The organism is Catenulispora sp. GP43, from assembly GCF_041260665.1.
Classification (GTDB): Bacteria; Actinomycetota; Actinomycetes; order Streptomycetales; family Catenulisporaceae; genus Catenulispora.
This window is the reverse complement of the sequence record NZ_JBGCCT010000031.1, coordinates 1-115,343: the sequence shown is the minus strand read 5'-3', so window position 1 is coordinate 115,343 and position 115,343 is coordinate 1. Positions and strand designations below refer to the sequence as shown.

Sequence of the window (115,343 nt, the reverse complement as noted above, 5' to 3'; positions counted from 1 at the left end):
GCGCTCGGCGACCTCGAAGGCCTTGGCCAGGGCCTCGGCGTCGGCGGTCTCGTAGGCGAGCAGCAGGGTGTTGTTGCTGACCGGGAAGGCCAGGGGGCGGGCGCCGGCGATGCGCCGAACCGTTTCCAGCCAGCCCTGGATCAGCGGCAGGGAGGTCAGGTAGGCGTCGCCGTTGTCGGTCAGGCGGGTCGGCTCGGTGCTGCCCTCGCGGCGGCGCGCCTCGTCCAGGGACGTGGTGACCGTGCGGGCCATGTTCCGGTGCGCGGTGTCGAACGCCTCCTCGGCGCCGACGCCCCAGCGCGCCAGGTCCGCGCGGCCGGCGTAGCGCATCGCCGACGGGGTGTCGACGACCAGCATCTCCGCCAGGTACAGCCCGGCCGGCCGGCTGACGATGTCGAACTTCGGGTCGGCCGGGATCGGACGCAGGACGGGCCGCACCGCGGACTGCACGTCGTCCCAGCGGTCCGGCGTCGGCGGCAGCGCGGCGACGTCGACCAGCCGGCCGATGGCGGCTCTGCGCACCGCCCCCGGCGCGCCCTGGCTCTCGCGGAAGACCGTCTCCAGGTTGATGACCGCCGGCTCGCCGCTCTGAGCCCCCCGATACACCACCTGGAACTTCTCCGGGTCGTAGTCGGCGCACACCACGGAGTCCACGGTCCTGACCCGGGCCGCGACCTGTTTACCGAATCGGTCGCGGGCTGACCCGAACAGTCTTTCGGCTATTCCCATGGCCGGCGACCATAACGCAGGCCGCCGACCGCGAGGTGTCCGTTCAGTGATCGGGAAGTGCCCAAGGGGCACCGGCTTCGGAGAACAGCAGTTGACCACGTGCGCAGGCCTGCACGAGGTCGACGATGCCGGGCACCGTCGTCGCCCGTCCTACCTCGGAGTCCTCGACCCGGACGTGTTCGGGGGCGATCGCCCGCGGCTCGGGCGCGTCCCGCACCGCCTCCAGCACGGCCGTGAAGCCGATCGTGTCCTCCAACGGGACCATCAACGGCACCTCGTCGGGGCGCGCGCGGTGGTCCAGGAGGTTCGCCAGCAGGTCGGCCTCGGGGAAGGCCTGGCTCAGTTCCTCAACGCCAGTACTCACACCGGAGTTAAAACGGGAGACGCTTAGTCGCCCGGCCGTGTAGTGGAACACCGCCTCACCCTCCGTGCCCTGCACCCGCACCCACGGATCGATCTCGGCGGCCTTCGGCGCGCACACCGAAACCGCGACCAGGATCGGTGGCGCGCCCGGCAGCTCGATCCGGACCGCCGAGGTGTCGTCGGCCTCGACGGGGTTCGCGTGGAACAACTCCAGTCGCGTGCGCTCCGGGACCTGCGCCATCGCGTCCTCGCCCAGCACGGCCAGCGCCGTGACGACCGCGTGCGCGAACGGGTTGGTCAGCGCGCCGTCCAGCGCCGGCACCCCGTTCATCCAGCGCTTCCCGGCCCACGGCGCGCGCCGCCAGTACGTCTCCGGCCGGCACCACGCCCCGGCCGCCCCGACGCCGGTGACCTCGCCGATCGTGCCGTCGGCCATCAGGGTGCGCAGCGCCGGCAGCGCGGCCGAGCCCAGCGACTGGAAGCCGACCTGCACGATCCGGCCGGTCCGGGCGGCGGTCGCGCGCAGCGCCGCCAGTTCGGCCAGGCCGGTGACCGGGGGCTTCTCCAGCAGTACGTCGGAGCCGGCGCGCAGGGCGGCCTCGGCGAGGGCGAAGTGGGTGGGGGTGGGTGTGGCGATGAGTGTGATGTCCGGCGGCGCGGCGGCCAGCAGGTCCTCCAGGGTCGCGTACCGGGCGACGCCCTCCGGCACGGTGCCGGGCTCGGGCGGACGCGGGTCGGCGACCGCGGCCAGCCGCAGCCGGCCCGCCTGTTCGAGCTCTGCGATGCGGCGCGCGTGCCACCGGCCGTGACCGTGGACGCCGACCAGGGCGACGGTCGGGCGTTCGACGGTCGGGGGTTCGACCGCCGGGGGTTCGACGGTCGGGGGTTGACGCACGTGACCACCTCCGTGAAGATCTGCTTCGGGTCGTTCTCGTGAACGGTCACATGAAGACTAGCAAAGCCGGGAGGGCAAGTGACCGCCTCGGACGCCGCGCTGACGGCCGCAACTGCCGTGAGCGTAAACGACGACCAGGTCAGCGTCGGCGTCAGCGTCGGTGCCGGCGTCGAAGCCCAGGCCGGCCCGGTCGAGGTATTGCGCGCCCGGTTCGCCGACCAGGCCGTCCCGGCCCGCGAGTGCCGCACGCCGTACCTGCATCCGCTGCGGACGCTGTCCGGCGGCGTGGTGACCGGGCACCGGCCGCACGACCACCGCTGGCACAAGGGGCTGACCATGGCGGTGCCGCACGCGGCGGGCACCAACTTCTGGGGCGGCCCGAGTTATGTCGACGGCCTCGGCTACGTCGACCTCGGCGACGTGGGCCGCGTCGCCGCCGGCGCGTTCCAGGTGCTGGTCGACGACACGATCGCCGCCGAACTGGCGTGGATCGGCGCCGACGGCGTGCCGCTGCTGGCCGAGCGGCGCTCGTTCGCGGTCCGCGATGTGAACCCGGCGGCGGGTTGCTGGACGCTGGAGTTCCGCAGCGAACTGCGAACGCTCGGCGCCGACCCGGTGGCGTTCAAGAGCCCGACGGTGCTCGGCCGCGACCAGGCCGGCTACTGCGGCTTCTTCTGGCGCGGGCCCCGGTCGTTCACCGGCGGCCGGGTCCTGGCCGGGAACGGCTTGGAAGGGGCCGAGGCGCTGATGGGGGAGCGCGCGCCGTGGCTGGCGTACATCGGCGAGTTCGACGAGCGCGACGGCTTCGCGACCCTGCTGTTCATCCCGGACGGGGCGCCGCCGGAGTGGTTCGTGCGCAGCGACGACTACCCGGGGGTGAACCCGTCGCTGGCGTTCCGGCGGCCGCGGGTACTGGCGGCGGGGGAGCGGCTGGCGGTGGGGTACCGGGTGGTGATCGCGGACGGGGCCTGGTCGCGGGAGCGGATCGGGGAGTTTCTGCGAGGGCTGTGACGCCCTGGCGCGCGGGCGGTCCGGCTCTGCCCTGGCGGTCCGGCCCTGCCCTGCCCTGCCCTGCCGGCCTAATCCTCGGCCAGCAGCCGCATCACCAGCCCGGTCGCCGGCTTGGGCCCGAAGGCGGTCGACTTGCGCGGCATCAGCACCCCGGCCCCGGCCAGCTGGCGCACCACGTCCTCGGTGGTCGGCCGCAGCAGGACCGCGGTGCCGCCGATGCGCGCCGCCTCGGCGACCGCGTGCACCGGGTCGTGGTCGAAGCGGACTTCCTCGGGGGTGTCCGGGAGCTGCCAGATCGCCTCGACCAGGACGTGGTGCAGCACCGTGGCGTCCAGGGCGCGCCAGGCGGCGGGCTTGTCCGCGGGGATGGTCTCGGCCAGGACCGCCGGGTCGGGGGCGGTGAGCAGGTAGTGCGTCGTGCCGTCCGACAGGACGAAGGCGTGTTCGCCGGCGGGGATCGCGTCCAGGGCGTGGTGCGGGTCGGGGGTCTGGCGGACCGTGAAGACCTTGCCGGCCTGCGTCACCGCCGTGGCCAGGGGGACGTGCGGCAGGACGCGGTGGATCGCGTGCAGGCTCAGCGGGAAGCGGCTGGTGTCGACCAGCAGGGCCAGGCCGTACGCCGCCGGGCCGCCGCCGCGTTCGGCGCGCAGGAGGCGGTAGGCGGCGTGGCGGTGGTGGCCGTCGGCGATGAGGGCGCGGTGCCCGAGCAGGTCGGCGGCGATGCGGTCGGTGGCCGCCGGGTCGGTCAGCGCCCACAGCCGGTGCCGGGTGCCGTCGGCGGTGGTGGTCACGGTCAGCGGCTCGTGCCGGTCCGCGACGGCGTCCAGCAGGTCCGAGACGGTGCGGTCGCCTTCGTAGGTGAGCAGGATCGGTTCGATGTGGGCTTCGGTAGCGCGCATCTGGGCCACGCGGTCGGCCACCACCGAGTCGGTCACGGCCTCGTGCGGCAGGATCGCGCGGTGGGCCGGGGCGGGCTCGGCGGCGCTCGCGTGAGGACCCGCATTCGATCCAGCGTCCGGCCCGGCATCCGTGTCGGCGTCATCGAGCTTCACCAGGGCGATCAGCCCGCGCTGCCGGCCCCCGCGCCCGGTCTGCTCGTACACGTAGAACGCCGGCTCGTCGTCCTGCCGCAGCGCCCCGTCGTCGATCCACGACCGCAGCGACGTCGCCGCCCGGTGATAGCGCGCCGGCGCGCCGGGCCCGCCGGCCAGTTCCTCCGGCGCGGCCAGGATCAGCCGCACGACGTTGTGCTCCTCGATGTCGGCCAGCCGCCTGGCCTCATCCGGACCGATCATGTCGTACGGTGGCGAAGTGACCGCCGACGGGTCGCGGACCCGGTCCGGTGCGAACCGCAGTCCTCGGAAGGGGAGGATTCTGAGTGCCTGCGGATCGTTGTGTGCCATGCACGCATCGTACGAGTGTGGGCGGTGGCATGACGTGGGTGGAGGGTGGAAAGGAAAGACGGCAACAAGGTGTCACGGATGGGGAGCCGGTAGCGGGAGCCGAGGACGACGGAGGATCTGATGTCTGAGCGATACGGCGAGTACGACGCCGAGGACGGTACGGGCGAGCCCACCGGAGAGGCCGCCGACTGGTACCGGCAGGGCGTTCAACTGCTGGAGGCCGGCGACCCGGCCGCCGCCGCGCAGCTGCTCACCAAGGTCGCGCTGAAGACCCCCGACTCCGCCCCGGTGCTGGAGGCGCTGGCCCGCGCCCACTTCGACGGCGGCCTGTACGAGCAGGCCGTGGAGAGCTTCGCGCAGCTGGCGCACGTCAGCCCGGACGACGACTACGCGCAGTTCGGCTGGGGCCTGGCCGCGGCCAAACTCGGCCAGATGGATGTCGCCGTCGAGCACCTGTCGGCCGCGGCCGCGATGCGCCCGGAGATCCGTCACTACGCCAACGCGCTGCGCGCCGCCAGGTCCACGTTGCGGGAACAGACCGGCAAGAAGGGGCTGGCCGACACCTGAGCACCGAGATGTGATCAGATAGTGGTGTGACCGCTGAGACCGCTGACCACGCCGAGGGGGCCGGCCGCGCCGGATCCGTGCCGTTCCTGACCTCGCAGAGGCCGCTCGCCGAGGCGTACGACACGGCCCTGCTGGACCTGGACGGGGTGGTGTACCGCGGCGCGGACGCCGTTCCGCACGCCGCCGAGGCGCTGCGTGCCGCGCAGGACCACGGCATGCGGCGCGCCTACGTGACCAACAACGCCTCGCGCACGCCGGAGGCCGTCGCCGAGCACCTCAACGAGCTCGGCGTCGCGGCGTCCGCGCACGAGGTCGTCACCTCGGCGCAGGCCGCGGCCCGGATGGCCACCGCCTGCGTCGGCGAGGGCGGCCGGGTGCTGGTGATCGGCGGCGAGGGGCTGATGGCGGCGGTGCGCGAGGTCGGCCTGAAGCCGGTCGCCTCCGCCGACGACCTGCCGGACATCGTGCTCCAGGGCTACTCCCCGGACCTGGGCTGGAAGGACCTGGCCGAGGCCACCTACGCGGTGCGCCGCGGCGTGCCCTGGATCGCCACCAACACCGACACCACGGTCCCCACCTCGCGCGGCATCGCCCCCGGCAACGGCACGCTGGTCGCCGCGGTCGGCGCCGCCTCCGGCGTGATCCCGCAGGTCGCGGGCAAGCCGGAGCTGCCGCTGCACCGCGAGTCGATCCTGCGCTCGGGCGCCACCCGGCCGCTGATCGTCGGCGACCGGCTGGACACCGACATCGAGGGCGCGGTCCGCGGCAACACCGACAGCCTGCTGGTCTTCACCGGCGTGACCACGGCCCGCGACCTGCTCGCGGCCCCGCCGGAGCGCCGCCCCAGCTACCTCGCCGAGGACCTGCGCGGCCTGCTGAGCCCGCACGTGGCCCCGACCCGCGAGGGCGTGAACTTCGTCTCGGCGCGCTGGAGCGCCGCGGTGGTGTCCGAGACCGTGGTGCTGCACGGCCACGGCGACCGCATCGACGGGCTGCGCGCGATGTGCGCCGCGGTGTGGGACTACGGCGGGATGGTGGACGCCGAGGACGCGCTGGCGCAGTTGCAGTAGGCGGCGGCGCGGGCGGGATGCCGGGTCGGTCATCGGGAGCTCGCGATGATCGGCCGGCCGGGATGGTGTCGGCTCTCGGTCGCCGGTCTGGTGGGGCAGTGGTGCGAGAGCGTCCGCCGCCGCCGAACTCTGCCGTGCCGAGCCGAGCCGAGCCGCGAGCCGTGACCGGTGCCGCGCGCATCCCCTGCCTGGACCTGCCATGTCGCCGCCCCGCCGCTTCGTGCCGAGGCTGGCGGCATGAAGGATCTCGAATGGCGTCCGGCGATCCGCATCGTGCTCGTGGACGAGGGCGACTATCCGGCCAGCTCCGTGGCCTTCGCGGCGGGCTGGGTCTTCGCCAAGAACGAGCACGGCACCGTCGCCTTCCCCTCCTCCCAGGTCGTGAAGGTCACCCTGGGCTGAGGCCACTCTGAGACCGCTCTGAGGCCGCTCAGCCCTGCACCACCGCTCCCGCCTCCATCAGCGCCTCCACGTCGTCGAACCCCCACGCCGCCAGCGCCTCCCGCGTGTGCGCCCCCGGGCCGCACGGCGGCAGCCCCAGCTCGGCGGCGGTGCGCGAGAACCGGGGCGCCGGTGCCGGCTGGGTCAGGCCGTCGCGCTCCACCAACGTGCCGCGCGCGGCCAGGTGCGGGTGCTTGGCCGCTTCCTTGGCGCCCAGGACCGGGGCCACGCAGGCGTCGCTGCCGGCGAACACCTCTGTCCACGCCTCGCGGGTGCGGGTGCGGAAGACCTCGGCGATCAGGGCCCGCAGTTCCGGCCAGCGTTCGCGGTCGTTCTGCTCCGGCGCTCGCTCGGCGATGCCCAGCAGGTCCACCAGGGCGGCGAAGAACTGCGGCTCGATCGCGCCGACCGCCATGTACTCCCCGTCGGCGGTCTCGTAGACGTCGTAGTACGGCGCGCCGGTGTCCAGCAGGTTGGTGCCGCGGCGGTCGCGCCACAGGCCCAGGCTGACGAAGCCGTGCAGGATCGCCGCCAGGTGCGCGGTGCCGTCGACGATCGCGGCGTCCACGACCTGCCCGCGGCCGGAGCGCGCGGCCTCCCACAGCGCCGCCAGGATGCCCACCGCCAGGTACATCGAGCCGCCGCCGAAGTCGCCGACCAGGTTCAGCGGCACCTGCGGCGGGCCGCCGGCGCGGCCGATGGCGTGCAGCGCGCCGGTGACGGCGATGTAGCCGATGTCGTGGCCGGCGGTCGGGGCCAGCGGGCCGTCCTGGCCCCAGCCGGTCATCCGGCCGTAGACCAGCTTCGGATTGCGGGCCAGGCACACGTCCGGGCCGATGCCCAGGCGCTCGGCCACCCCCGGCCGGTAGCCCTCGATCAGCACGTCCGCCTGCTCGGCCAGCCGCAGCACCACCTCGGCGCCGCCGGGATGCTTCAGGTCCACGGCCACCGAGCGCCGGCCCCGGTTGAGCACGTCCTTCTCGCCCAGCGACAGTCCGCCGCCGCCGGGCCGGTCGACCCGGATCACCTCGGCGCCGAGGTCGGCGAGCAGCATCGCGGCGAACGGCCCGGGCCCGATGCCCGCGATCTCCACGACCTTCAGTCCCTGCAGCGGCCCGGCCATGTGCCCTCCCGGCAAAGGCGTGAATATTTCTGATGGTGTATCAGGTAACGCGTCAATCCGCCTGTTCGAACAACGGCCGCAGCAGTGCCTTCGACCGCTGCCACCGCTCGTCGAGCCGGGCGGAGGGATACGGGTGCAGGAACGACACCATCCGCAGCCCCCGGATCGCCTCCAGCGCGGTCAGCAGCCGCAGCTGGAAGTCCGGCAGCCCGGTCACCCGGGGCCCGAACAGGATCTCGGAGACCTCCATCAGCCGGGCGGTGAGCGTCCGCTCGAACGCGGCCGTCACCTCCCGCAGGTCCGGATCGGTCCGCGCGGCCACCCACAGCTCGATCGCGGCGTCGAACGTCGGGCCCTGATGCGCCTTCCACAGCAGCTCCAGCGCGTCCCCGACCGGGTCGGCCGAGCCGGCCAGCAGGTCCGGCCGCGTGAGGACCACCTGCGCCTGCTGCTCGGCCAGGTGCCGCACCGCCGCCACGACCAGTTCGTCCTTGGTCGCGAAGTGGTGCACCTGCGCGCCCCGCGACACGCCGGCCAGCTCGGAGACCCGCGTGGTGGTGGTACCGGCGTAGCCGTGCTTCACCAGGCACTCGACGGTCGCGTCGAGCAGCAGGCGGCGGGTGGCGGCGGAGCGTTCCTCCTGGGTGCGGCGCGCGGGGGATGTCACGCGCACCAACTTACAGGCAGCTCTGCCGGTTTGTTGAGGGTGCCGGCCTCACACCAGTTTGCGCAGGCGCAGCAGGTCCGAGATCGAGGCCTCCAGCTTCACCCGGCCGCGGGCCCACGCCGAGGCGAAGTTCAGGTCCCCGGCCACCAGCGCGATCAGATCGTCGCTGTCGATGGTGAGCCGGATCTGCGCCCGGTCGCGGGGCTCGGTGGTGACGTCCTCCAGCGACCCCTCGCGCAGCGTCCCGTGGAAGGTCACGTCCAGGTCCGGGACCTTCAGGCTCACGGTCCGCACGAGCTTCTTGCTCGACTCGTCCATGTCGCCGAGCTTCCCGGCGAACTCCTTCAGCGCTTCCCGGCATTCCTCGATGGTGGCCACGCGCGTGACCCTAACGCACCTCGGCCGCTCTCCGGCGTGACGTCGCCGCCCAGACGACGAAAGACAGCGTGATGAGCATGTACGCGTCGCCGATGAGGTTCTCCCACCAGCCCCAGTGCATCTCCAGGCCGTTGTTGGTCGGGAAGAGCAGCAGCGGGCCGATCAGGAACACCGCGGTGAGCAGCGCCAGAGCGGCGATCTTGATCCGCTCCCGGCCGCGCACGATCTGGATCGCGAACGGCAGCAGCATCGGGGCGATCCACACCCAGTGGTGCGACCAGGAGACCGGGGAGATGAGCAGCTGGCAGGCGGCGACCACGGCCAGCGCGCAGACCGTGTCGCCGCGCTTGATCGCCCGGCGCGCGCCGAGGTAGGCCAGGGCGATGACGATCATCGACAGCCCGAACCAGAGGTGCTCCTCGGTCTTCATCGACATGGCCAGGCCGGGCAGGCCGCCGAGCCGGTGCAGCCCGCCGCGCAGCGACTGGTTGGCGGCGTATCCGAGGTCGCCGATGCGCGTGGGGTCGAAGACCGTCTCGGTCCAGTACGCCCTGCTGTCCCGGGGCGCCAGGATGAAGCTCAGCGAGGTCGCGCCGACGAAGGCGGCGGCCATGTTGGAGGCGGTCTTCCACTGCCGGCGCGCCACGAAGTAGAGCAGGAACACCGCCGGGGTCAGCTTGATCGCGGCGGCGATGCCGGCCAGGACGCCGCGCGGCAGCCGGGTCTTGGGCCCCAGGGCGTCGGTGACGACCAGGCCCATCAGCAGCAGGTTGATCTGGCCGTGCAGGAAGGTGCTGCTGATCGGCTCCAGCACCAGGCTGAGCAGGGTGAGCGTGACCAGCACGCGCGGCGTGGGCTCGGGCAGGAACCGGGCTCCGGCGCGGTTGCGCAGGACCAGGTAGATGGTCCAGGTCAGGGCGCTGAACCCGATTGCCACCATCAGTACGGCGGCCAGGTAGTAGCCGACGAAGCCCAGCACGCTGAAGATCACGGCCGCGAACGGCGGGTACGTGAACGGCAGGTCCGGTCCGGACAGCGGGTGCGGGAAGCGGGACGTGTACAGCGGCAGGTCCTTCATGAAGGAGATCCCGCCGTCGCGGTAGACCTTCAGGTCTATCAGCGGGTTCCCGCCCTTGCCGGCTATCAGCCCGATGCCGAAGACCAGGGTGGCCGCGGCGAGCCACCAGGTGGCCGCCTTGCGGCGGCTCCACGGCTGCTTGTAGGCCGTTGTCAAACGGTCGATCCACGGATCGTCGCCCGCCATCATCGCCATGCCAGCGACACCCCTCCACGATTCGGCGCCGGCGACGCGGCAGACCACGGGTTCCCACGCGGATGGGGCGCGGGAATCATCCAGACTGCCGCAGATGTTAGCGGATTCGGGCACCACGTGAATGTCACTCGAAAGAGTAGCGAGTTAACGCTGGATGCCATTCAGGAGGCGCTCTGACCAGGTTTTCATCGGTTCCTGAAGGAATGATGATGGCATTCGCGCTATATCGTGGATGGCAATTGTGAATTCCCGGTGGCTTTCCGCTGTCCGACCCGTTCTGCTACAGCTTGTCGTAGTTCGTCGGCGCCGCCGGGCCGCGCACCGGCGGCGGCGGGACCGGCGCCGAGCGGGGTCGACGCGATAGCGTTCGTAGTGAACAACCGGCAACCGAAGGCGAGCGGCGCGACCATGGACGAGACGGGCGAGTTCGAAACGGACCGCCGGCAGGACGGGCCCCTCGGCGGCGCACCGGCGGCCGCCTTCCATGAGACCGCCGATACCGCCGACTTCCAAGTGGATTACGAGCACTCCGGCGACCGCCGCGTGGACGACGCGCTGGACCGGCTCGCCCGGCTGCCCGACACCCCGCTGCCGAGCCACGCCGACGTGTACGACACCGTCCACACCGAGCTGCGCGCGATCCTGTCCGAGCAGCCCGCGGGCGCCCAGGGCCCGCGGTGACCGCCCGGCGCCGCCTGGACGCCGAGCTGGTCCGCCGCAACCTCGCCCGCTCGCGCGAGCAGGCCCGCGAGCTGATCGAGGCCGGCCGGGTCAGCGTCGGCGGGCAGAGCGCGACCAAGGCCGCCACCCAGGTCCAGACCTCCGCGGCGATCGTCGTGGCCGAGGCGGATCAGGGCCCGGAGTACGTCTCGCGCGGCGGGCACAAGCTGGCCGGCGCGCTGGCCGCCTTCGCCGCCGAGGGCCTGAGCTTCGCCGGCCGCCGCGCCCTGGACGCCGGGGCCTCCACCGGCGGGTTCACCGACGTGCTGCTGCGCAACGGCGCCGCGCACGTGATCGCCGTCGACGTCGGCTACGGCCAGCTGGCCTGGTCGCTGCGCACCGACGAGCGGGTCACCGTGCTGGACCGCACCAACGTCCGGGACCTGGCGCCGGAGATGATCGGCGGACCGGTGGAACTCGTGGTGGGCGATCTGTCGTTCATCTCCTTGCGGCTGGTGCTGCCGGCGCTGGCCGCCTGCGCGACCCCGGAGGCGGACCTGACGCTGATGGTCAAGCCGCAGTTCGAGGTCGGCCGGGAGCGGCTGGGCTCCGGAGGCGTGGTGCGCGACGTGGCCCTGCACGCCGAGGCGGTGCGGGACGTGGCCGCCGCCGCGGCCGAGGCCGGGCTCGGCGTGCGCGGCGTGGCCGCCAGTCCGCTGCCGGGGCCGGCCGGCAACGTCGAGTACTTCCTGTGGCTGCGCGCCGACGCGCCGCCGCTGCGGGAGGAGGATCTGGCGCGGGCCATCAAGGAGGGACCGGCCGGGGACGGCAGGTTCGGCTTCGAGATCGGCGGCGAGATCGGCATCGAAGGCGACGGCGAAGGCGACGGCGATACCAACGAGGGGTCTGGGGGCTGAGCTGATGGGTCACGGCGAGCGCAACGTGCTGTTGGTCGTCCACACAGGCCGGCAGGTGGCCCTGGACGCCGCGCGCGACACGGTCGCGCGGCTGTCCGCCGCCGGGGTCGGCGTGCGGGTGCTGGCCGGCGAGGCGGGGGAGCTGGAGACCGACGCCCCGGTCTGCGCCCTCGGCGCCGAGGCGCTGGAGGACATCGAGCTGGTGGTGGTGCTCGGCGGCGACGGCACCATGCTGCGCGGCGCGGAGGTGGCGCGCTCGGCCGGCGTGCCGCTGCTGGGCGTGAACCTGGGCCGGGTCGGGTTCCTGGCCGAGGCCGAGTACGAGGACCTGGCCTTCGTCGTGGACCGCATCGTGGCCCGCGACTACACCGTCGAGGAGCGGATGACGATCGACGTCGAGGTCAGCCTCGACGGGCAGGTCGTGGACCGGTCCTGGGCGCTGAACGAGGCCAGCGTGGAGAAGGCCTCGCGCGAGCGCATGCTGGAGGTGCTGGTCTCCATCGACGGCCGGCCGCTGTCCAAGTGGGGCTGCGACGGCGTCATCTTCGCCACGCCGACCGGCTCCACGGCCTACAACTTCTCCGCCGGCGGCCCGATCGTCTGGCCGGACCTGGACGCGCTGCTGCTGGTGCCGATCAGCGCGCACGCGCTGTTCGCCCGGCCGATGGTGGTCTCCCCGCACTCGCTGCTGGCGCTGGAACTGCAGCCCAACGGCGACGAGACGGGGAGCAAGGGTGCTGTGATGTGGTGCGACGGACGCCGGGTGCTGGACCTGGCGGCCGGGGCGCGCGTCGAGGTGCGGCGCGGGGCGCTGCCGGTGCGCTTCGCCCGGCTGCACCGCGCGCCGTTCAGCGACCGGCTGGTGGCCAAGTTCGCGCTGCCGGTGGACGGCTGGCGGGTGGAGAAGTAGGCGGCGCGCGCCTCGGACCGGCGCCGGCCCGAGGCGCCCCTGACAGCGTGTCAGGGCCGTGAACTTCGCCGTGAACTTCGCCCCCTAAAGGGACGAATCCGGCGCGCAGGTACCGCTTCCGGCCCGGGAAGACCTAGTGTCGTACCTGTGCTGGAGCAGATGAGGATTCGCGGCCTCGGCGTCATCGAGGACGCGGTGTTGGAGCTGTCGCCCGGATTCACGGCCGTCACCGGCGAGACCGGCGCCGGCAAGACGATGGTGGTCACGGGCCTCGGGCTGCTGTTCGGCGGCCGCTCGGACTCCGCGCTGGTCCGTCCCGGCGCCGAGCGGGCCTCGGTCGAGGGCCGCCTGGTCGTGGACCCCAAGAGCGCCGCCGGCCTGGCCGCCGCCGAGGCCGGCGCCGAGTTCGAGCCCGTCGGCAAGGACAAGGCAGAGCTCATCATCTCCCGGTCGGTGTCGCTGGAGGGGCGCTCCCGGGCGAGCCTGGGCGGCGTCGCCGTCCCGATCGGCGTCCTGGGCGGCCTGGCCGACGACCTGGTGGCCATGCACGGCCAGTCCGCGCAGCAGTCGCTGCTGCAGCCGGCCCGCCAGCGCCAGGCCCTGGACCGCTACGCCGGCCCCGCCGTCGCCGAGCCGCTGGCCGAGTACAAGGCCTGCTTCGATCGCCTGAAGAAGATCGAGGCCACCCTGGAGGAGCTGACCACCCGGGCCCGTGAGCGCGCCCAGGAGGCCGACCTGCTGCGCTTCGGCCTGGCCGAGGTCGAGCGCCTGGAGCCGGTCGAGGGCGAGGACGCCGAGCTGGACGCCGAGGCCGAGCGCCTCGGGCACGCCGACACCTTGCGCACCGCCTCCGGCGGCGCGCACATGGCGCTGGCCGGCAGCCCCGACGATCCGGCGTCCATCAACGCTCTGTCGCTGGTGTCGGAGGCGACCCGGGCCCTGGAGGCCGCCCGCGGCCACGACCCGGCGCTGGCCGAGGTGGCCCAGCGCCTGGACGAGGCCTCGTTCCTGCTGGCCGACGTCTCCACCGAGCTGGCCGCCTACGCCGACTCGATCGAGGCCGACCCGCGGCGCCTGGCCGACGTCCAGCAGCGCATCAGCGACCTCAACGGCCTGATGCGCAAGTACGGGCCCAAGCTCTCCGACGTCATCGCCTGGGCCTCCGACGGCGCGCTGCGCCTGGCCGAGCTCGAGGGCGACGACGAGCGCATCGCCGCACTCACCGAGGAGCGCGCCGCGGCCCGCGCCGAGCTGGCCGGCCACGCCGCGCGCGTGTCGGCGGCCCGCTCGGCGGCCGCGGACAAGTTCGCGGCGGCGGTGACCACCGAGCTGGCGGAGCTGGCCATGCCGCACGCCCGCGTCGAGGTCCCGGTCGCGCAGAAGGACTCCGCCGACGGCCTGGAGGTGGACGACCGCACGGTGGCGTTCGGTCCGACCGGCGTCGACGACGTCGAGATCCGCCTGGCCCCGCACCCCGGCGCGCCGTTCCTGCCGATCGCCAAGGGCGCCTCCGGCGGCGAGCTGTCCCGGGTGATGCTCGCGGTCGAGGTGGTCTTCGCCGGCTCGGACCCGGTCCCGACCTTCGTCTTCGACGAGGTGGACGCCGGCGTCGGCGGCAAGGCCGCGGTGGAGGTCGGGCGCCGGCTGGCCCGGCTGGCGCGCTCGGCGCAGGTCGTGGTGGTGACGCACCTGCCGCAGGTGGCGGCGTTCGCCGACCGCCAGCTGGTGGTGAAGAAGGCCAACGACGGCCTGGTCACGCGTTCGGGCGTGGTCGTGCTCGACGACGCGGCGCGGCGGCGGGAGCTGGCGCGGATGCTCGCCGGGCTGGAGGAGTCGGAGCTGGGGCAGGCGCACGCGGACGAGCTGCTGCAGGCGGCCGCGGCGGATCGGCAGCAGGGGTAGCGAGGTAGCGGGGGGTAGCGAGGTAGCGGTTGGAGCGCGGCGGGGCCGCCGCCGTCACCCCGACACCGCGGTCCTCCGGACGACCAAGTCGGTCGGAATGACCACCGAGGACTCCGGCGCCGGCCCCCGCACCCCGTCATCGAGGCGGGCCAGCAGCAGCCGCGCCGCGGCCTCGCCCATCTCCGGCAGGGGCTGCCGCACGGTGGTCAGCGGATACCCGGTCTGCGACGCCAGCGGGATGTCGTCGAACCCGACCAGCGCGATGTCGTCGTCGGCCAGACTGCCGCGCGGGGCCTGCCGCATGGCCCGCAGCGCGCCGATCGCCGACAGGTCGTTGTGGGCGAAGACCGCGTCGAACTCCATGCCGTCGCGCAGCGCCTGCTGGACGGCCCGCACACCCCCGGCGACGGTGAAGTCGCCTTCGATGACGTACTCCGCCGCGACGGGCAGACCGACGTCGGCGTAGACCCGGCGGAAACCCGCGAGCCTCTGCCGGGTGCACCCGAACTCGCGCTTCCCGGTGATCACCAGAGGCCGGTGCCGGCCGAGGTCCATCAGGTGCCGCGCCGCGGACTGCCCGCCCCGGTCGTTGGTCGTGGACACCGTCGGCAGCGGGACCCGGCGATCGCGGTCGTCCACCAGGACGACCGGCAGCCCGCCCCGGTCGATGCCGACGATCTGGTCGAGTGTTCCGGTCGGCTCGATCGCCAGCAGGGCGTCCACCGACCGCGCCGAGATCCGCGCCGCGAACCGCTCCAGGGACTCCGCACTGTCGTCGCACGTGAACAGCCGCAGCCCGTACCCGGCCGCCGCCAGCACGTCGGAGACCGCCTGCAGGATCTCGGCCATCCACTGCGACTCCAGCAGCGGAGCCGGCGCGCCGGGACTGCCGAACGGGACCAGCACCCCGACCGTGCCGGTGCGGCCGCGGGCCAGGCTGACCGCCGTCGAGCTGGGCACGAACCCCAGCTCCTCGATCGCCGAGCGCACCTTCTCGGTGGTCTGGCGGGTGATCCCGGCCTTGGCGTTGAGCACTCGCGACACCGTGGTCTTGCTGACCCCGGCACGCTTCGCGACATCGGCGATGGTGATCGACATGCGGCCCTCGATACCGGTCGGTGAGCGGCTTCCCCCGGGATGTGAGAATACTGCCGTGCCAGTGATCCGTGTTGTGGTGGCCGATGACCAGGCGGCGGTGCGCGACGGGCTCGTCGCGCTGCTGTCCGTGACCCCCGGCGTCGAGGTCGTCGGCGAGGCCGCGGACGGGGCGGCGGCGGTGGCGGCGGCCGAGACGCTGCGGCCGGATGTGGTGCTCATGGACCTGCGCATGCCCGGCGTGGACGGCGTCGAGGCCACGCGGCGGATCGCGGACAGTGCCCCGGACGTGCGGGTCGTGGTGCTCACCACGCACGCCGACGACGCCTCGATCCTCAAGGCCCTGCGCGCCGGCGCCACCGGATACCTCACCAAGGAGTCCGGCCGGGCCGAGATCGCCCGGGCCATCGAGGCCGCCGCCTCCGGCCAGTCGGTGCTGGACGACGGGGTCACGGCCATACTGCTGGCCGCGGCGGTCGAGGTGGCGGCCTCGGCCGACCTGACACCGCGCGAGGCCGAGGTGCTGACGCTGATCGCGCGCGGCAGGTCGAACACGGAGATCGCCGAGGAGCTGTTCGTCTCCGCCGCGACGGTGAAGACGCACATCAACAATCTGTTCGCGAAGATCGGGGTTCGCGATCGGGCTCAGGCGGTGCGGTACGCGCTGCGGCACGGGATGGACTGAGGCGCGCGTCGCGTCAACCCGCGGGATCCGCCTCTCCCGCGACGGGAACCACTACTTCTACCCGGAACCCGCCCTCCGCCGTCGGCTCGGCCTGCACCGACCCGCCGACCAACTCCACCCGCTCCCGCAGCCCGACCAGCCCCCAGCCGCCGCCGGAGGTTGCCAGGGGTGCCGAGCCCGTCGTCGAGGCCGCGTTCTCGATCGTCAGCGTGACCGTGTCGTCCGTGCCTACCGCCAGCCGCAGCGCCACCGCCGCTCCCGGGGCGTGCTTGCGCGCGTTCGTCAGCGCCTCCTGCGCGGCGCGTTGCAGCGTCTGCGCCGTCTCCACGGTCAAAGGCGGCACCGGGCCGCCGGCCACCTCGAACGTCGCCGGCCAGCCGGTGTCCTCGGTGTAGTCCGCGGCCAGCACCGCCAGCGACTCCTGCGGCGGCTTGACGTCCTCGCGCAGGGCCGCCACCGCGCGCCGGACCTCTGACAGGCCCTCGCGGGCCAGGCGGCGGGCGCGGATCACCATGGTGTGCGCGCGCTCCACGTCCGCGCCGTCGGTCAGCAACGCGTCGGCTGCCTCCAGCTGGATCGCCAGGCCCGACAGCGAGTGCGCCAGCACGTCGTGCACGTCGCGGGCGATCCGGCCGCGCTCGGCCAGCGCCGCGGCGTGCGCCTGCTCGGTGTTCGCGCGCCGGGTCATCACCAGCAGGTCCTGCGCGCGTTCCAGGGCCAGGCGGCGGGAGCGGCGGGCGTCGCCGAACACGTAGCCGCCGACCGAGACCGCGATGATCCACGGGAACTGGCTGCCGTTGTGCGCGGCGACCGCGCTGACCGCCCCGGTGACGATGACCGCGACCCCGACGTACAGCGCCGTCACCCGCGGCTCGGCCACCGCCTGCAGGTACAGCAGGCTCATGAAGACGTACGTCAGCCCCGACGGCTCGGCCAGGCCCGTGCCGGCCAGCACCGCGCCGCACAGGGCGAACACCGCGATCGCGGGCACCAGCCCCGGCAGGGGGCGCACCGCGGAGACCGCCCACATGATCCCGGCCACCGCCGCGACCCCGCCGAGCGCCCAGGCCGCCGGGTGGCGGGTGTGCACGATGGTGAACGACAGCGCCCCGATCGCCAGCAGCCGCAGCGCCACGGCGGCGGCGGGCCAGCGCTCGGTCCACCGCCGCAGGTCGGGGAAGTCTTCCGCGGTGTCGCTCATGATGAGGCCAGTGTGCCCGGCACTCGGCGCGCGGAGCACGTCGGCCACGCTCAGCCGGATCGTGGCGCTCACACTCATGAGCGCGCCATGACCGGAATCCCGCTGGCATGCGCCCGCGGCAGCACGATCAGCGACTCGGCGGCCAGCGACAGGCCGAACATGAGCATCGTCGAGGACGTCATCGCCGTCCTCCCCGCACCGGCCCCGATCGCGACCGCCTCCAGCCCGAAGCGGGCCGCGAAGGAACCGAGCCACAGCAGCAGCGTTACCGGACGGTACCGGGCCCAGACCACCCCGTCGCGCTCGTAGAGCCGGATCGAGGACCCGCGGACGAGCCCGATCGCGATCGACACCGCGCCCTGGACCGCGAGCCACACCTGGTCGGTGTGCGTCAGCGTGCCGCTCTTCTGCAGGATGAACCAGCCGTACACGGCCAGGATGCCCGGCATGACGACCGAGCGGCGGGTGTCGACCGGGCGCCCGGTCAGGCGCTTGCCGATGACCAGCGCGGCGACCGCGATGATGAGGACGATCTGCAGGATGTTCATGGCTATGACGCTATGGATCCGGTGTTCTTTCCAGATCGGAGCGCGGGTGGAGAGCGGGGTGGAGATTCGGAGGTGGAACGGGGTGGAGACCCGGAGGTAGTACGGGGTGCAGACTCCGGCGCGCGGCCGGTGCGGAACCCTGCGTGTCCGAGCGTCCCGAGCCCGTCCCCCACGCGCCCCGTGCCGCGCACCCGCCAATCCCTTACCGCCGGCCCGGTCGGACATGCGACGATGAGCGCCAGTGATGACGCACCTTCCGCCCCGTCCCCGACGCCGAGCCCAGGCCCGCCAGCCAGACTTGCCGGGCCTGTCCGGCGTTGCCCGGGTCGACCGGCGCACCAAGGACCTGACCAAACGGCTGCGGGCCGGCGAGATCGCCCTGATCGACCACGTCGACCTCGACGGCCCGGCCGCCGAGGCGCTGCTGGCGTGCAAGCCCGCGGCGGTGGTGAACGCCGCCAAGTCGCTGTCCGGCCGCTATCCGGCGATGGGCCTGGAGATCCTGCTGTCCGCCGGCATCCCCGTGGTCGACGAGGTGGGCCCGGCGGTGCTGGAGCGGATCGCCGAGGGCGACGTGGTGCGCCTGGACGGCAACGTGGTGCTGCGCGGCAGCACCCCGGTCGCGGTCGGCAAGGCGGTGGACCTGGAGGAGGTCGTCGAGGCGCTGGCCGAGGCCCGCTCGACGGTGTCCGAGCAGATCGAGGCGTTCACCGCGAACACCATGGAGTACCTGCGGGCCGAGCGCGACCTGCTGTTCGACGGCGTCGGGGTCCCGGACATCACCACCGAGCTCGACGGCCGCCACGTGCTGATGGTGGTCCGCGGCACGCATCACAAGGACGACCTGGCGGTCCTGCGCCCCTACATCCGCGAGTACCGGCCGGTGTGCATAGGGGTGGACGGCGGCGCGGACGCGCTGCTGGAGTGCGGCCACCGCCCGGACATCATCGTCGGCGACATGGACTCGGTCTCCGACGCGGCCCTGGCCTGCGGCGCGGAGCTGATCGTGCACGCCTACCCGGACGGGACCGCCCCGGGCCTGGACCGCGTCACCTCCCTGGGCCTGCCGTGCGCGGTGTTCCCGGCGGCCGGCACGAGCGAGGACGTGGCGATGCTGCTGGCCGACGACAAGGGCGCGAGCCTGATCGTCGCCGTCGGCGGCCACAGCAACCTGGTGGAGTTCCTGGAGAAGGGGCGCGGAGGGATGGCCTCCACGTTCCTGACCCGGCTGCGGGTGGGCGGCAAACTGGTGGACGCCAAGGGCGTGTCGCGGCTGTACCGCAGCCGGATCTCCAACGCGTCGCTGGCCGCGCTGGTCCTGGCCGCGCTCACCACCATCATCGCCACGCTGCTGGTCTCGCCGGCCGGGAAGGGCTATCTGACCGTGCTGGGCTCGGTGTGGGACGACTTCGTGTTCTGGCTGCGGAGTTGGTTTTCGTAGGTGTGATCACCTGTTCGGAGGAAACCAGGCTCTCCGGGATGGTGATGATGCCGTGTGGCTTGCGGGCCATCGGCGACAGTGGTCGGCGAACCAGGCATACCGATCGAAGATCGCTGGTATCTCGATCGCGACCAGTGGCTGAGCGTATCCCACTCTTTACTGTGCGTTGAGCGGCGCGGTCTGAGCCACGATCCGCCATGGGTGGTTTCCCGTCAGGGTGATCGTGCGGTTGCTGACAGCTGTTACCTCGTGCACGGCGCGGCGCTACGTTTCACCAAGTCTGGTGGCAGCGGTTCGGGCCGCTTCCGCCGGGTTTCGTACTGCCACCTCACCACGTGTTGGTTCTCGCTATCCCCGAGCCAGGAGGGCTGGTTCAGCCATGCCGTTTTCCGTCGGTGACCTTCGCAAGGCCCTTGAACTGGCTCAGGGGGAGGGCTCCTTTCAGATCGGGCCCGTCGAGCTTGATTTCGGGGAGGTCCTCGGCTTCTTCCAGCGCTTCCTGCCGGAGGGCAGGATCAGCCTGGTCAGTGATGTCGAGGTGGATGCCGACCGCCTGTCCGTGAGCGGGGCCATTCGCCTGGCCTCGCAGGTGACCTCGCGGGCCTCGGTGTTCTTCCTGCCCGACACCGGGTGGGAGCACGTCGTGGGTGTTCGGGTGGACGCCCGGTTGCCGGAGGGGGAGGGGCTGCCCGAGGAGGTGGCCGCCGTTCCGGCCGCGCTGGCGAGGATCGGGCTGGGGCCGCTGCATCTGGTGTTCGGGGCTGAGCCCGGGGCCGACGGCAGGGGGGTGCGGGCCCGGCTCGGTTTCGGTGCGGAACTGGGTTTCCCGGACGCCGCGGCGGATCCGAAGCCCTACGTCTGGGGCTACGCCCCGCTGGGCTCCGGACAGGAGTGGTTCGTCACCGGGACGTTCCCGGAAGTGCCGCTGGACAGCTTGGACGATCTGCTGGACTTCGCGAACCTGAACCCCGGCGACTTCCGGCCGCCGGCGGATCTGCCCTCAGCGGTCGCGCTCGCCCTGACGGCTCTGGGCATCAAGTTCGTGCCGAAGCAGACGCAAGGCACGCAGGCCGTCGAGTACGACTGGCTGGAAGCCCGGATGGCGGTCTCGCTCGGCACCGACTGGGAAGTCATCCCCGGTGTCCTGACCATCCACGCGCTGGTGGCGACGTTCCAGGTCGAGAACCCGTTCAGCACTTCACCCTCGCTGGTCGCCGGGGCCGCCGGACAGGTCCGGCTGGGCGCCGACGTGGTCGTGGACGTGGCCGTCGCCTACCCGGAGAAGACCATCAGCGGCATCCTCGCCGAACCGGTCCCGCTGGCCGCGCTGATCGGCGAGCTGCCACCGGGGATGGGCGTCCCACCGGAGGCGACAGTCAGGGTCCTGACGGTCGAGGGCGACCTGAACCCGCCGCCGGCTCGCGGCTACGCCTTCTCCGCCACCCTGCAGAACGCCTGGCGCGTCGGCGGCGATCGGATCGAACTCACCGACGTGACCCTGACCGTCGCCAGATTCGGTGCCGACACCCAGGGCTCGGTGAGTGCGCGATGGCGGATCGGCGAGGGCGGGACCCTGGACGTCACCGGTACCTGGGCCGGCGCCGGCGGCTGGTCGTTCCAAGCTCAGGGGACGGACATCCGGCCCGCGGAGATCTTCGCCGCGCTGGGCGTCACCCCGCCGGCGTTCGTGGCCGGCCTCACCGTCGAAGAACTGCTCGTCGAGTTCGATGACCAGCGCGACGCCGCTGTGGTGCTGGTCAGTGAAGTCGCACTCGGCGAGAAGACAGCCAGGCTGGAGTTGCGCCTCACCGCGGGCGGCGGCGAGCAAGCCGTGTCCGGGACTTTGGATCTCGTCCTGTCGCCGGAGAAGAGCATGCGGTTCGTCGTGCAGGCGGCACGTGGCGCGGGTGGGAAGTGGCTGGCGGCCAAGTGGGAGAAGACCGGTGGCGAACCGCCGCTCGAAGGCCTGGACCTGCTGTCCGCACTGGGCTTGAGCGGCCCGTCGGACACCCCGGCGGGGCTGGTGCCGAAGCTGGACTCGCTGACGCTGTGGTACGAGCCGGGTGCCAAGCGGTCCGCCCTGGCCGCGTCGGCGGACTGGACGTCGTGGGCGTTCGCCGCGGTGGACCGCAAGTACGGCGCCGCGGCCCGGCTGGCCGTGCGAGCCTCGGCCAAACAGCTGCCGATGGTCGGAGACTTGATCCCGGCCGAGTACGACGTGGCCATGGAAGGGCTCGGATTCGCCCTGACCTCCTCGGGCTGGGACGCCACAGCCGCCGTGGCGGCGAACGAACTGCTGGCCGAGGTCGGCGGCTTCGGCGCGGCGGCGTTCGGGCGGATCGACGCGGGACCGACTCCAGAGCCGGGTTCGGCCCCGCTGGCCGGAACGGTCCGCGGGGACGTCGCCGCGATCGCCCCGGAAGCCTCCCCGTCCGCCGTCATGCCCGTCTTCCCAGAGCTCGACCTCGCAGGGCTCTGCGTCACCTTGTCCTACGCCGTCGGCGGGGACGCGCAGCCGCCGCTGGTCTTGGAGATCTGGAACCGTCGGGGTGGCGGCAATTTGCCGGCGAGCCAGACCCGGGGTCTGGATGCCGGCTTCGACCTCGATATCGCCGTCGGCCCGCTGCGCATCAAGCGGATCGCCCTGGGCTACGCCGACGGCAGCGTCTTCGTGTCCTTCGACGCCACCCTCCAGGTCGGGCCGGTCACGTTCTCCTTGCTGGGTCTGGGCTTCAGCATCGACACCGACTTCGAGCCCCGGCTGTCGGGCGCGGCACTGCGGATGGACACCCCACCGCTGTCCATCGCCGGCGTCTTCGAGAACCGCGCCGACCCCGACTACTCGGTGCTGCTCAGCGGCTCGGTGGTGGCCGAGGTCAAGTTCTTCGCGATGACCGCGCTGGGCTCGTACGCCCGGCACCGCGACGGCTGGTCCTCGATCTTCCTGTTCGGCGAGGCCGGCGGTATCGGGGACGTAGCGCTGTTCGGGCCGCCGGCGTTCACGGTGACCGGGGTTTCCGGCGGCTTCGGCGTCAACAACGACATCCGGATCCCGGCGATCGACGAGGTCGGCGAGTTCCCGCTGGTGCGGCGCCTGACCGGGGCCGGCTCGCCGACGCCGGAAGAGATCATGGCGATGCTGATGGGTCCGGGCGCCTGGATGCGACCGGAATCCGGCAGCTACTGGGGCGCGGTCGGCCTGCAGTTCACCTCCTTCAAGTTCATCCAGACCCGCGCCCTGGCCGTGGTCAAGTTCGGCAACGAGCTGGCCGTGATGCTGCTGGGCCGCACCACGGTGACGTTCCCCAAGAACGCGCAGCCCGGCCGCAAGGTCCTGGCCCGCCTCAACATCGACGTCCGCCTCGGCTACGAGGACCGCAAGGGCCTGCTGTCCATGGACGTGGCCATCGCCGACGGCTCGTTCGCCTTCCACGAATCCGCGCGCCTGACCGGCGGCATCGCCGTCTACCTGTGGACCGGCGGGACGAACAAGGGCGACTTCGCCATCACCGCCGGCGGCTACCACCCCTCGTACACGATCCCAGACCACTACCCGAGGCCGGCCCGGCTGGGCTTCATCTGGTCCCCGGACAACAACATCCGGGTCAGCGCCCAGATGTACGCAGCCCTCACCCCGAACGCCATCATGGCCGGCGGTCGGCTGGAAGCCCGCTATGAGAAGGGCCTGCTGTCGGCTTGGTTCACCGCGTATGTCGATGCCCTGATCCAGTGGAACCCCTTCTACCTCGAGGTGAGTATCGGCGTCCGCATCGGCGTCGCCTTCACCATCAAGGTCTGGTTCGTGAAGGTCCGGGTCAGCATCGAGGTCGGCGTCGGCATCGACCTGTGGACCCCGCCGCTGGGCGGCCGGGTCAGCGTCAAGGTGTGGTTCGTCAGCTTCAGCTTCGGGTTCGGGGCCTCCCGGCCGACGCTGCCGGCGCAGAACTGGCAGGAGTTCCGCCAGCAGCTGCCCGACCCGATCGCCATCATCCCGCTCGAAGGCCTGCTCCCCGACATCGACCCGGCCGAGCTCGCGGCCCGCACCGCCGCGCACGCGCCGACCGCGATCACCGCCGCCGGGTTCGTCGTGGAGACCACCTCGGCGCTGCCGTCGTCGAAGGTCTACGTCAACAGTGCGCAACTGGGCCCTGGCGGCGAAACAGTGGACATCCGCCCGATGGACAAGCGGAATGTCACCTCCGAACACCGCGTCACCATCTACCGCAACGGCACCGTCTTCGAGGACTGGGAGGACTATGACTGGGTCATCACCCAGATCAAGCGTGACGTGCCGGCCGCGCAGTGGGGTGCGCCAGGCAAGCCGAGCCTGGACGAAGGCCTGATCCCCGGCCACCTGGTCGGACTGAGGATCGAGATCCCCGGGCCGGAGACCGGCGACGATGTCGGGCCGATCAGCACCGAAGCACTCGGCGTGGAGAGGCTGCCGGACGGCGCGATGCCGCTGCGCGACGCGAACGCCGCCGGACCGGTCCCGGTCCGCCACGCGAACAGCCCGGGCCTCATCGCCGACACCCTGGCCACGAGCACCGTGGGAAAGCGCACCGCGGTCCACGACGCCCTGGGCCGCTGGGGCTACGGCCCCCAGGCCGACGGCGCCCTCACCAAGTACGCGTCCCGAGCGCAGACCACCCTGACCGACGCACCGCTGGTGCTCCCGACGACGATGGCGAGCTGACCATGGCCACCCGACGCGCCCGGCCGGGCACCCAGGCGTCCCAGGAACTGCTGGACGTCACCTTCATCGACTCCATGCAGCCGGCCGCCACCGCCGGCACCTACCGGATCGAGGTCGAGCACGTCCTCAAAGAGGGCTCGACACCCATCGACAGCTCCGAGCCGCTGCCCAAGACCGCCGAGGAATTCGAGGTCAAGGCACCGCAGTTCGTCCTCGACGGTGCCACCGTCCAAGCGGTGTATCCGGCGCGCGGCGCGGACGGCGACTTCCGGCACGTCCTGCCGCACATCACCTTGACCCGCGAATACCTGCCGTGGGAACGCGAGCCCGAATGGTCGCGGATGGAGCGGCGCGCGCCGTGGCTGGCGCTGATGGTGTTCCGGGCGGGAGAGCTGCCGGAGGACCCGGAGGGCTTGGCGCTGACGACCGAGCGGACGGTACGGGACCTGCTCGCCTCCAACGACTCGACGATCCTCGGGCCCGCACTGACCGGTCTGCACCCGACGGTCCTGGAGGGTCACTGCCAGACCATCGACGTTCCGGCATCGGTGTTCACCGCGATTCTGCCGTCTAAGGAAGAGCTGTACTACCTGGCCCACGTCCGGGACGTGGACGAGCCGAAGCTGCTGGTCGACGGCGAGATCCTGATCAAGGGCACGTTCAGCGTCATCACCGCCAACCGGTTCCCGCGCGGCGAGGGCGATTACGCGGTGCACCTGGTGTCGCTGGAGGGTTTCCACCGGCACCTCGACGGTTCCCTGCCGACCGGAACCGATTTCGTGCGCCTGGTGTCGCTGTGGTCCTGGTCCTTCCGGAACGATCCGGCCGCGGCGTTCGACGCCGAAGGGATCCTGGCGAACCTGGTGGATCCGGGCAACACCGACGCGGAGAACCTGGCGCTGCGGATGCGACGGCCGGCGAACGCGCCGACGAATCCGACTACTGACGAGGCCTACGCGCTGGAGCGGCTGCGCCTCGGCTACGTGCCGGTGCCGCACCGGCCGATCACCGGCGAGCACACGTACGCCTGGTATCGCGGGCCGTTCGCCCCGCTGACCGCACGCGAGGTTCCGGCACTGGACGTCGCCAAGGCGCACACCACCGCCGACTTCGCTCTGGTCTACGACCAGACCTACGGCATCTTCGACGTCTCCTATGCCGCCGCCTGGACCCTGGGCCGGACCGTCGGCCTTGCCGACCCCGCCTACGCCAAGGAGGTGACGCGGGCCCGCCGCGAGCTGGCGAACACGGCGGTGCGGATGATGGCCGTGGCGAACGACCCGGTCCGCTCGGCCGCTGGGGTCGCGTCGAGCGGCGTCTACACCGACGGCGCGCCCTACGGTCTGAGCGCCCTGGCCCGCCTGGCCGCGAATCGGGGCGGCCGGACCCTGGTGGACGCGCTCGGCGCGTCGCAGCCGCCGGCCGAAGCGGTGCCCGAGATCGCGCGACAGGCCCGGCTGAGCCAAGCAGACGCCCGCGCCACGCTGAGCGCCGACACCCGACAGGCGGCGCTGCTGTCGGTCGCGGCCGACCGGGCGCAGCCGCTGGAGGACCGGCTCGCCGAACTCAGGGTCCTGAAATCGGTGCCTTTCTCATACCTGGTCCCCGACTTCCGGATGCTGCCGGAGGAGTCGCTGCGCCTGTTCCGTATCGACCCTGTGTGGATCGACGCGCTGTTGGCCGGGGCCCGCGACGTGGCCGTACACAGCTCCCTGGACCAGTACTGTGACCAGTCGCTGCGGGCCGCGACGCGGGCCGGGAACCGCGAAGGCTATCCGGCCGCCGGGCTGCTCATGCGCTCGGAGCTGGTGCCGGCCTGGCCGGACATGGTCATCGTCGGCGAGAACGCGACGGGCCAGGCGACCGTGATCCGGCGCGAGCTGGTGGCTTCCGACATGCTGCTCTGCCTGTTCGACGACGTCCCGGACAGCGTCCTGATTCGCGAGCCGAGCGAGGGCATCCACTTCGGCGTCGACATCCACCCGACAGACAAGCGCGCGGTCATCGGGCTCCGGCAGCTTCAGGCCGACGCGAGTCCGCCGCTGGGAGCCACGCTGCCCGGCCGGTACTTCCCCACCGGCTCGGACACGGTGTTCTCCAAATACCTGCGCCCGCCGCAGGCCGGCGGCGTCGCGGATGTTCTCCGGCTGGAGGGTGACAGCGGCCTGATCAAACCGCTCGCCCAGGCGCACTCACTGCCGGACCTGCATCCGGCCCAACTCGCCGTGCAACTTGTCAACGCACCCCTCCAGCAGCAGCTGTGCCCGGGCGGGGACTGTGAGGGAGAACGCTGATATGACCACCGACCTGATCGTCCCGATCCGGCTGCACGCCCTGGTCTCCAACGACATGGTGAACTCCGCCGGCGGCCCGTTCTCGCGCTGGCGTACCGACTATGAGCTGATGCTCGAGCAAGGGACCCCGCCGGAGCCGCCGGCCGGTCAGGGCGGCGAGGTGCGGATCCCGTTCGGGGTGCGCCTGCAATGGCAGTTCCCCGAGGCCCTCGCCGCCGGACACTACGACGAGAAGACCGAGGTCACCACCTTCCCCCTGGTGCCGAACCGATGGCTGATCGTGCGCTACTCCGACCCCGAGGGGCAGCCCGAACCGGAGAACCGAAACACGGTTCACGTCAAAGGCTGGCTGGTACACAGCGACTACCTGGAGTCCGACTATCCCGATCGCGACGACTACGCCGAACTGAAGGTGCCCAGGCTCCGGGATCCGGATACCTCCGACACCACGTTCCTGAGCCTGATCACCGACGTCACGGACGCTCCCTGGACCGACCCGGGCCGCCGCGAGCCGTTCCTGACCGCCGTCGGCCCCGGCCTGCCCGCCTTCGCCGCGTACGAGCCCTACCACGAGGGCGTGTTCTCCTTTCACGACGACCTCAAGGATCTCGAAGACGGCAACGTCGACACCTACCCGCCGGACAATCGCCTGTCCTACCTGGCGATCGGCTGGTATTCCGAGCAGAGCGCCGACATCCTCGCCCAGGCCCTGGACATCCCCGGGCTGCTTCCGCCGGACCGCACCGACCCGGCGGCGATCCTGGAGGCGCTGGAGTGGGCGTTGCCCGAAGACGTCGCCGTCCCCGGAACCTTGAAGAACACGCTCTATGTAGGCACCGCGCTCGGCATCACCTGGAAGCAGCGGAACTACCAGCCGCCGTCCGACAAGCCCGATCCGACGGACGTGGACAACCCGATCAAAGTCGCTGTCGGACACAGCGTCGGTGACGCCGCTGCGGAGCTGACGAAACACCAGACCCGCTCAGCGGACACCGCGAAGCTCTTGTCAGCCCTCTACCACGGGACCATCGACACCTTCGACGGCCCGGGCGGCGACGACGAGCTCGACGAGGCGCTGCGCAGCACCTGGTTCGCCGGGCACGAGTCCGGCTACGTCTGGCATCTGGTGGAGCGCCGCCCCGACGGCTTCGGCGACGACACCGACGACACCGACGCCACCCCCGGTACCGCCGCGGAACGTCGCGCCGCCCGCGCCACGGACCCGGCATGGCTGGTCGCGCTCAACGCGCAGCAGGCCGCGCACGACGCTGAGCTCCCCAAGCTGCGCAGCCTGCAATGGCGCACCTGGACGCTGTGGTTCCTGCTGAACCGAGCCACCCGCGAGGGCCAGCACGCCCCAGGTTTCGACGCGCTCGCCCAGGACCAGCTCGACCCCGAGGCCAGCCCTGACGGCAAGCCGTCCATCGCCAAGCTCACCAAGGCCCAGTACGACAAGGTCAAGGAGTTGGAGAAGGACCTGCCGCGCGGCGACACCCCCGAGGACCTGGAGAAGGCCATCGCCGTCTTCGTCGCCAAACCGGGCATCGAGCTCCCCGAGGGCACGGCGCTCCAGCGGGAGATGTCAGAGAACTACTACACCCCGGCCGACCCGGTGGTCGTCATCGAGGGCGCCAACGTCGGCGACCCGCTGTCCCGGGACGAGCCACTGCCGGTGCGGCTCCCCGCCCATCTGCTGTCCGCCCTGAAGATCGGCGAATCGCTCGAGGACGTGCCCACCAATCCGCCGGCGCCGAGATTGGACGGCTTCCCAGCCTTGGTCCTGCCGCTGCTCAAAGAATTCGCGCTGCTGGACAAGGCCGCCTGGACCAATGCCGGCGCTCCCGGGCCCACCGCGCTGCACAACGCCATCGCGTACCCCCAACTCAACGTCCGGGGCGACCTGGCGGAATACACCCTGTTCTGGCGGCAGCCGTGGCTGCCGATGTACCTGCAATGGGATGTGCGGTACGTGCCCACGCCGTTCCGGACCGGCGAAACCGAGCACTGGGAGTTCAACGGGACCGCATACTCCTGGAAGGGCACCGGCTCCACCGCCACTGACGCGTCCTCCTCACAGCGTCGCATCTTCCGAGGGCGGTCCTTCCTCGCGCCCACCGTGCGATACGTGGCCGAACGTCAGCTGGACCGATACCTGGCCACGTATCCGGAGGCTGAAGCACTGGGTGTCCGGCAACTTCGCGAGGACCTCGAGGACATCGACATGATCTCCCAGACGTTGGACGGCTTCCACGACTGGCTGCTCACCCAGGACGGCGCCGCGCGTCCACTGCGTTCCCGGATCCTGATCCCGGGCGACCTGCGACCGCTGCTCGGCGATGCCCCGTCATACCCCGCGCCCAGCGGACACGGCGAGGGTGAGGACGACACCTTCCAGCCAGTCCGCGCCGGCCAGTTCTTCTTCATGGATCTGCGGATCGTCGACCGCTTCGGCAGGTGCGTGGACCTGACCAACCCCTCGCAGAACAACTTCGAGCGGTTCCCGCCGATCCGCGCCATCAGTGTCCTGCCGGACGAGCGAAAGACGCTGTACCCGAACCCGATCGGCGCGCAGCGGTTCATCCAGCTCCCACCGCGACTGCTACAGCCGGCGAGGGTACGGCTGGCCACGACGCACGCCGTGGACGGCGCCCCCTCGGCCGCCGTCGCGACAGCGCGGGACGCGGGGACCCCGGCCACGCCGGTCGGCGGCTGGCTGCTGGTCAACGACCTGGACCAGACGCTGATGGTCTACGCGCCGGACGGCTCACCGCTGGGCGAACTACGGGTCCTGAACACGAACAACACCATCGCGTGGAACCCGCTCCCGCACTCACCGCACCCGGATCCCATTTCTCCCGGTTTCACCGCGGCTTACCCGCGATTGGCCGGCTTCATCGCCGGACTGCGCGGCCAAAGCACGCCGCACGTCGCCTTCCGCGCTCTGCTGGACACCATCGACAGCGCGCTGGACGCCATGGTGGACCCCGCCTCCCAGGACGACTCGGTCCCCTCCCGGCTCATCGGCCGTCCGGTCGCCCTGGTCGCCGCCGACCTGGCCATCGATCTCCAAGGCCTGCCACTGACCAACCCCGGCTGGGCCACCGCGCCGGTCCCGCCCTCGGACGGTGTACTCGCCGGGACCGCCTCGACGGACACGGCCTCCGGCGAGGACTACCCGGGCCGCGACGGCTACCGCTGGCCGATCCGCCTCGGCTCCACCGACCGTCTGACCGACGGCCTGATCGGCTACTTCGCCGCGGCGGCCGGCCCCGACAATCCGGTCGTCTACACCAAGCTCTACACCGAGCAGCCGACCGATGCACACGCCTACCTACAGCCCATCGGCATCGGAGACGGCCTCGCGCTCCCGGCCACGCTCCCCGGCGAAGCCGCGGTGACACACCACCTCACAGTCCTGATGGACCCGCACAACGGCGTCCACGCCACCACCGACATCCTTCCGGTAGCGCGCCTCGTCCTGGACGTGGACTTCGTCCACGCCTCACTGTCCCGGATCCGGGCCTCCTTCCGGTTGCACCCGCTGCTGGCCGTGGCTCGACCCCCGGTCTCGGAGCAGGACGCGCTCGCGCGCCGGTCGGGACCGGGACTCGGCTCGCTCCTCGAAGAGGATTCGATCGTCATGCCGCATCCCGCGGCCTGGCACGGCGACTGGACCTGGGCCGAACCCCGCGACCGGGGTGGCGACGTGCCGGAATGGCTGGAGTTCCCCATCGCCATGGCGGACACGTACGCGTATCCCGGCGAGCCGCGCGCCGAGGCGCGCGCCGGCTACTTGCAGCTGAAGCCACGAGACTGAAGGAAAGGGTCCAGATCTCCATGAACAGCAGAATCCTGTCGGCCAGCTCGTTGCTGTCCTTCGAAATCGAGCCGGATCCCAATCCCCTGACCGTTTCGACGGCGGCGCAGCCGGTGACCGGCAGGTTGAACATCCAGGTCGGCGTCGGGAACTCGGGCCCGGCCTTCTGTAAGAGCATCAGGGTGCGGATTCGCATCGGTGCGGGTGCTTCGGCCCTGACCGAGAACCGCTCCCAACTCACATCCGCGGTGACGGGAGCGACCGGCTGGACCGCCCGTCCCGGCTTCGCCGAAGGTGAATGGCAGGTCTTCGAGTTCGCCGCCGACCGCCCGGTCAACGTCACCGGACGCGCTGTCACCCTGGTCATCTCGCAGATCGCGGTCAACCGGACCGCCGGCAACGCCGACCTGCAGATCATCGAGGAGAGCTCGCCGACCAACGGGTCCTTCACCGAGAAGACCACCGACGCTGTCGTGGCCAAGTTCCCGGCCGAGTTCGTCTTCCGCAACTTCCGTCCGACCAAGGTGATGGTCGGCAACGGTGAGAAGGCGACGCTGAGGTGGGACGGAAGTGCCGGCGCCGAATACACCATGTTCTGGGGCCGGAACAGATCGGAGGACGTCTCGGGTGTCCGCGAATGGGACACGCCCGAGGGGCTGGCCGAAGCCACCGGTTTCATGCTTCAGGCGAAGGTCACCGCCGGCGGCGAGACCCTGACGCATACCCTGACCACAGTCGTCATGGTCGAACGACCGGACCTGGAGGTCGGCGATCTGAACATCGGTGGGAAGACGACCTTCCGCGGTGGTCCCCTGGAGGGGCTGGTCCAGAACCCGGTTCTGATCTACCAGCCAACGCGCAAGGGCACCTACGTCGTTGATTTCCGTACCCAAGGCCCTGGAATCATCTACATCCGAGCCCACGTCAATGCGTCGGCTCAACAGAACATAGATTTGAGTGCGGGCGACACCGGAATGGCCAAAAACGTCGCACGCGTCATGGTGACCGGCCCTGGCACCTTCGGGACCGCGAGCCAGCCGATCGCGTCTGGCCGGACTCTGAAACTCGTCACGATCTGGCCGGAAACCAGCGGCGATGGCACCGTGGAGTACGTCTGGTTTCCCCTGGGCCCGCAGGAACCTCCCGTCCGCCTCGGCTGACGCCGCGACAGCCTCCACCGCAGAGATTGGATGTGCGTCCTGTGGGCGTGTCGATACTGTTCTCCGACTCCCTGCTCGAATACACCCCGACCCCCGACCCGGATCCGCTGACCGTGTCGGACCAGGATCCGGCGCGCCTCGACATCACCGTCGGGACACGGGGCGGCGGGTCGGCGTACTGCAAGTCCATCGCCGTCCGGATCCGCATCGGCGACGGCGCGGACGCCCTGACTGCGAACCGCGCCCAGCTGACGTCCGCCGGGCCGAGCGGCTGGACGGCGCGGCCCGGGTACGCCGACGGCGTGTGGCAGGTCTTCGAGTTCGTGCCCGCGCGGCCGGTGCTGTTCAACGGCCAGTCGGTGACGGTGACCGTGTCGCAGATCGCCGTGAACGCGGTGCCGGGCAACGCCGAGATCGAGATCGTCGAGGAGGCCTCCCCGACCGACGGTTCCTACACCCCGAAGACGGTGCGGGCGACCGTGGCCAAGTTCCCGGCCCAGTTCGTCTTCCGCAACTTCCGTCCGACGAAGGTGATGGTCGGCAACGGCGAGAAAGCCGTCCTGAAGTGGGACGGCAGTGCGGACGCCCAATACACCATGTTCTGGGACCGCACCTCCCGGGACGTGTCGAGCGTCCGCGAATGGCCGACCCCGGAGCCGCTGACCGCGCCGACCGGCTTCATGCTCCAGGCCAAGGTGACCTCCGGCGGGCAGACCCTGACCCACACCCTGACCACCGTCGTGATGGTCGAGCGGCCGGACCTGGACGTCGCCGCGCTGCAGGTGTGGGGGAGTGCCGACTTCCGCGGGGACGTCAGTGGCCTTATGGAGCTGCCACCTGCGAGGCCGTTCCATGAACTGGTCCTCGCGGGCACGAAGCAGTACGCGTTCACGGCGGCGGCCTCGGGCCTGGTCCTGCTCCGCGTCGCGGGGACGCTGAACCAAGGTTGGCATGCCAACAGTGAGGTACTCGGCCCGACGTATGCCAAGGCGGCAATCTGGAACGACGGCGCGGCGTCGCAGTTTCGGACCGCCACGGCTCTGTGCCCGATATGGAAGGGCACACGCGTGACGCTGTCGGTCAGCGGTTCCAGCGGAATCGCGGACGGTAGAGCCGAGTTCTGGTGGATCCCTTTTGGAAAGGTGGCGTCGCCGGTGGCTTGAGCATGGAACGGTGTGGGAGGCCCTTGCATGTGCGTGGCCGGCGCCGCGACACACCGGTCGAACCGGTTGGAGCCCCGCTTCAGATCTGGCCGCGCAGCATCCGCAGCAGGTGGTCGAGGACGCGTCCGCCGCTGGCGCGAAGTCCGTCGTGCTCGTGTTCGTTGGTCGCCCACAGCCGTAGGCCCTTGATGGTCTCGGCAGTCTGCAGCGAGTAAGTGGCGTCGACGTACATGTCGTCGAGGTAGACGGCGGCGGCCACGGGGACCTCGTTCGCGGCCAAGCGCTGAGGATCGTAGAGGTCGGGCCAGTCCTCGCGGGTGAACAGCACCTCGGCGGGCTCGCGCAGGGGCGCGAGGCAGGGTTGGTCGAAGTGGCACCGGTAGGTCATCTCGCCGGTGAACAGCACCGGGTCGTCCCCGGCCAACGCCATGCGCGCGTCGAACTGGGGAAACTCGCCGCGTACCCGCTCAGCCGCCCAGTTCGTCGCTCCGGTGCTGCGTTGGGCATAGGTGAGTTCATGCATGAGCGGGTTCAGCGGCAGTTGGGCGTAGCTGAGGAAACCCGCGGCGCGGGCGAGGAAGCTGTCGGACAGCTCCGCTCCCGCCCAGGTGTCTTCGAGCAGGTAGTGCAGCACGTCCGCGCCGTCGCTCGTGCCGAGCATCAGCCCGAGCGACTGGAAGGCCTCGACGGTGAGCAGGGATCCGTCCGGCATCGGTGCCGGGTGTTCGATCAGGTGCGCGGCGATGCGGCGGACCGAGGCGGCGTCCTGCGGGTATCGGCGGTAGTACGCGGTGTTCTTGCGGTGCACGCGCGGATAGGCGGCGCGGTAGACCTCGTCGGCGGTGACGCGCAGACCGGGGAGACCGCCGGTGATGATCGCCTCGCGCAGGCCCTCGGGCGCGTACGAGAGGTAGGTGACGGCACACATGCCGCCGAAGCTCTGGCCGAGCACCGACCACGGTTCGTCGGTCAGTTCGCGCCTGATCAGTTCGGCGTCGCGGACGATGGCGTCGGCACGGAAATGGGCGAGGTAGTCGGCCTGAGCGGCGGGCTCGCCACGGGCCGGGAGCGTTTGGCGGGTGATCGGAGTGGAGCGGCCCGTGCCGCGCTGGTCGAGCAGCAGGACGCGGTATTCGTCGAGTGCGCGGTCCAGCCAGGAGTCCCGGCCGACCGGACGAGGCGGCACCATGCCGGGGCCGCCTTGCAGGAACAGCAGCCAGGGAAGCCGCTCGCGCTCGTGTCCGGCGGCCACCACCTCGCGGGCGTAGACCTCGATGTGCTCGCCTTCCGGCCGATCATGGTCGAGGGGGACGGAGAAGAGATGGTCGGTCAGCGTGACGCCGGGCATGGAGGCTCCTTTGCGGTCGTGGAATGATCTTGATACGGGCTTCGGCGTGTGTGGGGCACCGACACGGCGTCAAGCGCGCCGCGGCCGCGTCAGGATGCTGATGGCGTTGGCCGTGATGATCGCCGCGATGCTCAGCCAGGCGGTCACGTCGAGCTTCTGTCCCAGGACGAGCGTCCCGACGACTGCGGCGAGCACCGGGTTGATGCTCATGAACAGTCCGAACGCCTCGGCGGGAACGCGGCGCAGCGTGTACAGGTCCGCGAGGAACGGCACAGCGGAGGATAGGATTCCGGCCGCGACAGCCGCACCGACCGCACCGGCGGAAGGTGTGTGGTGTACCGCGACGCCGGCTCCCAAGGGCAGGTAGACCAAGGCGGACAGCCCCGCTGCGGCGGCTGTGCCCTGTGCCCCGGGGATGCGCTGCCCGATGGAACGGTTGAGAAGGATGTAAGCGGCCCAGCAGGCGGCCGCGAGCAGGGCGAGCCCCATGCCGAGGTAGTCGGCGGTAGGGCGCGGGCGCATCAGCGCGACGACTCCCGCCGCGGCGAGTACGGCGCAGCCCAGGTCCACGCGTCTGCGCGAGCCGGCCAGCGCGATCGTGAGGGGGCCGAGGAACTCCAGGGTGACTGCCTCGCCGAGACCGATCCGGTCGATCGCCGTGTAGAGCGACAGGTTCACCACCCCGAAGACGGCCGCGAGCAGCAGCACCGGCCTCCACTGGTGCCGGGTGAAGGACCGAAGACGGGGCCGACCGACGGTGAGCAGCACCGCCGCCGCGACGTACTGGCGGACCGCGACGACGCCGAGCGGGCCGAGCGCCGGGAAGGCCAGAGACCCGATCGCGGCGCCGAGCTGGGTCGAAAGGCCGCTGGCGAGCATCGTGCAGACCGCGGCCGTGGGCACGGCGCCACGCTTCGTGGGCAGGACGGCGCGGTCCGTGGGCAGGACGGCGCGGTCCGCGGGGCGAGTCGGGGCTGCTGGCATGCATTGATCCTGTGCCGCGTCGGATCGTGCGCAAAATGCATGGAGCGCGCCGGCTATACGCTTTGGTTATGGATGTGGAGCTGCGCCAGTTGCGCTGCCTGATCGCGATCGTGGACGAGGGCACGTTCACCGACGCCGCGATCGCGCTGGGTGTCTCACAGGCGGCGGTCTCCCGCACACTTTCGGCGCTCGAGAAACGCCTCGGCGTACGGCTGCTGCGACGGACGTCCCGCGAGACCTCGCCGACCGCGATCGGACTGCGCGTCGTGGCGCACGCCCGGCGCGTGCTGGCCGAGGTCGACAACCTCGTACAGGAGGCGACATCGGGCCACGCCGAGCTGCGGATCGGCCACGCCTGGTCGGCACTGGGCCGACGCACACTGGCCTTTCAACACCGGTGGCGGGAATCGCACCCGGAAACACAGATGCACCTGCTTCGCATCAACTCCCCGACCGCCGGCCTGGCCGAGGGCACCGCAGACCTCGCGGTCATCCGCAGGCCGTTGGAGGACCGCCGCTTCGAGAGCGCCATCGTGGGTCTGGAGGCGCGCTGGTGCGCGCTGGCCGCCTCCGACCCCCTGGCGCAGCGCCGCTCGGTGCGTCTGGCCGAGCTCAGCAGCCGCGTCCTGCTCGTCGATCAGCGCACCGGAACGACCAGCGCGGATCTGTGGCCCGCGAACGCGCGCCCCGCGACCCAGGAGAGCCGCGACATCGACGACTGGCTCACGGTCATCGCCACCGGCCGCTGCGTGGGGGTCACCGCCCAGGCCGTCGTCGACCAATATCCCAGGCCGGGCATCGTCTACGTGCCGGTACGCGACGCCGAACCGGTCGCTGTGCGACTGGCCTGGTGGCGCGACGACCCCCACCCGGCCGTCCATCCCGTGCTCGAGCTTCTCGCCGAGCTTTACCGCGCATGACCGGCGGTGGTGCTGTAGGCGAGGAAGACTCAACCCGACCGCGTTCCCTCAGTCAGGGTGCTGATGGCGTCGCCCCAGTTCGTGCAGTGCGGCCCTGCGTCCCCTCGTGTAGCTGTTGAGCATGCCCCGGACGTGGCGGGCCCGCTGGCCCACGGGCTCCCACGGGGCCGTCGGCGCCGGGCTGTCGGGCTCTTTGCTCACGCGGGCGTTCAGGACGAATACTGTGAGGGCGACGTTGAGGGTGTCGCCGTCGGCGAAGCGCAGCTTCACTGTCCCGTCGCCGAAACCGGCGATCCTCGCGGCGCGGCCGTCGTACACGACGCCGCCGCCTGAAGTCACCGCTGCCTCGATGCGTGCCATGCCTGGATCTTGGCGCGCGGGAGCGTCACATCCCGGGTTCCGCGGCATCGAATCACTAAATAGAGTGAATCTCTGTTCGGGGTCTTGCCCCTGGCGGGGGGCCTTGTCGGCGTTCACGGGTGGGTCCCTTGAGCGGGCAGGCCCCCGTTCAGCCCCTTCCCGCATGTTGTAGAAGGCTTGTATGGCTCCCACCCTGAAGGACGTGGCCGCGCTCGCCGGCGTCTCGATCAAGACCGTGTCGAACGTGGTGAACGGATACGGCTTCGTCAAGGCCGAGAACCGGCGCAGGGTCGAGGAGGCCCTGCAGGCCACCGGGTACCGGCCCAACGTCGGGGCGCGCAACCTGCGCCGCGGCCGCACCGGCTGCATCGCCATGATCGTGCCCGAACTCGGCGTGCCCTATTTCGGCGAGTTGGTGAGTCTGGTCATCACCGCCGCGGCCGACCGGGACTGGACCGTGCTCATCGAGCAGACCCAGGGCGTGCGCGAGCGGGAGCGCGAAGCGCTGTCCGCGCTGGGGCCGCACATCGTCGACGGTGCGATCCTGAGTCCGGAGGCGCTCACCGCCGACGATCTGACGGCCGGCGATCCGGGCGTGCCCTTCGTCATCCTCGGCGAGCACTGGCTGCCGGCCTCGGCCGACCGCGTCGCGATCGACAACGTCGCCGCGGCCAGGGCGGCGGTGAGCCATCTGGCCGGACTCGGACGGCGGCGGATCGCGGCGATCGGCACCAACCCGGCCCGCGGCACCGCGGCGCTGCGGTTGCGCGGCTACCGGGAGGCGCTGGCCGAGGCCGGGCTGGAGTACCGCGAGGAACTGGTCGCGCCGGCGGCGAAGTACCACCGGCGCGACGGCGCGCAGGCGATGGCCGACCTGCTCGATCTGCCACAGCCGCCGGACGCGGTGTTCTGCTTCAACGACCTGCTCGCCATGGGCGCGCTGCGCACGGCCGCGGACCGGGGTCTGTGGGTGCCCGACGACGTGGCCGTCGCGGGGTTCGACAACATCGAGGAGGCGGCGTACGCCCACCCTCGGCTGACCACCGTCGCCCCGGACAAGCAGGCCATCGCCGAGACCGCGGTGGAGTTGCTCCGCGCGCGCACCGGCGGCGGGGACGGCCCGGAACCGCGAGACGTCGTCGCCCCGTTCCGGTTGGAGGTGCGGGGGAGTACCCGACCGCGCGGGCCGATGTCAGGGCCGCGTCCGTGATGCCAACGTTGTAAAAATCCCCACGCGGCACTGCCGCCTCCGCCCGGTGTTCCTTCGCGGAGGGGTTTACAGGCGAGCCTCAGAGTGCTGTCATGATGCTGATTCCTTGAGGTCGCAGACCTCTACATACCGACCGTCGGCCGACCCCGCCGCCGGCTGTCGACTGCTGTGCCCAGGCACCGATCCGACTGACTTTTACAACGTTGTATCTGCTGCGGTCGGCTCATGCCCGCACGACGGCCCCACCTTCCTTGTCCCCAGCCCGAAGGGAACGTCGCTGTGTTCGAAAGAGAGCCGTATGCCTCCCGCCGAGACGTGTTCCGCTGGATCGGCGCCGCCGCCGTCTCCGGCACCGGTGTGCTCGGAGCCCTCGTTCCGGCGGGCACCGCCCGGGCGGCGACCGCGGCCTCCGCCACCCCCGCCGCCTCCACCGTCTCCACCTTCACCCCGCTGCGGCCGCCGGCCGTGCCACTCGCGGTGCGCTCTCCGTACCTGAGCACCTGGCAGGCCGCCGACTCGCTGGCCGGCACCTGGTCGACGTTCTGGAACGGCCACGTCAACGCCTTCTGCGGCATCGCCCGGATCGACGGCGCCGGGTGGCTGTTCTGCGGCGCGCCGGCCTCGTCGATCGTGCCGAACACCATGACCCAGACCGCGCTCCAGGTCACCGCGACGCGTTCGATCTATACGTTCACCGGCGGCGGGGTCACCCTGACGGTGACCTTCTTCTCGCCGGTGGACCTGGACAACCTGCAACGCCAGTGTGTGCCGTTCAGTTACGTGAGCATGCAGGCGGTCTCGAACGACGGCCGGACCCACAGCGTCCAGCTGCACCTCGACATCTCCGCCGAGTGGACGCACGGGGATGTGACGCAGCAGGTGACCTGGTCGCAGCAGACCACCCGCGCGGGCAACCAGGCCCTGAGCTTCGCACCGGCCAGCCCGTCGGTCCTGGCGGAATACGGGGACCAGGCGTCCTGGGGCACCTCGGTGCTCGCCACCTCCGGCGGCACCGGGGTGACCTGGCAGATCGGTGCGGACACCGTGGTGCGCGCGCTGGCCGTGTCGCAGGGGTCGCTGAACGGCACCTCGGATTCCGACCAGCCGCGGGCGATCGACGACAACTGGCCGGTGCTCGGCCTGACCAAGGACCTCGGCACGGTCTCGGCGTCCCCTTCGGCGCCCTTCCACCTCGCCGTCGGCCATGTGCGCAACCCGGGCCTGAGCTATCTGGGGACGAACCTGCCGCCGTGGTGGACGACGTACTGGGGGCCGTGGGCCGACATGGTCGACTGGTTCCTGGCCGACCACGACCCGGCGCTGGCGGCCGCCACCGCGCTGGAGACGCAGATCCAGAACGACGCCGCCGCGGCGGTCGGCGGCGGAAGCGTCGGCACCGACTACGCGGCGCTGTGCGCGCTGGCCCTGCGACAGGCGGTCGGCGGAACGGAGCTGGTGAACCGCGGCGGCGCGCCGTGGGCGTTCCTGAAGGAGATCTCCTCCGACGGCAACGTCTCCACGATCGACGTCACCTATCCGGCGTTCCCGGTGTTCGCCTACCTGTCGCCGTCCTACTTCCAGCTCCTCCTGGAACCGATCCTCGAGTACTGCGAACACGGCGGCTGGCCGAAGACCTTCGCCGTGCACGATCTGGGCTCCAGCTATCCGAACGCCGCCGGGCACAACGACGGCAACGAGGAGGACATGCCGGTCGAGGAATCCGCCAACATGCTGATCATGACGGCGGCGCTGCTCCAGCGTCTGCCGGCGGCGGCCGCGACGTCCTTCGCGCAGGCGCATTACGCGATCCTGAAGCAGTGGGCCGACTACCTGGTCGGCAACGCCCTGGACCCGGCGAACCAGAACCAGACCGACGACTTCACCGGGTTCATCGCGCACAGCGCGAACCTCGCGCTCAAGGGAATCATCGGCATCGGCGCGATGGGGGTCGTCGCGAGCGCTGCCGGAAACGCTTCCGATCAGGCTTCCTACACCTCCACCGCCCGGTCCTACATCAGCCAGTGGGTGAGCAAGGGCGAGGACCCGGCGTACACCAATCTGGACCTGGCCTACGGTTCGGCGAACACCTGGAGCCTGAAGTACAACGGCTTCCCGGACCAGGTGCTCGGCCTGGACCTGGTGCCGCTGGGCATCGCCGCCCAGGAGGCCGGCTGGTACCAGCAGCACGCCGGGACCTTCGGCGTGCTGCTGGACCCCCGCAACGACTACACCAAGGCCGACTGGGAGCTGTGGACCGCGGCGTGGCTCCGCGACCAGGGTGCCATCCGGGACACGCTGATCACCGGCGTATACGGATTCGTGAACAGCTCGCCGCAGCGGGTGCCCTTCTCGGACTGGTACGTCGTGGCCAGCGGGGCGCAGCAGGGCTTCCAGAACCGGCCGGTCGTGGGCGGCATGTTCTCGCTGGTCGTGCCGCGAGCGCCCAGCACCACGTCCTGGCAGCGGATCCAGAACAGCAACAGCGGCAAGCTGCTGGCCGTCTCCGGCATGTCGCTGGCCGACTCGGCGGACGTGACGCAGTGGTCCGACAACGGCACCGTGGACCACGTGTGGACCGTGATCCACAATCCCGACGGCACGGTCCGGATCCAGAACCGCAACAGCGGCCGGGTGCTGGCGGTGAACAACCAGAGCCTGGACGACGGGGCCTTCGTCCAGCAGTACCAGGACAACGGCACGCCGGATCACCTGTGGCGGCTCATCGACGCCGGCGGCGGCTGGTTCAAGATCCAGAACGTGCACAGCGGGAAGCTGATGGCCGTGTCCGGAGCCTCGACCGCCGACGGGGCCCAGGTGACGCAGTGGTCGGACAACGGGACCTCCGATCACCTGTGGCGTTTCATCTGAGAAGTGAGGCGCCGACTTATCACTTATATGGGTGTACCGGCACGTGGTTAAGTGAACCGCCCGTAGCGTGCCGTAACACATGCGTGATCCCGTCACGGCCGTGGATCGATGACCGCCCGGCCGATCGCCTCGATCCAATCCAGGCCGCGCTGCCGGAGCACCGCCGGTTGCTGCCCTGGGCCAGGCGGTCGCCCGGGCGCCGCTGGCCTGGCCCAGTGTTGAGGCCACCGGGGTGCGTACTGCTACAAAACTGGCGCGCTTCGGCGACGGCGGACTAGCGGCGGAGGCGTTGCGCGGCCGCGGACCATAGCGTCCGGGCGCCGGTCACCGCGAACGGGGCGAGGTCGTCACGCGTGAACCAGGCGTACTCGTCCGCGACGCGCATCGAGGACAGCCACGAACGCAGGGAAAGGTTTCCGTTCTGCCGGTAGGCGCGCATGGCGAGCGGGTCGTAGTTCTCGATGGCCAACGTGCGGCCGGGCACTGCCTCGCCAGGCGTGACGGTGCGTCCGGTGAGGTCCAGATGCATGGTCCGGACGAGGTCGATTCCAGCCGAGTCCTGGAAGAGCCGGAACTGGGCGCCGAGCCGGGGGTTGAAGTCGACGAGCCGGTAGCTGTCGTCGCGCGGATCCCAGCAGTAGTCGAGGCTGACGATTCCCCGGTAGCCGAGCCCGGCGAGGAAGGCGATCGCCTCCTCGCGCAGCCTCTCGTTCGGCGTCCACCGGCCGTAGCTGGTCATACCGGCATAGGCCGGGAAGGAGCGCACCTTGATCCCGGTATGGCCGAACAGGCAGCGCGACTCTGCGTCGAAGTAGCCGTGGAAGAACCAGTCCCGGCGTCCGCCGTCCGCCGTCGGCGCGAGGTATTCCTGCAGCAGGAGGCCGGTGTCCGGACCGTCGCCGGTTGCCCGGCGGACCTGCTCGACCAGTGCGAGCAGCTGAGCCCGGCTGTCGATGATCGCGGTGCTGTGCACGTTGCTGGTCTTGTCGGCCGCCCAGAACCTGTTCACCTTGGCCATGACCGGATAGCCGCACCTGTCTGCGAAGGCAGTGGCTTCGGCGGCGTCGACCGGGACCGCGGCGGCCGGATGCGGGACGCCGGCGGCGCGGCACATCTCGGCGAGGGTCGCTTTGCCGGCGGCAAGGCGCGGCAGGCCGACAGGGGGTTCGGGGAACAGATAGCGGGGGCGCAGCTTGGCGCCGTACTCCGAGAGAAAGATCGCCCCGGCGTCATCGGTGGTGATCAGGACAGCCGGGCCGGGTAGCCGGTCGGCAAGCCGGTCCAGCAGGTCCAGGACGTCGTCGGGATTGGTGCCGTCGGGCATAGGGGACACGGGGCGCCGCACGTACCGGGAAAGTGTGGGCGGGGAGAAGCGGTCCTCGCGCATGGTGTGGACCGGGATCCCCAGCCTGCCCAGGCTGCGGATCACCCCCAGGCCGCCGTGGTGGAAGACGTTCCGGTCAAGCCTCAGAAGCACTGCCTCGGTCGCGGTGTCCACGTCTGGCGCTGCCGTCGTCACCCGTGGCATCGGATCATCCGATCCGGGCGCGAGTACGTGAACGCGTGACTGCTCGGAAGGGGGCCGTCTAACCCGTGGCCCGACAACTCTGCGATTGACATGCGCGCAGCCTAGTACCCCGTGCATAGCCAAGAACCCAAGAACGTCGCGCACCGTGTCGAGGCGCGTCTCTTCGAGGGCGACGTCGTTGCCCGATGCCTCGTCGCGGGCGGGGCAGACCTGTCCCGCCCTTGCACCCCGGTGGAACGGTCAGTAGTTTCACCACTGCCGACGGTAAGTTCGAACCCTGATTCACTGGGCGCCCCACCCGTTCCACGCCACCGTCCCCGCCTTTCCAGGAGCCTTCGTGGAAACACCCCACCGGCACCGCGCGGTCAGATCCCTGATCGCGCTCGCCACCCTCACCGCCGCCGCGCTCTCGATCGGTGCCGCCCAGGGCGCCCTCGCGGCGTCCGGCCCGGCCCTGAGCACCGCGTCCCCGAGCGCCGCGTCCCTGAGCGCCGCGTCCTCCGGCGGACACCAGGTCGCGGTCAAGCGGCTGTGCGCCGCGCCGAGCGATGGACGGATGGCCTGTATGGCCTTGGCCCGCACCGACATCCAGGGAGTGAAGGCGGACGCCATCGCGCCGAACGCCACCCCGTCCGGATACGGCCCGACCGACCTGCGCTCCGCCTACAGCCTCTCCGGGACCGGCAGCGCCGGCGAGACGATCGCGATCGTCGACGCCTACGACGACCCGAACGCCGAGAGCGACCTCGCCGCGTACCGCAGCCAGTACGGCCTGAGCGCCTGCACCACCGCGAACGGCTGCTTCCGCAAGGTCAACCAGTCCGGCGGCACCAGCTACCCGACCGGCGACTCCGGCTGGGCCGGGGAGATCTCGCTGGACGTGGACATGGTCTCGGCCATCGCTCCGTCGGCCCACATCCTGCTGGTCGAGGCGAACTCCTCGTCGATGGCCGACCTCGGCACCGCGGAGAACGAGGCCGTGGCCCTCGGCGCGCGGTTCGTCAGCAACAGCTGGGGCGGGGGCGACAGCGCTTCGGACGCCGGCTACGACAGCTCCTACTTCAACCACCCGGGCGTGGCCATCACCGTCTCCTCCGGCGACGGCGCCTACAGCGCGGGCGTCGAGTACCCGGCCGCGTCGCAGTACGTGACCGCGGTCGGCGGCACGAGCCTGACTCGAGCCTCGAACGCCCGCGGCTGGACCGAGAGCGTCTGGAAGACCAGCACCACCGAGGGCACGGGCTCGGGCTGCTCCGGCTACGACGCCAAGCCCGCCTGGCAGACCGACTCCGGCTGCGCCAAGCGCATGGTCGCCGACGTGTCCGCGGTCGCCGACCCGGCGACCGGCGTCGCCGTCTACGACAGCTACGGCGCCACCGGCTGGCAGGTCTACGGCGGCACCTCGGCGGCGTCGCCCATCATCGCGTCCGTCTACGCCCTGGCCGGCACCCCGGGCAGCGGCGACCGGCCGTCGCAGTACCCCTACCAGCACACCGCCGCCCTGAACGACGTGACCGCCGGCAACAACGGCACGTGCAGCCCCGCCTACTTCTGCACCGCCGAACCCGGCTACGACGGTCCCACCGGCCTGGGCGCACCCAACGGCACCTCGGCGTTCGCCTCGACCGCCTCGGCCGGGGGCAACCTGCTCCTGTCGCCGTCCTTCGAGGGATCGGCGGCCGGCTGGCAGGCGTTCGTCCCGACCGGTGGCACCGTGAACATGGTCGACTACAACACGGCCGCCGGCGCCCCGGCTACGGCCCACGACGGCACGTGGTACCTGGCCTTCAACACCAACGCCGCCGGCGGTTCGGTCTACCAGGACGTCAACGTCAACTCGGCGGCCAACAGCTCGTGGACCGCGACGGCGTGGGTCGCCGCGCAGTCCGGCACCGCCAGCGGCACGTTCTGCGCCTGGGCCCTGGGAACGAACGTCAACAGCTGCCACAACTACACGGTCGGTACCGGCTACACCCAGCTCCAGGTGGTCCTCAGCCTGCCGTCGACGTACTCGTCGATCCGCTACCAGGTCTACCCGGCCGTCAACGGCGGCACCACCGACCTGGACACCACCAGCCTCGTGGCGAACAAGCTGACCGCCGGCTCCTTCGAGCAGAACACCACCGGCTGGCAGCGCTTCGTCCCGACCGGTGGCACCGTGAACATGGTCGACTACAACACCTCCACCGGCGCCCCGGCCCCGGCCCAGGACGCGAGCGGCTACCTGGCCTTCAACACCAACGCGGCTGGCGGCTCGGTCTACCAGGACGTACCGGTCACCGCCGCGGCGGGCACCTCCTACACGGCGACCGTGTGGCTCTCATCCCAGGGCGGGACGACCAGCGGCACCTTCTGCCTGTGGGGTCTGGGCCCCAACACGAACGCCTGCACGACCTACAGCGTGGCAGCGGGGAGCTATACGTTCTACAAGGTTGTGTACACCGCCCCGCAGGCCCTCTCGGCACTGCGTTTCCAGGTGTACCCGGCCGTCAACGGCGGCACCACGGACATGGATACGGCGACGGTGGTGACGAGCTGACACGCGCGCCTGTGCGGATCGGTAGAGAGCATCCCGCATAGGCGCGTAACCGCCTCAGGGCAAAGAGACGGCCCGGCGTGACCACGCCGGGCCGGCGTCCAGGCCCAGGAGGCGACGAGCGTTCTTGCCGGTCAGGCTGCGCCAGGGCTGCCCGGCGAGCGGGCCGTTGTCGTCGAGCGCTTTGAGCGCGCGCAGCACCTGCTCGTGGCGTGTCCACGCGTAGTCGCTGCCGTAGAGCAGGTGCTCGGGCCGCGCGATGCTGTTCAGCGCCGTCATCTGCCGACCGAAGGCGGTGCCCGCCAGGTCGTAGTAGAAGCCGCCGAGGAGTTCCTCCACGGTGGGTCCTTCGGTGTCGCCGGCGATGTGGCGGAAGAGTTCCAGGCGGTCGGCGAGTAGCGGGATCACTCCGCCGGCATGCGGAACGATGACGCGGATGTCGGGGTACTGCTGCGCAGCGCCGGACAATATGTAGTCGACGACCGTTCGGGCCGTGTCGAAGAGGAACTCGACCATCGGGCGCGGGTGGCCGAGTGCCAGGTCTTCGTGGCCGGCGCAGGTTGTCGGGTGCAGGAGCACGATCGCGCCGCGTCGGTCGAGTTCGGTCAGCACGGGTCGCACCCGCTCGTCACCGAGGTAGAGCCCCGAGTAGTTCGTCATGAGGACGACACCGTCAGCTCCGAGCACGTCGAAGGAGTGGGAGACCTCCTCAAGTGCTCCGTTGACATCCGGGAGCGGAAGGGTCGCGAACAGGCCGAACCGGTCAGGGTGGTCCCTCTTGGCCACGGCGCCGGCCTCGTTGACTTCGCGGGCCAGCGTTCGAGCCGTCGCGTTGTCGCCGAAGTACACGCCGGGCGACGACATGGACAGCATCGCCCGGGCGATTCCGGCCTCGTCCATCAGGCCGAGGTGGGTTTCGGCGTCCCAACGCGGCCAATACGCCTCGGGCATGCCGTCGGGGTTGTGGTGTCCGGCCGCTTTCGCGGTTTCGATGTAGCTGTCGGTGGTGAAGTGGGCGTGTACGTCTATCAGCTCGTGGTCGTTCATGGAGGCGAGATCGGCCTTCTCGATGGCCCACCTCAACCCAGACATGCCAGAGTCTGTGCCCTCAGGCCCCGTCACCGCGGTAGTCCGAGCCACGCGAACGCCTCCTTGTACAGCCAGTCGATTTCGGCGGGGCGGTCGACGCCATATCGGTCCGAGGGAACGCTGTATCCGTGGTCTGTCATCCACAGGCCCAGCGCCCGGTACGACGGCCGGCCGCCCCGCAGGTCCTCCGCGCTCAGTGCCGGGTCCGCTCCGGGGAGGGTCGCGGTCATCACGTCACGGTCGAAGATCGCCACCGACGCGGCGAAGCACCAGCCGGCACGGCCCTTCTCGACGCGGTGGAGCATCCGGATGTGGGACGCGACGTCGACCTCGACGCCGCGGAAGACGCCACGGAACTCGATCGTCATCGGCACCTCGGCGATCGCACGCTCGCCATGCACATCGATCACGGGCAGCCCCAGGCGGTGGCTGGAAGGTGTCTGGTCGAACATCTCCTTCGACAATTCCATGTATTCCTCCGCGGTTCCGTCGAACCAACTCGACTGGATGGTGGCTCCCGGGAGGTAGCAGCGCTTGAGCGCCGCCCACCAACCGCGGTCGCGGGCCTGCCGTTCGTGGGTGACGAGGTTGAGCACGTCCGCCCGGGCGGTCCTGTCGGATTCGGCAACCGATGACATCGGTGGCTCCTTTGCTCTGTGCAGTCGCTGCGCGAGACGCCTTGACGCGATCCGCTATACACTGGTTAGTGTATACCAACCAATACTCAAGAGGAGATGCACCATGGCGCGATACGTCATCGAGGGCGCGCGGGTATTCGACGGGGACCGGCTCATCGGCGTCCGAACCGTGGAGATCGACGGGCCGCGGATCGTTGCGATCGACGGACCGGTGAGCCCAGGGGCCGAGTCGGTTGACGGCAGGGGGGCGACATTGCTGCCCGGCCTGATCGACGCCCACACCCACGCCGATGTGGAGGCGCTCGGACACGCGCTGCGCTTTGGCGTGACCACCGAGTTCGATCTGTTCTCGTTCCCGCAGAAGATGGCTGAGACCCGCCGTGCGGCCGCGGTTCGTCACGACATCGCCGACGTGCGCTCGGCCTCGGTGGGGATGACCGCACCGGGCGGTCACCCCACCCAGCTACGCGGCAACCAGGACGACCCGGAACTGCCGACGGTCGGTCGACCGCGGGACGCCGCCCGGTTCGTCGATGAGCGGATCGCTGAGGGCGCCGACTACATCAAGGTGCTCATCGAGAGTGGCAAGACACTGGGCAAGGACGTCCCCGTCGTCGATGGGCGCATCGTCAAGGCCGCGGTCATCGCCGCCCACGAGCGCGGCCGAATGGTGATCGCCCACGCGCTGACCATCGATGCGACGTGGGAAGCTCTGGCTGCCGGAGTCGACGGCTTCGCGCACCTGTTCGTCGACGGACCGCATACCGCCGGAATGATCGAAGCCCTGGTCGACTCCCGCGTGTTCATGATCCCGACGCTCACCACCCTGGCTTCGATCACCAACCAGGGTTTCGGTGCCGAGGTGGCCGGCGACCCTCGGGTCGTCGGCCGTCTGCCTGAGGCGTGGATGGACAACATCAGGGGCGACTTCAACACGTTTCCGTCCGGCGACTTCGGCGCCGCCATCGCCTCCGTGCGTGCGATGCACGCCGCCGGCGTCCCCATCCTGGCCGGTACCGACGCCTCCCACCTCGGCGCGCCCGGCATGGCCCACGGTGCGAGCTTGCACGGCGAGCTGCAGCTGCTCGTTCGGGCGGGAATGACCCCGACCGAGGCGCTGCGTGCGGCCACCAGCATCCCCGCGACGACCTTCGGGCTCGATGATCGGGGACGGATCGCGCCCGGGCTGCGTGCCGACCTCGTCCTGGTCGACGGCGATCCGACCTCGCGAATCGCGGACACCCTGTCGATCAGAGGCGTGTGGCGCAGTGGGACCCCGGCCGCTCGCTGATCCAGGGCACGCGCACCGGACGATGCCCGTACACCTCGGCCGGCTGAACTCGATCGGCGCCAGTCCGGGCAGGTGACAGGTCCGAGGCCGGCTACCGCACATCGTTCCGCCGCCTGCTGGCGCGGAGAGGCGCACCAGGGCGCCTAAACCGCCGGCAGGGCGGCTTCGGCAATCTCCCGCAGGCAGCGACGCAGCGTCTGAACCTCCTGATCGGACAGCCCGGCCAGCAACCTGTCCATCACCTCGTCCATGATGGCATCGCCGGACTTCGCCAGTTCCTCACCCGCTGGAGTGATCCGGTGCAGGATCGCCTTCCCGAAGCCGGGTCGCCGCTCCAGCAGGCCCCGTTCTCCCAGCCGGGCCACCAGCGCACCCGCAGACTGGTCCGACTGCCCGGTGAACAGAGCGAGCGCGTGCGTCGAGGAGTCTGGTGTCGTGGCGACGGCGTGCAGCATCCCCCACTGCGGCAACGTCAGTCCGACCCGGGCCAGTTCGGCCTCGCAAGCCATCTGCTTGCGCAGCTGTGCCCGCCTCAGCAAGACCGCGGTGTCCACTGCGTCCGATGCCATCTGTTCAGCAGCCATATCCCCAGTGTAGACGCATCCCCCGTTGCTTATATAACAACTCGTGGTCGAGGGTCGCCTCTCTATACCGACAGGTCGCGACGAGCGAATTCTGGAGGATCGACGAACCTGCCCTCTCGACGCAGCGTCACGCCTGCCGCTGGCGCGGCCGCGTTCATCCCCGCAGCTTGCTTCTCGGGCGCTCGCGGCGACGCCGTCCGCCAGGGGTCGCTGGTTGCACTGACCATCGAGGCCTGAGCTCGGCCGATGAACTGGCTGCGGCCGCTGGCCGAGATGGCCGACAGCGCCGACACCATCGCCGAAGGCCACCTGACCGAACGCCTTCCTATCCGCGGCGACCGCAGCGAGACCGACCAGTTGGCCGAGGCAGTCAACCGGGCCTTCGACGCCCAGGCCCGCGCCGAGGCCGCGGTGCGGTCGCTGGCGGCGGACACCTCGCACGAACTGCGCACCCCGCTGTCCACGATCTCCGGCTGGCTCGATCTGCACCGTCAGAGCGCGCTCACCGGGCCCGGCCTGGACGCCGGCCGGCCTGTGGAACAAGCACCGGTCGAGGTGACCTCGCTGACCGCAGGCGTGGTGGAGGACGCGCACGTCATCCACCCCGACCGCACCATCACACTGACCACCGCCGGCCCCGCTTTGGTGACCGGCGACGCCGCGCGCCTCCAGCAGGTACTGCGCAACCTGGTCGGCAACGCCGTCCAGCACACCCCGGCCGGGACCGCTGTGCACGTCGCCGTCACGACGAGCGCGGGCCGCGTCCAGATCGACGTGGCCGACGACGGCCCCGGCATCGCCCCGCAAGATCTCCCGCGCGTCTTCGAACGCTTCTGGCCGCGCCGAGGCCAGCCGCAGCCGTGCGTACGGCGGATCCGGCCTCGGGCTGGCCATCGTGGAGGCGATCATCCACGCCCATCAAGGGCAGGTCAGGGTGGAGTCCACCGTGGGCGTCGGCACCACGGTCACGGTACGGCTCAAGACTCGTGGAGCCCGGGCCAAGCCACGCGACTGCAAAGACGGACCGGCGAGCACGGCACTCTGTTGATCACGGGCTTACTCCTTCGAGGAGGAGGGCCGGACTCAAGCCAGGGTCTACGAATCAGGGCGTTGACCGCGTGCAGCCGCGCGGAGAGGGTGATCAACCGGGTACAGATGCCCCATGCGGTGACGGGGATAGCCCGAGGACTCTCGCGCGATGACTTCCGTGTGTTGGATACTGGGCGAACATCCGTCCGGATGGTGATGCGACGGCGGCGACAGAGAGTCGGGGCAAACCGGGATGTTCGATCAGCATCGCCTTCTCAAGCACGGCGCCACGGCCCAAGGGGTGGTCACGAGCCACAAGGAGATCGCCCACGACCAGTTCGGCGGCGAGCTCGACTACTCGATGCACGTCCACGTCAAGTTCGAGGACGGCACAGAGACCGAGATCGTCCACCGGTGGACCAAGCGGGCGAGAGTCGGCATCCTCCGTGTCGGTGACAAGGTGCCGGTCCGGTATGACCCCGCCGACCATTCCAAGGCAGTCATCGACATGCCCGCTCTCGAAACCGCGCACGCACAGAAGATCGCCGATGCCGAAGCGACGCTGAAGCGGTACGAGCAAGAGCGGATCGCCAAAGCGCAGGCCGAGATCGCCGCGCAGAACGAGGCCGGGCACAAGCACCGACACTGACAAATCAGGTCGGGTGTCGCACGACGCCGGTGTGTGGGGTCCGATGGCGCGCGCCCCAGCCGTGTCGACGGCGGCCGGTCCCGGCGATCGCCGGGACCGGTATCGGACACGAGGTCGAGGTGACTGGAGCGGAGGAACGCCCGGCACGGATGGCAGGGTGGACCGGTGGCGGCCATGGCACGCGTGGTGTGTGGCCGACCAGGCTCAGGGCACCGCCGCGTCCTCACCGCACGCCAATGGGTGTGTCTTGTCGGCATCTCACGGTCGGCGGCCATGGACGAGGGCCTTGATGTCTGTGTCCCGGCCTCGAACCGGTCGGGGATTTCGATTTCGTCAGCTCAGGGGTACCACGGCGACCGGGCAGTGCGCGTGGCGTAGTAGCGCCTGGGTCGCGGGCCCGAGGAGCATGCCGTGCCGTCCTTCGGCGTGTCGGCGTGCGCCGGTGACGAGCAGGTCCGCGTGTTGGGAGGCGTCGATCAGCAGGCCTGCTGTCGAGCCGGTGCAGACCTGGTGGAAGGCGTGGGTGGCGGGGTGGTGTGCTTCGGTGGAGCGCACCAGGGCCGCGAGCCGGTCTTCGCGTTCGCGTTCGATGCGGGCGATGTCTTCGGCGATGCCCGGGTCCTGCTGTCCGTAGGCGATGATCCAGGGCTCGTCCCAGACGTGTGTCACGGTCAGCCCGGCCTTGCGGCGCGCCGCTTCGTCGTAGGCGAAGTCCAGGACGGTGTCGCAGTCCTCGTCGATGTCGACGGCGGCGATGATCCGTTGGTGGGCGTCAATGGCGTTGCCGCGGACCACGATCACCGGGCAGCAGGCGCCGGCCAGGGTCCGCAGCGAGGTGGAGCCCAGCTGCAGGCCCCGGAACCCGCCGGCGCCCCGGTTGCCCACCACCAGCAGATCGGCGGTGTGGCCGGCCTCGGCGAGTACGTTGCCGGCGTAGCCGGGCACGGCGCGTGGCTCGACGGACAGGTCGGGACGGTGGGTGCGGACTTGGCCGGCGCCGTACTCGGCGACCTCCTCGGCGGCCTTGCGCGCGGTCGCCTCGGTGTCGGCGGACGCCGGGGACCCGGGTTCCGGCGGCGTCAGCCAGTGGTAGGCGGTGATGACGACCAGGGATCCGCTGCGGATGTCCGCTTCGCGCGCGGCGACGTGCAGTGCGTACTCGCCCGAGGAGGTGCGGTCGAATCCGACGGCGACGGTCGTGTTCATGGGAACCTCCAAGGCGGAGTGCTGTCTTTGACATCCCCTTTCGCAGTCGCGCCGGCCCAGTCCTTCGTCCAGGGCTGGACGTCCCGGTGGGGGCAAGGTCGTTGGTCCTGGTGCGACCTCGTTCGCGGGTGCGCGCCACGCGGAGTCGACCGGGCCAGGGCGGTCCAGGAAGCGGCTGGCGTGGAGCGCGACGCAAGAATCGCGGTGCCCGGTCGCCCGCGGCTACGCGGGCGACTCGGTCCGCTCCCACCACTCATAGACGGCCAGCTCGCCCTCCGCGGTGTCGGCATGCCGCGACGTGGCCCTGAAGTGCTCGTAGCCGTTACGGAACGGGATCTTCAGATCGGATCCCGGCGTCTCGATCGGAACGATGCGGCCGGCCAACTCCTCAGGCCCGCCTTCGAGGACCGCCTTGTCGTCACTGCTCATGATCCGTTTTCTCCCATGCATGTCGCCGAGCCAATCGCGATGGGGGCCAGTCGGGGGTCGGCGCCACCACCTGATCCGGACCACGCCGGCGAGGGGAGCCATCTCGCAGGGGCCGGTCAACAGCCGGACCGGCGACAGCCGTGCAGGTGACGATGTTGTTGCGCGGCTCCGGTGCACCGAAGGGCGGCATCCAGCCGACCGTGGGCGCGCGGCATCGGGAGGATGAAGGGGGTCTTCAGGGCCTGAGCGGAATCGGGTTCGAGTTGAGATGGGGTATGCGATGACCACCGCGGAGCAGATCATGCACAAGAACGCTCGTTGGATCCCGGCGACCGAGACGCTGGATCGCGCCGCGCAGATGATGCGCGAGTCCGACATCGGCGCGTTGCCGGTGGCTGATGCGAACGAGCGGATGTGCGGGATCATCACGGATCGCGACATCGTGGTGAAGTGTGTGGCGATGGGACATGATCCGTCGAAGGTGACCGCGGGGTCGTTGTGCGAGGGTACTCCGCGCTGGGTCGAGGCGGACGACGACGTCAGCGATGTGCTGGCGGCGATGGAGAACCACCGGATCCGGCGGCTGCCGGTGGTCAGGGACAAGAAGCTGGTCGGGATGATCAGCGAGGCGGACATCGCCCGCAACCTGCCGGACGAGCAGATCGCCGAGTTCGTCGAGCGCATCTGCGCCGCCTGAGGCAGCCGACCCGGCACCGGGGAGCGGGGCACCATGGCCGATCTTGCCGAACCCATCACAGAGCCGGACCGGCGACGACAGGACCCGTGAGACATCGGCACCGGCCCGGGACCTTCTCCTCGAGGCCGGCGCCCGCGGCTACCTGCTGGTCATCGCCGGCCGACCGCACCGTGACGGCGAGGGATGCGGCTCGGCGGACTGGCCCATTCGCTTCCGCACCACGCGCACTGTCCCGTCGTCATCGTCCCCGAGCGCTGATGCGTCGGCGTCAGGACGTCCGATGCGGCGCGGCAAGGCCCTGTGAAGTGGTTCAACAGTGAGAAGGGCTTCGGCTTCATCTCCCCGGAGGGAGGCGGACCGGACCCGCCGGCGTGGAGAGCCGGGAACCGGCAGCAAGGAAGGATCACGACGATGATGCGGGCCGCGGTCGTCCCCAAACTGGGCGACAGACTGGTGATCAGCGAGCTGCCGGTTCCCGAGCCGGGGCCGGGCCAGGTCCTGATCAGGATGCTGACCTCGGGGCTGTGCCACACCGACATCCACGCCGCCCGCGGGGACTGGCCGGTCAAGCCGAAACCGCCGTTCATCCCCGGCCACGAGGGCGTGGGCATCGTCGAACGCACCGGCCCGGGTGCCTCACTGCACCAGGTCGGTGACCGGGTCGCCATGGCCTGGCTCGGGTCGGCCTGTGGCCACTGCCGGTACTGCGTGAGCGGCAGGGAGACCTTGTGCGAGGGCAGCAGAACAGCGGCTACTCGGTGGACGGCGCCTGGGCGGAGTACGCGGTGGCCGCGGACAGCCATGTCGTGACCGTTCCGGACGGCGTGTCGTCGTTCGATGCGGCGCCCCTGACCTGCGCCGGCGTCACGTCGTTCAAGGCGGTGAAGGTCTCGGGGATCCAGCCTGGAGAAACCGCGGCGGTCTTCGGCATCGGCGGCCTGGGACACCTCGCGCTGCAGTACGCGCGCGACTTCGGCGCCCGGGTGATCGCCGTCGACGTCGAGGACGCCAAGCTCGACCTGGCGCGCGAGCTGGGCGCCGATCACGTGGTGAACGCGCGGACGACCGATCCGGTCGAGGCGGTCGGCCGCCTGGGCGGGGCCGATGTCGCGATCGTGCTGGCCGCCTCGCCGCGAGTCTTCGAGCAGGCCTTTTCCTCGCTGTGCCGTGGCGGGCGCCTGGTCTGTGTGGCGCTGCCCGCGGACGACGAGATGACGATCTCGATCTTCGACCTGGTGCTGAGCGGCAAGTCCGTCATCGGTTCGATCGTCGGCACCCGCCAGGACCTCGCCGACGTGTTCGCGCTGCACGCGGCCGGCCGGACCAAGGTCATCGCCGAGGAACGCGACCTGCACAAGGTGAACAGGTGCATTGATGAGGTGCTGGCCGGTGAGGTTCCCGCCCGGCTGGTCTTCACCTTCTGAGTGCTGGAGTGCAGGTCCGGACCGGCCGCCGGTCCGCCGGCGAGGCAAGACCGCTACGGCGTCAGGCCGTGGAAAGACACAGCAGCGAGAGGAAACCCGGCCTTGACCGAGACGACCAGCACTTCCATCATCGTGGCCGGCGTCGACGGCTCCGACTCCAGCGCAGACGCCCTGTGCTGGGCCGCCGACCAGGCCCGGCTCACAGGCGCCGACCTGCACGCGGTCTACGTCTGGGACTTCCCCTCCGCCTACGGGTGGGCCTGGGCCCCGGGCTTCACCATGCGCACAACACGCCGCCTGTCCGGTGGTGATCATCCGTCACCGGCAGAACTGAACTGGTTTCACCACGGAGTCATCCCGGATCGGCCGGAGTGCAGCCGGTGAGCATGACCGCGGCCAGGCCCACGAAAGCAACGCACAGCCTGGCGCCACTTGGCCGCTTCGCCGCACAGTCTCGTCTCGGGACACAACGGGGCCGGACTGCTGGCGATTCTTGAGCCTTATGGGAACCTGCAAGGTGGGCTCCCTTCGCCGGCATTGCCCGGATCAGGTGGTGGAGGTCGCTGTCCGGCCTCATCAGCCTTCCAGCCTCTCAGCCCATCCCGTCACGCGATCTCACTCAGGTAACCCTTTTCGAGATCAGCGTTCCGTTTCAGGCTCCCTCGCTCGCCCCGCAGGTCCATTCCCCACGATAGTCCCGATCCCGCGTGCCAGTAGGGCCGAAAGTCCCTGATCCTGGTGAGGGAGACCGTTGACAGCACTTCTCGGACTTAGCCCGGAAGCCCGTTCACGGCGACGCCGTAGGCGCCGAACGCGAGGCCGGGCGAGCGGGCGGCTACCGACGGGAAGCGGGCGAGGATCTGGTGGGGGTCGATGAAGGGTCCCGCCGAGCCGGCGAGTCGGGTTCAGCCGCCGGTGGGGCTCGACGGACCGGAGGCGTACGGCTTGGCTTCGACCTGTCCCCGACTGCAGATCGGCTGGGGCACATCCAGCATCGCGCGGACCGTGCCGCTGCTGCCGGCGACCGTCGCGAGCGTATAGGCGGCCAGCGGCTCGCAGGGTCCTGACATCGGCTCGCCGCTGCCGGGGATGTCGGTGGAGTAGCGGAGTTCGGAATGGACCCAACCCCCGGGCTGGACGATCAGCGTCGGCACCGGGAGAGCGTCGAGCCTGATGTGGGTGGGCAGAACCGTGCCCGCGGCCGAATGAAGGGTGAAGGCCGGGTATCCGTCGACGATGCAGGCGTGGGTCGACGTGTTGTGCAATGCGAGGTCCGATGAGACGTTGCCCATTCCGTGGCTGCCGGGGACGCCTGTCCATCGGCCGGCCAGATCCGACGCCAGGCAGGCGGCCGGGGTACCGCCTGACGATGACATCGCAGGCGCGGAGGCGGAGGCCGAACCCGTCGCGGGCGTAGCGGATGAGGCCGGTGACGTGGGTGGTCCGGCAGAGGAACTCCGTGACGGCGGGGATCCGCCGGACGTTCCGGCGCCGGTCCCAGTGGACGCACAGGCGGCGATACCGGTCAGCGATGCTCCAGCAAAGCAGGCAACGGCGATGGTGCGGCGGGTGGGGTTGACGGTAGAGCTGACGCTCATCTTCTGCTCCCGGGTATCGGAGAATTCTGTTGTCATGGGCGGTCTATTCGGGTGCCGGTCCCTGATGCCAGAGTAGGAAGCGCTCCCGAGTGGGTGTCAGGGCCGAATGGCAGGGTTCGTGCGACAAGGGCCCTCATCCACTGCTTACGCCACAGGGCTGCTCGGGTCGGCCTTTGCCGGACTCCAGGGTCGTCGCCTACTCCGGCCAGGCTTTCGGGCGCGGCGCCGGATCGGTCTTGCAGAGGCCTGACAGGAACTTCTCAAGCTATCCGCGGCCAGTAGAGGCGGAGACGGTAGCGGCGGTGTCGGCTCGTCCTGGCCCTTCTACGGGCTGGGTGCCGCTTTCGGACTGGGCAACCCTCGTCCAGGGCGCGACCTGCGCGGCCGCCTACCTCATCATCTGCACGCTGATCGGAACCGCCGTGTTGAAAGACCGTGATGTCACGGACTGAATGACGTCTTCCTGCGGCACGAACCCGTCGGCCGGACCAGAAGGACTCGATACCGACAAGCCGCAGGGCCGGAAGCCCGATGCGAACGGGGTTCGAAAGGCCCTGGCGGTGCCCCGCCAAACGCGATGTGATCAAGATGTCGCAGGTCGTCGACCTGGAACGACACAAGGAGTGAGCCATGAGGCAGACGAGCACCGTTTTACAGGTGCAGACCGTCGTCCAAGGGCAGGTCGCGGCGTGGGTCGTCGACTACGCCCGCGCCAAGACGGCAGCGCTGGCCGGTCGGGTGCGCGAACCGATCCTGTTCATGCGAGTGAAGCTGATCCAGGGACGGGACCATGCTGTGCCGCGTCCGGCGGTCGTCCAAGCGGTGGTGGACCTGGACGGCCGCCTGATACGTGCCCACGCGGCCGCGGCCACCATGCGAGAGGCGGTGGACCTGCTGACGGGACGCCTCCAGCGGCGGCTGGCCGACGCCAACGAGCACTGGGAGGCCCGGCGTGGAGGCAGGCCCGGTCCTGGGCAGTGGCGGCACATCAGCGAGTCGGCCCGCCGTCCGGATCACTTTCCGCGCCCGGTGGAGGACCGCGAGATCATCCGGCACACGTCGTTCGCACTGCCGTGGGAGTCACCCGACGAGGCCGCGTTCGAGATGGACTCGATGGACTACGACTTCCACCTTTTCACGGACGCCGGCACCGGAATGGACAGCGTGATCTACCGTGCCGGCCCCACTGGCTTGCGGATGGCGCACACCACCTCCTTTCCGGAGCAGGGCCCTTCCGCGGTGCCGTTGACGATCAGCCAAGTCTCAGCCCCCGTTTTGAGTACCGGCCAGGCCGCCGAACGGCTCGAAGCCCTCGGCCTGCCGTTCGTGTTCTTCGTTGATCCCACAGCCGGCAGGGCGAACGTCCTGTATCACCGCTACGACGGCCACTACGGGCTGATCACTCCCGCGGACAGTCCGGGGCCGAGGTCATGATGGCCGGGGTGAGGCGAGTCGCTTTGGACCAAGGTCTTTGGACCAAGGTCTTTGGACCAAGGTCTTTGGACCCTGGCGTCAGGTGTGGCGCCGAAGTAGCTTGGAGGCGGCCTGCGTGACTCCGGCCGTCCTTGTCGACGCAGCCACCGCAGGGAGATCATCTCGGAGAGGCCATGCCGAACCGGTCCACCCACATGGAGCAGGACGCGATCACCGCCCTGACGGCACGTCTGCAGCGGATCTTCGCCGACGCGGCACCCCAGCGGGTGGCGGACCTGGTGGAGCACGCCTATCACAGCTTCGACGGCAGCCGAATCCGTCTGTTCATCCCCCTCCTCGTCGAGCATGCGGCACGTGATGAGCTGAACAAGGCCCCGGATGCGGAAGAAAGCTGACGCGTTCCTCCGGTGGGGTGCTTCAGCATTCGCCGTCTGAGAGTCGCCCCGAGATGCCGAATGTCGGATCTCGTTGCGAGATCTCCTGAGACGGAGCGGCAGGTACCCATGGATCGCCAGCAGGAGCGCACCCAGCTGGCCTATCCGCTGTGGCCGTGGTGTTCCGCGTTGCCTAGCGTCGGCCCTGAGCCCCGGCCCAGGGGCGACGACCGGATACGGAAGCCCGCAGGCCCATCCCCGTCCAGGAGCGTTTGCACATGCGCCCTGCGCGAGATGAGATGCGTGCCGGTGGAGCGGAGACAGTCATGTCACAGGCGTTGAGCGAGTACGGGCCCGGGCAGACGTTCCCAGGGACGATCGGGCGGACGACCGACGAGTCCAGCCCGGCGTGGCCGCGGCCGGTGAGGGCGGTCCCTGGGGCGCCGAACGTGCTGTTCATCGTCCTGGACGACACCGGATTCGGGCAGCTGGGCTGCTACGGCAGCCCGATCGCGACACCCAACCTGGACGCGTTGGCCGCAGGTGGGCTGCTGTACAACAACATGCACACCACAGCGCTGTGCTCGCCGTCCCGCTCGTGCATCGTCACCGGCCGCAACCACCACGCCAACGGCATGGCCGCCATCACCGAGGCCGCCACCGGGTACCCCGGCTACAACGGGCAGATCCCGTTCGAGAACGGGTTCCTGTCCGAGATGCTGCTTCAGCACGGCTACAGCACCTACATGGTGGGCAAGTGGCATCTGGTGCCCTCGGAGCACGAGTCGGCGGCCGGGCCGTACGACCGCTGGCCGCTGGGCCGTGGCTTCGAGCGCTTCTACGGCTTCCTGGGGGGCGACACCAGCCAGTGGTATCCCGACTTGGTTTACGACAACCACCAGGTCGAGCCGCCGGCGACGCCCGAGGAGGGCTACCACCTCACTGCCGACCTGACCGACAAGGCGATCTCGTTCATCGCCGACCTCAAGCAGGTGGCTCCGGACAAGCCGTTCTACATGCACTTCTGCCCAGGCGCCACGCACGCCCCGCACCACGTGCCCAAGGAGTGGGCCGACCGCTACCGGGGCCACTTCGACGACGGCTGGGACGCCTACCGCCAAAAGACCTTCGACCGGCAGAAGCAACTCGGAGTCTTGCCGGCGGATGCACAGCTGTCACGGCACGATCCCGACGTGCCCGAGTGGGAATCGCTGTCCCCGGACGCGCGGCGGCTCGCCGCCCGCATGATGGAGGTCTTCGCCGGATTCCTCAGCCACACCGACCACCACATCGGACGGCTGCTGGACTTCCTGAAGGAGACCGGCGAACTCGACAACACCCTGATCATGGTGGTGTCCGACAACGGCGCCAGCGCGGAGGGCGGGCTCACCGGCACCACCAACGAGCTCCAGTTCTTCAACAACGCCCCGGAGTCGTTGGCGGAGAGCCTGGCCCGGATCGACGAGCTCGGCGGTCCGACGACGTTCAACCACTACCCGTGGGGCTGGACGTGGGCGGGGAACACCCCGTTCCGGCGCTGGAAGCGTGAGACCTACCGCGGCGGCGTCAGCGATCCGTTCCTGGTCCACTGGCCCCAGCGGATCCGCGCGCGCGGTGAGATCCGCACACAGTTCGCTCACCTCATCGACATGGTCCCCACCGTGCTCGACGTGCTGGGGCTCGAACCGCCGGCGACGATCCACGGGGTCACCCAGTCGTCTTTGCATGGCGTCAGCTTCGCACACACGTTCACGGACGCCGCCGCGGCTACGCGCCACCACACCCAGTACTACGAGATGCTCGGCCACCGGGCCATCGATCACAAGGGATGGCGGGCCGTGTGCCCGTGGCCCGGGTCCTCGTTCGCGGAGGCGGCACAGCCGTTCGGCACTCCGATCACGGCGGAGGCCCTGGACGATCTGGACGCGCACCACTGGGAGCTGTACCACGTCGACGAGGACCTCACTGAGAACACGAACCTCGCTGACGACGACCACCGCGCCAAGCTCATCGAGATGATCGCGCTGTGGTACGTCGAGGCTGGCAAGTACGGCGTGCTGCCGATCGACGGTAGTGTCCTGCACCGGATGCTGGTCGAGCGCCCGCAGGTCACCGAGGCTCGGACCAGCTACTTGTTCCGCCCCGGTACCCAGGTGGTTCCCGCCGCCGTCGCGCCTCGGGTGCTCAACCGGCCGCACAGCGTGACCGCCGAGGTGGAGATCCCGTCCGGCGGCGCACAGGGCGTCCTGCTGTGCCAGGGCACCGGCTCCGGAGGCTGGGCCCTGTACGTCAAGGACGACCGCCTGCACTACGTCCACAACTACGTCAACCGCGTAATGCACTCCGTGAAGTCGGACGAGCCGCTGTCCGAGGGACGGCACACGCTCCGTTTCGAGTTCGAGCCCACCGGCCAGCCGGACATCCCGCACGGCAAGGGATCACCCGGCCGCGCGCAGTTGTACATCGACAGTCGGCTGGTGGGCGAGACGGACATGCCGATGACGACACCGGTCGCGTTCAACCCGGGCGGCATGTGCTGCGGCGCCAACCCGGGGTCGGCGATCACCTTCGACTACCAAGCGCCGTTCGCCTTCACCGGCACCCTGCACAGCGTCACCGTCGACCTGTCCGGCGACCTGATCGTCGACGCTCCCAGCGAGATGCGCATGCACATGGCACGCCAGTAGGGAGCTTCGTGCGCCGTGGCCTGCTGCTGCTCGAAGGAGGTGTATCGGGCGACGCGCTTGACGCGGTCTCGGTGTTTGGCCGGGCGTTCGTGAGGCGGTCGATCTCCAGGGTCGAGTACGAGCGGTGGAAGTGTTTCGGGTCCGACAGCGTTCGACCCACCAACCAGACCATGGCCTCGACGTAGTCGTCCGGTCGTCTACGACGGCATTGAGCGACCGTCCTCCGACCATCTCAGCGCGCATCCAGTGGAGAATGCGGACCTGTGCCGGGTCGTGCTCAAGGGTCTTGTCCTCGCCGTCGGGTGCCTCAATCGAGCGGAAGCCGTACGGGGCTCGGCCGACGAACCATCGGTCGGTGGTCTGAGATCCTGCGGACATAGCCGACTACCGGCTACCGGCGGGCGAGCGCGTAGGCTTCACCTGACTTGACCGGTCGTTGGATCGAGACCGATTCGTCCGTGAGCTGGGAGATACGTGCGGCAACGACGGCCCGAAGGGCGCTCAGGGAATGATCCTCTGCCGGTGGCGGCCTCGGTACGCCCGGCAGGCGTCGGCGCTGCTCCCAGCGGGTGGCAAAGCCCCCTATTCCGGCTGCGGGGACTGTTCACGTGATCGACTTCCGGTACCACGTCGTCTCCATCGTCGCGGTCTTCCTGGCCCTGACCGTCGGCCTGGTCATCGGCTCCTCCTACCTGAGCAAGGTCGCCTACGACGAGCTGAACAACCAGCTGTCCTCGCTGCGCGGCCAGAACCAGACCCTGCACAGCACCCAGAACGAGCTCAACGCCCAGGTCCGGGACCGGGACAGCCTCATCGCCGCGCTCGGTCCGGACGCCGTGGCCGGCAAGCTCACCGGCCACTCGGTGGCCGTGGTGATGCTGCCCGGCGCCGACGGCTCGGCCGGCGACGCCATGGCCGATCTGCTGGGCAAGGCCGGTGCCGAGGTCACCGGCGAGGTGAGCCTGAAGTCGGCGCTGCTGGACCCGGGCCAGGCCGGCAAGCTGTCCGCGGCCGCCGCGAAGCTCCCGGCCGCCGAGCGCGGGGGAGCGCAGCTGCCGAGCCCGTCCTCGTCGGCGAGCTCCGCGCCCCCCTCCCCGGTCATCGCCCTGGCCGACATCGCCGGCGCGGTGGTGCACCGGATACCGGCCACCCCGGCCGGCGTCGGCGAGCAGACGATCACCGACCAGGCGTCCCAGGACGTGCTCACCGCGTACAGCAATGCGGGCTTCCTGGACGTGAAGTCGGCCAGCGCCAGCTCCGCGGACCTGGTGGTGGTCCTGGCCCCGCCGGCCCCCTCCTCCGGCTCGGCGGCCAACGACGCCGCCGACACCCTGTACCTGGGCTTCCTCAAGGACCTGACCGGCGGCGGCCGCTCCCTCGGCGCGGTCCTGGCCGGCCCGGCGTCCTCGGCGGCCTCCCCGGGCCTGCTCGCCGCGGCGCTGAAGGACAACTGGGTGTCGAAGAACGTGTCGACGGCCGACACCGCCGACCAGCCCTCCGGGCGCATCATCACGGTGTTCGCCCTGGCCGAGGCCGCCGGCGGCAAGACCGGGCACTACGGACTCACCGGGACGGCCGACGGGCCGCTGCCGGACCTGCACTGAGACGGCGGCGCGCCGGTATGGGGAGAGGTTTGTCGCCGGTGGGCGGATGGCGGGTGCGGGGTGGCACATCGGCTGGATCGGTCGGCGGTGCCGGCCGGTCGGGCGCCGCGGCCGGGTGGCGGGCCGGCGGAGTGGCCGGGCTGATCGGCTTGGCCGCCGATGCTGGCCGCTCAGCCGCGGCGGCGGGTAGGTTGCCGAGCGTGTTCATCAGTGCGAACGGTTCCGGCGCGCGTCGTTCAGCCTCCCGCGCGCCCGGAGCGGGTAGCGTCGAGCGGGTGGTCGGTGTGGGCGGAGTCGTGGCGGCTGCCGCCCTCGGCGGGGGAGCCGCCCGCGGTGCGTATCGTCTGCTGAACGCGCGGCCTCCCGGCGGCCGGGAGTGCTGGATCCGTAAGAACAATCGCGGCCGCGAGCTCACCCTCCTCGAAGGTCCCGCCGTCACCCTCGGCGTCGCCGCGGCCGCCCTGCTCGCCCCGGGCCTGCCCAGCACGCTCCGCCTCGCCGGTTGCGGTGCGGCCCTGGGCGCCGGCGCCGTCGGCCTCTACGACGACCTCAACGAGCGCGGCGCCGCCAAGGGCTTCCGCGGTCACCTCTCCGCCCTCGCGCACGGCGAGGTCACCACCGGGGCCGTCAAGATCCTCGGCATCGGAGCGATCGGTCTGGCCGCCGGTGCCGTCGTCCGCCGCGATCCGCTCGACCGGGTCCTGGCCGGCCTGGTCGTCGCCGGGGCCGCCAACGTCGTGAACCTCTTCGACCTCCGTCCCGGACGCGCCACCAAGGCCGCCGTGATCGGCGCCGCCGGCGGTGTGCTGCGGGGATCCCCCAGCGGACTCCTCACGGCGGCGGCCCTCGGTGGCGCCGCCGCGCTGCTGCCCGAAGACCTCGGTGAGCAGGCGATGCTCGGTGACTGCGGGGCCAACGCCCTCGGCGCCGCGCTCGGGGTCGCCGCCGCCGCGCGCGCCTCGCGGACCGGGCTTGTCGGCCTGGCCGCGGCCCTCGCCGCGCTCACCGCCGCCAGCGAGAAGGTCAGCTTCACCAAGGTCATCGCCGCCACGCCGCCGCTGCGCGCCATCGACGAGTGGGGCCGTATCCCGAAGCAAGGCGACGCCTGAGATGGCCGAGGTCCGGATCGAGCACCTGTCGGCGGAGGCGCAGGCCGAGGCCGAGGCCGAGGCCGAGGCCGTCGAGCCGAAGTCCGGCGCCCCGGCCACGGTGCCCCAGCAGCACGGCACCGCGACCGGCGCACCGAGTACCCGCCGCCCCCGCCGCGCCTCCACCCACCGCGCCTCCACCCTCCTCGGCGCCGCCGTCCTCATCGCCATAGCGACCGTCGCCTCCCGCGTCGTCGGCTTCGGCCGCTGGCTCGTCTTCTCCCACACCGTCGGCGCCGGCTCCCTGGCCGACGCCTACAACTCCGCGAACCAGCTCCCGAACATCGTCTTCGAGATCACCGCCGGCGGCGCCCTGGCCGGGGTCGCCGTCCCCCTGTTGGCCGGCCCGCTCACCGGCGGCGGCGACGGCCCGGCCGACCGGGCCCGGGCCTCGCGCATCGTCTCGGCGCTGCTGACCTGGACGCTCGCTATCCTGATCCCGCTGTCCGCGACCGGTGTCGCGCTGGCCGGGCCGATGGGCCAGATACTGGGTAGCGGACACGGCCCCGACTACACGGCCCAGATCAGCAGGTTCCTGATCTTCTTCCTGCCGCAGATCCCGCTCTACGGCGCCGCCGTCGTCCTGGGCGCGACCCTGCAAGCCGACCGCCGCTTCCTGGCCCCGGCGCTCGCGCCGCTGCTGTCCAGCCTGGTGGTCATCGCCTCCTACACCGTCTTCGCCTTCCTGGATCGCGGCCGCGGCGCGCACCTGCGCGATCTGCACAAGGCCCCCGAGCTAGTACTAGCGCTTGGCACATCCGCCGGTGTCCTGATCCTGGTGCTGTCCCTGCTGCCGGCCGTTCGGCGGGCCAAGCTCGCGCTGCGCCCGACGTTCCGCTTCCCCGAAGGCGTCGCGCGCAGGGCCCGCTCGCTGGGCGTCGCCGGCGTCGCGACCCTGATCGCCCAGCAGCTCGCGGTGCTGACCATCGTGCTGCTGTCCAACGCCGGGCACGCCTCGACCGGCACCCTCACCGTCTTCAACCTGGTCTGGGCCGTCTACTCGCTGCCGTACGCGGTGCTCGCCGTTCCGGTCGCGACCAGCGCTTTCACCGATCTGTCCGCCAAGTGGGCGGCTGGGGACCGGCACGGCTACGCGCACGGCGTGGCGGCCACCACCCAGGCCGTGCTGATCTTCTCCGCGGCCGGCGCCTCGGTGCTGGCCGCCGCCGCGTGGCCGACCGCCCGGCTGTTCCTCACCGCGCGCCACGGCACCGGCGGCAGCGTCACCGTCGAGATGATGGGCCAGGGCCTGACCGCCTTCGCCCCCGGCCTGATCGGCTACGGCCTGCTGGCCCACCTCAGCCGGGCCCTGTACGCCGCGGGCCGGGGCCGCGCCGCCGCGACGGCGGTGTGCGCGGGCTGGTTCACCGTCCTGGCCGCCGACCTCACCCTGGTCTGGCTGCTGCCCGGCCAGAACGCCGTCATCGCGCTCGGCCTGGGCAACACCCTGGGCATGGCGGTGGCCGGCGCCGCGCTGCTCACCGCCGTCCGCCGCGGCCACAGCCGCGACGCGCTGGTCGGCGTCGGCCGGGCCGGGGTGGTGGCGGCGCTCGCCGCGGCCGTGGCCGCGCCGGTCGGGATGGTCTTCGCCGGACTGTTCGGCGCCACCGGCCCGGTACGTGCGATGCTCATCGGTGGCGCGACCGCGCTGCTGACCGTCGGGCTGTTCGTCCTCACGGCGATCGTCGCCGCCAAACGGCTGCTTCCGGACACCGAATGCGGCAAGTGGCTGCGCGCCACGGTCGACAACAGAAGACGTAGGCCCGCCCGATGACCCAGCTCCCCCTGACCCAGCCGCCGCTGATGACCGAGTCCCCGCTACGGATCCTGCTGGTCCGCCCCGAGAGCACCGGCGGCATCGGCGTGCACGTCGACACCCTCACCAGGGCCCTGCGCGAGGTCGGCCACGACGTCCGCACCCTGGTCGCCACCGGGACCGGGGCCATACCGGCGATCCGCCACGCCGCCCGCCAGGCCCGGGTGGACGTCGTGCACGCCCACGGCCTGCGCGCCGGCGCCGCGGCGTGCCTGGCGACCCGCAAGCGCACCGTGGTGACCCTGCACAACGCGCCCGCGAACCGCGCCGGCGAAATGCTGATGCGGCTGATCGCCCAGCGCGCCGACGCGGTCCTGGCAGCCTCCCACGACCTGGTCGAGGCGGTCGCCGGGAACGGCGCGAAGGACGCGCGCTTCGGGCCGGTCGTGGCCCCGGCCCTGCCCGCGCCGACAGTTTCCGCACCGGAGGTGCGAACGGCGCTCAGAAGCGAACTCGGCCTGGCCGGGGACGACGACCGCCGCCTGGTGCTGGCCGTCGGCCGCCTCGCCCCGCAGAAGGACTACGCCACCCTTCTCAAGGCCTTGATCATCCTGAAGGACCGTCTCGGGCCGGCCGGCGTCCCGCCGGTCGCCATCGCCGGCGAGGGCCGCGGGCGCTCCGCGCTCCAGGCCGTCATCGACGGCCACGACCTCCCGGTGGCCCTGCTCGGCCACCGCTCCGACATCGCCGATCTGCTGCGCGCCGCCGACGTGTTCGTGATGTGCAGCACCTGGGAGGCCCGGCCGCTGGCGCTGCAGGAGGCGCTGCGGGCCGGCGTGCCGCACGTGATCGCCACCGACGTCGGCGGCGTGGCCGAGGTCACCGCGGGCCACCTGCCGCTGATCGGGCCCGGCGACCCCGAGGCGCTGGCGCGGGCGCTCGCCGAGGCCTGCGACGGGTCCGCGCCGGCGGGCGGCGCGCCGGACTGGGACGCGCTGTGGCCGGGGCCGGAAGAGGAACTGGCCGCGGTGCTCGCCGCGTATTCGGCATGAACGGGATGTTGCCGACACCTGTCCACCCCATGATCGACCCGTGAGCTCCGGGCCCCGCAACTGCTGATATCCTGGTCTCCCGTGGATGACAGGCAAGAAGGACCGCCTGTACTTATCAGCACAGTCAGCAGCGATCCGCGGGAGCCCCCCTTGGCACATCAGACGAAACACCTGTTCGTAACCGGGGGCGTCGCCTCCTCCCTCGGCAAGGGCCTCACCGCCTCCTCGCTGGGTGCCCTGCTCAAGGCCCGAGGTCTGCGGGTCACGATGCAGAAGCTCGACCCCTACCTCAACGTCGACCCCGGGACGATGAACCCGTTCCAGCACGGCGAGGTGTTCGTCACCGACGACGGTGCCGAGACCGACCTGGACGTCGGCCACTACGAGCGTTTCCTGGACACCGACCTGCACGGCTCGGCGAACGTCACCACCGGCCAGGTGTACTCCGCGGTGATCGCCAAGGAGCGGCGCGGGGAGTACCTCGGCGACACCGTGCAGGTGATCCCGCACATCACCAACGAGATCAAGTCCCGGATCCGGCGCATGGGCGGCGAGGACGTGGACATCGTGATCACCGAGGTCGGCGGGACCGTCGGGGACATCGAGTCGCTGCCGTTCCTGGAGGCCGCGCGCCAGCTGCGGCACGAGGTCGGCCGGGACAACGTGTTCTTCCTGCACGTCTCCCTGGTGCCCTACATCGGCCCGTCGGGGGAGATGAAGACCAAGCCGACCCAGCACTCGGTGGCCTCGCTGCGCAGCATCGGCATCCAGCCGGACGCCATCGTGTGCCGCGCCGACCGGCCGATCAGCCAGGTCATCAAGCGCAAGATCTCGCTGATGTGCGACGTGGACGAGGAGGCCGTGGCCGCGGCCGTGGACGCCCCGTCCATCTACGACATCCCCAAGGTCCTGCACACCGAGGGCCTGGACGCCTACGTGGTGCGGCGGCTGAACCTGCCGTTCCGGGACGTGGACTGGACGCAGTGGGACGACCTGCTGCGCCGGGTGCACGAGCCGGACCACGACCTCACCGTCGCCCTGGTCGGCAAGTACATCGACCTGCCGGACGCCTACCTGTCGGTGAGCGAGGCGCTGCGGGCCGGCGGCTTCGCCAACTCCGCGCGGGTGAACATCCGCTGGGTCCCCTCCGACGAGTGCGCGACCGACGAGGGCGCGGCCAAGCACCTGACCGGCGTGGACGCGATCTGCGTCCCCGGCGGCTTCGGCGTGCGCGGCATCGAGGGCAAGGTGAACACGGTCAAGTACGCCCGCGAGAACAAGATCCCGCTGCTGGGCCTGTGCCTGGGCCTGCAGTGCATCGTGATCGAGGGCGCCCGCAACCTGGCCGGCATCGCCGCCGCCAACTCCTCGGAGTTCGACGAGGCCACCCCGGACCCGGTGATCTCCACCATGGCCGACCAGCGCGACATCGTGGCCGGCCAGGGCGACCTGGGCGGCACCATGCGCCTGGGCCTGTACCCGGCCAAGCTGGCCGAGGGCAGCGTCGTGCGCGACCTGTACGACGGCGCCCCGTACATCGAGGAGCGCCACCGCCACCGCTACGAGGTGAACAACGCCTACCGGCCGCGCCTGGAGGAGGCCGGCCTGGTCTTCTCCGGCACCTCCCCGGACGGCCGCCTGGTGGAGTTCGTCGAGCTCCCGCGCGAGACGCACCCCTTCCTGGTCGGTACGCAGGCGCACCCCGAGCTGCGCTCGCGCCCGACCCGCCCGCATCCGCTGTTCGCCGGCCTGATCGCCGCCGCGGTGGAGCGTTCGAAGGGCGCGGCGGCCGGCGCGGCGGCGACCGCTGCCGCGACCGCCGCCGGTGAGGCGCTGGCGGAGACGGCCGCGGGGGCCTGATCCTCGCCCCGCTGCTTGTCGGCGATACTGTGTGCCCCGGCTTCGTGCCGGGGCACACGTGTTTTCGTCCCTTTATCCAGGGCTGATACGAAGGGGCATGCGCTCGCATTCCCGACCGTCCCCGGCGCCCTGAAGCATCTCTCGCGATAGGCTTCGATCATCGGCCCGGCCGAGCCCGCCGGGCCGCGAACCGCGATCGCAGGGAGCGTGATGGAGATCCGCGACGAACCCGAGAAGTGGCCGGTGCTGGCCTCGGAGGAGAAGTTCCGCGGGCATGTGATCTCCATCCGCACCGACACCGTGAAGATGGTCGACGGCCAGGTCGCCGAGCGCGACTACGTCGTGCACCCCGGTGCGGTCGGCGTGGTAGCCCTGGACGAGGCCGACCGCGTGCTGCTGGTCCGCCAGTACCGGCACCCGGTCGGCTGGCGCCTGTGGGAGCTGCCTGCGGGCCTGCTGGACCATCCCGGGGAGAACCCGCTGGAGGCCGCCAAGCGCGAGCTCTACGAGGAGGCGCACCAGCAGGCCGACGACTGGCGGGTCCTGGTCGACCTGTTCACCACCCCAGGCGGCTCCGACGAGGCGATCCGCGTCTATCTCGCGCGCGGTGTCCGTGAGGCCGACGGCGAGCAGTACGCCCGGGAGCACGAGGAGGCGGACATGTCTACGGTGTGGGCCGACCGCTCCGAGGTGACCAAGCTGATCCTGGCCGGGGAGCTGCACAACCCGCTCGCCGTGGCCGGGGTGCTGGCGCTGACCACCGCGATCACCACGAACGCGCTGGACGACCTGCGGCCGGCCGACGCGCAGTGGCGGCAGCGGCCCTTCCTGCCGTAGGGCATGACAGGACATCAGCAAGCGCTGCCGGGCGGCGGCGGGCCGCATCGCGTGCCCGCCCCGGCCGACCGTGCCTACACTGCGGCGATGGAGCCCACTTCGCCTCCCGCCTACACCGCGGTCGTCATCGACTTCTTCGGCACGCTCACCGAAAGCACCCCCGACGAGGTCTGGACCCAAGCCGCCGCGGCCAGCGCGGCGCCCCTGGGCCTGCCGGCCGCCCAGTGGCGGGAGACGCTGAGCGCGAGCTTCGTCGAACGCGCCACCGGCGCCCTGGGCGACCTGGCGGAGACCTTCCGGGCCCTGGCCCGCCGCTGCGGCGTCGAGCCCACCGAGGCGGCCCTGGCGGCCGCCTGCGAGGCACGGGTCGAGGCCCAGAACGCCCTGTTCGTCTTCCGCGACGACGTCCCCGCCGCGCTGCGCGCCCTCAAAGCCCGCGGCTACCGCCTGGGCCTGCTCAGCGACTGCACCCCCGAGGTGCCCGTCGCCTGGCCCGGCTTCGCCGTCGCCGAGTCCTTCGACACCGCCGTCTTCTCCTGCGACGAGGGCCTGAAGAAGCCGAACCCCGCCTTCTTCCGGCTCGTCGCCGACCGCCTCGGGGTGTCCCCGGCCCAGTGCGTGTACGTCGGCGACGGCGGTTCGCGCGAGCTCAGCGGGGCGGCCGCGGTCGGGATGACGCCGCTGATGTTGCGCGCCGAGGACTGGCACAGCAACAGCGCGCACGACCGCGAGGACGACTGGGCCGGTGCGGAGATCGCGTCCTTCACCGAGCTGATCAGCGTGCTCGACGATGCCGGTCACGGTCCGGGTCCCAGTCCGAGTCACGCTCCGGGTCTCAGTGCTCGGTCACTTCTCGCCCACCATCAGGACCGCGATTAGGCTGAATCGACGGAAACACTCGTTCGCCGTCCCGGGGAGGCCCCCGATGTCCTCTGAGTTCTACGGTCCCGCGTCGTGGGAAGGCCAGGCCAAGCGTTATGGGCCGGTGGACCGGGTCGCGGTACTGTCCGACGTGCACGCCAACGTCCCGGCGCTGCGGGCCGTGCTCGCCGAGCCCGAGGTCGCCGCCGCCTCGCTGGTGGTCTTCAACGGCGACCTGACCTGGGGTGTCGACCCCGACGGGACGGTCGCCATCGTCAAGGCCCTGGGTCCGCGCGCGGTGTGCGTGCGCGGCAACAGCGAGCGCTACGTCCGGCAGATCACCACCGGCGCCCACACCCCGGCCAACCCGCGCCAGCAGTGGGTCCCGGCCCAGCACGGCACCGGGGCGCTGGCCTTCGTCGGCTCCTTCCCGTTCAGCGTGGTCGTGGACGTACGGGGCCTGGGCCCGGTCCGCTTCTGCCACGGCTCCCCGCGCAGCGACCACGAGGCGGTCACGCCCGGCACCTCCGAGCAGCGCTTCGCCGAGATGACCGCCGGCATCGAGGAGGACGTCCTGGTGACCGGCCACACCCACCTGCAGTTCGACCGCTTCGTGGGCACCCGGCGCAGCGTCAACCCCGGCAGCGTCGGGCTGCCGTACCACCGCGGCGAGCCCGGGGTGGCGCACTGGGCCCTGCTCGGGCCGGACGTGCAGCTCCGGACCACCCGCTACGACGTGCGCGAATCGGTGGCCGCCAGCGTGGCGGCCGGCGACCCCGGGCACGCCCGGATCGCCGAGCTGCTGCTCACGCCGCCGACGCCGGAGGAGATCATCGCCGAGGCCGAGCAGCTGGTGCTGGTCGACTGACCGGACCGGACCGGGACCGGACCGGGGCGCGGAGGCCCTCACACCAGGTCGTGCTCGGCCAGGAACACCCCGAGCACGACCCGCACCGCCTCGGGCGTCTCGATGTACGCGACATGGCTCGCCCCGGCGAACTCGTGCCCGCGCACGTCCGGGATCCGGTCCAGGAACGGCTGCCGCGCGGCCGCGTCCAGCTCGTCGTGCTCGCCGCCCAGGACCAGCGTGGGCGGATCGATCCCGGGCAGCCGGTCGACCACGCTCCACCCGGCCAGCGTGCCGGCCAGCTCGCCGGCCTCGTCGCTGCCCGCCATCGCCGTGTTCACCTCGGGGAACTCGGCCAGCTGTGCGAAGGTGCGCACCAGCGGCTCGGGCATCGGCACCCGGCACAGGTGCCGCGTCACGAACTCCGCCGGCGGCAGCCCCTGCTCGGCCAGCGCCGTGATCCGCCCCAGGACCGAGGCCGTCATCAGCTCGGTGGACGCCGCGGTGCTGAACAGGGTCAGCGAGGCGACGTGCAGGGGGTGCTTGAGCGCGTACTCGGCGGCCAGGAACCCGCCCCAGGAATGGCCGAGCAGGTGGAACTCGTCCAGCCCCAGGTGGCAGACCAGCGTCTCCAGCTCCTCCAGGTGCAGCTGCACGGTCCACTCCTGCGGCGGCCAGTCCGGCCGGTGCGTGGAGTTGCCGCAGCCGACCTGGTCGTAGAGAACGACCGGCCGCTCCGGCGAGAACAGGTCCGCCAGCGGCAGCAACCCGTCGTGCACCGCACCGGGACCGCCGTGCAGGAGTACCAACGGCAACGGACCGACCGCGGACAGGTCACCGAATACGCGGTACCAGGTATGTCCGCCGCGGAAAGGCATGGTTCCCGCTCCGGTGACGCCGTTCTCAGATATGCCGACCATGCCGCTCATCATTTTGGCCGCGCATTACGCGGTCAAGGGAAACGGCGAAGGTTGGGACAGGAAAACGCAGCGAGACGCGCGATGCGCCGACGCCCGCGGCGATCCGGCGCCCAGGTCTCCTAGCGCCGCATCGCCCGCAGCACCACGAACTTCGGATTGCTGGCCATCACATCGCAATTGCCGAACAACCTCTTCAGCTTCACGTGATATCCCAGATGCCGGTTTCCGACCACCCACATCTCCCCGCCGCGCCGCAGAGCCGCCCGCGCCCCGGTGAACATGCGCCACGCGGTCGCGTCGGTCGTGGCCTGATGGCTGTGGAACGGCGGATTGTTCAGCACCAGGTCGACGCCGCCCGGCTCGAACCCCGCCATGCCGTCGGCGGCGAGGAACTCCGCCTGCCGCTCACCCGGTGCGAACGTCGCCTCGAAGGTGGCGCGCGCCGAGGCCAGTGCCTGGTACGACTCGTCGACGAACGTCACCGCGGCGCCGGGATTCGCCAACGCCGCCGCCAGCCCCACGACACCGTTGCCGCACCCCAGGTCGACGATGCGTGCCGCGTCGGAGCGGGTCGGCAGCCACGGCAGGAAGAAGCGCGTGCCGATGTCCAGGTGGTCGGCGGAGAACGTCCCCGCGTAGTTCACCACGGGGCGTCCGCTCGCGGCGCCGATGCCATCAGGAAGCTGATATGTCAGCGGCCACGGGTTCTCCGGACGCGGCAGGTCCGGGTCCGGCTCGCAGAGGATCAACCGGGCCTTGCGGACCGCCGGCGACGTCCGCGTGGGGCCGAGGATCCGCTCGAAGGCTGCGAGCGTCGAGGTGTGGATCTCGGTCACCATGCCGGTCCCGACGACGGTGGTCCCGGAGCCGACGAGCGGCCGCAACCGCCACAGCTGGTCCTCCAGCAACGCCAACGACTTCGGCACCCGCACCAGCAGTACGTCGATCGGTACGTCGACCGGCCCCGGGACCTCGTCGGGAGTCGCCACCAGAGCTACAGACGAGCGCTCCTTCCCGTTCCTGGCAAGGTTTTCGGCAGTGGCCCGCCGGCCGAGATACGAATCAGAGATCTGCGTGACCTGCGTGACCCGCGTCCCGGACAGCGCCAGCGACGTGCTGATCGCGCCCCATCGGTCGCCGAACACCACCACGTGCCCCGAGAGCTCCGGCCCCTCACCGAGATGCCGCAGCAGGTACTCATCGGCCGCGTCCCAGGCCCGCAGCCGATCCCGGGCGTCGTGCGGGAACCGGGTCAGCTCCAGCTCCGCCGGCGGTACCAGGACCTCGCTCACAGCCACTTCGCCCGCTTCAGCAGCACGTACAGGACCACGCACGACGTCGCCATGACCCCGAGCACGACGTAGTACGAGTAGTGGTAGTGCAGCTCCGGCATGTCGTCGAAGTTCATCCCGTAGATCCCGGCGATCGCCGTCGGCACCGCCAGGATCGCCGCCCACGCCGAGATCCGCCGCATGTCGTCGTTCTGCTGCACCGACACCCGCGAGCGGTCCGCGTCCAGCATGTGGTCCAGCAGCTCGTTCCACTCCCGCGCGCCGTCGGTGGCGCGCAGCACGTGGTCGGCCACGTCCCGGAAGTAGGGCTGGGTCTCCTTCGCGATCCGCTCCTCCTGCCCGGCGACCAGCGCCTTCGTCGGCATCACCAGCGGTACCACGGCGCGCGCGAACACGATCGCGTTGCGCTTGAGCGCGTAGATCGGCCCGCCGTAGTCGCCGCGGCCGGGGGAGAAGACCTCGGTCTCCAGCTGGTCGATCGAGTCCTGCATCAGCTGCGCGTAGCCGCTGTAGGAGTCCACGATCGAGTCGGCGACCGCGTACAGCACCGCGCTGGGGCCGTGCTGGAGCAGCTCCGGCTGGTCCTCGACCCGGCGCCGCACCCCCGACAGCGGGTTGGCCGCGCCGTGCCGGACGGTGACGACGAAGTTCTCGCCGAGGAACACCGAGATCTCGCCGAGCTGCAGCGGATGATGCGGGTCGGCCTCCAGCAGGGTCTTGAACACCAGGAAGGTCGAGCCCTTGTAGTGCTCCAGCTTGGGGCGCTGGTGGGCGCTCACCGCGTCCTCCACGGCCAGCGGGTGCAGCCCGAACTCGCGCGCCACCAGGTCCAGCTCGTCCGGCTCCGGCTCGAACAGCCCCAGCCACAGGAACGCCGCCGGGTCGCCGCAGGTGCGGGCCTGCTGGAGCGCGTCCGAGAAGTCCTCGGGCGCGGTCACGCGGCGGCCGTTCTGATAGGTCGCTGAGTCGACGATCATGCCGGCGATTATCCCGCAGGCCACAGCGCCCGGCCCAATCCCGGCCCAATCCCGGCCCGACCCCGGCCCGACCCCGGCCCGACCCCGGCCCGATCCCAGTCCGATCCCAGTCCGACGCTGACGGCGGAGTGGTCGTAGGGTGAGGCGTGTGACCCTGGTACTTCTGATCCGCCACGGCCGCACCACCGCGAACAGCTCCGGCATCCTCGCCGGCTGGACCAAGGGTGTGCGCCTGGACGAGCGCGGCGAGCAGCAGGCCGCAGAGCTGGCCAAACGGCTGGCCGAGGTGCCGCTGGCGGCCGTGGTGAGCTCCCCGTTGGAGCGCTGCCGGCAGACCGCCGACATCGTGCTGGCCGGCCGCGAGGGCGTGAAGGTGAGCCTGGACGAGCGGATCGGGGAGTGCCGCTACGGCGACTGGACCGGCCGGCCGCTGGCCGAGCTGGCCAAGGAACCGCTGTGGAAGGTGGTGCAGGGGCATCCCTCGGCCGCGCGCTTCCCCGGGCCCGAGGGCGAGTCGATGGCCGAGATGTCCGCGCGTGCGGTGGCCGCGGTGCGGGAATGGAACACCCTGATAGCCGCGGAACACGGACCGGAGGCGGTGTGGGCGCTGTTCTCGCACGGCGACGTCATCAAGGCCGTCGCCGCCGACGCGCTGGGCCTGCACCTGGACTCCTTCCAGCGCATCACCTGCGATCCGTGCTCGGTGACGGCTGTGCGCTACACCGAGATGCGGCCGTTCGTCGTGCGCCTGAACGACGTCGGCGGCGACCCGGCACCGTACAAGCCGGCCCCGGAGCGTTCGCCATCAGCGGACGCGGACGCCGCAGTGGGCGGCGGCGCGGGCGCCGACAACGCCTGAACGCATAGGCTTGATTGCGGGGGCCCGGGAGAGGGCCTGAGCGCGAAGCTTGTAGGAGGAAACACGGTGTCACGGGAACTCTTCGTCTACGACCCCCCGGAGCGGTTCGTCGCCGGCACCGTCGGACTCCCCGGGCACCGCACCTTCTACCTGCAGGCGGCCTCCGGCGGCCGGATCACCTCGGTGGCGCTGGAGAAGGAGCAGGTCGAGGCGCTGGCCGAGCGCCTGGACGACCTGCTGGACGAGGTCGTGCGCCGCTCCGGCGGGGCCGCGCCGGTCCCGGCGATCGCGCCGCTGGAGCTGGCCGACGACAAGCCCCTGGAGCAGCCGGTCTTCGAGGAGTTCCGGGTCGCGGCCCTGGCCCTGGCCTGGGACGGCGAGACCCAGCGGGTGGTCATCGAGGCCATGGCGCCGATGGAGGGCGAGGGCGAGCCGCCGCTGGGCGACATGGAGGCCGACGGCCCGCCGACCATGGTGGTGCGGCTCACCGGCGCGCAGGCGAGGGCGTTCACGTCCCGCGCCAAGGCCGTGGTGTCGGCCGGGCGCCCGCCGTGCCCGTTCTGCTCGCTGCCCCTGGACCCCGAGGGCCACGTGTGCCCGCGCGCCAACGGCTACCGGCGGCGCGCCGCTTGAGCACCCCCGGAGCGGACGCCGAGGCCGAGCAGGACCTGGATCCGGCCGGGATCCGGCAGGTGCTGACGGCCGGCGAGCTGACCATCACCGGCCGGCTCACCAACGCCTCCAACGCCACGCTGTACGGCACGGTGGCCCTGGACGGCGTGACCTTGAACTGCGTCCACAAGCCGGTGGCCGGCGAGCGCCCGCTGTGGGACTTCCCCACCGGCACGCTGGCCGCCCGCGAGGTCGCCGCCTACGAGCTGTCGCAGGCCACCGGCTGGCGCATCGTCCCGCCGACGGTGATGCGCGAGGGGCCCTGGGGCCCGGGCATGTGCCAGCTGTGGATCGACACCCCCGACGAGGACGACCACGACCTGCTGGCCCTGCTGCCCGAGGACTTCGACGAAGACCCGGCCGACGACGCCGCGGCGCACTGGCGCCCGGTGCTGTCGGTGGAGCTCGGCGACGGCCGCCCTGCGGTGCTGGCGCACAAGGCCGACGAACGCCTGCGCCGCATCGCGGCCTTCGACGCGGTGGTCAACAACGCCGACCGCAAGGGCGGTCACCTGCTGGTCGGCACGGCCGAGCCGGACCACGTCTACGGCATCGACCACGGCCTGACCTTCAACGTCGACGACAAACTGCGGACCCTGCTGTGGGGCTTCAGCACCGAGCCGCTGGGCCCGGAGTTCCGCGAGGTGCTGGAGCGCCTGGACCGCGACATCGAGACCGGCGAACTCGGCGGCCGGCTGGCCGCCCTGCTGGACGCCGAGGAGGTCGCCGCGACCCGGGCGCGGATCAGGGAGCTGCTGGACACCGACCGCATACCCGGGCCGGAGGGGCGGCGGCGGCCGGTTCCCTGGCCGCCGTTCTGAGACTTCTGGCTGTGGAACAGAGTCCAGAGTTGCTGGCGGCGCATCAGGCGCGCCGCGAAGCCGTCGATCCGTTGCTGGCCGTCTCGCGGCCGCTGCCGGATCCCACGAGCCGGGACACGGAACTGATCTGCGCCGGCGGCGTGGCGCTGATGCGCAACATGCCAGTCGATCCGGACTCCTGGGGCTACACCTTCTTCGCCGCCCACGAGAGCAAACTCGTGCCGAAGGTCGACGGGCCGGAAGCGTTCGCCACCCTGCTGGATCTGTGGGCCGTGCAGCGGGGGTTCCGGCCGGGCCCGGACAGCATCGCCACGATCACCTGGCCTTCGCGCGACACCGAGATGTCGCTGGCCTTGATCGAGCGGGGTTTCACGCAGCAGTCGATATTCGCCGTGCGCCTGGCCGGTCAATCGATCGCGGCGCGCTCTGATCCCGGTCTGGTGATCCGCCGGGCCTGGGCCGCGGACACCGAGGCCGCCACGCGTCTGTGGATGGAGCAGCTGGCCTGGGAGACGCAGTTCGGCTACGTCTCGATCCGGCCGTCCACGCCGGCCCGGTTGGCTGAAGAGGTCGCGGAGGCCGTCGGCGGGGTGAAGAAGCGCGCGTGGATCGCCGAGCGGGACGGCCGGGCGGTCGGACTGGTCGTGGTGCAGCCTCCGGAGTATGCGACCTGGGCCACCGGCCAGATCCGGGTCGGGCCGGCGGCCTACCTGAACTGCGGGGCCGTGGCGGCGGGGGAGCGCGGCGCCGGGGTCGGCAGCGCGCTGGTGCGCCACGTCCATGCCGAACTGGACGCCGCGGGCCTGGGCGCGCTCCTGCTGCACTACACGGCCGCGAATCCGCTGTCGGGGCCGTTCTGGAGCCGCTGCGGCTACCGCCCCCTGCTCACCGCTTGGACCCGCGGGACCGTCGGCTGAGACGTGCGGTGTCCGCGGGCCGGGCCGGCCCGGCCGCTGGAACAAACCCCGCCCTCCGCTCCGTTGCCCCTGATGCCCCAGGCAGCGGCTCCGTGCCGCCATCCGCACCCGCACCGGCACCGTCCGCGCCGATCCCGATAGGATCATCCGCATGCACGCATGGCCCGCCCCCGAGGTCCCCGAACTGCCCGGTCACGGCTCCGCCGTGCGGCTCCACGACACTGCGGCGCGGGGCCTGGTGCCCACGCCGGAGGCGGCCCCCGGTGAGGCGGCCCGCATCTACGTGTGCGGCATCACGCCCTACGACGCGACCCACATGGGGCACGCCAACACCTACCTGACGTTCGACCTGATCCAGCGGGCGTGGCTGGACGCCGGGCACCCGGTGTCCTACGTGCAGAACGTCACCGACGTCGACGACCCGCTGCTGGAGCGCGCGGCGGCCACCGGCCAGGACTGGGAGGCCCTCGCCGAGTCCGAGACCGCGCTGTTCCGCGAGGACATGACCGCCCTGCGCATCCTGCCCCCGAAGCACTACGTCGGCGCCGTGGAGTCCATCCCGCTGGTCGTGGACCTGGTGGTGAAGCTGCTGGAGCGCGGCGCCGCCTACGACGTGGACGGCGACATCTACTTCTCGGTCCACGCCGACCCGGCCTTCGGCTCCGTGGCCCACCTGGACGCCCCCGAGATGCTCACCACCTTCGGCGAGCGCGGCGGCGACCCGGGCCGCCCCGGCAAGAAGGACCCCCTGGACTGCCTGCTGTGGCAGGCCGAGCGCGAGGGCGAGCCGTCCTGGGAGCCCGGCGAGCCGGCGCGCGCCGCAGGCCTGAAGCCGGGCCGCCCCGGCTGGCACATCGAGTGCGCCGCGATCGCCCTGGAGCACCTGGGCATGGGCATCGACCTGCAGGGCGGCGGCAGCGACCTGGCCTTCCCGCACCACGAGATGGGCGCCTCCGAGGCGCAGGTGGTGACCGGCGAGCGGCCCTACGCGCACAGCTACGTGCACTCCGGCATGGTCGGCCTGGACGGCGAGAAGATGTCGAAGTCCAAGGGCAACCTGGTCCTGGTCTCCAAGCTCCGGCACGCCGGCGTCGACCCGATGGCGATCCGCCTGGCGCTGCTGGCGCACCACTACCGCACGGACTGGGAGTGGACCGACGCCGACCTGGCCGGCGCCGAGATCCGCCTGGCCCGCTGGCGCGCGGCGGTGTCCCGCCCCGACGGCGTCCCGGCCGACGACGTGCTCGACGCGGTGCGCGAGCGGATGGCCGACGACCTCGACGCGCCCGGCGCGCTGGCGGTGATCGACGCCTGGGTGGCCCGGCAGGAGGCGGCGGACGCCGACCCCTCGGCCGAGCGGAACACGGCGGCGCCGGGGCAGATCAGCCGGATCACGGACGCCCTGCTGGGCGTGGCCCTGTAAGGGTTTTCGCGTTTTCCAGTTCCCGCCGGATCGTCGAATCCGGCGGGAACACGCATATCAGCCCTCAGCGATGTCCCGCCGCCCGCGGATCGGACTGGTCAGCACCACGATCGGCACCGCCAGCGTCGCCACCGCGGCCCACCACAGCGCCGCGCGCGGCCCGTACCAGGTCGCGACCGTGCCGGCGGCCAGCGCCCCGACCGGGATCACGCCCCAGGAGACCACCCGCACCGTGGCCATCACCCGGGGCAGCAACGCGGTCGGCGTCGCGGTCTGCCGGTAGGTGCGCGTGACGATGCTCGCCACCACCACCGTCCCGGCGAAGGCGGCGTTCCCCAGCGCGAACACCCCCGCGAGCAGTCCGTGCCCTACCGGTCCCGATCCGGCGCGTCAGCCGCGGCGTGAGCGAGGCGCCGATCAGGCTGCCCAGCCCCTCGGCCGCCATCATCGCGCCGACCCACGCCGCGCCCAACCCGAGGGTGCGCACCAGGAACAGGGGCGTGAGCGCCATCAGCGCACCGCACACGAAGTTCATCGACGTCGCGATCCACAGGTTCGCCCGCTGTACCGGCTCGTGGATCAGGTAGTGCCGGCCTTCGCGGATCGAGGCCCGGATGCCGGTCCTCGCCGTTCCCGTGACGGCCCTCGGCGGACGCGGCACATTGCGCAGCAAGAACGCTGATATCAGATAACTGACGACGTCCACCACGATGGCCGCCGCCGCCCCGACCGCCTGCACCAGCGCCCCGCCGAGCGAGGGCCCGGCCAGGTTGGTCACCGCCTCCGCCCCCGAGGTGAGGCTGTTGCGCGCGGTCAGCTCCGCCCAGCTGACCAGGAAGGGCAGCATCGTGGCGTTCCCGACGTCGAACACCACCGAGGCCGACCCCACCACCAGCGCGACCACGACCAACTGCGCCACCGTCACCGACCCCAGCCACCACGCCGCCGGCACAGAGGCCAGGGCCGCGGCCCGCACCAGATCCATCGCGATCTGCGTGCCCCGTAACGGCAGCCGCCCGACCAGCACCCCGGCCGGCAGTCCCAGCACCGCCCACGCCACGTACCCGGCGGCGGTGACCGCGCCGACCTCGAAGCTGCTCGCGTGCGCCGCCGCCAGCGCGGTGAGGGGCAGGGCGACGGTGGTCACGGCGGTGCCGACGCGGCTGACGGTGGAGCCGGCGAAGTAGCGCCAGAACCATGAGACGACCAGTCGCTGCACCTCACCGCCGCGCTGCGCCTGCCCTCTTTCCGGGCCGCCGGCGCCGACCGGCTCAAGCGCGCGACGCTGATCGTGGACTCCGCGCGCACCATCCGCGGCGCGCTCTACCCGGTGCCGGATCCGGCGGCGTCGGTCGACGAGGCGCTGCGCATTGTCTCAGGGCTCTAAGACACACGCGCCCTCGCTCGGAAAACGTTGTGGCCGGCTCGCGAATCGCGAACCGGCCACAACGGTTTCAGCCCTGGTTTCCGTCCTGCTGAAACTTACGCCTCAGCTACGCCTCAGCTACGCCTCAGCCCTCCTCCGAGGACCCCCGCCGCCGCTCCTGGCGCCGCAGATACCGCTCGAATTCCCGCGCGATCGCCTCGCCGCTGGCCTCGGGCAGATCGGCGGCGTCCTCGTTGTCCCGCTGTTCCTCAAGTGTGCGCACGTATTCGCCGACCTCGGCGTCGTTCTCGGCCAGCTCGTTCACGCCGGCCTCCCACGACTGCGCCTCCTCGGCCAGCTGCTTGGTCGGCACCGACAGGTCCAGCACGTCCTCCAGCCGGCGCAGCAGCGCCAGCGTCGCCTTCGGCACCGGCGGGTGCGCCACGTAGTGCGGAACCGCGGCCCAGAAGGACATCAGCGGGATGCCGGCGTGCAGGCACGCCTCCTGGAACACCCCGGTGATGCCCACCGGCCCCTCGTACGTCGGCGGCTCCACGTCGAACAGCGCCTGGTAGGCCTCGTCGGAGCTGGTGCCGGTGACCGGCGTCGCCCGGGTGTGCGGCACATCGGCCAGGTAGGCGCCGAGCGTGATGATCTGCCCCACCCCCAGATCCCGCGCCAGCCCCAGGATCTCCTCGCAGAACGAGCGCCAGCGCATGTTCGGCTCCACACCGTGCACCAGCACCAGATCCCGCGGCTCCTCGTGCGCGTCGCCGGGCAGCAGCCGCGCCGGGGCGCGCACGATCGAGAACCGCGTGGTCGGCCAGATCACCTGCCGCCGGTCCTCCACCGAGGCGACCATCGGCCGGTGCACCTGGTAGTCGTAGTAGTCCTCGCCGTCCAGCGCCGCGAACACCCGGCCGCCCCCGGCATAGGCCTCGGCCAGGTGCTTCACCGCGTTGGAGGCCGCCTCCCCGGCGTCGTTCCACCCCTCGAACGCCGCCACCATCACCGGGTCGGCGAGTTCCGGGATCCCGTCCAGCTCGATCATCGACCTGGCCTTTCGCCTCGTGCGAACGTGTCCTTCGAGCCGCTGAGGTCCTGTCCGGTCAGCATGGTCGCCCCCTCGAGCCGGTGTCGCACCGCTCGGCGGACTGGCCGCGGGTGGTACTTCAGTACGCAGTGCACGCCTTCAGCCTACTGGGCTTCGCCTCTGTGAGGCTTTGGGAGCGGGCCTCGGGGTTCGGAGCCTGCGCGTGCGTGGTTGCCGCGCCGGGTCTGCATTTCGGTCGATATCGAGAGACGGCGGACGGGCGTTTTGGGTGTGGTCCTTGCGCCGAGACGATGCCGGCCGAGCCCGAGAATCACTGCCAGAGCCTGAGAATCACCGCGCCGGCTCGGTCGCTTCCGGGCCCGCCGCACCGCTTCGCTCGATCCGCGACTGCACCCCGTCCAGGAAGATGTCGAGCACGGACTCGAACACGGCGCTGTCGTCGCGGTTGAGCTCCGCCAGCCGCGGGACGCTCTGCCGCAGATGCGGGAACTCCTCCTCCGGCAGCATCGCGTAGGTGACGGCCCATGCTCGCGCGTCCTGCTCCTGGACTTCGGCGGGCAGCAGATTCCACGCCGCCGTGCACTGCGTCATCGACAGCGTCATGTCCAGCAGTCCGCGGTAGACCTCGGCCGCGGCGATGACGGGGAGTCCGGCCTTGTGCAGGACGGCGATGATGCGCTCGACGCTGGTGGTCTCCGCCGGGGTCGCGGCGGTGCGGGTCGCGGCGAGGACGGCGATGGCCGGGCGTTCCAGATAGACCGAGCGGACTGAGATCGCGACCAGGCGCAGCCACTGCCGCCAGTCGGCGGTTTCCGGGTCGGTGTCCTGGATGCGGCGGACCGACTCCTCGACCATGCGGTCGGTCAGGGCCAGGACCAGTTCGTCCTTGTCGCGGAAGTGGCGGTAGACGGCGGTGGGGTCGGCGCCGAGTTCCTTGCCGAGCCGGCTGAAGGTCAGCGCGGAGCCGCCCTCGGTGGAGCCGATGTTCAGTGCGGCTTCGATGATCGCCTCGCGGGTCAGCGCGGCGCGGCGCCGGCGGACGCCGCCGGTGCCGGCGCCCGGGGCTTCGGTTGCGGGCAGGGCGGGGCGGGCCTTCAAGGAGTCCTCCGGTGGTGCGGCGGCAGGTGGCGCGACGATGACATCGTATCCGCACCGGTGCTGTCAATGCCATTGACAGGAGCGTTGTCATGGGGTTTTCTGCTCCACACACCGGCGGTGTCCGCTCTTCCCGGCGCCGCTGCTCCACTCGCTCTTCGCAAGGAGTTCACGTGTCCTCCTCCGAATCGCCCGCCGATCTCGTCTTCGTCGGCGGCCCGGTGTTCACCGTCGATCCGGCCCGGTCCTGGGCCACCGCGGTCGCGGTGCGGGCCGGCCGGATCGTCGCCGTCGGCCACGAGCGGGACGTCAGGGCCCTGATCGGGGCCGGGACCGAGGTCGTCGACCTGGCCGGCCGGCTGCTGCTGCCCGGCTTCCAGGACGCGCACGTCCACCCGGTCTTCGGCGGCACCACCATGCGCCAGTGCGATCTGCACGCCCTGGAATCCGGCCCGGAGTACGTCGCGGCCGTCGCCGAGCACGCGCGGAACCATCCCGAGCCCCGGTGGATCACCGGCGGCGGCTGGAGCATGGAGGCCTTCCCCGGCGGCGCCCCGACCAAGGACCTGCTGGACGCGGTGGTCCCGGACCGGCCGGTCGCCCTGCCGAACCGCGACGGCCACGGCATGTGGGTCAACAGCCGCGCGCTGGAGGAAGCCGGGATCACCCGGGACACGCCGGACCCCTTCGACGGCCGGATCGAGCGGGACGAGCACGGCGAACCCACCGGCATGCTGCAGGAGGGGGCCGCCAGCCTGGTGCACGCGGTGATCCCGGCGCCCACCGCCGCCGAGCTGGCCGACGGACTGCTGGCCGGCCAGGCGTACCTGCACTCCTTCGGCATCACGGCGTGGCAGGACGCGTGGGTCGGCTCGATGGCCGGCCGCGGCGACAACTTCGGGACCTACCTCGACGCCGCCGCCTCCGGAGCCCTGACCGCGCGGGTGTCGGCGGCCCTGTGGTGGGAGCGCGAAGCCGGTCTGGAACAGCTGGAGCTGTTCCGGCAGCGCCGCGCCGAGGCCGAGGCCGTCGGCGGCCGGCTGCGGGCCTCGAGCATCAAGATCATGCTCGACGGCGTCGCCGAGAACCACACCGCCGCGCTGCTCGACCCCTACCTGGACGGCTGCGGTTGCGCGACCGACAACCGCGGCCTGACCTTCGTCGACCCGGACAAACTCGGGCTCTACGTCACCGAACTGGACGCCGCCGGCTTCCACGTGCACTTCCACGCCCTCGGCGACCGCGCCGTCCGCCTGGGCCTGGACGCGATCGAGCAGGCCCGCCGGACCAACGGCCCCGGCGGCCGCCACCACCTGGCGCACCTGCAGGTCGTCCACCCCGACGACATCAAGCGCTTCCGGCAGCTCGGCGCCACCGCGAACATCCAGCCGCTGTGGGCCGCGCACGAACCGCAGATGGACGAGCTCACCATCCCCTTCCTCGGCGAGCAGCGCTCGGCCTGGCAGTACCCGTTCGGCTCGCTCAGCCGCGCCGGCGCCACCATCGCCGCCGGCTCGGACTGGTCGGTGTCCTCCCCGAACCCGATGCTCGGCATCCACGTCGCCGTGAACCGCGTCGAGCCGGGCCTGTCCGCCGAGCAGTTCGCCGCGGCGCCGGTCTTCTACCCCGCCGAACGGCTCGAGCTCGGCCAGGTGATCGCCGCCTACACCGCCGGCACCGCCTACGTGAACCACCTGGACGCCGTCTCCGGCTCCATCGAGGTCGGCAAGTACGCGGACCTGGTGGTCCTGGACCGCGACCCCTTCGACGGCCCGGCCCACGAGATCGGCGACGCCGCCGTCCTGCACACCTTCGTGGAAGGCGCCCTGGTCCACACCGCTGAGTGAGCAAGCGAGGTTCCCCCGAGGAGAAAGGACTGCACCACCCATGAACCGCACCGCATTCCGCGCGGGCGTCCCGGCGGTCGCCGCGACCCTGCTGCTGGCCGGCTGTTCGGGCTCGAACTCCGGCTCCGGCGCCGGCACCATCTCCCACCCCAGCGCCAACATCCAGGCCGCGCAGTACACCACCGACCCGGCCAAGGGCCCGCTGGACTCGATCACCTGGTCCGGCGACTACCGTCCGCCGTACTCGCTGGACCCGCTGAAGACCGCCGACTTCCCCGAGGAGACCATCCTCAGCAACGTCTGCGAGCCCCTGCTGCGCACCGGCCCGGACTACAAGCTGAACCCTGGCATCGCCGCCTCCTACAAGCAACCCGACGGCACCCACCTGGTCTTCGAACTCGACCCGCGCGCCCACTTCAGCGACGGCAAGCCGGTCACCACCGACGACGTGGTGTTCAGTCTCAAGCGCAACCTCGACCCGAGCCAGGCCTCGAACTACGCCGACGGCTACAAGTACGTCTCCGACATCTCCGCGACCGGCGCCTCGGAGATCACCATCACCTTCAACCGGCCCAACTACATATTCGTCAACGAGATGGGCGACCTCGGCGCCGCGATCGTGGAGAAGGCCGCCACGCTCAAGCAGGGCCAGAACTTCGGCGCGCCCGGATCACCGGTCGTGTGCTCCGGGCCGTACACCGTCGACTCCTTCGACGGCACCAACACCCTGGTCCTGAGGAAGGACCCGAACTACTGGGACCCCGCGCACGCGGCGAAGACCACGAAGATCACCTTCAAGTGGTACCAGGACCCCAAGGCGCTGGCCACCGCCCTGGACACCGGCGACCTGTCCGGCGGCTTCGACCTGCCGCCCTCGACGATCCCCACCCTGCAGCACTCCGCCGGCGGCAAACTCTGGATCGGCGGCGAGGGCTCGACGACGATGAACGTCGACCTGCTCATCTCCAGCCTGACCGGCGGACTGGCCGACGCCCGCACCCGCCAGGCCCTGTCCCTGGCGATCGACCGCGCCGGGATCGCCAAGACCATCTACTCCGGCGCCGCCGACCCGCTGTACTCCGTGGTCGGCCCCGGCTACTGGCAGACCGCGCCCGACGCCGTCAAGAGCGTCTACCAGAGCGCCTACGACAAGCTGAAGACCACCCCGGACCTGACCAAGGCCGCCGAGCTGGTGAACGCCGCCGGCGCCAAGGGCAAGACCGTCAAGATCGCCTACACCGCCGACGGCAGCGCCTTCAGCCAGATGGCCCAGGTCATCCAGCAGGCGGGCAAGGCCATCGGCCTGGACCTGCAGATCGTGGGCCTGCCGCCGCAGCAGTACGGCAACCTGTTCACCGACCCCAAGGCGCGCGCCGACTACGACGGCTTCCTGACCCTGAACTACCTGGAGTTCCCCGAGCCGCAGGCGATGTTCGCCAGCTACGCGGCCAAGGACGGCCTGCAGGACTTCAGCGGCTACACCAACCCCGCCGTCGAGGCGGCGCTGCTCAAGGCCCAGGGCGAGTCCGACCCGGCGGCCCGGGCGGCGGACGTGGTCACCGCGCAGGACCAGATCGCCCAGGACCTGCCCTGGATCCCGATCATCGCGCCGCGCACGCTGATGTTCCAGAACAAGGGGGTGACCGGGGCGCCGCTGACGTTCTCGTTCATGTCCTCGGCGTGGGCGGCGGGGGTCGGCGCGCCGTGAGCGCCCGGTACCTCCTGCTGCGCCTGGGCGGGCTGGTGACGACGCTGCTGCTGTCCAGCATGCTGATCTTCTCCAGCCTGTACCTGGCGCCCGGCAGCCCGGAGAACGTCATCTTCGGCAACCGCAACCCGACGCCCGCGGCAAGGGCCGCGGTCCGGCACCAGCTGCACCTGGACCGGCCGCTGCCGGTCCGCTACTGGGACTGGCTGACCGGCGCGCTGCACGGCGACTTCGGCCGCTCGATGGTCACCGACCAGACGGTGTCCTCACGCGTCGGCGCGGGCCTTGCGACCACCCTGGAGTTGGTGGGCATCGCGGCGGTGCTGATCTCGGTGCTGGGCCTGGCCCTCGGGATCGCCGCGGCGCTGCGGCCCGGGCTGGTGGACGCCGCGGTGAACGTGTTCACCTCGGTCTCGGTCGCCGTGCCGCCGTTCGTCGCGGCCTCCATCCTGGTCTCGGTCTTCTCGATCAAGCTGGGCTGGTTCCCGGCCACCGGGCTGCCCGACGGAACCGCCGGCCACATCAAGGGCCTGATCCTGCCGGGCCTGTCCCTGGCCCTCATCTCCTGCGGCTTCCTGGCCCGGGTCACCCGCAACGCGATGCGTGAGCAGCTGGCGAAGGAACACGTGCAGACCGCGGTCGCGCGCGGACTGCCGCGCCGCGTCGTCATCGGCCGGCACGCGCTGGGCAACGCCCTGCCGCCGATCATCACCGTGATCGGCCTGCAGATCGCCGGCCTGTTCGCGGCGACGCTGATCGTCGAGACGGCCTTCGGGATCCCCGGCATCGGCAGGCTCACCATCCAGTCGGTGTCCCAGAAGGACTTCCCGGTCGTGCAGGCCGTCGCGCTGCTGCTGGTCGCGGCGTTCGTGGTGGCCAACGCGGCCACCGACCTGCTCCAGGCCGCGGTCGACCCGCGGCTGCGCACCACCGGGAGGACCGCGTGACGGACGTGCTCACCGCTTTCCAGACGCCGCCGGCGCCGGCGAGCCGGCCGGCCGCCAAGCGCTCCGACCGCCTGCGGCACCGTATTACCTCGGCCTACGGATTCCTCGGCCTGTCCGGGACGATCGCCGCCGGACTCCTGGTCCTGATGCTCCTCATGGCGCTCGCCGCCGGGCTGCTCGCCCCCGACGACCCGAACAACGCCAGCCTGCTGGACGCGTATCAGGGCCCGTCCTCGGCGCACCTGCTCGGCACCGACGCCATCGGCCGCGACGTGCTGTCCCGGCTGATCTACGGATCCCGGACCTCGTTGCTCGGACCGGCGCTGGTCGTCGCCTGCTCGACGGCGATCGGGGTCCCGCTGGCCCTGCTCGGCGCCTGGTACGGCGGGCTGGTCGACGGGAGCCTGGCCCGGGTCCTGGACCTGGTCTACGCGCTGCCCGGGCTGCTGTTGGCGGTCATCACCGCGGCGTTGTTCGGAGCCGGCCTGACCCCGGCGGTGATCGCGCTGTCGATCTCCTACGTGCCGTTCCTGTCCCGCGTGGTGCGCGCGGCGGCCCGGCAGCAGCGGGTGAGCCCGTATGTGGACGCCCTGAGCGTGCAGGGCTTCGGCGCGCTGCGGATCTGCCTGCGGCACATCCTGCGCAACATCGCGCCGCTGGTCCTCGGCCAGTCGGCGATCGCCTTCGGTTACGCCCTGCTGGACCTGGCCGGGCTGTCCTACCTCGGGCTGGCGGTTCAGGCGCCGACCGCCGACTGGGGCGTCATGGTCAGCGACCAGGACTCGATGCTGCGCGGGTTCATGCTCCCGGTGATCCTGCCCGGTGTGCTCGTCGTGGCCTGTGTCATGGCGCTGACGGTGCTCGGCGCGCGCATCTCCGGGGAGCGTCCGGAGCGGCACCCGATATGGAACAGGAGGGGCAAGCGTGCTGGAGCTTCATGATCTCGACGTCGCGCTGCGGGTCGAGGGCCGGATGCGGCAGGTGCTCAGCGGACTGTCGCTGTCGGTCGGCGCAGGCGAGGCGGTCGGCCTGGTCGGCGAGTCCGGCTCGGGCAAGTCGATGACGGTCCGCGCGATCACCCGGCTGCTGCCGGCCGGCGCGCGGGTGGCCGGGCGGATCAGCTTCGACGGCCGCGATGTGGGCGCGATGGACGCGGCGGCGCTGCGCGCCTACCGGGACCGCGAGGTCGGCATGATCTTCCAGGACCCGCGGGCGCACATCAATCCCACCTACCGGATCGGCTCGTTCCTCACCGAGGCGCTGACGGTGAACCGCGGGATGTCCCGCTCGGCGGCCTGGAAGCGCGCGGCGGAGCTGCTGGACGCCGTCGGCATCGACGACGCCGAGCGCCGGCTGCGCCAGTACCCGCACGAGGTCTCCGGCGGCATGCTCCAGCGGGTGATGATCGCCTCGGTGCTGGCCGCCGAGCCCCGGCTGATCCTGGCCGACGAGCCGACCACCGCCCTGGACGTGACCATCCAGGCCGAGGTGGTCTCGATCCTGGACCGGCGGCGGCGCGAGAACGGCATCGGCATGCTGTTCATCACCCACGACCTGGACCTGGCGCTGGCCGTCTGCGACCGGGTGGCGGTGATGTACGCCGGCTCGGTGGTCGAGATCCGCTCGGCAGCGGACCTGCACCGGACCGCGTGCCATCCCTACACGACCGGCCTGCTGGGCTCCCGGCCCTCCATCGACACCCGCGCCGAGCGCCTGGTGGCGATCCCGGGCCGGCCGGTCTCGGCGTTCGAGGCGCCGGCCGGCGGCTGCGCGTTCGCGACCCGGTGCGCGCACATGCGGCCCGGCTGTCTGGAGCGGCGCCCGGATCTGGAGCCCTTCGACGGGGGACGGGTGCGGTGCCACCGGATTGCGGAGATTGCCGGGGGCGCCGAGGTTGCCGGGTTTGCCGAGGTCGCCGCCGACGCGCCGGTCGTCTCAGGTGCCGCTTCCCGTTCTACCTCCGGTTCTATCTCCGGTTCTACCTCCGGTTCTACCTCCGGTCCGAACACCGGCCCCGCCACGGAAAGGAACCAGCCATGAGCAGCCCCGCCGTGTCCGTCGACGACCTGACCAAGGTCTTCCGGGTCGCCGACGTCTCCGGACGGCGTACGGAGTTCACCGCCGTATCGGGCGTCTCCTTCGCCGTCGAAGCCGGCGGCTCGCTCGGCATCGTCGGCGAATCCGGCTCCGGCAAGACCACCGTGGCCCGGATGCTCGTCGGCCTGGAGCACGCCACCTCCGGCACGATGACCGTGCTGGGCCACGACCGCTCGAGCCCGGCCCGCGGGTCCGCCGAGCGCCGGCGGCGGGCCCGCCAGCTGCAGATCGTGTTCCAGGACCCGTACACCTCCCTGGACCCCAGCCAGACGATCCGCTCGGCCGTCGAGGAGGTCCTGCACGCCCACAGCCCGCTGACCGGCACCGCCCGCGCGGCCCGGCTGGCGGAGCTGATCGACCAGGTCGGCCTGGACACCCGCCAGGCCGACGCCCGCCCCCGCGAGCTGTCCGGCGGCCAGCGCCAGCGCGCCGCCATCGCCCGGGCCCTGGCCGCCGAGCCCCAGGCGCTCATCCTGGACGAGGCGGTTTCGGCCCTGGACGTGTCCATCCAGGCCCAGATCCTCAACCTGCTGGCCGACATCCGGGCCGCCACCGGCATCGCGTACCTCCTCATCTCGCACGACCTCGCGGTGGTCCGGCAGCTGTGCGACTCCGTCGTCGTCATGCGCAAGGGGCGGGTGGTCGAGCGGGGCGAGTGCGCGGCGGTGCTCGATCATCCGGAGCAGGAGTACACCAGGGCCCTGCGGGCGTCGGTGCCGGTGGCGGGCTGGAAGCCGTCGTCTTAGAACATCGCGGCGGCCGAATGTGCGATAACAAGGTGTGATGACCAGGAACGACGAGCCTCCCCGCACCCCGCGTACCCCGCGCACCCCGGACTTCGTGTTGCCCCCGGAAGACCTCAGAGCGGTCACCGCCTTCAATGTGGCCTGCGCCGAGCAGGTCATCGAGCTCTTCGAGGAGGCGAAGCCCGACGACACCCGGCCGCGGGAAGCCTTGGACGCCGCGACGGCGTTCATCCGCGGCGGTCCCCGGTCCAAGGCCCAGCGGGTCACCGCGCTCGCGGCTCACCGTGCGGCCAAGGAGGTCAGCGCGCCCGCAGCGCACGCGGCCATGGCCGCCGGGGACGCGGCGGCCTCCGCCTACCTGCATCCGCTGGCAGATGCCGCGCAGGTGGGGCACATTCTGCGCGGGCCGGCGTACTGCGTTCTCGCGTTGCACCAACGCCCGGTGCAGCCCTTGACGCGTCCGGAGGCGGTGGCCGCTGTGCTCCAGCACGCCACCCCTGATGTGGTCCGGGCGCTGCGACGCTACCCCCGTGTCCAGGCTGGCCGACAGGAAGTCTCCTCCGTCATGGGCGAACTGGACGCGCGGCTGCGAGAGGAGCCGATCTGATGACTCGAACGGCGCTCGCCGCCGGGCGCCGCCACTCCGTCGGCGTGCGCGCGGACGGGTCGGTCGTGACGGCGGGCATTCCGCAAGCCCCTGAATGCCGCGTCGGCGCCTGGCACGACATCGTCGCCGTGGCGGCGGGGAACGTGCACACGGCCACGAATACCGGCCGCTCGCACACCGTCGGTCTGCACGCGGACGGCACCGTCGTCGCGGTCGGCTGGAACGGGGACGGCCAGTGCGACGTCGCCGGCTGGACCGGCGTCGTCGGCATCGCCGCCGGCTGGCGGCGCACGCTGGCGGTTCTCGCCGACGGCTCAGTCCGCGCGGCGGGCCGCACCCGAGAGGGCGCGTGCGATGTCGAGGCCTGGAGCGAGATCGTCGCCGCCAGCGCCGGGGACTGGCACTCGGTCGGCGTGCGTGCGGACGGCACCGCCACGGCGGCCGGCAACAACCGCAGGGGGCAGTGCGAGGTCGGCGGGTGGCGCGGGCTGCGGTCGGCATCGGCGGGCTACCTGCACTCCGTGGCCCTCACCGAGGACGGACGCGTGCTCGCCACCGGGGCTGTCTCGGCGGGCACCAAGGAAGTGTCCGAGTGGCGTGATGTGGTCGCGGTGTCCGCGGGGAGCTACCACACCGTCGCCGTCGACACCCGAGGCCGGGTCTTCGCCGCCGGCGACAACAGCCGCGGGCAGTGCGATGTCGCCTCGTGGCGCGAGGTCGTGGCCGTCGCCGCTGGTTCGACGCACACCCTCGGGCTGCGTGCCGACGGGGCCGTCCTCGCTGTCGGCGACAACGAGGACGGCCAGTGTGAGACCACGCTGTGGCACCTGTGAGTGCCTATGAGTGCCGGTAGGTGCCGGTGCCGGTAAGCGTCGCTTAGCGCCGGTGAGCGCCGGTGTCAGGCGCCGGTGCCGCAGGAGCGCGCGGCCGGTCCGCCGCCGTAGGTGTACTCCAGGAAGTCGCTCAGGTCGTTGCTGAACGCGGTCCAGTCGTGTCCGCCGGTTCCGAAGCAGTAGCGGTGCTCGACGCCCTGGCCGCTCAGCGTCCGGTCGAAGGCTGCGACGTCGGCGGCCAGGCGCCAGTCGCTGCCGGCGCCCGCCGGGGTCGCGGTGCTGGTCGCGATATCAGCCGGGTAGGCGCAGGACGGCCGCGCGCGATGCGTGCCATCGTTCTGGGTGGCGGCGGTGGCGTCAGCACAGCCGCCGCCGTAGACGGCGGGCCCCGGCCACGGCCCGCGCCGAGCGGTCGGCGATGGTGTGGAAGTTGGCGTCGATCCAGGGGACGAGCTGGCCGGTGTGGAAGGTCTCGCACTCCGGCGCGAAGAAGCCGTCGGTGTGTCCCGTCCAGTCCGAGTACCAGCCGCTCAAGCCGCCGGCCGGCATGACGTAGATGCCGTGGAACGGCGAGCCCGCGGTGTTCTGGACGAGGTGGCCGTCGTCGGCCCAGTCGGTGTAGCCGCCGTTGCCGCCGTGCAGCAGGTAAAGGCTCTGGTATCCGGTGGCGCGGCCGGGGTCGTACCCGGCGGGCAGCCAGATCCGGGTGACCAAGGGCTCGGCGACCGGGTGGATCGTGGGCGCCGAACCGGCCGGCGCTGGGACGAAGATCGCGGTCGAGGTCATGGTGACGTCGACGAACCAGCCGGCCGGGACAGTGACCGTCCCATGCCGTCGGCGGTGGGCGCGGGCAGGTCGGCGCACGAGGCGGGGACCGTTGCCGGCACGGTGGCCCGGGCCCCGGCCGGGGCGAGCGGTCCCAGGGCCCCGGCGGCCAGGAACGCTGCGGTGGCGACGAGCGCCCGCAGCCCTCTGGTGTGGTGGAATACGATCACGGCGGGCTGTTCCCCCTTCTAAGGATGGCGACGGTCCGGACAGCGGGCGGCCGGTCGCCCCGAGCCCCACTCAGGACGACCGGCCGCCCGTCCTACAGCGGTGTCGGCAGTAGTGTCGGCAGCGGTGTCAGCAGTTGGGGTTGTTGCGCAGCTGGTACCAGGTGTTGGTGCCGACCTCGCCGTCCTGCGAGATGTTCGAGCACCCCTGGTACCAGATGACGGCGTCGTAGGTCTTCTGTCCGAAGGACCCGTCCACCGCCAGCGGCGCGTTACCGGTCCGCGAGCTGTAGAAGCCGAGATTGATCAGGCACTGGACCTCCTTGATCCGCGCCGAGCGGCCGAAGCCACCAGCGCAGCAGCCCTCTTGCGCAGTCCCATTCCATGTCCTTTCACAGTGCTTCCAGGATTCCGGGCGGACACGAGGCGGGAATGCGGGCCGGATGCCCCCCGGCTACCCGGCATGCGCACCCCGCGTTTCGTGTTCCGCCCGGCTACTGGAAACTCTCGTCGGGGACGGGGCGAAGAGCCCGCGCAATCAGTGCATGGCTGTTGTCTGTGCGTGCATTTTTATCTGTGCCTACATCTTTGCCTGTACATGCATCTTCATCGGTGCGTGCACGCGGAACCTGGATCAGGGCCCTGATCCGGAACTCACGCGGCGCGACACCGAAGGCCGCCCGGAACGCTCGACTGAAGTCCTGCGCATTGCGGAACCCCCAGCGCGCGGCGATGGCCCCGATCGGCCGGCCGGCCAGCAGCGGGTCCGCGAGATCGGCGCGGCACCGGTGCAGCCTGCGCTGACGGATCCAGGCGGCGGGGGTGTGGTGCTGGCCGTCGAACAGCTGGTGCAGGTGCCGCCGCGAGATGAAGTGGGCGGCGGCGATCGTGCCCGGGGTCAGGTCCGGGTCGCCGAGGTGCTCCTCGATGAACGCGTTCACCTTCGTCAGCAGAACCTGCCGCCGGCCGCCCGGCAGCGCCTCGTCGGGGGCGTCGACGTACTGCGACAGGTGCACCGCGATCAGATCGCCGGCGACCGCCCCGAGCCCGACCGCCTGGTTCGGCGCGTACCGCTCGGCCTGCTCGACCAGCCCGGTCAGGAACTGCGACAGCAGCGCCCCCGGTGCCACTGGCGGCGGACATCGGGACCCCCAAGACACGGTCGATCTTGTTCGCGGGCATCGAGAGCGCGGTCCGCGGAATGTCCACCATCGCCATCCGGGCCACCTCCCGCCCGGCGAAGATCTCGGCGTCGTGCGGCCGCGAGGTGTCGTAGACCAGCAGCTCGTCGGCATGCAGCACGCCCTGGTCGCGGCCGTAGGAGAAGCCCTGATGCGTCCCGTCCAGATTCATCACCACCCGGTAGCCCTCCGGGTCGAGCCTGCGGACCAGCTGCGGAGTCCGCCGCGTCCGCAACGGGGAGTAGGACAGCAACGACAGGTGCGCGACACCCATCTGCCATTGCGTCGCCCTCGCCCGGAAGTCGCCCGGCCCGCTGAAGGAGTGTTCGGCGGGCACCGCCGAGTGCAGAACCAGTTCGCGCCACCACTCGAACCGTTCGCGGGCCGGCAGGCCCTTCGTCTGGAAAACGGCAGCGATCATTCCCCGTATCCCCCCGCTCGTCCCGCGCCCCCACGTCCGCGGTCAGATGCGGGAGAGAATACCAGGATTCTGATATAAGTCGGACTATCCTCCCCGTTCCTCCGAACGGAGCAGCCGCCCCCGAGGTCGGCCGGCGTCCGCCGGGTGCCGCGGCCGTCCGGTGGCGATGCTGGGTGGCATGCGAACGAAAACGGCCATGACACCCCTGGCGGCTGTGCTCTCCGGTCTGCTGGCCGGAGCCGTGGGAACCGTGTGCCTGGACGCCGTCCAGTACCTGAAGTACCGCCGCGCCGGAGGGAGGGACGCGCCGCGCGCATGGGAGTTCGCGCCGGTCGAGAACTGGGAGCAGGCCCCGGATCCCGGCCAGGTGGCCAAGCGGGTGATCGAGGGCTTCACGCAGCGCGACCTTCCCGACCGCGCGGCCTGGCCGCTGAGTACGCTCGCGCACTGGGGCTACGGGACGGCGGCCGGCGCGGTCTACGGCCTTCTCGCCGGATCCGCGGCGGTCCCGAAGGCCCGCTACGGCGTGCCGTTCGGCGTCGGGCTTTTCGCCAACGACTACGTCGCGCTGCCGATCGCCGGCCTGTACAAGCCGATCTGGCAGTACAGCGCCAAGGTGCTGGGCTGGGATCTGGGCGCTCACATCGCCTACGGAGCCGGTGTCGGAGTCGCCTTCAGGGCTGTCTCTCGATGGCTGTGAGCACGAGCTTCTCGCCGTCCTCATAGTTGGCAGAAATCGTCCGCTGCCTGTCATTGCTGCCAATGGCGTCCGCAGCCGAGCATGGACGCATGACTTCCATCGAGACGGTGGCGGACCGCCCCGACCTCGGCCGCCAACCCGGCCCCTACCCCCACCCCGGCTACCTCCGCCGTCCACTCGCGCCACGCCCCGCCTACCTGCTGGCCGCAAGCATCGTCGGCCTGGCGATGTTCGCCTCCGGCATCCCTTCGCCGCTGTACGGCACCTACAGCAAGCTGTGGGGCTTCTCCGCGGTGACGCTCACGATCGTCTACGCGACCTACGCCTTCGGCGTGCTCGCGGCGCTGCTGCTGGCCGGGCGGCTGTCGGACGAGATCGGACGGCGCCCGGTCTTGCTCGCCGCGCTGTGCGGGATCCTGGTCTCCACCATCGTGTACATGCCGGCCACCTCGGTGGCGTGGTTGTTCGTCGCCCGCGGGCTCCAGGGGCTGGCGACCGGGCTGGCCCTGAGCGCGGCCAGCGCCGCGCTGCTCGACCTGCACCCGCGGCGCGATCCGGTCGCGGTGGGGCTGGCCAACGGAGTGACCTCGGCGGGCGGCATCGGGCTCGGGATCCTCGCCTCCTCGGTCCTGGTGCAGTACCTGCCGGCGCCGCGGGTGCTGCCGTATGTGATGCTCGCGGTCCTGCTCCTGGTCGCCACCGTCGCCACGCTGCGCCTGAAAGACCCGGTGACGCCGCGTCCCGGCGCGCGGATACAGCTCACGCCGCAGCGCCCGAGCGTGCCGCCGGCGGGGCGGCGGGCGTTCCTGCTGGCGTCCATGGCCGTGCTCTCGTCCTGGTCGCTCAACGGGCTCTACCTCTCGCTCGGCCCCGAGCTGAGCGCGAGCCTGCTGCACAGCGACTCGGTCGTGCTGTCCGGGCTCGTCGTCTCCAGCCTGCCGACCGCCGCCGCGCTCTCCCAACTGCTGTTCGGACGCAGCGCGCCGTGGGCCGGCGCGAGCTACGGCTCGCTGGCCCTGGCCGCGGGGATGGGGCTGCTCGTGGCCGCCGTGGCGACCGGCTCGGCCGCGCTGTTCGTGGTGGCCAGTGTGATCGCCGGGTTCGGGTTCGGCGTCGCCTTCCTCGGCGGGCTGCGCTCGCTGTCCGCGGCCGTGCCGCCCGAGCACCGGGCCGCGGTGATGTCGGCGTTCTACGTCGTGGCCTATGGGGCCCTGTCGCTGCCCGCGATCGCCGCCGGGCTCCTGAGCACCCCGCTGGGCCTGGACTCGACGTTCGAGATCTTCGGGGTGGCGATCGCGGCGCTGGCGCTCGTCGTGGCCGGCGAGGCCTGGCGGACCAGGCCGCGCGACGGATGGCGGTAAGCGTGGAGAGCGGGCGATTGCTGCCAGATGGCCTGCCGCCGCATCATGGAGGTGTGAGCACCGCCCCGCACCGCGTCGTCATCGTGGCCTTCGACGGCGTCCAGGCCCTGGACGTCACCGGGCCCTCGGACGTCTTCGACTTCGCCGGCCGCGGCCGGCCCGGCGGCGGCTACGAGATCGAGGTGGTCGCGCCCGCGCCGGTGGTGACCACGTCCAGCGGCGTGCGGATCGTCCCGCACGCCACCATCGACCGCTTCCGCGGCCGCATCGACACGCTGATCGTCGCCGGCGCCACCGGCGAGCGCCGCGACGCGGTGGACGAGGAACTGATCTCCTGGCTGCGCGGCGCCAGCCGGCGGGCCCGGCGCACCGCCTCGGTGTGCACCGGCGCCTTCCTGCTGGCGCGTGCCGGCATCCTGGACGGCAGGAAGGCGACGACCCACTGGGCCGCGTGCGACGACCTGGCCCGGCGCTACCCCGAGATCACCGTGCTGCCCGACCCGATCCACGTCCGCGACGGCGACGTCTACACCTCGGCCGGCGTCTCGGCGGGCATCGACCTGTCGCTCGCCCTGGTCGAGGAGGACCTGGGCGCGCAGGCCGCGCTGCACGTCGCCCGGGAACTCGTCCTGTTCGTCCGGCGCCCCGGCGGCCAGACCCAGTTCAGCCGCGGCCTGGCCGCCCAGGCCGCGTCCCGGCCGAGCATCAGGGAGTTGCAGGACTGGATCACGGACCACCTCGACCACGACCTGTCCGTCACCGCCCTGGCCGCCCGGGCGCTGATGAGCCCGCGCAACTTCGCCCGCGTCTTCGCGGCCGAGACCGGCTCGACCCCGGCGGCCTACGTGGAGGCGATGCGGCTGGAGCGCGCCCGGATGCTGCTGGAGGGCAGCGAGGAGCGCATCGAGGAGATCGCGCGGCAGTGCGGCTTCGGGACGGTCGAGACGCTGCGCCGGTCGTTCGCCCGGCACCTGCACGTGAGCCCGCACGGCTACCGGCAGAGGTTCGCGACCGCGGTGCCGTTCAGCCCGGCGGCCGGGTGACGGCTCCGGGGCTGACGGGTCCGGTGCTGACTTATCCCTGGCCGACGGATTCGTCGCTGACGGCTTCCAACGCCGCCGACAGCGTCCGCAGGCAGACCGCCCGCACCTCGTCCCGGTCGATCGCCAGGCCCTCCAGCCACTCGACGCACATCTCCCGGACGAAGACCAGCCACGCGCGCAACGCCGCGGACGCCACATCGCGCGCGTGGCCGCTGAAGCCGGCCGCGTCGAGCATCCGGGTGCGCAGCACGGTGAGCTCGTCGTCGATGATCGCCTGGACCAGCGGATCGCCGGCCAGCGTCCGGTTCGCGGTCAGTACGGTCAGCCGGTGGGCGGCGAAGTAGTCGATGTGCGCGTCGAGGCCGGCCGAGACGGCATCGGCCATCGGCAGATCCGGGTCGAGCCGGGCGGCGTCCAGGAGCCGGTCGGCCGCGCGTCGGTAGATCGCGGCGAACAGCTCGCGTTTGCCGGGGAAGTACTTGTACAGCAGCGCCCGTGACACGCCGGCCCGCGCCGCGACCTCGTCCATGAGTACATCGTCGTAGTGCTGGCTGGCGAAGAACTCCGCGCCGGCGTCCAGCAGTTCCTCACGCCGTTCCTCGGGCTTGAGCCGCCGCCTGGTCATGGACGGCATGGTAGTTGACGGGTGTCGAATAGCGCGTCTATCGTCGAGAGCGAACCGCTAGTGGACACATGTCAACTATCAGGGAGGGCGTGATGGTGGGCGTGATGGTGAAGGCCCGGCGCATCGAGGTCCCCGTTCCGGGCGCGGCCGGTGACCTGCCGGCCCACGACTACGCCTCAGCCTTCGAACTCCCCATCGCGCAGGCCCCATCCCGATCGCCGCAGGAATGGGCGCGGTCAGCGTTCGAAGACGCGCCGTTCCCCGTCCGGGTGCTGGTCCGTGCCGGCTGGCGCTTCCCGCTCCTGTTCGACGCCGCGAAACCGGGTCCTGGCCAGGTGCTCGGCGCCCGCATCGCCTCGACCGGCCCGGCGCGGCTCGTCCTGGAACAGCGCTCGCCGCTGATGCTGGCGTACAACATCGTCTCGGTCGAACAGACGCGGATCGTCTGGGTTACAGTCGTGCGTTACCGCCGCCGGATCGCGCGCCCGCTGTGGGCGGTGTCCGCGCTGATCCACCATCGCGTGCTGCCTTATCTCCTCACCAGAGCGGCGCGCACCCCGCAGCGGTGAGCCCGCCGACCGCCGACCGCCGACCGCCGAAGCCGGACTGTCGGCCGGTCCGGAACGGACCGCCGACAGCCCGGCGTACTACCACCGGTTCAGTGGATCCAGTGGATCAGCGGTTTTAGTGAGTCCGCTCGTCGAACTGGTCCGAGTGCATCCCGGTGTCCACGCGGGTCTCGCCCATGGCGCGCCGGTTGTGCTCGGCTGTGGCCACCGGGCCGGGGCCCTGCGCCGCCGACATCGACATCTCGGCCTGGCGGGTGGCGTCCATCAGGTCCGCGACGCTGTGGTAGTCACGGTGCGGAATCCGTTTCAACCGCGCGAAGTCCGACTTGGCGAAGGTCCGCTGCCGGCTGGCGTGCTCCAGCACGTCCGCCCGGCTGGCCGGCCACGGGTGGTCGGAGAAGGCCAGCTCGATGCTGCGGCCGAATTCCTCGCTCGGGGCCTGCGGCTGCGCCGCGGCGTATTGCTTCTTCGACTTGGTCATGGATGTCTCCCTGACTCGGGCCGATGGCTTGGCTGCCACCGGCAACCAGAGAGCCACGCTATGCGGCGATCCGACACGATGCGCCCCCACTGCTTCCATGTGGGGGTCCGCCGGTCGGCGTCGCAGCCGCCCCCCCCGCTCACCCCATTGGTCGGCTCCACCTGCGCGATGCGTGCGGACCGCTTAGAAATTGAGCGGGTCCTGGAAACGTAATGCGGAGGTCGACGTTGTTCATCGTGATGGTCGCACCGGAGTGCGCCCCCGTGGCCAAGGCCGGCGGGCTGGGCGACGTGGTGTTCGGCCTGAGCCATGAACTGGAGATCCGCGGCCACGCCGTGGAGATCGTCCTGCCGAAGTACGCCGGGATGCGCTACGAAGACGTCTGGGATCTGCAGCCGAGCCACCACGACCTGTGGGTGCCCTGGTACGACGGGACGGTGCACTGCACCGTATGGTTCGGCTACGTCCACGGCCGCAAGTGCTTCTTCATCGAGCCGCATTCGCAGGACAACTTCTTCGGCCGCGAACGCATGTACGGATATGACGACGACGCCCTGCGCTACGCCTTCTTCTGCAAGGCGGCCCTGGAGTACCTGGCGGCCTCGGGCAAGCGCCCCGAGGTGGTGCACTGCCACGACTGGCACACCGGCCTGCTCCCGGTCCTGCTCTACGAACAGTACGCACAGGTCCTCGGCGACCAGCGGGTCTGCTACACGATCCACAACTTCTGCCACCAGGGACTGACCTCGCCGGAAGTGCTCTGGGCCACCCGCCTGGGCCGCGTCGACCACTTCCTGGCCCAGGACCGGCTCGGCGACGACACCCACCACGGCGCCGTGAACCCGATGAAGGGCGGCGTGGTGTACGCGAACTTCGTCACCACCGTCTCGGACACCCACGCCGCCGAGGCCCGCTACGGCGACAGCGCCTGCGGCCTGGGCCACACCCTGCACCGGTACCAGGACAAGTTCGGCGGGGTCCTCAACGGCGTCGACTACGACGTGTGGAACCCCGAGACCGACCCCTACATCCCGGCGCCGTATTCGGCCTCGACCATCGAGCGCAAGTACTTGAACAAGGAGGCGCTGCGCGAACGCTTCATGCTGCGCAAGTCCTGGAGCCCGCTGGTCGCCTACGTCGGCCGGGTGGACGAGCAGAAGGGCATGCACCTGGTTCACCACGCGCTGTTCCGGACCCTGGCCGCCGGCGGCCAGTTCGTGCTCATGGGCCAGGAGCAGAAGCACAACGGCATCAACGGCCACTTCCAGCACCTGAAGGACCACCTGAACAACAATCCGGACTCCCATCTGGAGCTGTCCTACCAGGAGGAACTGGCGCACCTGGTTCTAGCCGGGGCCGACCTGCTGGTGGTGCCCAGCCTGTTCGAGCCCTGCGGACTGATACCGCTGATGGCGATGCGCTACGGGACCGTGCCGGTGGTCCGTGCCACCGGCGGGATGCGCGACACCGTCTTCGACCGGGACCACGGGGAGCACGCCGACGACCGGCGCAACGGATACGTGTTCCAGCACACCGACAACCAGGCGATCGACAGTGCGCTGCAGCGGGCGTTCGGGCTTTGGACCGACTACCCGGAGGACTTCCGCTCCCTGATGCTCAACGGCATGCGCGCCGACCATTCCTGGCACCGTCCCGCCGACCACTACCTCGACATCTACGAGCACATCCGGCACAAGTAGGCCGACGGAGGCCCGCGCATGAACGAAGTCCCGAGTTACGTCGGACCCCGCGAGCCCGACGCCATCCCCGAGTACGTCGACGGACTCCCGAACCTGAGCGGCAGCGAGGACCTGATCCGCCGAATCCGCGCCGAGGCCCGGCCCCGACTGGGGTTCGCCGACCCGCCGGACCTCGAGCACATCGACGCCGCGTTCGCCGTCGCCCTGCACATGCACCAACCGCTGCGCCCCGCCGACGGCCCGCTCACCGAGGCCCCCCTCATCGGCAACCTGGCCTGGATGACCGACCATCAGGACATCGGCGACAACCACAACGCCCCGACCTTCGCCTGGTGCTACCGCCGGATGGCGGAGTTCGTCCGGCAGTTGCTCGACGAGGGTCGCCGGCCGCGGGTGATGCTCGATTACTCCGGCACCCTGCTGCACGGACTGCGCCAGATGCACCTGGACGACGTGCTCGACGACCTCCGCTACCTGGCCACCGACCCGCAGGCCCGCGAGGCCGTCGAATGGCTCGGCACCACCTGGGGCCACGCGGTGGCCCCGTCCACCCCGGTCCAGGACTTCCGGCTGCACGTCCAGGCCTGGCAGCACCACTTCGCAGGCCTGTTCGGACTCGAGGCGCTGTCCCGGGTCCGTGGGTTCTCCCCGCCCGAGATGGCCCTCCCGAACCACCCCGACGTCGCCTACGAATTCGTGCGAACCCTTCTGGACTGCGGCTACGAATGGGTGCTCGTCCAGGAACACACCGTCGAGGAGCTCGACGGGAGCGAACTGTCGGATCCCTACATCCCGCGCCGGCTTGTGTGCACCAACTCCCGGGGCCAGAGCGCCTCCATCACCGCGATCGTCAAGACGCAGGGCAGCGACACCAAACTCGTCGGCCAGATGCAGCCCTACTACGAGGCGAAGTCCCTGTCCCGCCGCACACTGGCAGGCCAGACCGTACCGCCGCTGGTCACCCAGATCGCCGATGGCGAGAACGGCGGCGTGATGATGAACGAGTTCCCGGACAAGTACCTGGAAGTGATGCGCGAGAGCTCGGGAACCACCGTGCGGCCCGTCAACGTGACCGAGTATCTACAGGCCCTGCACGCCCTCGGGATCGCCCCCGACGCGCTGCCGGCGATACGGCCCCTGCAACGCGAAGCCAGCATGGACGGCGGTAGCTGGACCGCCGACGTCTCCTGGGTCCGCGGCTACGACAACGTCCTGATCCCCATGGAGCGCGCCAGCGCCGAGTTCCACGCGCGGATGCTCGCCCAGGATGTGCCCACGGACGACCCCCGCTACCGGCGCGCGCTGTTCCACCTGCTGGCCAGCCAGACCAGCTGCTACCGGTACTGGGGCCAGGGGGAGTGGACCGACTACGGCGCCGAGCTGGCACGCCGGGCCCTGGAGGCCGCCGCCGTGTGAGCAACGGGCCGCAGCCGCCGTGTGAGCAACGGGCCCTGACTGTCAGGACACCGACTGTCAAGACGCCGACTGTCAAGACACTGACTGTCAGGACACCGCGAACCGGCACAGCGCGCCGACCCCGTGCGGCGGCGCCTCGGGCAGCCCCGGAGGCAGGATGCGGATGTCGGCGTCGGTGAGGACCGCCGCGCGGGCCAACACCTCGTCCAGGCGTGCATGGCTGGGCTTCCCGCCCGGGACGAGGACGCCGGTGCGGTGTTCGGAGATGTCGGTGGGCCGCGGGCCGAACCACGCGGTGCCCGGATCAGCCCCCGCTCCGGCCTCGGCCATGGATCCCTGCCCGAGCCCGGCCTGCGCCAGCAGCAGCACCTCGACCTGCGCCCGGGCCAGCGCGTGGATCGTCGCGGCCGGGCCCTGCACGCCCAGGCCGCCGGGGCCGGAGCGGTCCTGGACGCGGCTGAGCGTGCGCAGGGCCTCTTCGTCCACGTACTCCTGCACCACCGCCTCGACCTCGTCCCCGCGACGGTGCCGGGACCCGTCGCGACTTCGGCCGCCGGGGATGGTCTTGATCGTGACCTCGGAGCGCAACCGCGCCGGCAACCGGTCCAGGAAGTACTGTTCGGCCCGGACATCGCCGCCGACGATCAGCAGGTCGGCCTCCGCGGCGGCCAGCGCGTCGGCGACGACCTCGGCGGCCCGTCCCGCGTTGTGCTGCCAGGAGCTCTCGGCACGGTTCTGGTACCGCGACCGCGACGCCCCGCCCGGGGCGTCGCGCCCGATCACGTTGTCGGGCCCGGCGACCTCGGCCCGCAGCGCCCTCGCGCCCCCGGCCGGCTGCACCACGAGCTCGGCCCCTGCCCGGTCGAGCATGACGGTCGCGAACGCCGGATGCAGCTGCCGCCAGGCCAGCATCGGCAGCACCCGCGGCACCGCCGCGCAGTACGCCTGGTCGCCGACCTCGGCCCCGGGCAGCGGGAACATGCGGGTCTGTCCGTCGGTGCCGACGAAGGCCGCAGCCGGCGGCCGGCCGGGCTCCAGCGTCCCGAGCACGCTGGCCAGCGCCTCCAGGGCGTCGGACGACGCGCCGGCCGAGCGCAGGTCCGCCACCAGCGACCGCAGCCGCAGATCCGTGTCGTCGACGCCGGGCCTGGAGGACGGCGGGTTCAGATAGGCCGTCAGAACCGGGGCCGGGAGGTGGTAGAGGTCGTGGACGAGGGGATTGTCGGTGATCGTGTCGGGCATGAGGAGCCCTTTAGCCGACTCGCGCGAAGTCAAACCCCGTACTCCTCACCCTCCTTTCGGCCCGATCTCAGCCCTCTCTCAGCGCGGAGCCCCAAGATCTGCGCATGCACAGGCATGGCGGTTGGCTCGCTCGGCGCTCGTTCAGATCCCGGATCACCCTTCTGGTCGTGGCGGCGGTGGGGCTGTCGGTGGCCCTCGGGGCGCTGGTCAGCTATCTGGCGATCAGCAAGACGATCATGAACCGGATGGATCGCCAGCTGGAGCAGCGCGCGACCGTCTTCACCGCCGGGCCGCTGGAGATGTTCACGCCGGCCTATCTGGACCAGGCCAGGACCCTGCTGGCCAGTTCCGGCTACCAGGAGACCCTGGTCTACGCCGACGGGACCGCGCACCGTCCGCAGAACCTCGAGCTCCAGCGCATGGGACCGCAGGACCAACCGGGGCAGATCCTGGCCACCTACCAGGTGTGGGCCCCCTTCGGCGCCCCCGAGATCGCCGTGGCCGCCCAGCAGAGCGGCGCCTCGCTGCGGACCCTGGACTACAACGGTGTGGACTACCGCGTCTACGCCATCCCCAACATCTACGACGACGGCTCCCAGGACGGCACCGGGCCCTCGGCGCTCGTCTTCTCCCTCCCGCTGGCCCAGACCGAGTCGGCCCTGAACACGATCGCCACGATCTCGATCGTGGTCGGCCTGCTCGGCATCGCCCTGGCCGCCCTCGCCGGCCTGGCGATCGGGCGCGCCGCGCTGCGGCCGATCGCCAGGCTGTCGCACGCGACCGAGTACATAGCCCGCACCGGCGACCTCGCGCACCTGCCGGTCACCGGCGACGACGAGATCGCGCAGCTGACCCGCGCCTTCAACGCCATGCTCGAGGCGCTCGCGCGCTCGCGGGAGCACCAGAAGCGCCTCGTCGCCGACGCCGGACACGAACTGCGCACCCCGCTGACCTCCATCCGCACCAACCTCGACCTGCTCGCCCAGGTCTCGGCCGGATCCGATGACAGCCGCCTGCCCGCCGAGGAACGGGTGGCCCTGATGAACGACGTGCGGGCGCAGATGGACGAGCTCTCGATGCTCATCGCGGACCTCGTCGAGCTCTCCCGCGACGAGCACCCCTCGCAGACGGTCGAGCAGGTGGACCTGCTGAACGTGGTCGAGCGTGCCGCCGAGCGCGTGCAGCGCCGCGCACCCAGACTCACCTACGACCTGCGCCTGGAGCACTGGTATCTGCGAGGCGACGCCGCCGGGCTGGAACGCCTGGTGACCAACCTGCTCGACAACGCGACGAAGTTCTCCCCGGAGGCCGGCATCGTCACCGTGACCCTGGCCGACGGCCAGATCCAGGTCGCCGACCAGGGCCCGGGCATCGCCGAGGAAGACCTCACCCACGTCTTCGAACGCTTCTACCGCTCGCCGGAGGCCCGGTCCACGCCGGGCTCGGGACTGGGCCTGGCCATCGTGCAGCACATCGCCACCAACCACGGCGGCCGGGTCGCCGCGGCCCGGGCGCCCGGCGGCGGCGCGCTGCTCAGCGTCTGGCTGCCCGGCAGCCCGGCCCGGCTGGAGGAGCCCGTCGCGGGTTGACTGTTTCTCAACAGTGTTGATTAACTCGGCCCGTGAGCGAACCCATCACGAGCGAGGAACTGCTCGCCCAAGAAGAAGAGCTGGTCTTCGGCGCCTTCACCCACGACGACGCCTGGACCCTGGGCTCGCTGCTGGTCGAGCTGGCCCGCGAGCGCGGCCTGCCGGTCGCCGTCGACATCCGCCGGGGCGACCAGCAGCTGTTCCACCACGCCCGGCCCGGGACCAGCCCGGACAACGACTCCTGGGTGGAGCGCAAGAACAACGTCGTGCGCCGCTTCGGCCACAGCTCGCTGCTGGTCGGCCAGCGCCACCGCGACCGGGGGACCACCTTCGAGGAGTCCTCCGGCCTGCCACGCGACACCTTTGCCGCGCACGGCGGCGCCTTCCCCGTCACCGTGGCCGGCGCCGGCGTCATCGGGACCGTCACCGTCTCCGGGCTGCCGCAGGTCGAGGACCACAAGCTCGTCGTGGAAGCGCTGCGAACCATGCTTTCCCGCCAAAGCCGTCCGCCGGCCTGATCACGCCGAACCGGGTCCGCCGCCGCAGCGTGTCGGATGCGCCGGGGCGCCGTCCGCGTGGGACGGCGCAGGAGGCATCTGATCGATCGGAGGATCGCCCGTGATGAGAAGGCTTGGTGCCCTAGCGGCGTCCGTCGCAGGGTTCGGCATCGCCGCGGTGCTGGCGTGGAGCCCCGCGACGGCGCAGGCGGCAGGAGCGGACACGACGTTCACCGCGATACCGCCGGTGACCACCGGCACTGTGAACCTGATGGCGGTATCGGCGAGATCCGCCTCTGACGCCTGGGCCGTCGGCGTGGACTACCTCAACGCGAACACGGTCATCGCCACGCTGGCCGAGCACTGGAACGGCAGCACGTGGCAGGTCACGCCGACGCCCAGCCCGACCGGAAACGCCGACGTCCTGAACGGCGTCGCGAACGTCTCGCCGACCGACGCCTGGGCGGTCGGCTACAGCCAGACCAGCACCGGCACCACCACGGCGCTGCTCGAGCAGTGGAACGGCACCCGCTGGACCCGGGTGCCCGGCGGAACCTCGGCCACCAGCAGCTCCGAGACCCTGAACGCGGTCGTCGCGGTGTCCGCCACCGACGTCTGGGCGGTCGGCGAGCACTTCGACTCCGCCGCCGGCGGCTTCGTGGGCCTGATCGAGCACTTCAACGGCACGGCCTGGAGCATCGTGCCCAACCCCGACTCCTACACCTCCAACGGGATCCAGCACAGCATCCCCTCCTGCAACGCCGTCGTCGCGAACTCCGCCTCCGACGTGTGGGCCGCGTCCAACTCCGGCGTGCAGACCGCCGTCATCGAGCACTGGAACGGCTCGGCCTGGAGCGTGGTCCCGACCCCGCCGCTGGCCGTGCTCAACGGCCAGGACGTCAACACCGTCGCCGTCGACTCCCTCGCGGCCACCTCGGCACACGACGTCTGGGCCGTCGGCGGCACCACCGGCTTCGGCCGGCACGCGCCGCACAACCAGCTGGTCGAGCACTGGGACGGCACCGCGTGGAGCCTGGTTCCGGCACCGGCCGGCACCACCACGCCGCAGGGCCTGTCCAGCGTCGCGGCGCTGTCGCCGACCGACGCCTGGGCCCTGGGGTTCCAGCCCGGCACCGCCGTCCCGGCGTTCCAGCACTGGGACGGGACGGCGTGGAGCTACGTCGCCGTGCCGAGCGTGAGCGGGGTGGTGACGGAGCTGTCCGCGGCGCCGGCCGCCACGCTGTTCGCCTTGGGCAACACGCAGGCGTTCCTCAGCACCGACGGGTGAAGCCCGAGCTCTGACAAGCAGATCGCGGCCCGCCACCACCTCGGTGGCGGGCCGCGATCTCGTGTGCGCGAAGTCCTCCGACGTCAGGCCGCCTTGTTAGGCCGGTATGAGCTCCGTGTTATCCCGCGCCGCCATAGTCGCGCATGCGCGCTCAGCTCTGCATACCCCCTCCTATCAAGGTACCTGGAGCATCCTGGTGAACCGCTTGAGAACCAGTCGAAGATCTCGAAGAGCCTCGATGCTCTCCGCCGCCACCGCGGTGGCGATCGCCGGGGCGACGCTGACCGTCGGCGCCGGCGCCGTGCCGAGCGCGCAGGCGGCGGCCCAGCCGGCCGCACTTGCACCTGCCTCCAGTACTACCTCCCGGGTCGCAGACCCCGACCACACCTTGCCCGGCACCTGGCGCACCTCCACCGACCGCGCGGTGACCGCGGTCGGGACCGCCGACGGCCTGAACGTCCTGGTCGCCGACTCGGCCGCGGCGTACCAGTGGCGGACCGCCGCGACCCTGTCCGAGCCCGGATTCGACTCGGCCCAGTGGATCGGCCAGGACTGCGTCACCGGATCCGGGAACTACGCCGCCGTCGTCTACGCCCCGCGCGAGCTGACCAACCACGGGGACGTCGGCGATGCCGGGGCGTTCGTCGCCATCGTCGACCTGCGCAGCGGAGCGGTGCGCAAGCTGGACCTGCACGCCTCGCTGGCCTACTACGACCCCGGCTGCGGAACCGGCGACACCTTCGTGGTCTCCGACCTGCAGACCACCTCCGCGGGCGCGACCACGCACCTGGAGCTGGTCGACGCGGCCACCGGCGCGATCGTCGAGCGGCAGGCGCAGCCCGGGCAGCTGACCTCGGCGGTCCCGCTCGGTATTAGCACCAGCACCAGCACCAGCGCCGGCACCAGCAGCGGCAGCGGCGGCACTGGCACCAGCGGCACCGGCACCGGCATCGCTGCCGTGGCCGGCGACCAGGTCGTCGCCCTGGACGCCAAGGGCGCGCGCCACACACTCAGCACCGAGGCCGGTGTGCCGCTGCGCCTGTACCCCGATGCCGGCGGCGGTCTGGCCTACGAGGTTCCGGTCTCGTCCTCCGACTACCAGATCAAGCGCTGGTCCGGCGGTTCCCCGACCGTGCTCGGGCACGGCGCGCCGAGCCGACTGCGCCTGGACGGCACCGCGGGGCACGTGTTCGTCCTGGGCCCGGACGCGGCCGCCGTCGCCACCGAGCGGGCCGGCGCGGGCTGGTCGCGGCTGGCGGACGCCGGCGTCGAGGCCGAGCCCTCGACCACCGGTCAGCTGGTCGTGACCGGCTCCGCGAGCCGCACCGCGACCCAGCCCGGCTTGTCCTCGGCGGCCGGACGTGCACCGGACGGCCAGATCGAGATCCAGTCCGTGGTGTCCGCGAACAGCCACGTGGTCTCGTTCACCGTCGCCCCGCACGCGCTTCAGCCGTCGCAGGGCAGCGCGCCCTCGCCGATCCTTTCCGCGATCGGCGGTGCGGCGAAGCCGGCAGCCACGAAGGCGGCTGTGACCAACGTGTCCGCGGCCACCAATCCCGCCACCGAGACCGTCGACCCCGACCGGGCCTGCTCCGTGGCCCGCAACGATCCCACGATCGAGACCTACCAGGCCACCGCGGCCCAGGTCGAGTGGGCCGCGGACCTGGCCGTGCAGGGCCGGCTCACCCAGTCGCGCCCGCCGAACTGGGAGGGCTCGGGCATGAAGGTGAGCTGGACCCCGCAGGGCATGTTCCCGCTCCAAAAGCTCAGCGGCGGCGGCACCGTCCCGGTCCAGGTGCTGCTCGGCGTGCTGGCTCAGGAGTCGAACACGCTGCAGGCCAGCCCGCACGCGGTCGACGCCGTCGACGGCAATTTCAACCAGGGCGGCTTCTACGGCTACTCCTTCACCGACAGCTCCGGCACCACCCAGCCCGCCGGCTCCTCGTGGACCTCGGCGGACTGCGGCTACGGCGTCGGCCAGGTCACCACCGGCATGGCCATGTCGACACCGGCCGGCACGCCGGTGGCCGACGGCGACATCGCCGGCTACACCACCGCCGAGCAGCAGCAGGCGATCGCCACCGACTACGCCTCGAACATCGCGGCCTCGCTGAACATGCTCATCGACTCCTGGAACCAGCTCAAGGCGGCCGGCATCCTGGCCAACACCGCCGACCCGCAGTACGTCGAGAACTGGTACCTGGCGGTCTGGGCCTACAACACCGGTGTGGAGCCGGACGCCAAGCACGGCGACACCACCGGCTGCACGCCGAGCCCGACGTGCACCGACGGCCAGGGGGACTGGGGCCTGGGCTGGTTCAACAACCCGGCCAACCCGCGCTACCCGTCCGACCGCGGCATCTTCAGCAACAGCGCGGCCGACACCAAGGTGCCCAACCACTGGCCGTACCAGGAACTGGTGATGGGCTGGGCCTACTCGCCGGTGCCGCGTTACGACTACGCCAAGGGGGTCTGGGGACCGGCGTACCTGGCCGCGTACAACGCACACAGCGTGGCGCCGTTGTACGCGCCGTCGATGGAGTTCTGCTCCACGGCCGGCGACAAGTGCACCCCGGACGCCGCCGCGGACGTCAACGGCAAGGCCAATACCGCAGGCCTCTGCCAGGCGCCGAACGGCTACTGCTGGTGGCACTCGGCGGCGACCTGGGCCCAGAACTGCGCGCAGCAGTGCGGCACGGCCCAGTACGAGTACGGCACCAGCAGCGCGGTGCCGACCGGCACCGACATCTACCCGCCGGATTGCAGTACCAGCGCCCTGCCGTCGAACGCGGTCATCGTCGACGACACCACCGTGGCCAGCCCGGTCGGGCAGTGCACGCAGACGTGGAAGGACCAGGGAAGCTTCGGCGTCGACTTCACCTACCTCCCGGTCCCGGGGTGCGTCTCACCGTGCGTGGACTACCCGGGGAAGATCGACTTCCACCAGGTCGGCGTGGGATTCGGCGGGCACCTGTGGTTCACCCACACCGGCGACACCACCGAGGTGACCGGGACCTGGACCCCGCCCTCCACGACCACCGGCTGGACCCGCATCAAGGTGCACGTTCCCAGCAACGGAGGTAACACCGAGGAGGCGGATTATCAGATCAACCTGGGCAACGGCCAGACCCGGCACCGCATCATCAGCCAGCACTGGAACCAGAACACCTGGGTCGACCTCGGCAGCTTCGACCTGTCCGCCGGGGCCTCGGTCTCGCTGAGCAACTCCAGCCCGACGCTGCAGGCCCAGGGCGTCAACCAGGACGGCGGCGACATCTCCTTCGACGCCGTGGCCTTCATCCCGACCGTGGCCTCCACGGTGCGCTACGTGGCGATGGGGGACTCCTACACCTCCGGGGAGAGCATCAGCCCCTACGAGGCGGACTCGGCGCAGGACGGCGACGGGTGCCACCGCTCGCCCCAGGCGTACCCCTACCAGGTCGTCATGCCCGGGCAGAGCAAGAGCATCGAGGCGACGGCGGCCGCGAACGGGGGCGATGACTTCGCCTTCATCGCCTGCAGCGGTGCCGAGACGACCGCCGTCACCCAACAGGCGGTGGGCAACCCCGACAACTGGAACGCGGACTGGAACAGCTCCTACTTCCAGTGGGGCGAGCCGTTGCAGATCGACGACAACGGCTTCCTGGACCAGGACACGACGCTGGTGACCCTGTCCATCGGCGGCAACGACGCGCGCTTCTCCGACGTGGTGGAGGGCTGCACCCTGTCCACGACGAACGACTGCGTGTCGCCCACGTACTACCTGACCCACGACGGCACCGTCGATCCGCAGCCGCTGACCACCTACGAGCCGAAGATCATCAGCGCCCTGCAGAGCCATCTGCAGGAGGTGTACACGGCCGTCCACCAGGCGGCCCCCAAGGCGCGGATCGTCGTGGTCGGCTACCCCCACCTGTTCCCCGCGAACTCCCGGGGCTGCCAGAACATCTCGCCGGCCGCGACGGCCTGGCTGAACCAGATGTCCGACGCCCTGGCGACCTCGGTCTCCACCGCGGTGACCGCGACCAAGCAGGCCAACGCGGGTCTGAACATCTCCTTCATGGACGTCCGCTCGACGTTCGCCTCGAACGAGGTGTGCAGTCCCACCCCCTGGATCAACGGAATCGTCGCCGGCTATCTGGCGAGCAGCTTCCATCCGATGGCGCCGGGCCACGCGGCCGAGGCCGCGCAGCTCAATGCCCTGCTCAAGTAACGCCAACGCCCTGCTCAAGTAACCCCGACGAAAGGCACGACTATGAAGAGCACAACCCGCATCGCCCGCCTGGGCACCGCCGCGGCCGCCACGCTGCTCGCCGCCGGCGCCGGCCTGGCCACCGCCGAGCAGGCCAGCGCCAACAGCTACGGCTCCATGTCCCTGCCGCAGCTCCAGCAGCTGTGCGAGTCGCACGGCCAGCGGACCTGGCCCACCCCCGGCGGCGGCACCATCGTCATCCCGACCGAGCAGGTGCAGTACGGGTCGACCGGCGACTGCGTGGCGTTCGCGCAGAAGCTGCTGGTGTACAGCGCCTACAACATCGGGGTCGACGGCCAGTTCGGGCCGCAGACGCAGTCCGCGGTGACCTCGTTCCAGAAGAGCAAGCTGTGGAACCCCGCGTGCGGCCCGGCGGACAGCGTCGTGGGGCCGCGGACCTGGATGTGCCTGGAATTCCAGAACTGAGGAGGTTCGCTATGCGCAAGAGAAGCAAGGCTCTGATGGTCGGCGCGCTCACCGCCGCCGCGACCATCGCCGGGACGACCTCGGCGTTCGCCGTCCCGACGTACTACACGAACAACAACTGCGGCATCACCTTCAACCAGTGGTACACGGCGGCCTACTACTGCAACGGCGGCCTGCAGCTCTTCTACCACTCGAACTTCGGCGGGACGAGCGCCGACCTGGTCGGGGACGTCAGCAACCTCTCGGCCGAGCCGACCTACGCATACGAGGGCTCGACGCTGATCCTGCAGTACTACACCGACTACGAGTTCTGGGACATGGCCGGCATCCCGCCGGACGGTGACAACCAGGGGATCAGGAACAACGTCGGGAGCGTCTGGAACTCCTCGACGACGCACTCCTACACGCTGTACGTGTCGCCGAACTACACCGGGCACACACAGACGTTCGGCCCCAGTACCCACGGGAACCTGAACGCCTACCTCGACAACAACGAGGCGTCCATCTCCGAGTCGTAGTAGGTCACGGCAAGACAAGCACAGGTAGAGGTGCCGCCATGAAAAGAGCTGGAATGTTCGTGACCATCGCTGTCGCGGCAGTGACGGTCGGCACGACCGCCGGCTGCTCCGCTTCAGGCGGCACCTCGACCGCCGCCGCACCGTCCATACCACCGTCCACACCACCGGCCGTCCCGGTCGCCGGCCTGACGCGCGGCCTGAGCCTGCCGCTGGAGGCCTACGAGGAGACGCTGCCGGTGTACACGGAGATCCTCAAGGCCAAGTTCTCGATCGAGAGCACCTGCATGCGCGGATACGGCTTCATCTACCAGCCGGCCACCACCACCGACACGATCAGCTACGACGCCTCGAACATGGCCCGCCGCTACGGCCTGTCCGACCCGACCCAGGCGGCGCAGTACGGCTACGCCATCCCCGCCTTCACGAACACCCCGCCGCCCGACCCCGCGATGTCCCAGCAGGAGTACCTCGTCCTCACCGGCGCCGCCAACCCCGCGACCCCGCCGACCGCCGACCCCGGCACGTACCAGGGCAGGCCGATCCCGGCGGGTGGCTGCGCCGGCGAGGCGGACCAGCAACTCACCGACCCCGCGAACGACATGCTGGTGAACAAGCTGGACCAGCAGAGCCTGGACGCCTCGGCGGCACTGCCCGCGGTGAAGACCGCCATCGGCATGTGGTCGGACTGCATGCGGCAGAGCGGTTACCAGGCCCCCGACCCGCTCAAGGCCTCGCTGATCACGCAGCAGCTCGGCGCGACCGCCGGCGACGCCGTGGACCGCAGGATCGCGGTCGCCGACGTGAGCTGCAAGAGCCGGACGAACCTGATCGGGATCTGGTTCGGTGCCGAGTCGGCGTTGCAGAAGCAGTACATCGGCGCCGATGCCGCGCAGTTGCGGCAGGAATCTGCGAAGCTCGCGGCGGTTCGGGACAAGGCGGAGGCGGTGTTGGCTGCGGGCGGGGGCGGGGGCGGGGGCGTGAGCAAGGGCTGAGATCGGGTCGGCGGTCGCCGGTGTGTGTCGCCGCCGCGCTCCTCAGTAGCCGCGCCGCGCAGCGATCAGCACGGGGCCGCCCGGCACCGTCGGGAACCCCCGCTCGTCGCCGAACCCGGCTGCTTTCAGCGCGTGCCCGACGGCGTCGGTGTCCGAGCCGTTGCCGCCGTTCAGGTCCGCGGTCCAGGCGTCGACGGCGCGGCGCAGCGGGTGGTCCGAGGCCGGGTTCGTGCCGGCGACCAGCCATCCGCCGGGGCGCAGTGCGGTCAGGATGCGCGGTATCGCCGACTTCAGTGCCGCGTCCGACAGGAACGGGACCGGCAGCCAGATGAGGTCGTAGGCGTCCTGCTCCGCCAGGGCGCCGACGTCCTGCAGCCGCAGCGTGATCCGGGCCGCGGTGGCCGGGTCCGCCCCGGCCAGCTCGGTCCGGGCCAGGTCCAGGACCCGCTGCAGGACGTCGATGCCCACGACCTCGGTCGCCGGGAACGCCTCGGCCACGGCCAGTGCCAGGGCCGCGACGCCGGTGCCGACGTCCAGTACCCGGCTCCCGGGGGCGGCCAGGCGCTCGGCCAGACCGGACAGCGCCGGGACGATCCGGGTGGCGAGTCCGCGGCCGGTGGCGGCGGAGGCGCGGCCCTGGTTCAGCAGCACGTCGTCGTCGTGACGTGCCCAGGCCGGCGCGCCGCTGGTGCTCTGGTCGGCGGACGCGGCGGACGCGGCCTGGCGCAGGGCGCTGAGACGTGCGGCGACGGCGCTGTGCGCGGTCGCGGAGTCGGCGACGTCCAGCACCGGGTCCACCACGACCGAGTCCCCGTCGCGCCGCACCAGCCCGGCGGCCTCCAACACCGCCGTCCGCCGCGGATGGTCGGCGAGCACCCGGGTCAGCGGCGCCGAGGCGGCGTCGCGCATGGTGCCGATCATCGCCGCGAGCGCCCAGGGCGCGGCCTCGAGGACGAGCGCCAGGTCAGTGCGGGATTCGGTCCGGGATTCGGTGCGGGAATCAGTGGTCATGACGGGCCTTTCGTGGATTCACCTGTGCCCTCCCACTGTCCGACAGCCGCCGCGCCGCCCACATCAGTCAGATGACGTCCCGTAGCCCGACCCCCTCCCCACCCCTCACCCGCCTCCGGCAGCGCGACCGTCTAGTCTGCCGAGCATGCGAGCCCTCTTCCCAGGATCCTTCGACCCGGTCACCGAAGGGCACCAGGACGTCATCCGCCGTGCCGCGCTCCTGTTCGACGAGGTCGTCGTCTGCGCGATGGTCAACGCGAGCAAGGCCGGCCGCCTCCTCGTCGCCGAGCGTCTGGAGCGCCTGCGCGCGGCGGCGGCCGGCTTGGGCAACGTGACGGTCGACTTCCACAGCGGCGGACTGCTGGTCGACTACTGCCGGGACGCCGGGATCGACGTCGTCGTCCGGGGTGTGCGTGACGGCCGGGACCTGGAGCACGAGGTGCCGATGGCGCACATGAACCGCGAGCTGGCCGGTGTCGAGACGCTCTTCATCGCCTCCGATCCGGAGCGGGCCCACATCTCGTCCAGCCTGGTCACCGCGGTGGTTCGAACTGGTCGAGTCGGCTGAATCGGCTAAGAGGGTGCGCGGATTGGTGGCCGGTCTGGCGAGGCGGCAGCGCCGCCGCAGCGCACGGAAAACTCGTCGGGAACGAGGCTGGGCGTGCCGGACAAGGACCCTCAGCCCGGTGTTGGCTGTGGGTTCTTGGCTTGCCGTAAGCGCAGCGCACGGCAAGGCACCGGTGCGGCCAGGCTCGGAGCTCCGGCGACTTTTCCGCCCGGCCACCAATCCGCGCTCCCTCTAAGCCCCCAACGCGCTCTTGCGCACCTGCGCCGGCGTCCGCCCGTATTCCCGGCGGAACGCCCGGTGGAAGCTGGTGACGTCGGCGAAGCCGGCCGCCACGGCCACGTCGATGACGCACAGGTGCGCGTGGACGGGGTCCTGCAGGTCGCGCCAGGCGTGGTCCAGCCGGCGCCGGCGCACTTCGCCGGCGAAGCTGTGCCGGCGTCCGGCGAACACCGCGTAGAGCAGCCGGACCGAGACGCCGAGGCGGGTGGCGACGGCGGATGCCGACAGGTCCGCGTCGGTGAGGTGTTCGTCGATGTCGGCCAGGGCTGCCGCGTGCAGGCGGTCTTGGCGCAGCGGGGTGGATCGCGGGTGTGGTTCGGCGCGCTGGTCCAGGGCTATGGCCAGGATGCCGCAGGCGTGGGCGGCCAGCCGGGCCGCGGTGTCCTCGGAGAGGCCGTCGTGGGTGAGGCTGAGCAGGGCGTGGCGGACGGCGGCTCCGGGGCCGGCGGCGGTGCCCACGCGGGTGGCGGTGGTGACGGCGGCGGTCGCGGCAGCGGAGGCAGTGGCGGCGTCGGCGGCCGATCCGAGCGTCAGCAGCGGTTTCGGCGCGAACAGCGAGAGCTGCTGGAAGTCGTCCTGGAAGCCGAAGGCGAAGGGCCGGGTGGTGTCCACGATCGCGATGTCGCCGGGACGCAGGACCGTCGAGCGGCCGTCCTGGGTCATCAGGCTGCTGCCGCGCACTTGCAGGTTTACGTAATAACCCTGATACGCCGAGCGGTCGATGTCGCGGTCCGTGCGCCGCACGCGCTGCCGCTGCGAGGTGATGCGGGCGATGCTCAGCTCGGCCAGCTGGCGCTGGGCCACCGTCCCGGCGAACCCGTCGCGCAGGTCCGATTCCGGTGTCAGGGCGAGGAAGGCCTCGCAGATCAGCTCGCGCCAGCGCGCGAACTGCGCGGATCTGGGCACGTCCATCGTCGACCAGCGCTGTGGCATGCGCTTTTCCTGCCTTTTCCCCCGGCCGCCGCCCTTCGGCGGCCCCCCATCCGTGGAAACGGACCGTTCCTGTGAACGGTTCACCCGTGCAGTACGGGCCATACCGGTGTGCAGCCCCGGCAACATCCGATCGACCAGTATCGCAGACCTTTGATAGATGTCCTCTACGATTACCGATCCCGTGTCCGCGCCCCAGGGCGGCGGACGCGGAGTGCTGGAGAGCGCGTTCGCCTTGCTCGGCGCGCTGGAGCAGGCCGGCGCGGCGGGTGTGACCCGGCTGGCCGCGGACTGCGGGCTGCCGAAGACGACGGCGCACCGGCTGCTCGAGCAGCTGAGCAGCCTCGGTGCGGTGGAACGCAGCCGGGGCGGCTACCGGATCGGGGCGCGGGTGTTCCAGCTGGGGCACTCCTGGCAGCCCTACCGGGCCCTGCGGGCGGCGGTGCGGGAGCCGATGCGGCGGCTGGCGGCGGCGACCGGGGTGACGGTGACGGTCAACGTTCTGCGTGAGGGTGCGGACATGATCGTCGACTGTGTCCCGGGGCGCGATGGGCTGGCGGTCCCGTTGGACAGCGGGGGTATGTGGCCGTGGATGACGGCTTCGGGGAAGGCGTTGGTGGCCGGACACGCCGAGCGAGCCCGCGTCGGCGGCGATTTCGTCGGCCGCGCCACGGATGCGCCGGCGCCGGACCTGGTTCCGGCCTCCTGGCGCCGGGAAGCCGCCGCGATCCGGGCCCGCGGCGTCGCCTTCGACCGCGAGGAAGTCGTGTCAGGGATCTGCTGCGCCGCGGTGCCGCTGCACGGAGCCCCCGGAACGCCGATGGCGGCCCTGTGCGTGATCACCGACCCGGCGCACAACCTCGACCGTCTGGCCCAGACCCTGCGCGACGCCGGCCGGGCCGCCGGCGCGGCTCTGCGGGCCGGCCGGCCCGGGATGTGAGGCGCTCTTGGCTTATCTGTGGGTGGTGCGGTTCGGTGGTGGGTCGGTGCCGGTTCGGTGGTGTCGCTCGTGTCGAGCGTGTCGCTGGTGTCGTGTTGGCGGGTCGCGGTGGGGGGTGTGGTGCTGTCTACTGCGACAGTCAAGAGCGCCTCCGGCGGCGCCTGCGCGGCGAGCGGCCTCGCTCGGGGGATGGGGGGTTGCGCTGCCCGGCGGCGGTCGTTGCTTGTGGTCGCGTTTGTCCCGGGTTCCCCGTCGCGTCGTCGCCTGACGGAAGCAGACCGGTCCGGTGGTGTAAAGCCGGATCGCTGCTGCTGTGGTCGAGTATCAGCGGCTTGACACCACCGGCCCGGCCTGCTTGGCTACGCCCGCCGACGCGACGGGGAACCCGGGACAACCCCGCCTGTGGGAAGGGTTCCCGCACCTGGCGCCCACAAGCTCACCGCCGCGTGTGCGTACGGAGTGGACCCCGTCCACACCACAGGCCGGGGTTGTCCCGGATTCCCCGTCGCTTCGGCGGTGCTTGCACAACCATCCCGGACTGGGCGGTGTCCAGCCGCACGGCAGACGACCACAGCAGCGTGTGATCCGGCTTGACACCGCCCAGGCCGGGATGGTTCCCTCCGGGCGACGAAGCGACGGGGAATCCGGGACAGAGGCGACCACAAGCAATGACCGCCACCCGACAGCGCGACCCCCCATCCCCGGAGCGAGGCCGCTCGCCGCGCAGGCGCCGCCGGAGGCGCTTTTAGCCCTTGACCTTGCTCTTGACTGTGGCCTGTGGCAGTAGACCCGACCACCTGCCCACACCCTCGCCGCCCTGACACGACACGCGGGACCCCTGACCCGCGCCACCAACGGATCCCGCAAACCATGCGCGAAGCCGT

98 protein-coding genes, 4 pseudogenes and 1 riboswitch (1 of these 103 running past the window's edge) are annotated in these 115,343 nt (G+C 71.2%); of the genes and pseudogenes, 66 read left to right on the top strand and 36 right to left on the bottom strand.

Annotated features, from left to right (window positions below):
• A protein-coding gene (locus tag ABH926_RS42460; RefSeq protein ID WP_370372166.1) for a hypothetical protein crosses the window boundary here: on the bottom strand, positions 1-729 show its 5' portion. Its footprint begins 468 nt before the window's first position; 729 of the gene's 1,197 nt are visible here — the first part of the coding sequence; it begins with the start codon at positions 727-729; the stop codon falls past the left edge of the window.
• Between the two features lie 43 nt (positions 730-772).
• A complete protein-coding gene (locus ABH926_RS42455) occupies positions 773-1,987 on the bottom strand; it encodes a Gfo/Idh/MocA family protein (RefSeq protein WP_370372164.1) in 1,215 nt (404 codons plus the stop codon).
• A 78-nt stretch (positions 1,988-2,065) separates the two neighbouring features.
• Here ABH926_RS42455 and ABH926_RS42450 point away from each other — a divergent pair, with 78 nt between their 5' ends.
• Positions 2,066-2,998 (top strand): PmoA family protein, encoded by a 933-nt coding sequence (locus ABH926_RS42450; protein WP_370372163.1) that lies wholly within the window; start codon positions 2,066-2,068, stop codon positions 2,996-2,998.
• Between the two features lie 68 nt (positions 2,999-3,066).
• Here the strand turns inward: ABH926_RS42450 and ABH926_RS42445 are convergent, their stop codons facing one another.
• On the bottom strand, positions 3,067-4,401 hold the full coding sequence (locus ABH926_RS42445; RefSeq protein ID WP_370372161.1) for a DUF1015 family protein: 1,335 nt from the start codon (positions 4,399-4,401) through the stop codon (positions 3,067-3,069).
• Between the two features lie 120 nt (positions 4,402-4,521).
• Between ABH926_RS42445 and ABH926_RS42440 the strand changes: the two genes are divergently transcribed.
• From ABH926_RS42440 to ABH926_RS42430, 3 genes are all read left to right on the top strand, one after another.
• Positions 4,522-4,968 (top strand): tetratricopeptide repeat protein, encoded by a 447-nt coding sequence (locus ABH926_RS42440; RefSeq protein WP_370372159.1) that lies wholly within the window; start codon positions 4,522-4,524, stop codon positions 4,966-4,968.
• A 77-nt stretch (positions 4,969-5,045) separates the two neighbouring features.
• Positions 5,046-6,038 (top strand): HAD-IIA family hydrolase, encoded by a 993-nt coding sequence (locus ABH926_RS42435; RefSeq protein ID WP_370372218.1) that lies wholly within the window; start codon positions 5,046-5,048, stop codon positions 6,036-6,038.
• Positions 6,039-6,275: 237 nt separating this feature from the next.
• Entirely contained in the window at positions 6,276-6,440 is a 165-nt protein-coding gene (locus ABH926_RS42430) for a hypothetical protein (RefSeq protein ID WP_370372157.1), read from the top strand.
• Positions 6,441-6,468: 28 nt separating this feature from the next.
• Here ABH926_RS42430 and ABH926_RS42425 read toward each other — a convergent pair whose 3' ends face one another.
• Genes ABH926_RS42425 through ABH926_RS42410 form a run of 4 tightly spaced genes read right to left on the bottom strand, consistent with a single transcriptional unit; the run spans position 6,469 to position 9,920 of the window.
• Entirely contained in the window at positions 6,469-7,602 is a 1,134-nt protein-coding gene (locus ABH926_RS42425) for a CaiB/BaiF CoA transferase family protein (protein WP_370372156.1), read from the bottom strand.
• A gap of 52 nt (positions 7,603-7,654) precedes the next feature.
• On the bottom strand, positions 7,655-8,269 hold the full coding sequence (locus ABH926_RS42420; RefSeq protein ID WP_370372154.1) for a TetR/AcrR family transcriptional regulator: 615 nt from the start codon (positions 8,267-8,269) through the stop codon (positions 7,655-7,657).
• A 48-nt stretch (positions 8,270-8,317) separates the two neighbouring features.
• Entirely contained in the window at positions 8,318-8,647 is a 330-nt protein-coding gene (locus ABH926_RS42415; protein WP_370372153.1) for an alkyl sulfatase C-terminal domain-containing protein, read from the bottom strand.
• 10 nt (positions 8,648-8,657) lie between these two features.
• Entirely contained in the window at positions 8,658-9,920 is a 1,263-nt protein-coding gene (locus ABH926_RS42410; RefSeq protein WP_370372151.1) for a glycosyltransferase 87 family protein, read from the bottom strand.
• Between the two features lie 408 nt (positions 9,921-10,328).
• Between ABH926_RS42410 and ABH926_RS42405 the strand changes: the two genes are divergently transcribed.
• From ABH926_RS42405 to recN, 4 genes are all read left to right on the top strand, one after another.
• Positions 10,329-10,601: a hypothetical protein gene (locus ABH926_RS42405; protein ID WP_370372149.1), complete on the top strand. Its 273-nt coding sequence runs from the start codon at positions 10,329-10,331 to the stop codon at positions 10,599-10,601.
• Positions 10,598-11,497 carry a TlyA family RNA methyltransferase gene (locus tag ABH926_RS42400; protein ID WP_370372147.1) on the top strand — a complete coding sequence of 300 codons (900 nt, stop codon included), beginning with the start codon at positions 10,598-10,600 and terminating at the stop codon, positions 11,495-11,497. The genes ABH926_RS42405 and ABH926_RS42400 overlap by 4 nt, the downstream gene beginning before the upstream one ends.
• A 4-nt stretch (positions 11,498-11,501) precedes the next feature.
• Positions 11,502-12,407: an NAD kinase gene (locus ABH926_RS42395; RefSeq protein ID WP_370372145.1), complete on the top strand. Its 906-nt coding sequence runs from the start codon at positions 11,502-11,504 to the stop codon at positions 12,405-12,407.
• A gap of 159 nt (positions 12,408-12,566) precedes the next feature.
• A complete protein-coding gene (gene recN, locus ABH926_RS42390) occupies positions 12,567-14,309 on the top strand; it encodes a DNA repair protein RecN (protein WP_370372216.1) in 1,743 nt (580 codons plus the stop codon).
• A 54-nt stretch (positions 14,310-14,363) separates the two neighbouring features.
• Here the strand turns inward: recN and ABH926_RS42385 are convergent, their stop codons facing one another.
• Positions 14,364-15,407, bottom strand: coding sequence for a LacI family DNA-binding transcriptional regulator (locus tag ABH926_RS42385; RefSeq protein WP_370372143.1), 1,044 nt, complete (start codon positions 15,405-15,407; stop codon positions 14,364-14,366).
• A 55-nt stretch (positions 15,408-15,462) separates the two neighbouring features.
• On the opposite strand from ABH926_RS42385, the gene ABH926_RS42380 reads away from it, so the two are divergent.
• Positions 15,463-16,089: a response regulator gene (locus tag ABH926_RS42380; protein WP_370372141.1), complete on the top strand. Its 627-nt coding sequence runs from the start codon at positions 15,463-15,465 to the stop codon at positions 16,087-16,089.
• 13 nt (positions 16,090-16,102) lie between these two features.
• Here the strand turns inward: ABH926_RS42380 and ABH926_RS42375 are convergent, their stop codons facing one another.
• Together ABH926_RS42375 and ABH926_RS42370 are read right to left on the bottom strand one after the other, a co-directional pair.
• Entirely contained in the window at positions 16,103-17,368 is a 1,266-nt protein-coding gene (locus ABH926_RS42375) for a sensor histidine kinase (protein ID WP_370372139.1), read from the bottom strand.
• Entirely contained in the window at positions 17,365-17,838 is a 474-nt protein-coding gene (locus tag ABH926_RS42370) for a hypothetical protein (protein ID WP_370372138.1), read from the bottom strand. The genes ABH926_RS42375 and ABH926_RS42370 overlap by 4 nt, the downstream gene beginning before the upstream one ends.
• A gap of 244 nt (positions 17,839-18,082) precedes the next feature.
• On the opposite strand from ABH926_RS42370, the gene steA reads away from it, so the two are divergent.
• The 6 genes from steA to ABH926_RS42340 all read left to right on the top strand — a co-directional run bounded on the left by steA (position 18,083) and on the right by ABH926_RS42340 (position 32,409).
• Complete coding sequence (steA, locus tag ABH926_RS42365) at positions 18,083-19,279, top strand: putative cytokinetic ring protein SteA (protein ID WP_370372136.1); 1,197 nt, start codon at positions 18,083-18,085, stop codon at positions 19,277-19,279.
• 379 nt (positions 19,280-19,658) lie between these two features.
• The gene (locus ABH926_RS42360) at positions 19,659-23,975 is read left to right on the top strand and encodes a DUF6603 domain-containing protein (protein WP_370372134.1); all 4,317 of its coding nucleotides are present in this window, start codon (positions 19,659-19,661) and stop codon (positions 23,973-23,975) included.
• 2 nt (positions 23,976-23,977) lie between these two features.
• Positions 23,978-26,269, top strand: coding sequence for a hypothetical protein (locus ABH926_RS42355; RefSeq protein ID WP_370372132.1), 2,292 nt, complete (start codon positions 23,978-23,980; stop codon positions 26,267-26,269).
• Between the two features lies 1 nt (position 26,270).
• The gene (locus ABH926_RS42350) at positions 26,271-30,086 is read left to right on the top strand and encodes a hypothetical protein (RefSeq protein WP_370372130.1); all 3,816 of its coding nucleotides are present in this window, start codon (positions 26,271-26,273) and stop codon (positions 30,084-30,086) included.
• On the top strand, positions 29,984-31,246 hold the full coding sequence (locus ABH926_RS42345) for a hypothetical protein (protein WP_370372128.1): 1,263 nt from the start codon (positions 29,984-29,986) through the stop codon (positions 31,244-31,246). Before ABH926_RS42350 ends, ABH926_RS42345 begins: the two co-directional genes overlap by 103 nt.
• Positions 31,247-31,287: 41 nt before the next feature.
• Positions 31,288-32,409 carry a hypothetical protein gene (locus tag ABH926_RS42340; RefSeq protein ID WP_370372126.1) on the top strand — a complete coding sequence of 374 codons (1,122 nt, stop codon included), beginning with the start codon at positions 31,288-31,290 and terminating at the stop codon, positions 32,407-32,409.
• Between the two features lie 79 nt (positions 32,410-32,488).
• Here ABH926_RS42340 and ABH926_RS42335 read toward each other — a convergent pair whose 3' ends face one another.
• Both ABH926_RS42335 and ABH926_RS42330 read right to left on the bottom strand, forming a co-directional pair.
• Positions 32,489-33,757 carry an alpha/beta fold hydrolase gene (locus ABH926_RS42335; protein ID WP_370372124.1) on the bottom strand — a complete coding sequence of 423 codons (1,269 nt, stop codon included), beginning with the start codon at positions 33,755-33,757 and terminating at the stop codon, positions 32,489-32,491.
• Between the two features lie 69 nt (positions 33,758-33,826).
• Entirely contained in the window at positions 33,827-34,636 is an 810-nt protein-coding gene (locus ABH926_RS42330) for a DMT family transporter (protein WP_370372215.1), read from the bottom strand.
• Between the two features lie 173 nt (positions 34,637-34,809).
• Between ABH926_RS42330 and ABH926_RS42325 the strand changes: the two genes are divergently transcribed.
• Entirely contained in the window at positions 34,810-35,661 is an 852-nt protein-coding gene (locus ABH926_RS42325) for a LysR family transcriptional regulator (RefSeq protein ID WP_370372122.1), read from the top strand.
• Positions 35,662-35,709: 48 nt separating this feature from the next.
• Here ABH926_RS42325 and ABH926_RS42320 read toward each other — a convergent pair whose 3' ends face one another.
• Positions 35,710-36,021, bottom strand: a complete 312-nt coding sequence (locus ABH926_RS42320) for a hypothetical protein (RefSeq protein WP_370372120.1) — start codon at positions 36,019-36,021, stop codon at positions 35,710-35,712.
• Between the two features lie 181 nt (positions 36,022-36,202).
• Between ABH926_RS42320 and ABH926_RS42315 the strand changes: the two genes are divergently transcribed.
• Both ABH926_RS42315 and ABH926_RS42310 read left to right on the top strand, forming a co-directional pair.
• Positions 36,203-37,231 (top strand): LacI family DNA-binding transcriptional regulator, encoded by a 1,029-nt coding sequence (locus ABH926_RS42315; RefSeq protein WP_370372118.1) that lies wholly within the window; start codon positions 36,203-36,205, stop codon positions 37,229-37,231.
• A gap of 279 nt (positions 37,232-37,510) precedes the next feature.
• A complete protein-coding gene (locus ABH926_RS42310) occupies positions 37,511-40,099 on the top strand; it encodes a DUF5127 domain-containing protein (protein ID WP_370372116.1) in 2,589 nt (862 codons plus the stop codon).
• Between the two features lie 274 nt (positions 40,100-40,373).
• Here ABH926_RS42310 and ABH926_RS42305 read toward each other — a convergent pair whose 3' ends face one another.
• Positions 40,374-41,618, bottom strand: coding sequence for a carboxylate--amine ligase (locus ABH926_RS42305; RefSeq protein WP_370372114.1), 1,245 nt, complete (start codon positions 41,616-41,618; stop codon positions 40,374-40,376).
• 346 nt (positions 41,619-41,964) lie between these two features.
• On the opposite strand from ABH926_RS42305, the gene ABH926_RS42300 reads away from it, so the two are divergent.
• Positions 41,965-44,166, top strand: coding sequence for a hypothetical protein (locus ABH926_RS42300; RefSeq protein WP_370372112.1), 2,202 nt, complete (start codon positions 41,965-41,967; stop codon positions 44,164-44,166).
• 54 nt (positions 44,167-44,220) lie between these two features.
• Here the strand turns inward: ABH926_RS42300 and ABH926_RS42295 are convergent, their stop codons facing one another.
• Together ABH926_RS42295 and ABH926_RS42290 are read right to left on the bottom strand one after the other, a co-directional pair.
• The gene (locus ABH926_RS42295) at positions 44,221-45,255 is read right to left on the bottom strand and encodes an amidohydrolase family protein (protein WP_370372110.1); all 1,035 of its coding nucleotides are present in this window, start codon (positions 45,253-45,255) and stop codon (positions 44,221-44,223) included.
• A gap of 26 nt (positions 45,256-45,281) precedes the next feature.
• Positions 45,282-45,890 (bottom strand): nuclear transport factor 2 family protein, encoded by a 609-nt coding sequence (locus ABH926_RS42290; RefSeq protein WP_370372109.1) that lies wholly within the window; start codon positions 45,888-45,890, stop codon positions 45,282-45,284.
• A gap of 103 nt (positions 45,891-45,993) precedes the next feature.
• On the opposite strand from ABH926_RS42290, the gene ABH926_RS42285 reads away from it, so the two are divergent.
• Complete coding sequence (locus ABH926_RS42285; RefSeq protein ID WP_370372107.1) at positions 45,994-47,181, top strand: amidohydrolase family protein; 1,188 nt, start codon at positions 45,994-45,996, stop codon at positions 47,179-47,181.
• Between the two features lie 143 nt (positions 47,182-47,324).
• On the opposite strand, the gene ABH926_RS42280 is transcribed toward ABH926_RS42285, so the two are convergent.
• Positions 47,325-47,690, bottom strand: coding sequence for a MarR family winged helix-turn-helix transcriptional regulator (locus tag ABH926_RS42280; RefSeq protein WP_370372213.1), 366 nt, complete (start codon positions 47,688-47,690; stop codon positions 47,325-47,327).
• 321 nt (positions 47,691-48,011) lie between these two features.
• Between ABH926_RS42280 and ABH926_RS42275 the strand changes: the two are divergent.
• From ABH926_RS42275 to ABH926_RS42265, 3 genes and pseudogenes are all read left to right on the top strand, one after another.
• Positions 48,012-48,545 (top strand): annotated as a pseudogene (locus ABH926_RS42275) (HAMP domain-containing protein); the annotation flags it as partial.
• A 115-nt stretch (positions 48,546-48,660) separates the two neighbouring features.
• A complete protein-coding gene (locus tag ABH926_RS42270) occupies positions 48,661-48,813 on the top strand; it encodes a hypothetical protein (protein ID WP_370372105.1) in 153 nt (50 codons plus the stop codon).
• A gap of 234 nt (positions 48,814-49,047) precedes the next feature.
• Positions 49,048-49,443 carry a DUF3592 domain-containing protein gene (locus ABH926_RS42265; RefSeq protein WP_370372103.1) on the top strand — a complete coding sequence of 132 codons (396 nt, stop codon included), beginning with the start codon at positions 49,048-49,050 and terminating at the stop codon, positions 49,441-49,443.
• Positions 49,444-49,776: 333 nt separating this feature from the next.
• Here the strand turns inward: ABH926_RS42265 and ABH926_RS42260 are convergent, their stop codons facing one another.
• The gene (locus ABH926_RS42260; RefSeq protein WP_370372101.1) at positions 49,777-50,649 is read right to left on the bottom strand and encodes a universal stress protein; all 873 of its coding nucleotides are present in this window, start codon (positions 50,647-50,649) and stop codon (positions 49,777-49,779) included.
• Between the two features lie 222 nt (positions 50,650-50,871).
• Positions 50,872-51,078, bottom strand: coding sequence for a DUF5988 family protein (locus tag ABH926_RS42255; protein ID WP_370372100.1), 207 nt, complete (start codon positions 51,076-51,078; stop codon positions 50,872-50,874).
• A gap of 280 nt (positions 51,079-51,358) precedes the next feature.
• Between ABH926_RS42255 and ABH926_RS42250 the strand changes: the two genes are divergently transcribed.
• From ABH926_RS42250 to ABH926_RS42240, 3 genes and pseudogenes are all read left to right on the top strand, one after another.
• On the top strand, positions 51,359-51,775 hold the full coding sequence (locus ABH926_RS42250; protein WP_370372098.1) for a CBS domain-containing protein: 417 nt from the start codon (positions 51,359-51,361) through the stop codon (positions 51,773-51,775).
• A 414-nt stretch (positions 51,776-52,189) separates the two neighbouring features.
• Positions 52,190-53,199, top strand: a pseudogene (locus ABH926_RS42245) (zinc-dependent alcohol dehydrogenase).
• A 102-nt stretch (positions 53,200-53,301) separates the two neighbouring features.
• Positions 53,302-53,583 (top strand): universal stress protein, encoded by a 282-nt coding sequence (locus ABH926_RS42240; protein WP_370372097.1) that lies wholly within the window; start codon positions 53,302-53,304, stop codon positions 53,581-53,583.
• A gap of 122 nt (positions 53,584-53,705) precedes the next feature.
• Positions 53,706-53,873: riboswitch (TPP riboswitch) on the bottom strand.
• Positions 53,874-54,104: 231 nt separating this feature from the next.
• Here ABH926_RS42240 and ABH926_RS42235 read toward each other — a convergent pair.
• The gene (locus tag ABH926_RS42235; RefSeq protein WP_370372096.1) at positions 54,105-54,575 is read right to left on the bottom strand and encodes a DUF4232 domain-containing protein; all 471 of its coding nucleotides are present in this window, start codon (positions 54,573-54,575) and stop codon (positions 54,105-54,107) included.
• Between the two features lie 852 nt (positions 54,576-55,427).
• On the opposite strand from ABH926_RS42235, the gene ABH926_RS42230 reads away from it, so the two are divergent.
• From ABH926_RS42230 to ABH926_RS42180, 11 genes are all read left to right on the top strand, one after another.
• Positions 55,428-56,231 (top strand): HPF/RaiA family ribosome-associated protein, encoded by an 804-nt coding sequence (locus ABH926_RS42230; protein WP_370372094.1) that lies wholly within the window; start codon positions 55,428-55,430, stop codon positions 56,229-56,231.
• 173 nt (positions 56,232-56,404) lie between these two features.
• On the top strand, positions 56,405-56,626 hold the full coding sequence (locus ABH926_RS42225; protein WP_370372092.1) for a three-helix bundle dimerization domain-containing protein: 222 nt from the start codon (positions 56,405-56,407) through the stop codon (positions 56,624-56,626).
• 305 nt (positions 56,627-56,931) lie between these two features.
• Positions 56,932-59,292, top strand: a complete 2,361-nt coding sequence (locus ABH926_RS42220; protein WP_370372091.1) for an arylsulfatase — start codon at positions 56,932-56,934, stop codon at positions 59,290-59,292.
• 608 nt (positions 59,293-59,900) lie between these two features.
• Complete coding sequence (locus ABH926_RS42215; protein ID WP_370372089.1) at positions 59,901-60,896, top strand: copper transporter; 996 nt, start codon at positions 59,901-59,903, stop codon at positions 60,894-60,896.
• Between the two features lie 275 nt (positions 60,897-61,171).
• Entirely contained in the window at positions 61,172-62,005 is an 834-nt protein-coding gene (locus ABH926_RS42210) for a hypothetical protein (RefSeq protein ID WP_370372087.1), read from the top strand.
• A gap of 1 nt (position 62,006) precedes the next feature.
• Entirely contained in the window at positions 62,007-63,818 is a 1,812-nt protein-coding gene (gene murJ / locus ABH926_RS42205) for a murein biosynthesis integral membrane protein MurJ (protein ID WP_370372085.1), read from the top strand.
• On the top strand, positions 63,815-64,852 hold the full coding sequence (locus tag ABH926_RS42200; RefSeq protein WP_370372083.1) for a glycosyltransferase family 4 protein: 1,038 nt from the start codon (positions 63,815-63,817) through the stop codon (positions 64,850-64,852). Before murJ ends, ABH926_RS42200 begins: the two co-directional genes overlap by 4 nt.
• A 150-nt stretch (positions 64,853-65,002) precedes the next feature.
• Positions 65,003-66,712 (top strand): CTP synthase, encoded by a 1,710-nt coding sequence (locus tag ABH926_RS42195; RefSeq protein ID WP_370372081.1) that lies wholly within the window; start codon positions 65,003-65,005, stop codon positions 66,710-66,712.
• A gap of 210 nt (positions 66,713-66,922) precedes the next feature.
• Positions 66,923-67,549 carry an NUDIX domain-containing protein gene (locus ABH926_RS42190; protein ID WP_370372079.1) on the top strand — a complete coding sequence of 209 codons (627 nt, stop codon included), beginning with the start codon at positions 66,923-66,925 and terminating at the stop codon, positions 67,547-67,549.
• 87 nt (positions 67,550-67,636) lie between these two features.
• Entirely contained in the window at positions 67,637-68,428 is a 792-nt protein-coding gene (locus ABH926_RS42185; RefSeq protein WP_370372077.1) for an HAD family hydrolase, read from the top strand.
• A gap of 46 nt (positions 68,429-68,474) precedes the next feature.
• Complete coding sequence (locus tag ABH926_RS42180; protein ID WP_370372075.1) at positions 68,475-69,278, top strand: metallophosphoesterase; 804 nt, start codon at positions 68,475-68,477, stop codon at positions 69,276-69,278.
• Between the two features lie 38 nt (positions 69,279-69,316).
• On the opposite strand, the gene ABH926_RS42175 is transcribed toward ABH926_RS42180, so the two are convergent.
• From ABH926_RS42175 to ABH926_RS42165, 3 genes are all read right to left on the bottom strand, one after another.
• Positions 69,317-70,177 (bottom strand): alpha/beta fold hydrolase, encoded by an 861-nt coding sequence (locus ABH926_RS42175; protein WP_370372073.1) that lies wholly within the window; start codon positions 70,175-70,177, stop codon positions 69,317-69,319.
• 119 nt (positions 70,178-70,296) lie between these two features.
• Positions 70,297-71,469: a methyltransferase gene (locus ABH926_RS42170; RefSeq protein ID WP_370372072.1), complete on the bottom strand. Its 1,173-nt coding sequence runs from the start codon at positions 71,467-71,469 to the stop codon at positions 70,297-70,299.
• Positions 71,466-72,446, bottom strand: a complete 981-nt coding sequence (locus ABH926_RS42165; RefSeq protein ID WP_370372070.1) for a magnesium and cobalt transport protein CorA — start codon at positions 72,444-72,446, stop codon at positions 71,466-71,468. The genes ABH926_RS42170 and ABH926_RS42165 overlap by 4 nt, the downstream gene beginning before the upstream one ends.
• A 148-nt stretch (positions 72,447-72,594) precedes the next feature.
• Here ABH926_RS42165 and ABH926_RS42160 point away from each other — a divergent pair, with 148 nt between their 5' ends.
• The 5 genes from ABH926_RS42160 to mshC all read left to right on the top strand — a co-directional run bounded on the left by ABH926_RS42160 (position 72,595) and on the right by mshC (position 77,138).
• Positions 72,595-73,305, top strand: coding sequence for a histidine phosphatase family protein (locus tag ABH926_RS42160; RefSeq protein ID WP_370372068.1), 711 nt, complete (start codon positions 72,595-72,597; stop codon positions 73,303-73,305).
• Between the two features lie 66 nt (positions 73,306-73,371).
• Positions 73,372-73,938 carry a DUF3090 domain-containing protein gene (locus ABH926_RS42155; RefSeq protein ID WP_370372067.1) on the top strand — a complete coding sequence of 189 codons (567 nt, stop codon included), beginning with the start codon at positions 73,372-73,374 and terminating at the stop codon, positions 73,936-73,938.
• Positions 73,935-74,798 (top strand): SCO1664 family protein, encoded by an 864-nt coding sequence (locus ABH926_RS42150; RefSeq protein ID WP_370372065.1) that lies wholly within the window; start codon positions 73,935-73,937, stop codon positions 74,796-74,798. The genes ABH926_RS42155 and ABH926_RS42150 overlap by 4 nt, the downstream gene beginning before the upstream one ends.
• An 11-nt stretch (positions 74,799-74,809) precedes the next feature.
• On the top strand, positions 74,810-75,715 hold the full coding sequence (locus tag ABH926_RS42145; RefSeq protein WP_370372063.1) for a GNAT family N-acetyltransferase: 906 nt from the start codon (positions 74,810-74,812) through the stop codon (positions 75,713-75,715).
• A 151-nt stretch (positions 75,716-75,866) separates the two neighbouring features.
• The gene (mshC, locus tag ABH926_RS42140; protein WP_370372062.1) at positions 75,867-77,138 is read left to right on the top strand and encodes a cysteine--1-D-myo-inosityl 2-amino-2-deoxy-alpha-D-glucopyranoside ligase; all 1,272 of its coding nucleotides are present in this window, start codon (positions 75,867-75,869) and stop codon (positions 77,136-77,138) included.
• 64 nt (positions 77,139-77,202) lie between these two features.
• Here the strand turns inward: mshC and ABH926_RS42135 are convergent, their stop codons facing one another.
• Positions 77,203-78,285: an MFS transporter gene (locus tag ABH926_RS42135; RefSeq protein ID WP_370372211.1), complete on the bottom strand. Its 1,083-nt coding sequence runs from the start codon at positions 78,283-78,285 to the stop codon at positions 77,203-77,205.
• Positions 78,286-78,342: 57 nt separating this feature from the next.
• On the opposite strand from ABH926_RS42135, the pseudogene ABH926_RS42130 reads away from it, so the two are divergent.
• Positions 78,343-78,525 (top strand): annotated as a pseudogene (locus ABH926_RS42130) (HxlR family transcriptional regulator); the annotation flags it as partial.
• Positions 78,526-78,649: 124 nt separating this feature from the next.
• On the opposite strand, the gene ABH926_RS42125 reads toward ABH926_RS42130, so the two are convergent.
• Positions 78,650-79,555 carry a PAC2 family protein gene (locus ABH926_RS42125; RefSeq protein ID WP_370372060.1) on the bottom strand — a complete coding sequence of 302 codons (906 nt, stop codon included), beginning with the start codon at positions 79,553-79,555 and terminating at the stop codon, positions 78,650-78,652.
• Positions 79,556-79,888: 333 nt separating this feature from the next.
• Complete coding sequence (locus ABH926_RS42120; RefSeq protein ID WP_370372058.1) at positions 79,889-80,656, bottom strand: TetR/AcrR family transcriptional regulator; 768 nt, start codon at positions 80,654-80,656, stop codon at positions 79,889-79,891.
• Between the two features lie 89 nt (positions 80,657-80,745).
• On the opposite strand from ABH926_RS42120, the gene ABH926_RS42115 reads away from it, so the two are divergent.
• From ABH926_RS42115 to ABH926_RS42080, 8 genes are read left to right on the top strand one after another with little or no spacing between them, the layout of a single operon-like run.
• The gene (locus tag ABH926_RS42115; RefSeq protein WP_370372056.1) at positions 80,746-82,500 is read left to right on the top strand and encodes an amidohydrolase; all 1,755 of its coding nucleotides are present in this window, start codon (positions 80,746-80,748) and stop codon (positions 82,498-82,500) included.
• 40 nt (positions 82,501-82,540) lie between these two features.
• Positions 82,541-84,208 carry an ABC transporter substrate-binding protein gene (locus ABH926_RS42110; protein ID WP_370372054.1) on the top strand — a complete coding sequence of 556 codons (1,668 nt, stop codon included), beginning with the start codon at positions 82,541-82,543 and terminating at the stop codon, positions 84,206-84,208.
• A complete protein-coding gene (locus ABH926_RS42105; protein WP_370372053.1) occupies positions 84,205-85,155 on the top strand; it encodes an ABC transporter permease in 951 nt (316 codons plus the stop codon). Before ABH926_RS42110 ends, ABH926_RS42105 begins: the two co-directional genes overlap by 4 nt.
• Complete coding sequence (locus ABH926_RS42100) at positions 85,152-86,096, top strand: ABC transporter permease (protein WP_370372051.1); 945 nt, start codon at positions 85,152-85,154, stop codon at positions 86,094-86,096. The genes ABH926_RS42105 and ABH926_RS42100 overlap by 4 nt, the downstream gene beginning before the upstream one ends.
• A complete protein-coding gene (locus tag ABH926_RS42095; protein WP_370372049.1) occupies positions 86,080-87,195 on the top strand; it encodes an ABC transporter ATP-binding protein in 1,116 nt (371 codons plus the stop codon). The genes ABH926_RS42100 and ABH926_RS42095 overlap by 17 nt, the downstream gene beginning before the upstream one ends.
• Positions 87,192-87,998 carry an ABC transporter ATP-binding protein gene (locus tag ABH926_RS42090; RefSeq protein WP_370372047.1) on the top strand — a complete coding sequence of 269 codons (807 nt, stop codon included), beginning with the start codon at positions 87,192-87,194 and terminating at the stop codon, positions 87,996-87,998. Before ABH926_RS42095 ends, ABH926_RS42090 begins: the two co-directional genes overlap by 4 nt.
• A 37-nt stretch (positions 87,999-88,035) precedes the next feature.
• Positions 88,036-88,605: a putative immunity protein gene (locus tag ABH926_RS42085; RefSeq protein WP_370372045.1), complete on the top strand. Its 570-nt coding sequence runs from the start codon at positions 88,036-88,038 to the stop codon at positions 88,603-88,605.
• Positions 88,605-89,438 (top strand): RCC1 domain-containing protein, encoded by an 834-nt coding sequence (locus tag ABH926_RS42080; protein ID WP_370372043.1) that lies wholly within the window; start codon positions 88,605-88,607, stop codon positions 89,436-89,438. Before ABH926_RS42085 ends, ABH926_RS42080 begins: the two co-directional genes overlap by 1 nt.
• A gap of 357 nt (positions 89,439-89,795) precedes the next feature.
• Here ABH926_RS42080 and ABH926_RS42075 read toward each other — a convergent pair whose 3' ends face one another.
• The 5 genes and pseudogenes from ABH926_RS42075 to ABH926_RS42055 form a co-directional block, all read right to left on the bottom strand.
• Complete coding sequence (locus ABH926_RS42075) at positions 89,796-90,224, bottom strand: alpha/beta hydrolase-fold protein (RefSeq protein WP_370372042.1); 429 nt, start codon at positions 90,222-90,224, stop codon at positions 89,796-89,798.
• On the bottom strand, positions 90,221-90,433 hold the full coding sequence (locus tag ABH926_RS42070; RefSeq protein ID WP_370372040.1) for a hypothetical protein: 213 nt from the start codon (positions 90,431-90,433) through the stop codon (positions 90,221-90,223). The genes ABH926_RS42075 and ABH926_RS42070 overlap by 4 nt, the downstream gene beginning before the upstream one ends.
• A gap of 127 nt (positions 90,434-90,560) precedes the next feature.
• Positions 90,561-90,737, bottom strand: coding sequence for a peptidoglycan-binding protein (locus ABH926_RS42065; protein WP_370372209.1), 177 nt, complete (start codon positions 90,735-90,737; stop codon positions 90,561-90,563).
• A gap of 187 nt (positions 90,738-90,924) precedes the next feature.
• Positions 90,925-91,560, bottom strand: coding sequence for a helix-turn-helix domain-containing protein (locus tag ABH926_RS42060; RefSeq protein WP_370372039.1), 636 nt, complete (start codon positions 91,558-91,560; stop codon positions 90,925-90,927).
• Positions 91,561-91,585: 25 nt separating this feature from the next.
• Positions 91,586-92,032: pseudogene (locus tag ABH926_RS42055) on the bottom strand (hypothetical protein); the annotation flags it as partial.
• A gap of 178 nt (positions 92,033-92,210) precedes the next feature.
• On the opposite strand from ABH926_RS42055, the gene ABH926_RS42050 reads away from it, so the two are divergent.
• The 3 genes from ABH926_RS42050 to ABH926_RS42040 all read left to right on the top strand — a co-directional run bounded on the left by ABH926_RS42050 (position 92,211) and on the right by ABH926_RS42040 (position 95,136).
• Complete coding sequence (locus ABH926_RS42050; protein ID WP_370372038.1) at positions 92,211-92,732, top strand: hypothetical protein; 522 nt, start codon at positions 92,211-92,213, stop codon at positions 92,730-92,732.
• 89 nt (positions 92,733-92,821) lie between these two features.
• Complete coding sequence (locus ABH926_RS42045; RefSeq protein ID WP_370372036.1) at positions 92,822-94,093, top strand: MFS transporter; 1,272 nt, start codon at positions 92,822-92,824, stop codon at positions 94,091-94,093.
• Between the two features lie 53 nt (positions 94,094-94,146).
• Positions 94,147-95,136 carry a GlxA family transcriptional regulator gene (locus tag ABH926_RS42040; RefSeq protein WP_370372035.1) on the top strand — a complete coding sequence of 330 codons (990 nt, stop codon included), beginning with the start codon at positions 94,147-94,149 and terminating at the stop codon, positions 95,134-95,136.
• A 31-nt stretch (positions 95,137-95,167) separates the two neighbouring features.
• On the opposite strand, the gene ABH926_RS42035 is transcribed toward ABH926_RS42040, so the two are convergent.
• Complete coding sequence (locus tag ABH926_RS42035) at positions 95,168-95,761, bottom strand: TetR/AcrR family transcriptional regulator (RefSeq protein WP_370372033.1); 594 nt, start codon at positions 95,759-95,761, stop codon at positions 95,168-95,170.
• A gap of 92 nt (positions 95,762-95,853) precedes the next feature.
• On the opposite strand from ABH926_RS42035, the gene ABH926_RS42030 reads away from it, so the two are divergent.
• Positions 95,854-96,330: a DUF2867 domain-containing protein gene (locus ABH926_RS42030; protein WP_370372031.1), complete on the top strand. Its 477-nt coding sequence runs from the start codon at positions 95,854-95,856 to the stop codon at positions 96,328-96,330.
• A 115-nt stretch (positions 96,331-96,445) separates the two neighbouring features.
• Here ABH926_RS42030 and ABH926_RS42025 read toward each other — a convergent pair whose 3' ends face one another.
• Entirely contained in the window at positions 96,446-96,811 is a 366-nt protein-coding gene (locus ABH926_RS42025) for a DUF2795 domain-containing protein (protein ID WP_370372029.1), read from the bottom strand.
• Between the two features lie 227 nt (positions 96,812-97,038).
• On the opposite strand from ABH926_RS42025, the gene ABH926_RS42020 reads away from it, so the two are divergent.
• Entirely contained in the window at positions 97,039-98,511 is a 1,473-nt protein-coding gene (locus tag ABH926_RS42020; RefSeq protein ID WP_370372207.1) for a glycogen synthase, read from the top strand.
• A gap of 18 nt (positions 98,512-98,529) precedes the next feature.
• Complete coding sequence (locus tag ABH926_RS42015; protein ID WP_370372028.1) at positions 98,530-99,927, top strand: glycosyl hydrolase family 57; 1,398 nt, start codon at positions 98,530-98,532, stop codon at positions 99,925-99,927.
• Between the two features lie 87 nt (positions 99,928-100,014).
• On the opposite strand, the gene ABH926_RS42010 is transcribed toward ABH926_RS42015, so the two are convergent.
• Positions 100,015-101,169, bottom strand: coding sequence for a Vms1/Ankzf1 family peptidyl-tRNA hydrolase (locus ABH926_RS42010; RefSeq protein WP_370372027.1), 1,155 nt, complete (start codon positions 101,167-101,169; stop codon positions 100,015-100,017).
• A 167-nt stretch (positions 101,170-101,336) separates the two neighbouring features.
• On the opposite strand from ABH926_RS42010, the gene ABH926_RS42005 reads away from it, so the two are divergent.
• The 7 genes from ABH926_RS42005 to ABH926_RS41975 all read left to right on the top strand — a co-directional run bounded on the left by ABH926_RS42005 (position 101,337) and on the right by ABH926_RS41975 (position 110,731).
• Positions 101,337-102,758, top strand: coding sequence for an ATP-binding protein (locus ABH926_RS42005; protein ID WP_370372025.1), 1,422 nt, complete (start codon positions 101,337-101,339; stop codon positions 102,756-102,758).
• Positions 102,759-102,790: 32 nt separating this feature from the next.
• The gene (locus ABH926_RS42000; protein WP_370372024.1) at positions 102,791-103,276 is read left to right on the top strand and encodes a heme-degrading domain-containing protein; all 486 of its coding nucleotides are present in this window, start codon (positions 102,791-102,793) and stop codon (positions 103,274-103,276) included.
• A 103-nt stretch (positions 103,277-103,379) separates the two neighbouring features.
• The gene (locus ABH926_RS41995) at positions 103,380-104,543 is read left to right on the top strand and encodes a hypothetical protein (protein WP_370372022.1); all 1,164 of its coding nucleotides are present in this window, start codon (positions 103,380-103,382) and stop codon (positions 104,541-104,543) included.
• 238 nt (positions 104,544-104,781) lie between these two features.
• On the top strand, positions 104,782-108,756 hold the full coding sequence (locus ABH926_RS41990) for a GDSL-type esterase/lipase family protein (protein WP_370372020.1): 3,975 nt from the start codon (positions 104,782-104,784) through the stop codon (positions 108,754-108,756).
• A gap of 42 nt (positions 108,757-108,798) precedes the next feature.
• Positions 108,799-109,221, top strand: a complete 423-nt coding sequence (locus tag ABH926_RS41985; protein ID WP_370372018.1) for a peptidoglycan-binding protein — start codon at positions 108,799-108,801, stop codon at positions 109,219-109,221.
• Between the two features lie 11 nt (positions 109,222-109,232).
• On the top strand, positions 109,233-109,739 hold the full coding sequence (locus ABH926_RS41980) for a peptidase inhibitor family I36 protein (protein ID WP_370372016.1): 507 nt from the start codon (positions 109,233-109,235) through the stop codon (positions 109,737-109,739).
• Between the two features lie 38 nt (positions 109,740-109,777).
• Complete coding sequence (locus ABH926_RS41975; RefSeq protein ID WP_370372014.1) at positions 109,778-110,731, top strand: hypothetical protein; 954 nt, start codon at positions 109,778-109,780, stop codon at positions 110,729-110,731.
• A 42-nt stretch (positions 110,732-110,773) separates the two neighbouring features.
• On the opposite strand, the gene ABH926_RS41970 is transcribed toward ABH926_RS41975, so the two are convergent.
• Entirely contained in the window at positions 110,774-111,742 is a 969-nt protein-coding gene (locus ABH926_RS41970) for a trans-aconitate 2-methyltransferase (protein ID WP_370372012.1), read from the bottom strand.
• Between the two features lie 145 nt (positions 111,743-111,887).
• Here ABH926_RS41970 and coaD point away from each other — a divergent pair, with 145 nt between their 5' ends.
• Entirely contained in the window at positions 111,888-112,310 is a 423-nt protein-coding gene (coaD, locus tag ABH926_RS41965; RefSeq protein ID WP_370372010.1) for a pantetheine-phosphate adenylyltransferase, read from the top strand.
• A gap of 231 nt (positions 112,311-112,541) precedes the next feature.
• Here coaD and ABH926_RS41960 read toward each other — a convergent pair whose 3' ends face one another.
• Positions 112,542-113,522 carry a helix-turn-helix domain-containing protein gene (locus tag ABH926_RS41960; RefSeq protein WP_370372009.1) on the bottom strand — a complete coding sequence of 327 codons (981 nt, stop codon included), beginning with the start codon at positions 113,520-113,522 and terminating at the stop codon, positions 112,542-112,544.
• A 157-nt stretch (positions 113,523-113,679) separates the two neighbouring features.
• Between ABH926_RS41960 and ABH926_RS41955 the strand changes: the two genes are divergently transcribed.
• Positions 113,680-114,459 (top strand): IclR family transcriptional regulator, encoded by a 780-nt coding sequence (locus ABH926_RS41955; RefSeq protein WP_370372007.1) that lies wholly within the window; start codon positions 113,680-113,682, stop codon positions 114,457-114,459.
• Positions 114,460-115,343 lie beyond the last annotated feature (884 nt).

Coding starts and splice junctions, on each gene's coding strand:
- ABH926_RS42445 (WP_370372161.1), bottom strand. CDS start 4,401: ATGGCACACAACGATCCGCAGGCACTCAGAATCCTCCCCTTCCGAGGA.
- ABH926_RS42440 (WP_370372159.1), top strand. CDS start 4,522: ATGTCTGAGCGATACGGCGAGTACGACGCCGAGGACGGTACGGGCGAG.
- ABH926_RS42430 (WP_370372157.1), top strand. CDS start 6,276: ATGAAGGATCTCGAATGGCGTCCGGCGATCCGCATCGTGCTCGTGGAC.
- ABH926_RS42425 (WP_370372156.1), bottom strand. CDS start 7,602: ATGGCCGGGCCGCTGCAGGGACTGAAGGTCGTGGAGATCGCGGGCATC.
- ABH926_RS42410 (WP_370372151.1), bottom strand. CDS start 9,920: ATGGCGATGATGGCGGGCGACGATCCGTGGATCGACCGTTTGACAACG.
- ABH926_RS42405 (WP_370372149.1), top strand. CDS start 10,329: ATGGACGAGACGGGCGAGTTCGAAACGGACCGCCGGCAGGACGGGCCC.
- ABH926_RS42395 (WP_370372145.1), top strand. CDS start 11,502: ATGGGTCACGGCGAGCGCAACGTGCTGTTGGTCGTCCACACAGGCCGG.
- recN (WP_370372216.1), top strand. CDS start 12,567: ATGAGGATTCGCGGCCTCGGCGTCATCGAGGACGCGGTGTTGGAGCTG.
- ABH926_RS42385 (WP_370372143.1), bottom strand. CDS start 15,407: ATGTCGATCACCATCGCCGATGTCGCGAAGCGTGCCGGGGTCAGCAAG.
- ABH926_RS42375 (WP_370372139.1), bottom strand. CDS start 17,368: ATGAGTGTGAGCGCCACGATCCGGCTGAGCGTGGCCGACGTGCTCCGC.
- ABH926_RS42370 (WP_370372138.1), bottom strand. CDS start 17,838: ATGAACATCCTGCAGATCGTCCTCATCATCGCGGTCGCCGCGCTGGTC.
- steA (WP_370372136.1), top strand. CDS start 18,083: ATGACGCACCTTCCGCCCCGTCCCCGACGCCGAGCCCAGGCCCGCCAG.
- ABH926_RS42360 (WP_370372134.1), top strand. CDS start 19,659: ATGCCGTTTTCCGTCGGTGACCTTCGCAAGGCCCTTGAACTGGCTCAG.
- ABH926_RS42355 (WP_370372132.1), top strand. CDS start 23,978: ATGGCCACCCGACGCGCCCGGCCGGGCACCCAGGCGTCCCAGGAACTG.
- ABH926_RS42350 (WP_370372130.1), top strand. CDS start 26,271: ATGACCACCGACCTGATCGTCCCGATCCGGCTGCACGCCCTGGTCTCC.
- ABH926_RS42345 (WP_370372128.1), top strand. CDS start 29,984: ATGGCTGGAGTTCCCCATCGCCATGGCGGACACGTACGCGTATCCCGG.
- ABH926_RS42335 (WP_370372124.1), bottom strand. CDS start 33,757: ATGCCCGGCGTCACGCTGACCGACCATCTCTTCTCCGTCCCCCTCGAC.
- ABH926_RS42330 (WP_370372215.1), bottom strand. CDS start 34,636: ATGCTCGCCAGCGGCCTTTCGACCCAGCTCGGCGCCGCGATCGGGTCT.
- ABH926_RS42325 (WP_370372122.1), top strand. CDS start 34,810: ATGGATGTGGAGCTGCGCCAGTTGCGCTGCCTGATCGCGATCGTGGAC.
- ABH926_RS42320 (WP_370372120.1), bottom strand. CDS start 36,021: ATGGCACGCATCGAGGCAGCGGTGACTTCAGGCGGCGGCGTCGTGTAC.
- ABH926_RS42315 (WP_370372118.1), top strand. CDS start 36,203: ATGGCTCCCACCCTGAAGGACGTGGCCGCGCTCGCCGGCGTCTCGATC.
- ABH926_RS42295 (WP_370372110.1), bottom strand. CDS start 45,255: ATGTCTGGGTTGAGGTGGGCCATCGAGAAGGCCGATCTCGCCTCCATG.
- ABH926_RS42290 (WP_370372109.1), bottom strand. CDS start 45,890: ATGTCATCGGTTGCCGAATCCGACAGGACCGCCCGGGCGGACGTGCTC.
- ABH926_RS42285 (WP_370372107.1), top strand. CDS start 45,994: ATGGCGCGATACGTCATCGAGGGCGCGCGGGTATTCGACGGGGACCGG.
- ABH926_RS42280 (WP_370372213.1), bottom strand. CDS start 47,690: ATGGCTTGCGAGGCCGAACTGGCCCGGGTCGGACTGACGTTGCCGCAG.
- ABH926_RS42265 (WP_370372103.1), top strand. CDS start 49,048: ATGTTCGATCAGCATCGCCTTCTCAAGCACGGCGCCACGGCCCAAGGG.
- ABH926_RS42260 (WP_370372101.1), bottom strand. CDS start 50,649: ATGAACACGACCGTCGCCGTCGGATTCGACCGCACCTCCTCGGGCGAG.
- ABH926_RS42255 (WP_370372100.1), bottom strand. CDS start 51,078: ATGAGCAGTGACGACAAGGCGGTCCTCGAAGGCGGGCCTGAGGAGTTG.
- ABH926_RS42250 (WP_370372098.1), top strand. CDS start 51,359: ATGACCACCGCGGAGCAGATCATGCACAAGAACGCTCGTTGGATCCCG.
- ABH926_RS42235 (WP_370372096.1), bottom strand. CDS start 54,575: ATGTCATCGTCAGGCGGTACCCCGGCCGCCTGCCTGGCGTCGGATCTG.
- ABH926_RS42230 (WP_370372094.1), top strand. CDS start 55,428: ATGAGGCAGACGAGCACCGTTTTACAGGTGCAGACCGTCGTCCAAGGG.
- ABH926_RS42225 (WP_370372092.1), top strand. CDS start 56,405: ATGCCGAACCGGTCCACCCACATGGAGCAGGACGCGATCACCGCCCTG.
- ABH926_RS42220 (WP_370372091.1), top strand. CDS start 56,932: ATGTCACAGGCGTTGAGCGAGTACGGGCCCGGGCAGACGTTCCCAGGG.
- murJ (WP_370372085.1), top strand. CDS start 62,007: ATGGCCGAGGTCCGGATCGAGCACCTGTCGGCGGAGGCGCAGGCCGAG.
- ABH926_RS42200 (WP_370372083.1), top strand. CDS start 63,815: ATGACCCAGCTCCCCCTGACCCAGCCGCCGCTGATGACCGAGTCCCCG.
- ABH926_RS42190 (WP_370372079.1), top strand. CDS start 66,923: ATGGAGATCCGCGACGAACCCGAGAAGTGGCCGGTGCTGGCCTCGGAG.
- ABH926_RS42185 (WP_370372077.1), top strand. CDS start 67,637: ATGGAGCCCACTTCGCCTCCCGCCTACACCGCGGTCGTCATCGACTTC.
- ABH926_RS42180 (WP_370372075.1), top strand. CDS start 68,475: ATGTCCTCTGAGTTCTACGGTCCCGCGTCGTGGGAAGGCCAGGCCAAG.
- ABH926_RS42175 (WP_370372073.1), bottom strand. CDS start 70,177: ATGGTCGGCATATCTGAGAACGGCGTCACCGGAGCGGGAACCATGCCT.
- ABH926_RS42165 (WP_370372070.1), bottom strand. CDS start 72,446: ATGATCGTCGACTCAGCGACCTATCAGAACGGCCGCCGCGTGACCGCG.
- mshC (WP_370372062.1), top strand. CDS start 75,867: ATGCACGCATGGCCCGCCCCCGAGGTCCCCGAACTGCCCGGTCACGGC.
- ABH926_RS42125 (WP_370372060.1), bottom strand. CDS start 79,555: ATGATCGAGCTGGACGGGATCCCGGAACTCGCCGACCCGGTGATGGTG.
- ABH926_RS42115 (WP_370372056.1), top strand. CDS start 80,746: ATGGGGTTTTCTGCTCCACACACCGGCGGTGTCCGCTCTTCCCGGCGC.
- ABH926_RS42110 (WP_370372054.1), top strand. CDS start 82,541: ATGAACCGCACCGCATTCCGCGCGGGCGTCCCGGCGGTCGCCGCGACC.
- ABH926_RS42090 (WP_370372047.1), top strand. CDS start 87,192: ATGAGCAGCCCCGCCGTGTCCGTCGACGACCTGACCAAGGTCTTCCGG.
- ABH926_RS42085 (WP_370372045.1), top strand. CDS start 88,036: ATGACCAGGAACGACGAGCCTCCCCGCACCCCGCGTACCCCGCGCACC.
- ABH926_RS42080 (WP_370372043.1), top strand. CDS start 88,605: ATGACTCGAACGGCGCTCGCCGCCGGGCGCCGCCACTCCGTCGGCGTG.
- ABH926_RS42075 (WP_370372042.1), bottom strand. CDS start 90,224: ATGACCTCGACCGCGATCTTCGTCCCAGCGCCGGCCGGTTCGGCGCCC.
- ABH926_RS42050 (WP_370372038.1), top strand. CDS start 92,211: ATGCGAACGAAAACGGCCATGACACCCCTGGCGGCTGTGCTCTCCGGT.
- ABH926_RS42045 (WP_370372036.1), top strand. CDS start 92,822: ATGACTTCCATCGAGACGGTGGCGGACCGCCCCGACCTCGGCCGCCAA.
- ABH926_RS42035 (WP_370372033.1), bottom strand. CDS start 95,761: ATGACCAGGCGGCGGCTCAAGCCCGAGGAACGGCGTGAGGAACTGCTG.
- ABH926_RS42030 (WP_370372031.1), top strand. CDS start 95,854: ATGGTGGGCGTGATGGTGAAGGCCCGGCGCATCGAGGTCCCCGTTCCG.
- ABH926_RS42025 (WP_370372029.1), bottom strand. CDS start 96,811: ATGACCAAGTCGAAGAAGCAATACGCCGCGGCGCAGCCGCAGGCCCCG.
- ABH926_RS42015 (WP_370372028.1), top strand. CDS start 98,530: ATGAACGAAGTCCCGAGTTACGTCGGACCCCGCGAGCCCGACGCCATC.
- ABH926_RS42010 (WP_370372027.1), bottom strand. CDS start 101,169: ATGCCCGACACGATCACCGACAATCCCCTCGTCCACGACCTCTACCAC.
- ABH926_RS41995 (WP_370372022.1), top strand. CDS start 103,380: ATGAGAAGGCTTGGTGCCCTAGCGGCGTCCGTCGCAGGGTTCGGCATC.
- ABH926_RS41990 (WP_370372020.1), top strand. CDS start 104,782: ATGCTCTCCGCCGCCACCGCGGTGGCGATCGCCGGGGCGACGCTGACC.
- ABH926_RS41985 (WP_370372018.1), top strand. CDS start 108,799: ATGAAGAGCACAACCCGCATCGCCCGCCTGGGCACCGCCGCGGCCGCC.
- ABH926_RS41980 (WP_370372016.1), top strand. CDS start 109,233: ATGCGCAAGAGAAGCAAGGCTCTGATGGTCGGCGCGCTCACCGCCGCC.
- ABH926_RS41975 (WP_370372014.1), top strand. CDS start 109,778: ATGAAAAGAGCTGGAATGTTCGTGACCATCGCTGTCGCGGCAGTGACG.
- ABH926_RS41970 (WP_370372012.1), bottom strand. CDS start 111,742: ATGACCACTGATTCCCGCACCGAATCCCGGACCGAATCCCGCACTGAC.
- coaD (WP_370372010.1), top strand. CDS start 111,888: ATGCGAGCCCTCTTCCCAGGATCCTTCGACCCGGTCACCGAAGGGCAC.
- ABH926_RS41960 (WP_370372009.1), bottom strand. CDS start 113,522: ATGCCACAGCGCTGGTCGACGATGGACGTGCCCAGATCCGCGCAGTTC.
- ABH926_RS41955 (WP_370372007.1), top strand. CDS start 113,680: ATGTCCTCTACGATTACCGATCCCGTGTCCGCGCCCCAGGGCGGCGGA.